We start from the raw sequence: 113,130 nt of genomic DNA on the forward strand, positions 1-113,130 counted from the left end.
CTCGATCGCCCCCGAAAGCCGCAACGGTCGCCGTACGTGCGCCCTTCCCGTGCTTTCAGGTGGGATAAGGATACGGCCGGTCTGACACCCTGCTGGGAATAAAGATTTAGCCCAGCGATTTCAGCGGATTGGCGCCTGCCAAGCCGGGGACATGCCCTTGCGGCGTGTCCCCACCAGCATCCACGACGCCCAACCGGCATGTTCAGCGGATGGGTTTGGGGACACGCCGCAAGGGCGTGTCCCCGGCCGTGGAACGGCTCAAGCCGCGGCGATGATCGCCAGGAAGTCCTTGGCCTTCAGCGAGGCGCCGCCGACCAGGGCGCCGCCGACTTCGGGGACGGCCAGGATCTCGGCGGCGTTGTCGGGCTTCACCGAGCCGCCGTAGAGGATCGGAACGGTCTTGCCGTGCTCGCCGAACGTCTCGACCAGCACCGCGCGCAGGGCGGCGTGGATCTGGGCGATGTCGGCCATGGTCGGGGTGCGGCCGGTGCCGATGGCCCAGACCGGCTCATAGGCCACGGCGAAGTCCTGTCCCGCCAGGGCGGCCGGCAGCGAGGCCCGCGCCATGCCGGTGACGACGGCCTCGGCCTGACCCGCATCGCGCTGCTCGAGCGTCTCGCCCACGCAGACGATCGGCTCCAGCCCCGCGCCCAGCGCCGCCTCGACCTTGGCGGCCACCAGGGCGTCGCTTTCGCCGTAGGCGGCGCGCCGTTCGGAGTGGCCCAGAATCACCAGCCTGGCCCCCGCGTCGGCCAGCATCGCCGGGGAGATATCTCCCGTATGGGCGCCGGAAACGGCCGTATGGCAGTCCTGGCCGCCGACCAGCACGGCCTCTCCGGCCAGAACTTGCGACATGCGATGGAGGAGAGTCGCCGGCGGGCAGAGCGCCACCCGGGCCGCCGGAGGCGCCTCGGAGACCGCCGCGGCCACCGTTCTGGCCTCATCCAGCGCGTTTTCCAGGCCAAACATCTTCCAATTGCCGGCGATCAGCGGCCGGGGCGAGGTCAGGGAAAGGGTCATGACCCCGTTTTGGGGACATGGCCGCTTGGGAAGTCAAGACCGGTTAGACCCCGCCGCCGCTTGCCCGCCCCCCTGGGGCTCTACTATACCCGCTGCTCGCGTTCGTTCCGTCGCCCTGCGTGGAATTGATGCGATTATCGAGGAAGGTTTCTCCCAGTCATGCTCGCCGGCTTCCGCTCCTTCGCCAAATCGCCGTTCGCGGTGATCCTGTTTGGCCTGCTCATCGTCAGCTTCGCGGTGTTCGGCATCAGCGACGTCTTCCGCCATCCGCCCGGCAAGTGGGTGGTCGCGGCCGGCTCGCGCAACACCTCGCCCGAGGAGTTCAAGGCGCAGTTCGAGAACTTCCGCAAACGCCAGCAGGACCAGGGCGCGAGCCTGACCCCCGACGTCGCCGTCCAGCAGGGCGTCGACAGCCGCCTGCTGGCCCAGCTGGCCCTGCAGGAATCCCTGGCCGAGCTGATGCGCCGCATGGGCGTGCGCCCGTCCGACAAGATGGTGGCCGACGCCCTGCGCGAACGCATGGCCTCGTTGCCTCCCGGCCAGCGTCCGTTCGACCCGATCAGCGGCAAGTTCGACAACGCCATGTACCAGCGCCTGCTGGCCGAGAACGAGCTGACCCCCGCCCGCTACGAAGCCTCGATCCGCGACGAGCTGGCCCAGACCCACGTGTTCAGCGCCATGGCCGTGGGCCTGCGCGCCCCGCGCATCTATTCGGCCCTGCAGGCCGCCTACGGCCTGGAAGGCCGCGACCTGGCCGCCTTCGCGATCAATCCCGCCTCGGTCGAGAAGCCCGCCGCGCCGACCGACGCCCAGCTGCGCGCCTATATGAAGGAGCACACGGCCGAACTGACCATTCCCGAGACCCGGGTGCTGTCGGTGGCCCGCTTCAGCGCCCAGGCCCTGGAGCCGTCGGTGACCGTGCCCGAGGCCGACATCGTCAAGACCTTCAACTTTCGCAAGGACACCCTGGGCACGGCCGAGGCCCGCTCGTTCGTGCAGATCGTCGCGCCGGACGCCAAGGCCGCCGCCGTGATCGCCCAGCGCCTGACCAAGGGCGACCAGCCCGCCGACGTGGCCAAGGCCTACGGCAAGCAGCCGGTGATCATCGACGCCAAGCCGAAGTCGGCCCTGCCCGACCGCAAGGTGGCCGAGGCGGTGTTCGCCCTGGCCCCCGGCCAGGTCAGCGCGCCGATCAGCGGCGACCTGGGCGTCTCGGTGGTCAAGCTGATCAAGGTCACTCCCGCCACCACCCCCACCCTGGAAGCCGTGCGTCCCTCGATCGAGGCCGAGCTCAAGGCCCAGGCCGCCCAGGCCAAGGCCTACGAACAGACCCAGACCTATCAGGACGCCCATGACGGCGGCGCCGACCTGGTCGCCTCGGCCACCAAGGCCAACGCCCTGGTGCTGACCACCGCCCCGATCGCCGCCACCGGCGTCGACCAGAGCGGCCAGCCGGTGCCCGGCCTGACCCCGGACGTCCTGAAGTCGGCCTTCGAACTGCCGGCCGGCGGCGAGAGCGAGCTGATCGAGGCCGGCAAGGGCGAGTATTACGCCATCCGCGTCGAGAAGGTGATCCCCTCGACCCTGCCGCCCCTGGAACAGGTTCGCGAGCCGCTGGCCCAGCGCTGGATGATCGAGAAGGTGCTGGAGCGCATGAAGGCCAAGGCCGACGCCCTGGGCGAGCGGATCAAGAAGGGCGAGTCGATGGAGGCGGTCGCCGCCTCGGCCGGCTCCAAGGTCCAGCGCGTGCCCAACATCAGCCGCCAGAACGCCCGCCAGTACCAGGGCCTGGGCCGCGACCTGCTGTTCGGCACGTTCGGCGCCAAGCAAGGCGTTCCGTTCACCGCCCGCGCCCCGCAAGGCGGCTTCCTGGTGGCCGTGGTCGAGAAGGTCCATCCCGCCTCGACCGAGCAGCTGGCCCAGTTCACCGAAGCCATGCGCGGCCAGACCTCGCAGGGCCTGTTCGGCGACATCGCCCAGGCCGCCCAGCAGTCGGCCCGGACCCAGCTGAAGACCAAGGTCAATCTGGACCTGGCCCGCCAGGCCATCGGCGTCGACACCTCGGCCCTGCCCAAGGACGGCGAGCCGGCGAAGGCGGCCAAGGACAAGGCTCAATGAGCCTGGAGCCCAGCCTCGAGAACTTCACCGCCGCCTATGACGCCGGTCGCCCCCAGGTCGTCTGGACCCGGCTGATCGACGACCTGGAGACCCCGGTCTCGGCCTATCTGAAGATCGGCCACGGTCGCCCCTACGCCTTCCTGTTCGAGAGCGTCGAGGGCGGCGCCTGGCGCGGGCGCTATTCGATCGTGGCCATGAAGCCGGACCTGGTCTGGCGCTGCCGCGGCGACCAGGCCGAGATCGCGGAAGGCGACGACATCGCCGCCGGCCGCTTCACGCCCCAGGCGGGCGGCGCGCTGGACAGCCTGCGCGCCCTGATCGCCGCTTCGAAGATCGAACTGCCGGCCGGCCTGCCGCCACCGTCGGCGGGCGTGTTCGGGGCCCTGGGCTACGACATGGTCCGCCTGGCCGAACGCCTGCCCGACATCAACGAGGACACGCTGGGCCTGCCCGACGGCATCATGACCCGCCCGTCGATCGTGGCGGTGTTCGACGCCATCGCCCAGGAGATCATCCTGGTCACCACCGCGCGGCCCCAGGCCGGCGTGTCGGCCCACGACGCCTACGCCGCCGCCCGCGGTCGCATCGAGTCGGTGATGGTCGACCTGCGGGGCCCCCTCGCCCACTCGGCCCCGCGCCAGAGCCACGGTCCGATGGAGTTCACTACTCCGGTCAGCCGCCAGGACTACGCCGTGGTGGTCGAGAAGGCCAAGGAGTACATCCGGGCCGGCGACATCTTCCAGGTGGTGCCCAGCCACCGCTTCCGCGCGCCGTTCCCGCTGGAGCCGTTCGCCCTCTACCGTTCGCTGCGCCGGACCAATCCGTCGCCGTTCCTGTATTTCCTGGACCTGGACGGCTTCAACCTGGTCGGCTCCAGCCCCGAAATCCTGGTCCGCCTGCGCGACGGCAAGATCACCATCCGTCCCATCGCCGGCACCCGTCCGCGCGGCGCTACGCCCGAGGAAGACCTGGCGCTGGAAAAGGAACTGCTGGCCGATCCCAAGGAGCGGTCCGAGCACCTGATGCTGCTGGACCTGGGCCGCAACGACGTGGGCCGCGTGGCCATGCTGAAGGGCGCGGGCAGCAACGAGCCGGCCTCGTCCGGTCGTAAGGGCGCCAACGTCCGGGTGACAGACAGCTTCAAGATCGAGCGCTACAGCCACGTCATGCACATCGTCTCGAACGTCGAGGGCGACGCGCCCGACAACGTCGATCCGGTGGACGTGCTGATGGCCGCCCTGCCCGCCGGCACCCTCTCGGGCGCGCCCAAGGTGCGGGCCATGGAGATCATCGACGAGCTGGAGGTCGAGAAGCGCGGCATCGGCTATGCCGGCGCCGTGGGCTATATCGGCGCCGACGGCTCGGTGGACACCTGCATCGTGCTGCGCACGGCCCTGGTCAAGGACGGCATGATGTACGTCCAGGCCGGCGGCGGCGTGGTGGCCGACAGCGACCCGGACGCCGAATACGACGAGACCCTGCACAAGTCGCGGGCTCTCAAGCGCGCGGCCGAAGAGGCCTGGCGCTTCGCCTGATCTTACTCCGCTCATCCCGGCGAATGCCGGGACCCAGATCGTAAGGCGCTGAGTCTGATTGGACAGATTCAGCGCCTTTCTTTTTCAGCGCCCAGCCATTCCATCTGGGTCCCGGCATTCGCCGGGATGAGCGGATTATAATTAGGCCGCCGACACCCGCGCCTGGATCAGCTTGATCGCCTCGTGCGCCGCCAGGGCCGCGCCCTCCTGCCAGGCGTTGATGTAGCTCATGTGCTCACCGGCGAAGTAGAAGCCGCCGTCGGGCTTGCACAGCTCGGCATAGTCGGTGGCGCGCTGCTCGTCGCGCCAGCCCACCGCCACGCCCTCGCTGTAGGGCGTCTGCTTCCACGAGACGGTGAAGGGCTTGGTCAGTTCCTGGCCGTGGCCGGGGTGGAACTTTTCGATCACCCGGCGCGAGACGGCGAAACGCTCGTCGAACGACATGGCCGCGTATTTCGGCGGGGCTTCGGGGCCCGAAAAGCCGATCGAATAGGCGCCGACCAGGATGCCGGTCTTCTCGCCAATGCCGCCGCTGGGATACCAGACCAGCTCGCTGGCCTCGTCGGTCCAGCCCAGGCCCCCGTACTGAAAGTCGTCCTGCTCCCAGAACCGCCGGCTCTCCCAGGCCACCTTGGTGCCGTGGTGGTATTCGGCCGCGGCGATGGCCTGCTTCACGCGCGGGCTGAAGTCGGACGGGATCTTCGACAGCACCGGCAGCGGAATGGTGCAGATGCAGTAGTCGGCCTCCAGCGTCTGCGGACCGGCCTTGTCGGCATAGACCACCTTCACGCCTTTGGACGTCTTGCGCAGCTCCTTGACGACGGCCTCGAACTTCACGGCCGGTTTCACCGCCTCGTAGAGGGCGTAGGAGATCCGATCCATGCCGCCCACCGGCTGCAGCATCGTGGCCTGCATGTCGATGATCTCCTCGAACACCAGGCTGGCGCCCCAGAACTGCGACTTCATCATGTCGGCCATACGCAGCGGCGGTCCGCCCTTGGGCGGATGGTCGTAGCCGCCGGGTGAGGCCAGGAACCCGGCCCGGGTCGAGCCCTCGTAGGTGTTCTTGGAAAGGTCGCCGTAGGCCGACAGGTAGCCCAGCAGTTTCTGCTTATCGACGCCGGTCAGTTCCTGATCCAGCGCGCCCTTGTCCACCGCCTTGGCCAGCAGTTCGGTGAAGGTGCCGCGCGTGTCGTTGACCGCCTGGCGCTCGGTCACCACCTTGCCGCCGAAGTCTAGCTTGGCCGAGCGGTTGGCGTTGACCATCACCTCCAGCGGCACGCCCAGCTCCTGGCAATAGCCGAGGATGGCGTGGTGCCACTGCGGGATGCGGGCCGGGCCGGCGTTGAAATAGTCGTTCTTGCCCGAGGCCCAGTCGACGGTCTGGTCGGGCCGGCCGGTCTGGACGATCTTCGTGCCCGAACGCACCGACCACGCCCGGCCGCCCGGTCGGTCGCGCGCCTCCAGCACCGTGACCGTGTAGCCCGCCTTGCGCAGCTCGTAGGCCGCCACCAGACCCGCGATCCCCGCGCCTAGGATCGCCACCGAGGCACCCTTGCCGCCGGCCAGGCCCAGCTTGGGCGCGCCGGCATAGGCGCGCGGCGCGGCCAAGAGGCCCATGCCCATCATGGTGGTGTAGAGCGCCCCATAGCCCCCGGCCGAGCCGACCGCGCTCAGGAACCGGCGTCGCGAAATACCCATGATCTTCCCCTCGTTCGTTGGAGACCATGGGCTATGATGAACCCCGTTATGGCAACAGGGCGCGTAGCGGCGGCGATAGCGGCGCCCGCATGACGAGCAGACCGCCCTTTGACGATCAGTCGCCCAGGCGATCCGACGGCAGGTGCTGCACCACGGCCGGCGGGGCCATGACCATCACGGTGGCGAAGGTGATGGCGCTGAACGCCGCGAAGGCCGCCGCCGCCAGCACGGGCCCCATCTTCTGCCGCCGGTTCGGCGTACGCAGCAGCGCCCGAGCATAGGCGATGGCGGCGGAATCGAGGGCGGAATCGGCGGGGTTCATGGCCCTAAGCATGCCCCAGCCGAACTGAGGCGCAATGTCCCATATCGTCGCAAATCGCGTGCATCCGCCCCCGACTCCGGATTACTCGCTGCTGGACGTCGCCTTCCGTGGAGAGCCGCCGTGCAGTCCTCGATCGCCGCCCGCTTCCAGGAGGGCGTGGCCCATCACCAGGCCGAGCGCTTCGCCGAGGCCCAGGCGGCCTTCAGCGAGGTCCTGACCGCCGATCCCGGCCACGCCGAGGCCTGGAGCCGGATGAGCCAGCTGGCCGGCCAGTTCGGTCGGAGCGACCTGGCGCTGAACTGGATCGGCAAGGCCGTGGCTCTGGAGCCCGACAACGTCCAGTACCTGTTCTCCGAGGGCGTGATCCTGCAACAGGCCGGCCAGGTCGCCGAGGCCGAAGCGCGCTATCGCCGGCTGATCGACCTCAACCCCGGCCTGGCCGATCCCTACAACAATCTGGGCATCGTCCTGGGCAAACAGGGCCGCAAGGACGAGGCCCTGGCCGCCGCCCGGCGGGCGGTCGAGCTGTCGCCGAACACGCCGGTCTTCCACGAGAACCTGGGCATCGCCCTGACCGAACAGGAGCGCCTGGCCGAGGCCGAGGCGGCCTTCCACGCGGTCCTCCAGCTGGACCCCGACCATGTCGGCGCCCGCCACAATCTGGGCAAGACGCTGCACGCCCTGGGGCGGCTGGAAGAGGCCGGCCACGCCCTGCAAGACGCCTTGCGCCGACAGCAGGACAATCCCCGCATCCTCAACGACATGGGCGTGCTGTTGCTGGAGCTGGGCCGGGCAGCCGACGCCGAGATGGTGTTCCGCACCGCCCTGCCCCTGGCCGCCGACGACGCCGACCTGCACTACAATCTGGGTCTGGTGCTGCTGATGACCGGCCAGCACCGCGAAGGCTGGGCCGAGTATCACTGGCGGTGGAAGACCGCCGGCTACCGCATCCGCCAGCGCGGCTTCAAACAGTCGGAGTGGGACGGCTCGCCCCTGCCCGGCGGCCGGCTGCTGATCAACGCCGAGCAGGGCCTGGGCGACACCCTGCAGTTCTGCCGCCTGGCGCCGCTGGCCGCCTCGCGCCTGGCCCCCGACGCGCGCCTGACCCTGGAGGTCCATCGGCCGCTGGTCTCGCTGCTGAAAGACCAGTGGCCTGGGATCGACGTCATCGGCCATGGCGATCCCCTGCCCGAATTCGACGCCTATCTGCCGCTTCTCAGCCTGGGCGGGGTGCTGGGCCAGGATCACGACACCATCGACGGCCGCCCCTATCTGCGCCCCGACCCCGACCGCACGGCGGCCTGGGCCGAGCGCCTGTCGTCACTGAAGGGCCTGAAGGTCGGACTGGTCTGGGCCGGCGGCCAGCACATCGGCGGTGTGATCGACGGCAAGCGCTCGGTGACCCTGGCCGCCCTGGCCCCCCTGGCCGCCGTGCCCGGCGTCTCGTTCGTCTCGCTGCAGAAGGACGGCCCGGCCGTCCAGGCCAAGACCCCGCCGCAGGGCATGGCCTTGCTGGACCTCGAAAGCGACCTGACCGACTTCGTCGAGACCGCCGCCGTGGTGGCCAATCTGGATCTGGTCATCAGCGTCGACACCGCCGTCGCTCACCTGGCCGGAGCCCTGGGCACGCCGGTCTGGCTGCTGAACCGCTTCGACACCTGCTGGCGCTGGGAGCTCGAGCGCGAGGACACTCCCTGGTACGCGGGCCTGCGCCAATTCCGCCAGCCGAAGGCCGGCGATTGGGACAGCGTGATCGCGGCGATGGCGGCGGCGCTCGGGGAACGCGCCCAACGCTGAGGTCATCTCGCCGCGGGCGCGGCCAAACTCGCCCCCAAATTATATACAACCCTGAAGAAATCGAAGATGGTCGCCGCATCGGCAGCGTGGATTCGAAGAGTCAAAGTGCAGGATTCGATCGCCGCGCGCTTCCAGGAAGGTTTGGCCCATCATCAGGCCGGCCGATTCATCGAGGCTCACGCCGCCTATGACGAGGTGCTGACAGCCGATCCGAACCAGGCCGAGGCCTGGCGGCTGATGAGTCTGCTGGCCGATCAGTTCGACCGTCCGGACCTGGCCAAGGACTGGTCCGCCCGGGCCCGGGCGCTCGAGCCCAGCGAAATCCACCACCTGTTCGGCGAGGCCGCGGCCCTTCAGCAGCTCGGTCGCTGGGCCGAAGCCGGGGCGCGCTACCGACAGGTGGTCGCGCTGGCGCCGAACGTCACCGAAGCCAGCAACAATCTGGGCATCGTCCTGGGCCGGCAGGGTCTCCATGCCGAGGCCGTCGCCGCCATCGAGCACGCGGTCGCGCTGTCACCGGGCATTCCGCTTTTCCATAACAATCTGGGCGTCGCCCTGATGGACCTGAAGCGCCACGCCGAGGCCGAAGGCGCCTTCAGGACGGCGATCGCCCTGGATCCCGACTCGGTCGAGGCGCACCACAACCTGGGCAAGGCCCTGTACGCCCTCGGTCGCCTGGAAGAGGCCGGCCACGCCATGCAGGACGCTTTGCGCCGTCGGGAGGATCCACGCATCCTCTCCGACATCGGCGTGCTGCTGTATGACCTTGGCCGGCTTGCCGACGCCGAGATGGTCCATCGAACCGGCCTGAACCTGGCGCCGGAAGACCCTGACCTTCACTACAATCTCAGCACGACCCTCCTCAAGGCCGGCCGCTATCTGGAGGGCTGGGCGCACTACGGCTGGCGATGGAAGACCAGCGGGCGTCCCGACGACCGCGTGTTCGCCGAGCCGGAATGGACCGGCTCGCCGTTGCCGGGCGGCAGGCTGCTGATCACGGCCGAGCAAGGCCTGGGCGACATCCTGCAATTCTGCCGCCTGGCGCCGCTGGCCGCGTCTCGCCTGGCGCCGGACGCGCGCCTGACCTTGGAGGTCTATCCCGCGCTTATCTCGCTGCTGCGCGACCAGTGGCCGGGGATCGACGTCATCGCGCACGGCGATCCCCTGCCCGCCTTCGACGCCTATGCGCCGCTGCTCAGCCTGGCCGGAGTGCTGGAGCAGGATCAACAGACCATAGACGGCGCGGCCTATCTGCGGCCCGATCCCGACCGCGTGGCGGCCTGGGCCCAGCGCCTGGCCCCGCTGGAAGGCTTGAAGGTCGGCCTGGTCTGGGCGGGCGGGTTACGGCCTTGGGACCGCAAGATGGACGCCGTCGACCGTCGCCGCTCGGTCCGGCTCGCGCAACTGGCGCCCCTGGCCGCCGTGCCGGGCGTGTCTTTCGTCTCCCTCCAGAAGGACGAGCCCAGCCTGGAGGCGCGCGATCCACCGCCGGGCATGACCCTGCTGGATCTCGCCGACGACCTGACCGACTTCGTCGAAACCGCCGCCGTGGTGGCCAATCTGGATCTGGTCATCAGCGTCGACACCGCCGTCGCCCACCTGGCCGGCGCCCTGGGCACGCCGGTCTGGCTGCTGAACCGCTTCGACACCTGCTGGCGCTGGGAATTGGAGCGCGAGGACACCCCCTGGTACGACAGCCTGCGCCAGTTCCGGCAACCGACGGCGGGGGACTGGGACAGCGTGATCGCCGCGGTGGCGGCGGCGCTGGCGGAACGGGCGCGAAGCTGAGCACAAAACACCGCCACCGTGGAGAACCGACCTCCAAACCTGTGGACTCAACGTACGGCGTGAACCATCACTGTCGAGCTTCGGTCTTTGGGGGATTTGACCTTGCTACGCTCTTTCGCGGCGCGCCTGCTGCTCATAGCCCTGTGCACCCTGGGCGGAACCGAAACGATAGCTCAAGACCAACCTGCCGCCGATGAACGCCTTTCGTGGGTAGCCTCCAAGGCGACGAACACGCCTGAAGCCAAGGCTCAATTCAATCGAATCGACAACATGCAGGCCTACGGGAATTCCGACCGTAGGGTGTCCGCCTTGCGCGACTTTATCGCCCGCTTTCCCCAGGACGAACGCATCCCGCAAGCGCTCTGGCTGATCGGGGTCACCTACCGACAGGACGAGCGCCCTGACGAGGCCGCCGCCGCGTCGTTCGAGGCCTACAGCAGCGTGCCTGGCGACGGCTTTGGCAGAAATGCGCTGAACGAAATGCTGGCGAACCTCCTTAGCCTGAAACAAAACCAGGCAGTGTGCGCGGTGGCGGACGAGTTCACCGACGTCTATCCGAATGATACCGGCGGTAACAACAATATCGCCGGCTTCCGCAAGCAGGCCGGATGTGGTCCCTACGTCGCGGGCAAGGCCGTGGCTCGCGCAGGCGCCGTGGGTGTTACGGCGACCTATGATCCCGAGACTTTCCGCTTCATTCGCTCCAAAGCCCCGGTTCTGGCGCCCGATCCGCTGTACCAACGCACCTTGACCGACGCCCAAATCGCCAAGCTGCCCCAGCCCAGTCAAACGCGTCCCGTCTACTACGACATTCCGAACGCGCCGGGCGGACGTTATCTCGTCTATAGTTTCAAGGCCTGTCCCGGGCGAAAGATGAACGCGCAGCTGGGGCGGCGCCCTGAAGACGATCCATCCGGCCGGTATGAGGGCTTCGGCGGGCTAGGCTCTCTATGCGGCGGCAAGCCCCATCAGTTCCTGTCGATCAGTCCGAGTTACGAGGCGCTGGCCGCTCCCTTGACGGCCGGTCTCTTGGAGGATGGCTATCAGGGCAAGATTCCCGCGCCATCAGCCGTCGCCCATGTGACGCTCAGTTCCTACGCCGATTTCGAAGCGGTGATGAAGCTTGGAGCGTTGGCGACGACATCGAACAGCGGACCCGGCGGGTCTCCGACTCCCGAACAGATTTCTCGCGCCTATGCCGCAAGCTTCGTGAACCACCATCAGTCGGCGCGGGAACTCGTGAAACTGGGCATCTTGAGCGAGCCCTTCGAAACGAGCGGCGGCTACGGCGTGACCTATGACGCCGATGGGCCCGCCGATCTTCTCGCTCACCTTCGCCAAGTCACCGGCGACCTTTGGCTAGAGTCCTATGTTTTTTATATCGATGACGAGCAGGCTCCGCGCTGCAAGGCTGTAGGCGGCGGTTTCCAGTGCGCCTTCCGGTTCTATATGAGCGCGGAAGTCTCGAATTTCGCAGGCAACATCCTGTCGAACCTGATGCGTGGCCGATATGAAAGTCGCTATGAGTTGGAGCAAAAGGCGCGCCTTCGCGCCACCCGCGCCAATTTCAAATGGCAGGCCCAGACCGTTACGCTCACCAAGGCCGCAGACGGGTGGCGATCGACACAGATCGACGCGGACATGGCCCGCATGGCCAAGGCGGTCGAAGCCATTCGTCAATCCGCGGCCGACGCCGCGAACAGAAGCCAAACCTCAACAGCGGGAGATACGTGCCGAAGCAAGGCTATGAACTACGTGCAGGACGGCGATATGTCGTCGGCCGCCGCGCAATCGCTCTTCTGCGGCATGTAGATTCGTACGCGATCCGCGGCCGCTTGGCGGAGCAAGCGACGGCGCCTGACGCTTCTCCCCTTGTCCCTCCGCCCTTGCATGCCGGGCTGAACTGGACGATGTACCCCTGCGTCTACGACCGCGCGCGAGGGCCCGCAGCGTTCGGGCGATCCATTGTTAGAGCTTGGCGGCGTCATGATCCTGGTCATCGATAACTACGACAGCTTCACCTACAACCTCGTCCACTATCTGAACGAGTTGGGGGCCGACACCGTCGTGCATCGCAACGACGACCTGTCGGTGCAGGAGGCCCTGGGCCTGAAGCCGAACGCGGTGCTGCTGTCGCCCGGCCCCAAGGCCCCCGACCAGGCCGGCATCTGCCTGCCGCTGCTGCGCGGCGCGCCCGACGACCTGGCGATCCTGGGCGTGTGCCTGGGCCACCAGGCCATCGGCCAAGCCTACGGCGGCGACGTGATCCGCGCCAAGGAAGTGATGCACGGCAAGACCAGCAAGATCTTCCACAACGACCAGGGCGTGTTCAAAGGCCTGCCCAACCCGTTCACCGCCACCCGCTATCACAGCCTGGCGGTCGACAAGGCCACCCTGCCGGACGACCTGGAAGTGACCGCCTGGACCGAGGACGGCGAGATCATGGGCGTGCAGCACAAGACCCGCCCCGTCTACGGCGTGCAGTTCCACCCCGAGTCCATCGCCACCGAGGGCGGCCACCAGCTGCTGGCCAACTTCCTGGACCTGGCCAAGGTCCAGCGCGACGCGGCGATCTGGGTCTAGGCCATGTCGGACGCCTTCAAGCCCCTGCTGGCCAAGCTGGCCGACGGCCAGACCCTCGACGAGGACGACGCCGAGATCTTCTTCGCCGCCTGCCTGCGCGGCGAGCCCTCGCCCGCCCAGGTGGCCGCGGCGGTCACCGCCATGCGCCTGCGCGGCGAGACCGTGGGCGAGATCACCGCCTGCGCCCGCGCCATGCGCCGGGCGGCCATCCACCTGGAGCACCCGTATGACGTCGTCGACGTCTGCGGCACCGGCGGCGATGGCCTGCACACCCTGAACATCTCCACCGCCGTGGGCTTCGTCGCCGCCGGCGGCGGGCTGAAGGTGGCCAAGCACGGCAACCGGGCGATCACCAGCAAGTCCGGCACCGCCGACGTGCTCGCGGCCCTGGGCGTCAATATCGACGCCAGCCTGGCCCAGCAGCGCCACGCGCTGGATACGGCCGGCATCTGCTTCCTGTTCGCCCAGTCGCACCACGGGGCGATGAAGCACGTCTCGCCGATCCGCCAGCAGCTGGGCTTCCGCACCATCTTCAACCTGCTGGGTCCGCTGACCAATCCGGCCGGCGCCAGGCGGCAGGTGGTGGGCGTCTCGGCCCATCGCTTCGTCGAGCCGGTGGCCAAGGCCCTGGGCGCCCTGGGGGCCGAGCGCGCCTGGTCGGTGCACGGGGCCGGCATGGACGAACTGACCACCACCGGCGAGACCGAGGTGGCCGAATGGCGCGACGGCGCCCTGCGCCTCTTCACGATCACCCCGGAAGCCGTGGGCCTGCCCCGCGCGGCCCTGGCCGACATCACCGGCGGCGAGCCCGCCTATAACGCCCAAGCCCTGCGCGAGCTGCTGGACGGCAAGACGGGCGCCTATCGCGACATCGTCATGCTGAACGCCGCCGCCGCCTTCCTGGTGGCCGACAAGGTCGAGACCCTGCGCGAGGGCGTCGAACTGGCCGGCGCCGTGCTGGACGACGGCCGCGCCAGGGCCGCGCTCGATGGCCTGGTGGCCGCCACGAACTCTGAAGCAGTGACCGCATGACCGACATCCTCGCCAAGATCGCCGCCTACAAGCGCGAGGACGTGGCCGATCGTAAGCGTCGCCGTTCGTTCGCCCAGGTCGACAACGCCGCCAAGGCCGCTTCCAGCCCGCGCGGTTTCAAGGCGGCCCTGGAGACTCATCACGCCCCCGGCAAGCTGGCCCTGATCGCCGAGATCAAGAAGGCCTCGCCATCCAAGGGCCTGATCCGCGCCGACTTCGACCCGCCCGCCCTGGCCCGCGCCTATGCCAATGGCGGCGCGGCCTGCCTGTCGATCCTGACCGACGGCCCCAGCTTTCAGGGCGCCGACGGCTATCTGATCGACGCCCGCGCCGCCGTCGCCCTGCCCTGCATCCGCAAGGACTTCCTGGTGGATCCCTGGCAGGTGGCCGAGAGCCGCGCCCTGGGCGCCGACGCCATCCTGGTGATCCTGGCCATGATCGACGACGCCCTGGCCGCCGACCTGATGGCCGAGGCCGCCCGCCTGGGCATGGACGCCCTGGTCGAGGTGCACGACGAGGCCGAGATGGAGCGGGCCGGCAAGCTGGGCTCGACCCTGGTGGGGATCAACAACCGCGACCTGAAGAGCTTCGTGGTCGATCTGGCCGTCACCGAACGCCTGGCCGCCCAGGCGCCTCAGGACGCCCTGCTGGTCACCGAAAGCGGCCTCTTCGTCGCCGCCGACGCGGTGCGCATGGAAGCGGCCGGGGCCAAGGCCATGCTGGTGGGCGAGAGCCTGATGCGCCAGGCCGACGTGGCCTCGGCGACCAAGGCCCTGCTGGGCCAGGACGCGCTCACGGACTGAGCGAAGACCAAGACCGGCGTTCCGGCGTGCGTTTTTACTGGCCACGCCGCCGCATGAGGGCTAACCGCGCGCTATGATCCAACCTCACGAATCCGGCGGCTACATCCTGGAAGAGCTCTTCGTCGGCATGACCGCCGAGAAGCGCGTGGCCGTCACCGAAGAGCGCATTGCCCGGTTCGCCGAGGCTTCCGACGACTTCAACCCCGTGCACATGGACGAGGCCTTCGCGTCCAAGACCGCCTATCGCGGTCGAATCGCCCACGGCCTGCTGTCGGCCTCGTTCGGATCGGCCGTGGTCGGAACGATCCTGCCGGGCGCCGGGGCGATATACCTGTCCCAGACCCTGGCCTTCCACCGGCCGGTGCGGATCGGCGACACGGTGATCGCGCGCGTGACCGTCTCGGCCATCGACGAGGCCAGCGCCCGGGTCACCCTGCGCTGCGAGGGTCTGGTCGACGAGGACCTGATCATGGACGGCGAGGCCGTGGTCCGCGTCCCGCGTCGACGTCGCCCCGCCAAGGGCTGACCACCACCTACCCTGGATTAAATCGGCTTCATGACAGCCTTGTAAGTTGAGGCGACGTCCGCGCGCCCCTACATCGCGCGGCCTCGGCGCGTAACGTCGATCAGTGAACATCGAAATCATGAGCGTTTCAGCCGGCGGCCCCCACCGCCGGCGCGCGAACGCTCGCGTCCAAATCCAAGGAAATCCCATGATCCACCACCTCTCCGTCAGCGCCGAAGACCCCCAGGGCGCGGCCGAGTTCTTCGCCGACCTGATGGGCGGCGTCGTCGTCGACTTCCCGCCGAACCCCGGTAGCTACATGGTGTTCAAGGCCGACGGCCGCGGCACCGCCCTGGAGATCTATCCGGCCGGCTGCGTCATGGTCGCCAACGGCGAGCCCGGCACGGTGTTCGTGCGCCAGCCGGAAGGCGCCGACCGCCGCTCGCCCACCCACTTCGCCCTCAGCGTCGATATGGCGGAGGTCGATGTCCTGGCCCGCGCCCAGGCCAAGGGCTGGGACGCCTTCGTCTGCGATCGCGGCGGCCACTTCCACGTGGTCGAGATCTGGGTCGAGAACACTTGGCTGGTCGAGATCCTGCCGCCGAACTTCGCGGCCGAGTATCTGGGCTTCGCCAATGCGGTGACCCAGTTGGCCGACCCGAACACGGCGCTGGACTCCCACCAACCGCAGGCCAAGACCCTGGAATTGGCCTGAACGGGGAAAGGGGCGGCTCGGCGAGTCGCCCCGCCCTACCAGACGAACGGAATCAGCGCCGCCTTGCGCTTGCGGTAGGCCCGGTGCTCCTCGCCGAATCGGGCGGTCAGGGCCGCGTCCTCCACCCGGATCCGCCAGCCGAAGGCGATCAGACCGGCCAGGAACAGGACCAGCACCGACAGCCAGTTGCCCAGGCCCAGCCCGAAGCCGACCAGGGTCGTCAGGCTGCCCAGATAGGCCGGATTGCGCACGATGCGATAAGGCCCCGTGGTGATCATCCGGTGCCCATCCTGCAGATGCACTGTCACCCGGAAGAAGGCGCCCAGGGTCAGGATGGCCCAGAGCCGCAGCGCCAGGCCGCCCCAGATCAAGACCAGCGCCAGGGCCCGCAGCTCGGGCTTCCAGGCGACGATCCGAGCAAATTCAACGGCATGCGAGACGTAGAAGGCGGCGAAGACCCCGGCGACGATCACCAGCACCACGGCCCGCAGGCTGCCCTTGTCGGCGCTCGCCCCGCTGGCCGCCCGCCGGTCGCGCAGCCAGACCCAGGTCTCGAACAGGCCGAAGACCAGGTAGCTGCCCCAGAAAGCGCGCGGCCAACCGGCGTCCAGGATCCAGGCATGATCGATCAAGACAGGCGCTCCCCGCGAGGTTGCAGGCCTCGCAAGCTACAGCGAACAAGGGTCGTCTCGTCAACTTGACATTAACGAAGAACACCTAGAGAACATTTACAGAGGTTAGCGGTTTGTTCCGCGACGACTGGCGAGGCCGGACATGCTTACGCGCAAGCAGCACGAGCTGCTGATGTTCATCCACGAACGGATCAAGGAGACCGGCGTCTCCCCCTCCTTCGACGAGATGAAGGAGGCGCTGGACCTGGCGTCCAAGTCGGGCATTCACCGGCTGATCACGGCGCTGGAAGAGCGCGGCTTCATCCGCCGCCTGGCCCACCGCGCCCGCGCGCTGGAGGTGGTCAAGCTGCCCCAGCAGGCCACGACGGCGTCGCCACCCAAGGGCCGAGGAACCTTCAAGCCCCAGGTGGTCGAGGGCGGCGGTCAGGCCCCGTCCCTGCCCGCTCCGGCCATCGCCGCCGACAACACGCGCGAACTGCCGATCCTGGGGCGCATCGCCGCCGGCACCCCCATCGACGCCATCCAGCACGAACGCGAGCGCCTGCCGGTGCCCGAGACCATGCTGGGCGGTGGTGAGCACTACGTGCTGGAGGTCCAGGGTGACTCGATGATCGAGGCCGGCATCCTCGACGGCGACTACGTCATCATCAAGAAGGGCGACACCGCCAACAGCGGCGAGATCGTCGTGGCCCTGGTGGGAGAGGAAGCCACCCTCAAGCGCCTGCGCAAGAAGGGCGGCTCCATCGCCCTGGAAGCGGCCAATCCCAAGTACGAGACCCGTATCTTCGGCCCCGACCAGGTCGAGGTGCAGGGCAAGCTGGTAGGCCTGATCCGCCGCTACCACTAAGGACGAGGCGGCGTCACCCTAACCCAGGGTTGACGCCTCTCCACCAGCGCGCTTCAGTCGGCCCAGGCGCACAAAGCTTGGGGGAGCGGATGCTGTCGTTGATCCTTATGTTGCAGGCGACGCCGGCCGCCCATCCGACCCCGCCGGCGAACGTGCTGCGCGTCGAAGACGTGGCGCTGCGTTCGGATCCCGAGGCGATCAAGCGCTTCTATCCGCGATCCGCGATCCAGGCCGGCCTCTCCGGCTGGGCCTATGCGACCTGCGCCATCGACCCCACGGGCCGACTGAAAGACTGCGACCTCGCGCGCGTCACCCCCGCCGACCAGGGCTTCGAAGCCGCCACCCAGCAGGTGCTTTCCCGCGTAAAGGTCCACGGCAGGGACAAGCACGGCGCCGTGGTCGCTGGCCGCCGCCTGTGGGTGGAGCTCCACTACAGCTGGGGCAACGCCCGAAACCACGGGATCGACGTCAACTGAGGCGGCCTCGCGCTCCAGGGCCGATGTCGACCAACACAGCCCTTTGCTCGCGGTAGTGATCTGACTGTCCGTAACCAGTGGCCAACTTCGGCTTTCGACCCGTTGCGGAACTCGGCAGCGTCGGCTCTATGGTCGCATATGCGCTACCTGTTCAGATTTGGATTTGAGAGCCCCGATGAGTTCGCCGCCAATCGTGACGGCGGCTGGGATGATGAATCGTTTGGATCGATGCCCCTTCGGCCGACGCAGCGCTGTCTTGGGGGCAGTCGATAGCTGAGCGCTTTGTTGAGAAGCTGTTCGAGTTGGCCAATGCCGAGGGTTACTCGTGGCAGGCCCGAGGGTTCGCCAGTTGGATCGAGGGCGAGGCGTCCGTGCTGGAATGGGCGCGAACGTCGTCTGAGGTTTTCGCAACCGACTACGGCCAGATGCCCGATCTAGCGGCGCTTGCCGCGTTGCGCTCGGAGTAAGCCAAGCAACGTCCGCTCCCCGCCCGTTGGGGACGGCCGGAAGGTCCGCTGTCGGGGGTCCCCATTCGATTTAGGGGTGGGGGGTGCAACCCGGACGCTGCCCTAGGGCGGCGGACCTGGCGTCACCGGGTCGCCAGAACGTCGTAGTGCGTGCCTGATCGCACCTTCTTGAAGTTCGAAAACCCTTGCGCCCTGAGAGCGCCTTCTATGTCCGCCGGGTTAACCCAGCTCTCGTCGACCTCGTAGAACACCGCCTGGATATCCGCGACAAACGACGACGCCATCAACTGCTCGATCACCAGAGCCTCGTGCCCCTCGGTATCCACCTTCACAATGATCGGCAGGGCTTCGATGATGTGTTCGGAAATGGCGTCGCCCGTCCGCACCTCGATCTGCTGGTACGAACTGCCGTCGGGCTTGTGGTGGATCGACGCAGCCCCGCTGTGTGCAGCACTGACTGATATCTGGAGCGTCTCGTCTGACGAGGAGATGCCATAGTTGCAGGCAATGACGCGAGTTGCGCGGTTTAGCCCAATGTTGTCCTGCAAAAGCTGGAACGTAGCCCTGACAGGTTCAAACGCGACTGCGCGAACGCAGTATCTGTTCTTCGCTGCGACCAAGGCATAGAGCCCTTGATTGGCTCCAATGTCTAGAAACACGAACTCGCTTCGCTGATTTCGAAGAAGATCGGACAGGAAGCGCCCATAGGACCCACGCACACAGTAATTGAAGGTGGTGTCACCCCAATTTGCCCGCATCCAGATTCCGTACTCCGACCGGACAGCTTTAAGTTTAAGCGCTCTGCTTACAGCTAGGTTTACTGGCCTGCGGATGTGCATCACAGCCAACTTGCCGGCGCCGACGAGGCCATGCTTCTTGACTGCCCGGAATAGCCTCATTGTGCTCTCCCACTACGCGCAAGCGTAGCCTTTCGGTTGAAAGGTACAATCCTACCACATAGAAGAGTGGCTCTGCTCGGAGGGCCGGGTTGGCTGGGCCTAGGTCGCCATCCCCGCCGGCCGGTTCTCCACATATTGCGGCACGTTCAGCGGGAGCATCCACGGTTCGCGGCGCTTGACCCAGACTTCGTACTGCGGAGCGAACTGGCCGGTTTCGTCCAGGCCGCCCAGGTGGATCTCGATCTCGCCGTCGCCCTGCCCGTCCTCGAGCCACGAGGCCGTCGTCCAGAAGAGGGGCGAGCCGCAGGTCGCGCAGCCGTGGCTGACGCCGTGCCCTTCGCCGATGGCCCAGGGCTGGGTCGCTCCCTCGATCCGCACCCTGTCGACCCGGAAGACGACGAAGGCGTTGCAGGGCGCGCCGTGGCGCTTGCGGCAGGTCAGGCAGTGGCACAGCCCCACCCGCAGCGGCCCGCCGCTGGCCACGTATCGCACCGCTCCGCAGGCGCAGCCGCCTTGCCGTTCCATGCCCGTCTCCGCGTCCGTTCCCCGACCTAACGCCTAACTGTCCGCCAGGTCCCGCCCGGAGCCCGTCCACGGCCGCACGCCCCGCAGCGGCTGAGCCCAGACGATCCACCAGTCGCCGTCGCGGCGATAGAGTTCGGCCGCGCCGCCCGCCTCGAAATCGGCGGCGTCCAGCACCACGCGGTCGCGGCAGGCCGGCGGCCGGACGGGCGCCCAGCCGCGCACCACGACGATCTCGGCCCGTGCGCACATCGCCGCCAAGGTTTCCCAGTCCGGCGCGGCCTTGGTCCACGACAGGGCCAGGGCAACCGGCGCGCCGGACGCGGGCGCGCAGGAGCGGCGGTCGCAGGCGTAGAACCGGCTGGGCGTCGCGTCGGCCGGCACGGCCAGGCCTCGCCGCCGGCTCCACAGCTCGGCTCCGAACCGGCGGGCGTCGGGACGCAGGAGCACGGCCTCCCTGCCCTGGCGCACGGCCGCCGTGGTCCCGTCCGGAGCGATCCAGACGTCGGGCGCCGGCGGACGCGGCCACAGGGCCACCGCCAGGGCGAGCGGCAGGCCCAGCCAGCGCAGCCGCCCGCGCCATAGGCACAGCAGCATCAGCCCCACGAACGCCAGGGCCAGGGTGAACGGCGGCCCGCTGGCCACCACCTGCTGGGCCCCGCCGAGCCCCGCGAAGCCCTCGGCGATCCGCATCATCGCCCCGATGCCCAAGCCGGCCACGGCCAGGAACGGTCGGCCCAGGCCGAACGGTTCAAGCGCCGCGCCGATGGCCAGGAACGGCATGATCACGAACGACGACAGCGGCGCGACCATCAGATTGGCAGGCAGCCCCCAGACGGCCACGCGGTTGAAGTGCTGCATGGCGAACGGTCCGGTGGCCATGCCGGCCACGAAACTGGCCCCGATGCTGACCGCCAGCCAGCCGGCTCCGCCCTGGATGGCCCGGATCCACCAGGGCGTGGAGATCTCCCGCACCGGACGCGGCCAGGCCTCGGCCAGGGCTACGAGGGCGGCGGTGGCGGCGAACGACATCTGGAAGCCGGGTGCCCCGGCCGACTCGGGCTGCACCGCCAGGATGATCAGGGCCGCCATGGCCAGGCCGTGCAGGGTGATGGCCTGGCGGTCGAACAGAATGGCGGCGAAGGCCACGGTGGCGGTGATCGCCGCGCGCAGGGCCGGCGGCGGCGCACCGGAGATCACCAGATAGGTCCCCACGGCCGCCAGCCCCGCCAGGGCCGCGACCTTCTTGCCCGGAACCCGCAGGGCAGCCCACGGCCAGGCGGCGATCCCGACCCGCACCAGGCCGAACAGGAAGCCGCCGACGATGGCCATGTGCAGGCCCGAGATCGACAGGATGTGGGCCAGGCCCGAGGCGCGCATGGCTTCGGTCTGTTCCTTGGTGATCCAGGCCTCGTGACCCGTGACCATGGCCGCGGCGATCCCGCCCTGCTCCACGCCCATGTCCTGGACGATGCGGCTGGCCAGCCGCCAGCGCAGGGCGTTGACCGCCATGGCCAGGCGCAGCCGCCAGGGCGGCGGGTCCAGGTCGGCGGGCCGGGCCTCGCCGATGGCGAAACCGACGCCGCCCACGCCGTGGAACCAGGCGTCGCGGGCGAAGTCGTAGGCGCCCGGTGCGGCCGGCGGCGGCGGCGGTCCCAGCATGGCCCGCAGGCGGATCGCCTGGCCCGGCGCGGGCACGTCGTCGGCGTCGACCGTGACCCGCACCCGCTTGGGCGTGTCTTCGGGCGCCAGACGGCTGATCTCGACCGGGGCGATCAGCAGGCGCGGCCCGCCCGCCCCCGGGCTGACCACGTCGACCACGAAGCCCTCGATGGTCATCACCGCCCGCTCGCCGCGCAGGATCGGCGCGGCGACGGCGTCGGACCTGATCTTGCCCGCCAGCGCCCCGGCCGCCAGGAAGGTCGCCAGCACCAGGAGCACGGACACGCCTTGGCTGGAGCGACGCCCGACCGCCCAGGCCAGAACCGCCAGCCCCGCCGTCGCCAGCCACCACACCGACGGCTCGGCCTTCAGCTCCAGATAGCCCGCCGCGCCCAGGCCGAACGCCACCGGCGACCACAGCATCCAGCGCTCGCGATTGGCGCCGATCTCGCGCCATAGCGAGGCGGCGATCTTCGCCGGACTAGGACGGGTCCGAATCCACGTGCTAAGACGCCCCGCCCAACCACCGGACATGTCCGGTGGCGTCCTCGCCACGTCCGTGGCCTCCAGTCCGTCAGCCTTGATCCCGATGACCAATTCCCCCACGACCACTTCTGGCGTCGTCACCCGCTTCGCCCCGTCGCCGACCGGCTTCCTGCACATCGGCGGCGCGCGCACGGCGCTGTTCAACTGGTTATATGCACGCCATACGGGTGGGAAGTTCCTTGTTCGCGTCGAGGACACCGATCGCGAGCGTTCCACCGAAGCCGCCGTCGCCGCGATCTTCGAAGGGCTGGACTGGCTGGGCCTGAAGGCCGACGAAGAAGTGATCTTCCAGCACACCCGCGCGCCGCGTCACGTCGAGGTGGTGCAGCAGATGCTGGAGGCCGGCCGCGCCTATCGCTGCTGGATGACCGTCGAGGAACTGGCGGCGGCCCGCGAGCTGGCCCGCGCCGGCGGCCCGGCCCTGCGCTCGCCCTGGCGCGACGCCCCGCCACCCGCCGATCCCAGCGCCCCGCACGTGATCCGCTTCAAGGGCCCGACCGAGGGCACGACCCTGGTCGACGACCAGGTCAAGGGTCCGGTCACGTTCAACAATGCCGACCTGGACGACCTGGTGCTGCTGCGCGCCGACGGCGCCCCGACCTATAACCTGGCCGTGGTGGTCGACGACCACGACATGGGCGTCACCCATGTGATCCGGGGCGACGACCACCTGAACAACGCCGCCCGCCAGACCCTGATCTATCAGGCCATGGGCTGGGACGTGCCGGTCTTCGGCCACATCCCGCTGATCCACGGCCCGGACGGCGCCAAGCTGTCCAAGCGCCACGGCGCCCAGGCCGTCGGCGAGTTCGCCGACATGGGCTACATCCCCGAAGGCATGCGCAACTACCTGGCCCGCCTGGGCTGGGGCCACGGCGACGACGAGGTCTTCACCGACGAGCAGGCGATCAGCTGGTTCGACGTCAAGGACGTGGTCAAGGCCCCCGCCCGCCTGGACTGGGCCAAGCTGAACTTCATCAACGGCCAGCACCTGCGCCAGGCCGACGACGCCCGCCTGGCCGACCTGACCCTCAAGGCCCTGCAGGCCGCGAAGGCCGAGCTGCCGGCCGACGCCCCCGCGCGCCTGCTGGCCACCGTCCCGCAGGTCAAGGAAGGCGCCAAGACCATCCTGGAGTTGGCCGAGCACTGCGCCTTCGCCCTGAAGGTGCGTCCGCTGACCCTGGAGGAGAAGACCGTCAAGCAACTGACCGACGAGACCGTCGAGCGGCTGACGCGCCTGCGCGCGGCCCTGGGCGCGGCGCCGGTCTGGGGCGTGTCGGAGCTGGAAACCCTGTTGAAATCCTTCGCGGAATCCGAGGGCGTGGGCTTCGGCAAGTTCGGTCCCTCGCTGCGTGGAATCCTCACCGGAGGGTCTCAGGCCCCCGACCTGAACAAGATCATGACGGCGCTAGGTCGCGAGGAGTCTCTGGGGCGCCTTGACGACGCCCTGGCGTCGCGCGCATGAGGCGCTATAACGCAACCGCGAAATCGAAAACTGGACCGACCGTTCCATATTTGAAGGGGTCTCCCGCATGACCGACAAAGCCACGCTGACGATCGGCGACAAGAACTACGACCTGCCGATCCTCAAGGGCAGCACGGGTCCGGACGTCCTGGACGTGCGAAAGCTGTACGGCGACTCCGACCACTTCACCTTCGATCCGGGCTTCACCTCGACCGCGTCGTGCGAGAGCAAGATCACCTATATCGACGGCGACGCCGGCGTTTTGCTGCACCGCGGCTATCCCATCGACCAGCTGGCCGAGAAGTCCTCGTTCCTCGAGGTCTGCCACCTGCTGCTGAACGGCGAACTGCCGACGGCCGATGAATTCACCAAGTTCGAACGCAACATCACCTACCACACGATGCTGCACGCCCAGTTCGACACCTTCTTCCAGGGCTTCCGCCGCGACGCCCACCCGATGGCGGTGATGACCGGCGCGGTCGGCGCCCTGTCGGCCTTCTACGCCGACAGCCTGAACGTCGACGATCCCAAGCAGCGCGAGATCAGCGCCCATCGCCTGATCGCCAAGATGCCGACCATCGCCGCGCGCGCCTTCCAGTACTCGCAGGGCCGTCCGTTCGTGACGCCGCGCAACGAGCTGTCGTACTCGGAAAACTTCCTGCGCATGTGCTTCTCGGTGCCGGCCGAGGACTGGGTGCCCAACCCCGTCCTGACCCGCGCCATGGACCGCATCTTCATCCTGCACGCCGACCACGAGCAGAACGCCTCGACCTCGACCGTCCGTCTGGCCGGTTCGTCGGGCGCCCACCCGTTCGCCTGCATCGCCGCCGGCATCGCCTGCCTCTGGGGCCCGTCGCACGGCGGCGCCAACCAGGAAGCCCTGGAGATGCTGGAAGAGATTGGCTCGGTCGAGAACATCCCCGCCTATGTGCAGGGCGTGAAGGACCGCAAGTACAAGCTGATGGGCTTCGGCCACCGCGTGTATAAGAACTTCGACCCGCGCGCGAAGGTCATGCAGAAGACCTGCTACGAGGTGCTGGAGCAGCTGGGCATCAACGACCCGCTGCTGCAAGTGGCCATGGAGCTGGAAAAGGTCGCCCTCAGCGACCAGTACTTCATCGACCGCAAGCTCTATCCGAACATCGACTTCTACTCGGGCATCACCCTGCGGGCGATGGGCTTCCCGACCAACATGTTCACCGTGCTGTTCGCCCTGGCCCGCACCGTGGGCTGGATCAGCCAGTGGAAGGAAATGTTCGAAGACCCCACCCGCAAGATCGGCCGCCCGCGTCAGCTCTACACGGGCGCCACGCAGCGCGACTACGTGCCGGTCGACAAGCGCGGCTAAGCGCTTCGGCATCGCCGGACTGGAAGAGGCCTCGCGAAAGCGGGGCCTTTTTCTTTGCCCGCGATCTTTACTCATAGGCGATGGAGCTTCGGCGGGCCGGCGGCTAGGCTGCCGCTCCAAACCAGCGGAGCCTCCCGATGAGCGACATCCAAGACATCCCCCTCAAGCGCATCGACGGCGCGCCCGCCACCCTGGGCGACTTCCAGGGCAAGGTGCTGCTGGTGGTCAATGTCGCCTCCAAGTGCGGCCTGACCAAGCAGTACGAGGGGCTGGAGGCGCTCTATCGCGACAAGCAGGCCGCCGGCCTGGAGGTGCTGGGCTTCCCCGCCAACAACTTCAAGGGCCAGGAGCCGGGCACCGACGAGGAGATCGCCGACTTCTGCTCGACGACCTACGACGTCACCTTCCCGATGTTCTCCAAGATCAGCGTCACGGGCGAGGACACCCACCCCCTGTACCAGGGCCTGATCGCCGCCCAGCCCACGGCCACCGGCGACGGCGCCATGCGCGAGCGGCTCAAGGGCTTCGGCATCGAGACCGGCGGCCCCAGCGACGTGGTCTGGAACTTCGAGAAGTTCCTGGTGGGCCGCGACGGGACGGTCGTCGGGCGGTTCGCGCCGGACGTGACGGTGGACGATCCCCGGGTGGTCGAGGCTATCGAAGGCGCCCTGGCGGCGAGCTAGTCGCGGCTACCACTTGCCCCCTTCGGGCCTTCGGCCCTCCTTCCCCCGTAGGGGGAAGAGGACGGTTTGCGCAGGCGTCCTCCGCCCCCTACGGGGGCGGACAGACCGCGAAGCGGTCAGGTGGGGGCAAGTGGGCGCGCTGCGAAAGCGCCCTACCGGCCTTGGCGCAGAATGAACCCGAGGATCTCCGCCACGGCCACGTAGAGCGCCTCGGGGATCTCCTCGTCCAGTTCGATGGTCGACAGAGCCTGGGCCAGCGCCGGGTTCTCCTCGATGGGCACGCCGTGCTCGCGGGCGGTCTCGACGATCTTGTCGCCGACCCAGCCGCGTCCCGTGGCCACTACGCGCGGCGCGCTGGGCTCGTCGTAGCGGAGGGCCACCGCAATGCGCGGCCCTGATGAGCGGATCGCGCTTGTCATGTGGCCTGATCCAGGAACTGGCCCGGCGCGGCGGCCGAGGCGCGCGGCTGGCCGGCATGGAAGGCGATCTCGGGCTCCAGGGCCGCCTCGCGCAGGGCGCTGCCCAGGCGGTCCTCGCCGTCGCGCAGACGCGCCATGCTGGCCGGACGCTCGGCCCACAGCGACACACGGGCCAGATCGCCGGTCAGGGCCACCTGCACATGCACCGGTCCCATCGGCTCGACATCCAGGGAGAACCGCGCGCGCCAGGTGCGGGCCGGGGTCGGACCGCCCTCCCCGCCACCCGCGCCGCCACCGCCGTCGCGGCTGATCTCGAACTGGGCGGCGGCCGGGCCCTGAGGCGTCATGAACGGCACGTCGAACACCCAACGCGCGCCCTGACTTTCGGGAGGCCTTCCTGGAACCTGGGGCTCGGGCAGCGAGGCGATCTGCAGCAGCTCCGTTCGGGCCAAGGCCGCGCCGGTCTCGGTCAACAGGCGCTGGCCGATGGCGTGGGGATCGGCGCCGGGCTGGAGACCCGACTGGGCGGCCGCCTGGGCGTGGGTCGGAGCGCCGGCATAGGGCGGCGGGGTCTGGGACGCCGGACCAGCGCCGATCCCCGGACCGCCATAGGCCGCGACCGCCGCCGATGGCGCACGGGTCGAGACCGGCAAGGGCGGGAAATCCTCGGCCTCGATGGCGCCGAAAGCCGGCAAGGACGCGGGCTGGACGCCGGCCTGGCTGGGCGGGGCCGGTCGCGTCCCCAGATTGGGCCAGACGCTGGCCGGCAATTTCTCGGGCGTGGCGCTTGCCGACGGCGGAGTCTGCGTCGGTCGCGCGGACGGCTCCTGAACCTCGGCTTCGACCGGCGGCGCGGCGTTCTCCACGTCCAGAGGGGCGCCGACCGGCGCGGGCGAGGTCGAGGACGTCGCGGCCATGGCCTGGGGCGTGCCGCGATCGGCCAGTTGCGCCGAGGCGGCGGCGGCCGTGGCGGCTGGGTTCAGTGCGCCCCCCGCCTGGGCGGAAGCCGGAGGCGTTGCGTCCATCCATGTCTTGACCACCTCGCGGAACACCAGCAGCGCGGCCTTCATGTCGCTGTTGGGCGTAGGCGTCGGGACCACCCGGGGCGGCGCGGTCAGGGTGCCGGTCGGCGCGCGCTGGGCCTCGGCGTCCGGCGTCGCGGCGGCCAGGCGGGCTTCCAGGAACAGGCCCGAGCGCTGCAGGGCCTGGCGGATCTCCGGGCCGCTGATCTGGCCGTCCATGCGGGCGCCGAGCGCCATGACCTGGGCGATGGCGTCCTTGACCCTGGCCGGCACGGCGGGTTCGGCGGCGGCCTGGGCCATGTCGGCCATCAGGGGCGCGAGGCCGGCCTGGCGGGCGGCGGCGCGGCCGGCCGCCACCGCGACGGCGCGGGCGGGTGTCTCGGGCTGAAGGTCGGGCGCGGCGGCCTTGAGGGCCTCGGCGGCCTTGGCGCGGCTGGCCTCGCCCTCGCCCACGGCGTCGTGACCGGACTGGGCGATCTGGCCCTGAGACTGGTCGATCATCGCGCCCAGGGTCTCGGTCGTCTGGATCACCGCGACCCGCGCGAGATCGGCCGCCAAGTCAGCCCGGTTGATCGGGGTGGACGGTGTCACGGGCGACAAGGGGGCGATCGAGAAGATCGGCACGCGCGAGCTCCGGACCGGCGGGTGAGATTCGCCGACAAACCAACCTAGCCGAGAGCCATGAAGCGGTTCTTAAAGGCTTGCTTAACGCGGTGGCCCGACATTAACGCCGTTGCTTCGGAGTTCGGGCTTGACGATCGCGTCCCCATCATCGGCCTGGACGGGCATTACCGCGCATCGGCGCCGTGATCTGAAGACCATCCTGCCGATGTCGCTGGTGGCCGCCGCGGGCTCGACCATCTGGCTGGACGTCCGGCTGATCGTCGGCTGGCTGGCGGCCGTCGGCGCCTTCCTGATCGTCAACCAGATCCTGTGCCGCTGGATCGACCGCACCGGAACGCCGCATCGACGCCAGGAATGGATCTTCGCCGGCGTCACCCTGGTCTACACCACCGTCTACGGTCTGCTGCCGCTGACCCTGGTGGTGGACGGCAGCCGGTCGGCCGCCGTGGCCGGGGCCGCCATGCTGGGCGCGGTGGCGCTGAGCAGCACCGCCGAATTCCCGATTTCCCGCCTGATCGGCGGCGCCTCGCTGCTGTCGGTCCTGCTGACCGCGATCCTGGCCCTGTCGCACCCCGCCCTGGGCGAGTCCGCCGGCCAGGCCGCGATCGCCTTCGTCGCCGCCGCCGCTTTCCTGGCCTATGTGCTGGTCGCCGCCCTGCATCGCGCCGCCGTGGAGCAAAGGCTGGTCCAGGCCCTGGCCGTGGCCCGCGAGAAGGAGGCCGAGGCCGCCGCCGCCAACGCCGCCAAGACCACCTTCCTGGCCACCATGAGCCACGAGATCCGCACGCCGCTGAACGGGGTGCTGGGCATGCTGCAGGTCATGCAGACCGGTCCCCTGGACCCGGCCCAGCGTGAGCGCCTGGACATCGCCCGCCAGTCCGGCGAGGGCCTGACGGCGATCCTCAACGACGTGCTGGACCTGTCGAAAATCGAGGCCGGCCGCCTGGAGGTCGAGACCGTCGCCTTCGATCTGCCCGCCCTGCTGATCGGCTGCCACCACGCCTTCTCGGTGCTGGCCATCGAGAAGGGCCTGCGCTGCACCCTGGCCGTCTCGCCCGAGATCCGGGGCCTCTATCACGGCGACGCCCAGCGGCTGCGCCAGGTGATCGGCAACCTGTTGTCCAACAGCGTGAAGTTCACCGACACCGGCTCCGTCGGCCTTTCGGCGCGAGTGGACGGCGAGCACCTGGAGATCGCGGTGGCCGACACCGGTGTCGGCGTGGCGCCCGAGAACCTCGACCGCCTATTCGACAAGTTCAGCCAGGTGGACGCCTCGACCACCCGTCGCCACGGCGGCACGGGCCTGGGTCTGGCGATCAGCCGCGAGCTGTGCGCCCTGATGGATGGGACCATCGCGGTGGCCAGCGCCGTCGACCAGGGCTCGACCTTCACCATCCGCCTGCCGGCTGCCCGTCTCACCCCCGCCCCGGCCGTCGAGATCGCGCCGCCGGCCGTGGAGCCTCGCGTCGTCTCGCCCTCGCCGCTGCGGGTGCTGGCCGCCGAGGACAATCCGGTCAATCAACTGGTGCTGAAGGCGATCCTGGATCAGGCCGGCATCTCGCCCACCCTGGTCGCGGACGGCGCCCAGGCGGTGCGGGCTTGGTCCGAGAGCGACTGGGACGTGGTGCTGATGGACGTCCACATGCCGGTGATGGACGGCGTCGCCGCGACCCAGGAGATCCGTCGCCTGGAAGCTTCCGCCGGTCGCCAACGCACCCGGATCGTCGCCCTGACCGCCAACGCCATGAGCCACCAGGTGCGCGGCCTGCTGGCCGACGGCTTCGACGACCACGTGGCCAAGCCCATCGACGTCACCGCGCTGTTCGCGGCGCTGGAGCGGGCTCAGGCCGCCCAGCCGGACGAAGCGGCGGCCTAGCGGGCCTCCAGAAACGCCAGGAGGGCCGAAGCGGCCGCCTCCGAGGGATCGGGCATCCCGCGCCCCATCTTGTCCAGGGCCAGGTTCTGGGCGGCGATCTGAACTGTTCGCAGGGCCGGATCGTCCAGCCGCTTGGCCACCTCGGCCGCCAAGGCCGGACCGGTGCAGTCGGCCTGCAGCAGTTCGGGCGCGATGGTCTCCTGGGCGGCGATGTTGAGCAGGGTCACCCAGCGCGGCTTGAACAGGGTCTTGAGCAGGGCGTAGGTCAGGCCGCTGGTGACGTAGCCCACCACCATGGGGCAGCCGGCCAGGGCCAGTTCGGTGGTCACCGTGCCGCTGCAGGCCAGACCCACCGTGCCGGCGACCATGGCGTCGTCCTTCAGGCTCTCGTCCTCGATCACATGGGCGCGGAAGGGCCAGGCGGCGACGCGGGCCTTGACCGCCTCGGCCACGGTGTAGGCGGCCGGAACCACCACGTGCAGACCAGGCCTCTGGGCCTTCAGCAGGCGCACGGCGTCCTCGAACGGCGGCGTGACCCGCTCGATCTCCGACGGACGACTGCCCGGCAGGACCAGCAGGATCTCCTCGTCCGCCCCCGCCCCGATCGCCGCGCGCAGGCGGGCCGGGTCGGCGCGGCTGAAGTCGCGGGCCAAGGCCGAATTGCCGACGAACACGTTGGGCAAGCCCGTGGCGTCGAAATACGGCTTGTCCATGGGCTGGATCGACAGCAGCAGGTCGACCGCCCCGGCCAGGTCCTTGGCGCGCGAGGCGTGATAGGCCCAGACCTGGGGCGCCACGTACTTGACCAGCGGCAGCTTGGGGTCCTGCTTCCGCAGCGCCTTGGCCAGGCGGATGTTGAAGCCCCAGCTGTCGATCAGCACCGCCACGTCGGGCTTTTCCCGGGCCGCCAGGGCCAGGGTGTCCTTCAGGCGGGCCATGGCGCGCGGATAGGCCTTCAGGCTCTCCACGATGCCCAGGATCGACAGTTGGGCGATGTCGAAGGGGCTCTCGATACCCTCGGCCGCCATCTTGGCGCCGCCCACCCCGACGAAACGCACCTTGTCGGCGCCGAGCCCCGCGCGCAGGGTCCGGGCCAGGCCCGCGCCCAGGGCGTCGCCCGAAGCCTCGGCCGCCACCAGCATCACGGTCAGCGGCCGACCCGGGATCACCGGGGCTCGACCCCGTAGACGAACAGGCCCAGGTCGTCGGCGCAGGCGATCACCTGCTCGCGGTCGACCACCAGCAGGCGGCCGGCCTCGCCGACCACGCCCGCCAGGCCGGCGCGGGCCGCGCGCTGCACGGTGGCCACGCCGATGGTGGGCAGGTCGACCTTGGTCTCCTGGATCGGCTTGGGCGCCTTGGCCAGGACGCCGCGCGGGGCCTCGGCATTGCCCCGGATAGCCTGGGGCAGGTCGGCGACCCGGCGCAGCATGGCGTCGGTGCCCTCCTGGGCCTCGACCGCCAGAACCAGGCCCTCGCAGACCACGGCGCCCTGCCCCACGTCCAGCGCGCCGATGGCGCGGGCGACGTCCAGGGCCCGGTCGATGTCGGCGATGTGGCGGTCGGCGGGCCGGTGCTTACCTAGGGGGCCGCGCGGCAGGGTCATCTCGCCGCGCACCTCGTGGGCGCCCTCGATGACGAAGCCTTCCTTCTCGAACTCCGACAGCACGCGGCGCAGCAGGGCGTCGTCGCCCTTGCGCGCGGCGCCGATCAGGCCCGGGATCACGGTCAGGCCGCGCAGATCGGGCTTGAGGGTCGCAAAGTCCGGACGGTCGACGACGCCGGCGAAGCAGACCGCCTCGCAGCCCTCGTCCCGCAACGCCTTGAACGCCTTGCCGAACTCGCCCAGCCCGACCTCGACGCCGGGATATTGCTCCAGGACCGGCAGGGCGAACGACTTCAGGCGCATCACGGCGAACGGCCGGCCGGCCGCCTCGCAGTGAGCCGCCAATTCCACGGGCAGGGAGCCGCCCCCGGCGATCAGACCAAGCTTGCGCATGGCCCTTCTCCTAGACCTCGCGCTCGGGCAGGCAAAGCGGGCGATTGCCGTCGGCGCGGATGAACTGGACGATCTCCATCACCTCGGGGATGGCGGCATAGGTCTCGGCCGCGTCGTCCAGGCGCTCCTGGAAGGTGCCTTCGTCGGCGAACATCATGCGATAGGCCGAACGCAGGGCGTTGATGGCCTCGCGCGAGAAGCCGCGACGCTTGAGGCCGACCAGGTTCAGGCCTTCCAGGTGGGCGTGGTTGCCCCACACCGAGCCGTAGGGGATGACGTCCTTGGTCACCGCGGCCAGGCCGCCGATGAAGCTGTAGCGGCCGACGCGCGAGAACTGGTGGATGGCGGCCAGACCGCCCACGAACACGAAATTGCCGACGTCCACGTGGCCGCCCAGGGTCGCGCCCTTGGCCAGGACGACGTTGTCGCCGACGATGCAGTCGTGGGCCACGTGGGCCTCGGCCATGTAGAAGCCGTCGGCGCCGACCGTGGTCACGCCGCGCCCCGTGGCGGTGCCGGTGTTCATCGTCACCTGTTCGCGGATGACGTTGCGCGGGCCGATGAGCAGCTCGGTGCGCTCGCCCTTGTAGCCCAGGTGCTGGGGCGGACCGCCCAGGGACGAGAAGGCGTGGACGACGGTGTCCTCGCCGATGGTGGTGACGCCATCGACCACCACGTGCGACAGCAGGCGCACCCGCGCGCCCAGGGTCACGTCCGGGCCGACGATGCAGAACGGCCCGATCTCGACGTCGTCCGCCAGCTTGGCGGCAGAGTCGACGATGGCGGTGGGATGGATCTTGGTCATGCCTTGGGAGTCTCCACCACCATGGCCGCGAATTCGGCCTCGGCGGCCACCTTGTCGCCGACCTTGGCCACGCCCTTGAACTTGAAGATGCTTGAGCGGGCCCGGACCACCTCGACCTCCATGCGGATCACGTCGCCGGGGCGCACGGGATTGCGGAAGCGGGCGTTGTCGACCGACATGAAGAAGATGGTCTTGCCTTCGGTGTCCACCTCCAGCGACTTGCTCATCAGCACCGCGCCCGTCTGGGCCAGGGCCTCGATGATCAGCACGCCGGGCATCACCGGATTGCCCGGGAAGTGGCCCTGGAAGAACGGCTCGTTGATCGTCACGCACTTGATGCCGACGATCGACTGGTGCGGGCGATAGGCCTCGGCGCGATCGACCAGCAAGAACGGATAGCGGTGCGGGATCCGGTTCAGGATCTCGGCGATGTCGATATTGGCCTCTTGGGGCTCTTCGTCTTTGGATCGGCTCATTCTAGCCCCTTGGTTCCCCGGCCGCCCGCCTTGCGCGACAGCCATGCGGTCTCTCGGAGCCACCGCTTGAGCGGCCGCGCCGGAAACCCTGTCCATGTTTCACCGGCCGGCACATCCTTGAAGACCGAGGCCGAGGCGCCGATCTGGGCGCCCGCGCCGATCTCGAGATGGTCGGCCACGCCGGCCTTGCCGCCGAACGCGACTCCGTCGCCCACGACCGTACTGCCGGAAATACCCGTATAGGCGGCGGCGACGCAATTGCGCCCGAGCCGGACGTTGTGGGCGACGTGGACGAGATTGTCGATCTTGGTGTTCTCGCCGATCGTCGTATCGCCGAAGGCGCCTCGATCCACGCAGCTGTTGGCGCCGATCGTCACCCCGTCCTGCAGGATCACCCGGCCCAGCTGAGGCAGGTCGACCACGCCGGAAGGCCCGGCGGCCGCGCCGAAGCCGGCCTCGCCGATCACCGCGCCGGCGTGGATCGACACGCGGTCGCCGATCAGGGCGAATCCGATCACCGCGTTGGCGCCGATCCGGCAGTCGCGGCCGACCGCCACGCCCGGCCCGATCACCACGCCCGGCCCCAGGATGGTTCCCCGGCCGATCCGGGCCCCCTGCCCGATCACCACGCCGGGCGCCGGCGCGACGCCATCTTCCAACTCGCTGTCGGGATGGATGTGGGATGCGCCGTCGTGGCGGCGAGGCGCGTGCAGGCGGCGCGCGGCGGCGGCCCAGGCGGCCTGCGGATGGCTGGTCAGCAGCAGGGCGCAGCCGGCCGGCGCCTTGTCGGCATGGTCGGGCCGCAGGAAGCAGGCCGCGCCGTTCAGGCCGGCCAGATCGGCCAGGCGCTTGGGATCGGAAAGAAAGGTGACGGCGCCCTCGCCCGCGCTCTCCAGCGGCGCGACGTGCGAGATGCGCTGATGGCCCGCCGCCGGGTCGGCCAGGCGAGCGCCGCTCAGCTCGGCCAGTTCGGCGAGGGTGACCGGACCCAGGTCTTCAAAAAAGCGCGGGTCCGGCATGGGAACCTCTCGAAGACGTCGGGTGCGACCGAAGACAGTGCTCGAGGTCTTCGTTCACTGGACGTGTTCCCCGAACAAAACGTCCGTCCGGCGCATGGCCGGACGGAGCGCTTCATCAGGGAAATTGCGTGTTTAGCGACGCGCCTGCAAGCGCTGGACGATCTCGGCGACCTGTTCCGGCGTCAGCTTGGTGCGTTCCAGGGCCGAGAAGGTGGCGGCCTTGCCGCGCGCGTCCAGGGCGGTGGCGATCTGGGCGCTGATGTCCATGCTGGGCGCATAGATCGGCGCGGCGCCTTCCGACAGCAGCACGCTGCACTGCTTCTGCTGATAGGCGGCGATGACGGCCGGCTGCAGTTCGGCGCTGTACTGGCGATTGGCGTTCTCGGCCGTCACCTGCATTTCGATCTGAGCGTGGATGCTGTCGCGTTGCAGCTGCTCTTGCTCGAACTTCAGGTCGTTGCCGGTCTTCTCGCGGGTCGGCGGGAACGGCGCCTTCTGGGCGTTATAGGCGGTGATGCGATCCTGCAGCGACTTGCCGCGGGCTTCCAGCGGCGCGGAAGCCGACTTCTGCAGAGCGTCCAGGCGGGCGTCCAGCGCCTTGCCGGTGGCCGAGGTGGCGCTGACGGCGTCGGCCGAGAAGACGCACAGGCCCGGGACGGGGGCGCCGTGGGTGATGGGCGGGGCCGACGGCTTGAGCGGAGCGGCGGCCTGGGCGAAGGCGCCCGACGCCACGGCGAACGCGGCGAAGCCCGACACGGTCGCGGCGAGGAACTTGGAGGTCATGCTCATTAAAACCTTGTGGAGGTGGAGAACCGGAAGGTTTCGGTTCTGTCGTAGTCTTCTTTAGCGAGAATATGGCTGAAATCGAACCGGATAGGGCCCATGGGCGATTTCCAGTCGATGCTCAGGCCCGCCGAGGCCCGCAGGCCCAGGTTGTCCTTGATCAGCGGGTTGGTGACGCCGCCGCTGTTCAGACGGTCGACGTCGTCCAGCTGGCCGGCCGTACCGAAGTCGCTGAACAGGGCGGCCTTGATGCCGTACTGCTCGGGCAGCAGCGTCGGGACCGTCAGCTCGAACGTGCCGATGGCATAGAGCTTGGCGCCCAGCGAGTTGCTGCTCTGGGTTCCGTTGGTCGTGTCGCGCGGGCCGATACCGGCGATCTCGAAGCCGCGGAACGAGGAGCCGCCCTTGTAGAAGCGGTCGTTGATGCGGATGTTGTCGCCGCCCCAACCTTCGATATAGCCCGCCGAACCGGTGGCGCTGAAGATGAAGTCCTTGTTGAAGCCCCAGTACCAACCGGCGTCGGTCTCGGTCTTCAGGTACTTGGTGTCGCCGCCGAAGCCGGCGAGGTCCTGGTTCAGGTCGGCGAACCAGCCGCGCGTCGGATTGATCGGGTCGTTCCGCTTGTCCAGGCGCAGGCCGTAACCGATCAGCGACGTCACGTACGAGCCGCGCTGCAGGCAGAGGATCTCGGAGACCTGCTGGTTGTTGGGATCGCACAGGCTGTCGGCGACGCTGACCTTGTCCTGGCGGAGCTGGTAGCGAAGGCTCATCGAGGCGTTCTGGGTCAGCGGGAAGCCGAACCGCAGCGTGCCGCCGGTCGACTGGGTGTCATAGGCGGCGTAGTCGCTCAGGTCGTAGCGGTACGAATAGAGGTCCAGGCCCGCGCGCAGGTCGCGGCCCAGGAAGCGCGGCTCGGTGAAGCCGAAGTCGATCTGCTGACGCAGCGAGCCGACCGAGACGCGGGCGCGCAGGTTCTGGCCCCGGCCGCGGAAGTTGCGCTCGGTGACGCCGACGTCCAGCACCAGCTTGTCGACCGAGCTGTAGCCGGCGCTGAACGACAGTTCGCCCGTCGGCTGCTCTTCGGTCTTGACCCGCAGGCTGGTGCGGTCCGGCTGGGCGCCGGGGATTTCCTGAATGTCGACATCCTTGAAGAAGCCCAGCGAGCGGATGCGGTTCTTGGAGCGGTCGACCAGCACGCGGTTGTAGGCGTCGCCCTCGGCCACTTCCAGCTCGCGGCGGACCACGTAGTCCAGGGTGCGGGTGTTGCCGACGATGTCGATGCGGTCGACATAGACGCGCGGGCCTTCACGCACCGAGAACACCACGTCGACCGTGTTGGTCTGGTGATTGGGCACGTAGCGCGGACGCACGTCCACGAAGGCGAAGCCGGCCGCGCCCGCCGCGAAGGTCAGGGCGTCGGTGGCCTGCTCGATCTTCTCGTCTTCGTACAGCTGGCCGGCACGGATCGGCAGGATCTGGGCCAGCAGGTTGCCGTCCAGCTTCTTCAGCTCGGTTTCGACGGTGACCTTGCCGAACTTGTACTTCGGACCTTCATCGACCGTGTAGGTGACGGCGAAGCCGTTCTTGTCGGTGGCCAGTTCGGCCACGGTCGACACGACGCGGAAGTCGAAATAGCCGCGGTTGCGGTAGAACTTGCGCAGCTGCTCGCGGTCGTACTCGATCCGGTCGGGGTCGTAGTTGTCGTTGCTGGTCAGGAACTTGTACCAGTGCGACTCCTTGGTGACGATGACGTCCTTCAGGTCGTTGTCCGAGTACTCGACATTGCCCAGGAAGTTGACGCCCAGGACGCCGCTCTTGGGGCCTTCGCTGATCTCGAACACCAGGTCGACGCGCTTCTGAGGCAGTTCCACCACCTTGGGCGTGACGGTCGCCGAGATGCGGCCCGAACGGCGATACAGCTCGATGATGCGCTGGACGTCGGCCTGGACCTTGGCGCGGGTGAAGATGCCGCGCGGACGGATCTGGACCTCGTCCTTCAGCTTGTCTTCCTTGAGCGCCGAGTTCCCCTCGAAGACCACCTGGTTGATGATCGGGTTCTCGACGACCTTCACGATAAGGTCGCCGCCCTGCAGCTCGATCTTGACGTCGGCGAACAGGTCGGTGCGCGCCAGGGTCTTCAGCGCCAGGTCGAGGCGCTGGGGATCGACGGTCTCGCCCGGCTGGATCGGCAGGTAGGACAGCACGGTGCCCTGCTCGATCCGCTCGTTGCCCTCGACCACGATGCGCTGGACCACGCCCGTCTGAGCCTGGGCCTGGGCGAACGCGATCTGCGGCGCCGTCAGCGCCGTGGATCCGAGGAGGAGCGCAACGCCGGTGGCGAACGCGGCGCTTTGGGCGCGAAGTTTGTTCATGGGACCAATCATGGACGGGCGGCCCTACTCACGAGAAAGAGGTTCACGAGAACAGGCCGCCAATGAGTTTGAACACGTCGTAGCGGTGAAGGTCGTTCCATGCCGCGAACAGCATGAAACACAGGATCAAGGCAAGCCCCGCTCTGAATCCGGCCGCCTGAAACTCCGCCTTCAACGGGCGGCGGGCGATGGCTTCATAGGCGTACATCAGCAGATGTCCGCCATCGAGGACAGGGATGGGCAGCAGGTTCATGAAGCCGATGCTGACCGACAGGGTGGCCACCAGCAGCATCATGCTGACGAAGAAGCGCAGCACCATGGTCTGGACGTTGGGCGCGTCGGCCGTCGAGGCCTTGGCGACCGCGCCGACCGTGTGACCGATGCCGATCACGCCGCTGATCTGGTCGGGCGAGATCTGGCCCGTGACCAGGCGGCCCAGATAGAAGCCGATGGTGCTGACCTGGTCCCAGACCTCGACGGTGGCGTCGGGAATCGCGCTCCAGACGGTCGAGCGATGACGGGTCGGGGCGCTAAGGCCCTCGATGCCCAGACGGCCGATCTTCATGCGGCCGTTGATCTCGTCCTCGACAACCACCTCCTTGGGGGTGGCGGTCAGGTGGACGGTCTGCTCGCCGCGCCGGACGGAGAAGTCGATCGGCAGCTTGGCGCGCAGGGCCACATAGCCGTTGAGGTCCTGGAAGGTCTCGATCTTGCGGCCGTCGGCCTTGACGATCACGTCGCCCGGCTGGAAGCCCGCCGCCGCCGCCGCGCTGCCGGCGGTCACGCCGTGGACGCGGGCCGGATTGCGGATCTCGCCGATGGTGGCCAGGAAGACCGACAGCACCGCGATCGCCAGCAGGAAATTGGCCATCGGCCCGGCCACGGCGATGAACGCCCGCTGCCAGACCGGCTTGAAATGGTAGTAGCGGGAAACGGCCGCCTCGCCTTCGCGCGCGGCGATCTCCTGCTTGAGAATCGCCAAGTCATTGCCATCCGGCACGCTGGCGGCGTTGTCGTCGCCCGAGAAGCGCACATAGCCGCCCAGGGGGATCGAGGCGATCCGCCACTCCACGCCCGTCTTGTCGCGCCAGGCGACGATCTTGGGGCCGAAGCCGATCGAGAAGCAGTCGATGGCGACGCCACAGGCTCGCGCGGCCCAGAAATGGCCGAGCTCGTGCACTGTCACCACGACGGACAGCACGAACACGAACGCGAACAGTTGCGTCAGGAACAGGATCATAAGGTGGCGCCCAACTCCCCGGTCAGTCTCGAATACGCTTCTGACCGACAACCTCGGCCGCAATGCGGCGAGCCGAAGCGTCCGTCATCATCGCGCTGTCGAGGGCGTCGCCGGCGCTGTCGGCAAGCTCGCTCAGGCCGTTCATGCGCTCAAGAGTCCCCGCCACCGCGCCGGCAATATCCAGAAAGCCAATCCGGCGGTCAAGGAATGCCGCGACGGCCACCTCGTTGGCGGCGTTCATCGCCGCCGGCGCGCCGCCGCCCAGACGCAGGGCCTCGCGGGCGATGCCGATCGACGGGAAGCGGTCCAGGTCCGGCTCCTCGAAGGTGAGCTGGCCGTAGGCGGCCAGGTTCAGCGGCTTGGCCGGCCAGGACAGACGCTGCGGCCACGAGAAGGCGCAGGAGATCGGGCTACGCATGTCCGGCGGGCCCAGCTGGGCCAGGGTCGAACCGTCGGCGTACTCGACCAGGCTATGGATCACGGACTGCGGGTGGATCACGACGTCGATGCGCTCTTGCGGAGTGTCGAACAGGTAGGACGCCTCGATCATCTCAAGGCCCTTGTTCATCATCGTCGCGGAATCGACCGAAATCTTGGCGCCCATCGACCAGTTGGGATGGGCCACCGCCTGCTCCGGCGTGGCCTTGGCCATGGCGGCTTTTTCCCAGGTGCGGAAGGGTCCGCCCGAGGCCGTCAGGATCAGGCGCGATACCTGGTCGATACAATCGCGCTGCAGCACCTGGAAGATCGCCGAGTGCTCGGAATCGACGGGAATCACCGATCCGCCCGCCTCCTTGGCCGTGCGCAGCAGGGCCGGACCGGCGCAGACCAGGCTTTCCTTGTTGGCCAGGGCGATCACCGCCCCGGTGCGGGCCGCGGCCAGGGTCGGGGCCAGGCCGGCCGCGCCGACGATGGCCGACATCACCCAGTCCGCGCCCATGGCGGCGGCCTCGGAGACGGCGGCCGCCCCGGCGGCGGCCCTCACGCCCGATCCGGCCAGGCGCTCGCGCAGCTCCGGCAAGCAGGTCTCGTCGTCGATGACCGCGACCCGGGGCTTCCAGCGCAGGGCCTGCTCGGCCAGCTTGGCGACGTTGCGGCCGGCCGTCAGGGCCAGGACCTCGACGTCCAGCTTCGCCTGCTCGAACAGGTCCAGCGTGGAGACGCCGATGGACCCCGTCGAACCCAGCACCACGACCTTGCGGGCCGAGGCCTTGCTCATGAGGGTCAAGGCAGCCATCCCCACTGGTCCAGCAGCCGCGCGCCGGCGACCACGATCGCGGCGAACATCAGGCCGTCCACCCGGTCCAGGACGCCGCCGTGGCCGGGGATCAGGTCGCCCGAATCCTTCACGCCGAACCGGCGCTTGAGGATCGATTCCCACAGGTCGCCGGCCATGGTGGCCAGGCCGCCCAGCAGGCCGATGACCGCCGCCACGGGCCAGGCCAGGTGCAGGTCCGGCAGGGCCGGCAGGGCGAAGGACAGCGCCACGATGCCGACCGCGCCCAGCGAGGCGAAGGCCAGGCCGCCGAAGAAGCCCGACCAGGTCTTGTTGGGCGAATAGCGCGGCCACAGCTTGGGGCCCTTGAGCAGGCTGCCGGTGACATAGGCGAAGATGTCGGCGAACCAGGTGACGGTGAACATCAGCAGGGTCCAGGACAGGCCGGCGTCCATCCGGCGCAGCCAGATCATCGCGATCACGGCCGGGGCGATATAGATCACGCCATAGGCCGCGTCGGCCCGCCGCTCCACCGCCCCGCGCGCCATCAGGGCGGCGGCCAGGGCGCCGATCAGCACGACCGGCCAGGTGATGTAGTAGTGGCCGCGGAAGGCGACGATCACCGAGATGGCCACGGCCGCGCCGATGGCCACGGCCACGCCCAGGGCGGACCGCTTGGCGCTCATCTCCGCCCATTCGCGGGCCAGAAGGGCCACGCCCACCAGGATCAGACCCAGGTACCAGACGTCGCCGAACCAGACGGCGGCCACGACCGTAGGCACCAGCACCGTGGCGGAGGCGACACGGCTGCGCAGGTTGCTCCAGTTGAAACGTTTAGCCGGCGACGGCGACGTCATCGACGGCAATGCCTCCATAGCGACGGTCGCGGCTTCGATATTCCGTCAGCGCGGCGGCCAGATGTTCGGGCCCATAGTCCGGCCACAGAACATCCTGATACACCAGTTCGGCGTAGGCGCATTCCCAAAGCAGGAAGTTGGAAATCCGCTGTTCGCCGCTGGTGCGCACGATCAGATCGGGCGCGGGAGCCTCCGAGGTCGACAGCCGCTGCTCGAACAGGGCCTCGGTGAGGTCGGCCGCGCGCGCCTCGCCCCGCTCCACCGCCTCGGCGAAGGCCCGGGCGGCGTCGGTGATGTCGGCGCGGCCCCCGTAGTTGAAGGCCACCTGCAGCAGGAAGTCGCTGTTGTGGCTGGTGCGGCTCTCGGCCCGCTCGATCACGGCCAGGACGTCGGCGGCCAGACCGGTGCGGCGGCCGATGATCCGGACCTTCACGCCCTCGCGCGCCAGGCGGTCGATGTCGGACTCCAGATAGGCCTTCAGCAGGCCCATCAGTTCGGAGACCTCCTGCGGCGGCCGGCTCCAGTTCTCGGTCGAGAACCCGAACACGGTCATCACGCCCACGCCCAGGGCCGCGGCGCCCTCGACGGTACGCTTCAGCGCGTTGACGCCGGCGCGATGGCCCAGGACGCGCGGCAGGTTGCGCCGCTTCGCCCATCGGCCATTGCCGTCCATGATGATGGCCACATGCAGAGACCTGTCCGACGATGCGCCCCCGGCGCGAGTCGACACGTTCTGCAGGCCGGTCGTCGGCGCCATGCGCTTCAGCCTTCCCTCACCGCCCCCCACAACGCAGGTCGATGCCTAAACCTGCATGATCTCTTGTTCCTTGGTTTTCAAGGCCTCGTCGACCTGCTTGATGGCCGCGTCGGTCAACTTCTGGACCTCGGTCTCCATCTTCTTCAGCTCGTCTTCGCTGATGACCGAGGCCTTTTCCGCCTTCTTCAGATCGTCGTTGGCGTCGCGGCGAATGTTGCGCACCGCGATCTTCTGGCCTTCGGCGGCCTTGCCCGCGATCTTGACCAGCTCCTTGCGGCGCTCCTCGGTCAGAGGCGGGATCGGGATGCGCAGGTTCTGGCCTTCGACCACCGGGTTGAAGCCCAGGCCCGAATTGCGGATCGCCTTCTCGACCGAGACGACGACGCCCTTGTCCCAGACGCTGACATTGATCTGGCGCGGCTCGGGCACGCTGATCGAGGCCACCGCGCTCAGCGGCGTGGTCGAGCCGTAGGCTTCAACCATCACCTGGTCCAGCAGGCTGGCCGAGGCGCGGCCGGTGCGCAGGGAGGCGAATTCCGACTTCAGGGCGACGATGGACTTGTCCATGCGCTCCTTGTAGCGGGACAGGACGGGTTTTTCGGCGGTGGCCATGGCTTGGGCTCTCTTCGCTGGGAATTTAAGCGGCGCGGTCGTTGGAAACGACGGTGTGCACACCGCCGCCCCCCAGGACGCTGAGCAGGTTGCCGCGTCCCTTGATCGAGAAGACCACGATCGGAATGTTGTTGTCGCGCATCAGGGCCACGGCCGAGGCGTCCATCACCTTCAGGTCCTGGGCGAGCACGTCCATGTAGCTGAGCTTGTCGTAGCGCTTGGCGGCCGGGTCCTTCTTGGGGTCGGCGTTGTAGATGCCGTCGACGCTGGTGCCCTTGAACAGGGCGTCGCACTGCATCTCGGCGGCGCGCAGGGCCGCGGCGGTGTCGGTGGTGAAGAACGGGTTGCCGGTGCCGGCGGCGAAGATCACCACCCGGCCCTTTTCCAGGTGACGCTGGGCGCGGCGGCGGATGTAGGGCTCGCAGACCGTGGCCATCGGGATGGCCGACTGCACGCGGGTGGAGACGCCGATGCGCTCCAGGGCGTCCTGCATGGCCAGGGCGTTCATCACCGTGGCCAGCATGCCCATGTAGTCGGCGCTGGAGCGCTCCATGCCCTTGGCCGCGCCGGCCATGCCGCGGAAGATGTTGCCGCCGCCGATCACCAGGCACAGTTCGACGCCGGACTTGACGATCTCGGCGATGTCCTCGGCCACCGACTGCACGGTCTTGGTGTCGATGCCATAGGGCGTGTCGCCCATCAGCACCTCGCCCGAAACCTTCAGGAGCACGCGGCGGTAGGGTTTGTGCTGGGTTTCGGACATGCGGAGGCTCTTCCTGAGTCGTCGGGACGCAACATAGTGCGCGTTCCGGAAAAGTGGGATCGGTTTTCCAGGCGAAAACCGGCGAGATCGCGTGCAGGGACGCGCCTCGGGCGCAAAAAAAGGCGCGGCGCGCGCTCTAATCGCGCGCCGCGCCTTCGATAGGCGAACCGGTCCGCCGCCCCGAGAGGCGGCGGCAGGTCTTTAGGCTTGGCCGCCGGCCATGGCGGCGACTTCGGCGGCGAAATCGCCTTCCGGAGCCTTCTCGACGCCTTCACCCAGGGCCAGGCGGACGAAGCCCTTCACGGTGAGCGGCGAGCCCAGTTCCTTGGCGGTCTCGGCGACCAGCTGCTCGACGGTCTGGTCCGGGTTCATGACGAAGGCCTGCTTCAGCAGCACGACTTCTTCCAGGAACTTGCGGATGCGGCCATCGACCATCTTCTCGACCACGGCGGCGGGCTTGCCCGACTCCAGGGCCTGCTCGGTGAAGATGGCGCGTTCGCGCTCGATGGCGGCCTGGTCCAGGTCCTCCGGCGAGAGCGACAGCGGGGCGGTCGCGGCCACGTGCATGGCGATCTTGCGGCCCAGCTCGACGATCTTGGCCTGGTCGCCTTCGCCTTCGATGGCCACCAGCACGCCGATCCGGCCCAGTTCCGGGGCGGTGGCGTTGTGGATGTAGCTGGCCACCGCGCCGTGCGCGACGGCGAAACGGGCCGAGCGGCGCAGGACCATGTTCTCGCCGATGGTGGCGATCAGGTTGGTCAGCAGCTCCGAGACGACTTCGCCGTCCGGGGTCGAGCCGGCGCCGATGGCTTCCACGCCTTCGTTGTCCAGGCCGACGCGCGCGATCTTACGAACGGCGTTCTGGAACAGGTCGTTGCGCGACAGGAAGTCGGTTTCGGCGTTCACTTCGACGGCCGAGGCGGTCATGCCGGCGCCTTCGGCGCGGACGGCGATGCCCACCAGGCCTTCGGCGGCGACGCGGTCAGCCTTCTTGGCGGCCTTGGACAGGCCCTTGGCGCGCAGCCAGTCGATGGACGCTTCGATGTCGCCGTTGTTCTCTTGCAGCGCCTTCTTGCAGTCCATCATGCCGACGCCCGACTTTTCGCGCAGTTCTTTCACCAGCGCAGCGGTCACTTCAGCCATGAGATCCTCCATTGAACATCGGGGCGCTTCCAACCGCGACCGGGATCGGTTCGCCGGGGAGAAGCGCGGAAAACAAAATTACGACCGGGCTTGATAGCCCGGTCGCATGTCAGGTTCGCGAAGACCGGATCGAGACCGAGATCCCGATCCGGTGATCGGGAAATCAGCTCGCGGCCGGCTCTTCGGCGACGGCGTCCAGAGCTTCCGAAGTCGCTTCTTGAGCGGCTTCCGGGGCGGCGGCGGCTTCAGCCACCGGCTCCGGGGTCAGTTCGCGGGCCAGGGTCGGCTCGACCGGAGCGACCGAAGCGCCCAGGTCCACGCCCGAGGCGGCTTGGCCGGCGGCCAGGCCGTCCAGGACGGCGTCGGCGATCAGGTCGCAGTACAGCTGCAGAGCGCGGGCGGCGTCGTCGTTACCCGGGATCGGATAGGTGATGCCGTCCGGATCGCAGTTGGTGTCGAGGATGGCGACGACCGGGATGTTCAGCTTGCGGGCTTCCAGGATCGCGATCGCTTCCTTGTTGGTGTCGATCACGAACATGATGTCGGGGATGCCGCCCATGTCCTTGATGCCGCCCAGCGACAGTTCCAGCTTGTCGCGCTCGCGGGTCAGCTGCAGCAGTTCCTTCTTGGAACGGCCTTGAGCTTCGCCGCCCAGCACGCCTTCCAGCTCGCGCAGACGCGCGATCGAGCCCGAGACGGTGCGCCAGTTGGTCAGGGTGCCACCGAGCCAGCGGTGGTTGACGTAGTACTGGGCGCAGCGCTTGGCGGCCGTGGCGACCGGGTCCGAAGCTTGACGCTTGGTGCCGACGAACAGCACGCGGCCACCGGCGGCGGCCACTTCACGCACCTTCACCAGGGCCTGGTGCAGCAGCGGGATCGACTGCGACAGGTCGATGATGTGGATGTTCGAACGCGAACCAAAGATGTAGCGGTCCATCTTCGGGTTCCAGCGGTGGGTCTGGTGGCCGAAGTGGGCGCCAGCTTCCAAGAGCTGACGCATGGAGAATTCGGGAAGCGCCATGATAGGTCTCCTTCTTCCGGTTGAACCTCCGTGGGCACCCCCGCTCCGAACGATTCGGACCGGGACCGGAACGGTAACGACGGGATGTCTCCCCGAAGTCGCCGCACGCCCACGTGTGGAATGGCGGCGCAAATAGGCGTGATCGGACCAAAAAGCAAGCCCTAGGACGCGCGGGCCGTGCCGGGCGGGCCGCCGATCCGGCGAATTCATGCCGCCGGCGCGTGGCGCCGGGGACGCAAACCCACAAGAGAACGGACTTTGTCCACAGGCGAACACGATCGCCTCGCCTTTCTGACACAGAGCGGGTGTCTGATGGACCTGTCGTCACGACTCGAGCGTTTTCCACATAACGGTAACGGGTGAAGGGACGCATGCTCGCGGTTTTCGATCTCGACGGGACCTTGCTGGACGGGGACTCCACGGCGCTGTGGCTCTGGAGCCGGATCCGCCGTTCCCCGATGCGCTGGCTGGCGACGATGCTGGTCGCACCGGTGGCCATTCCGATGGTGATCGCCCCTCGCACCCGGCGGACGGGCGCCTCGATCCTGCTGTGGATCGCCACGGCGGGTCTGAACGAGCGCCAGCTTCGCGAATCCTGCGCCGAATTCGCCGCGCGCTTCCGAGGAGAGGCCCTCCCCCTGCGTTGGCGCGGCCCGGGCATGGAGACGCTCGACGACCACCTGGCCCATGGCGACGAGGTGGTGGTCGTCACCGCCGCCCCCACCATCCTGGCCCAGGCTCTGATCACGCCGCTGGAACGGCCCATCGTCGTCCTGGGCACCTCGCTCAAGCGCAAGGCCGGCGGCTGGATCGCCGACGTTCATTGCCGCAACCAGCGCAAGTGCCAGGCCCTGGCCGAGGCCGGCCACGGCAAGCGCTGGGCCTATGCCTATACCGACAGCCTCGACGACCTGCCCTTGCTGCGCGGGGCCGACGCGCCGGCCATCGTCGGCTGCGGCAAGGCCGCCAAGCGCCGCCTCGACCGTTCGGGCCTGCCCAACGGCCGCGCCATGGCCTGGTAGGGTCGCGGCGCCGGCGACGGCTGGATCGACGCGGCGGGCCGACATACCGTTCCGCATGCCCGGCCCTCACGACACGATCATCGCCAAGGCCGCCAAGGCGGCCCTCCAACCGCTGGGGTTCAAACGGAAGGGACGGTCGCGTCTCTGGCTGCGGGATCTCGGCTGGCGGCTCGTCGTGGTCGAGTTCCAACCCAGCGGCTGGGACAAGGGCAGCTATCTCAATGTCGCCGCCCATTGGCTGTGGACGGACAAGGGTTATGTCAGCTTCGATTTCGGCTCTCGGGTTGGCGACTTCGAAGCCTACCGCTCGGACGAGCAGTTTTTGCCGGCCGCACAAGGTCTCGCAGAGCGAGCGGCGGTGGAGGCGCGTCGATTGATCGCCCTGTTCGCGTCCATCGCTGAAACAGCCGACGCGCTTGAAGCTCGGGAAGCGGCGGCGCGCCCGGGGCTGATCGGCAGCTGGCCCCGATACGACGCCGCGCTCGCCGTGGCGCTGGCGGGACGTTCGGCCAGGGCGGCCGCCTTGCTGGCCTCCATCGCGGACGACCGCGTTCGCGGCCGCGCCGATCAAATGGCCGATCTATTGGCCGCCCCCGAGGCGTTCCGCGCGGAAATCCTCGCCCGGATCGCCCGGCAAAGACTGGCGCTGGGCCTGCCCTCCGTGAACGCCATCGACCTCTAGCGCGACCTGCCGTCGAATTGCTGGGCCTTGAGGGCGAAGACGTCGACACCGTCCAGGCAGCGCACATTGATCGCCGCCATCTCCATCCCGCCCGGCCCGACGCCCCGCCCGAACGACTCGATCCCGCAGTCCTCGCAGAACAGATGCGCGATCTTGTGGGTGTTGAAGCGGTATTCGGTCAGGGCGTCCTCGCCCTGTTTCAGCTCGAACGCCGTGGCCGGGGCGAAGGCCAGCACCGAGCCCAGCTTGCCGCAGCGCGAGCAGTTGCAGGTGATCAGGTTGTCCAGATCGACCTCGACCGCATAGCGCACCCGTCCGCACTGGCAGCCGCCTTCATGTCTGGCCATGGCCTTCCTCCCTTTCAGTCTTCGCACCCAGGCCCGGTGGCCCAGGCCGCCGAGGTCCGTACCGTTCGGCGCCCGTGGCGCACCGGTCAGGCGACCCGCGCCCCCGGCCCGCCCGTTCGTTCGGACGAGGGCGACGCCGTCTCGTCGTTGAAGCTGTCGACCACGGCCTCCAGCAGTTCCGCCCGGGATCCCATGCCCTCGGCGCTCAGCGCGTCGGCCAAGTGCCCCGCCAGATCGGCCAGGATGATGCCCCACGCGGCCGTCTCCCGCGACACGCCGTCGCCGGCATAGAGGCCCACGCGCAAGGAGCAGTGCAGCCCTTGTTCGGCGATCCAGACGCGGGCCAGCTCCAGCCCGTTGGTGCCGCGCAGCGCCGCCGGCGGAACTCCAAGCGCGTCCATCATCCCCTCCAGCCCGAAACGTCCTAACTCCGGCATGACCGCGAACCGACGGCCGACGCCTCGTCACAACCGCGCGTTCGACGCCGAGGTCCGGCGCACGGCCGGATACCGCGCCGACGCGTTAAACGTCTTCCAGCAAGGCCACGCCGGGCGCGGTCTTCAGGGCGCCGCGCAGGGCGGCGTCCAGGGTGTAGCGACCGGGCAGCTTCATCTCGATCTCGCGACCGCCGCCCAGGGCGGCCACCAGGCTGACCTCGCCGCCGCGCGGCGAGGCGGCGGCCTCCAGCCGGCGCTTGAGGGCCTCGATCTCGGTGGCCGAAGGCGACAGGTGCATGCGCAGCCCCGCCACCATGTTCTCGATGGCCTTCTCGATGGGTTCGGCGTCGTCGCCGAAGAAGCGCACCTCGCCGTCACGGGCCTTGGCGCGGACCTTGATGGCCACGGCCTTGCCCGGCTCCAGCACCTCGCGGCACTTGCGCAGGGCCTCGGGCGGGAACAGCACCTCGTATTCGCCGCTGGGATCCGACAGCGAGACGAAGGCGAAGCGCTCGCCGCTCTGGGAGGCGCGCTCCTGGCGACGGCGGACCACGCCGCACATCTTGAAGGCTTCCATGCCCGCCTCGGCGCGCGGAATGACCTCGGTCAGCATGTGGGTGCGCTTGCGACGCAGCACCCCGACCATGTCGTCCAGCGGATGGCCCGTCAGATAGAAGCCGACGGCCGACAGTTCCTCGTCCAGCAGGTCGATCTGATTCCAGGGCTCGGTCTTCTTCAGGCGCGGCCGGCCCGTGCCGCCGCCGAACAGAGCCCCCTGCCCGCCCGCGCGGTCGGCGGCGATGCTCTGGCCGTGGGCGATCAGCACGTCGGCCGAGGCGAAGATCTCGGCGCGGTTCTTGTGGAAACCGTCGAAGGCCCCGGCCCGGGCCAGGTTCTCGATGGCCCGCTTGTTGACCAGCTTGGGATCCACCCGTTCGACGAAATCGAAGATATCACGGAACGGCCCGCCCTCCTCGCGGATGGCGACCAGGTGCTTCATGGCCTCCAGGCCGACGTTGCGCACCGCGCCCAGGGCGTAGAGCACCTCGCCGTTCTCGACCTCGAAATCGGCGCCCGAGCGGTTCACGCAGGGCGGGCGCACGGTGATGTCGAACCGCCGGGCGTCCTGGTGGAAGACCGCCAGCTTGTCGGTGTTCGACAAGTCCAGGCTCATGGAGGCGGCCAAGAACTCGACCGGCGTGTTGGCCTTCAGCCAGCCCGTCTGGTACGAGATCAGGGCGTAGGCGGCGGCGTGCGACTTGTTGAAGCCGTAGCCGGCGAACTTGGCCACCAGTTCGAAGATCGAGCCCGACTGCTCCTCCGGCACGCCCTTTTCCTTGGCGCCGGCGACGAAACGGATCTTCTGGAGATCCATCTCCTCCTTCTTCTTCTTGCCCATGGCGCGACGCAGCAGGTCGGCCTCGCCCAGGCTGTAGCCGGCCAGGATCTGGGCGATCTGCATCACCTGTTCCTGGTAGACGATGACGCCGTAGGTCTCCTTGAGCACCTTCTCCAGCGAGGGATGCAGGTAGTCGACGGGCTTTCGGTCGAACTTGCAGTCCACGAAGGTGTCGATGTTGTCCATCGGACCGGGGCGGTACAGCGAGATCAGCGCGGTGATCTCCTCGATCGACCCGCAGCGCATCTTGCGCAGCGTGTCGCGCATGCCCTGGCTTTCCAACTGGAACACGCCGACCGTCTGGCCCGAGGCGAGGAGTTCGTAGGTCTTGGCGTCGTCGAAGGGCAGCGCGCCCAGGTCGACGATCTCGCCGCGCTTCTTCAGGTGCTTCACCGCGCGGTCCAGCACCGTCAGGGTCTTCAGGCCCAGGAAGTCGAACTTCACCAAGCCCGCGCTCTCGACCCACTTCATGTTGAACTGGGTGGCCGGCAGGTCCGAGCGCGGATCCTTGTAGAGCGGGGTCAGCTGGGTCAGGGGCCGGTCGCCGATCACCACGCCGGCGGCGTGGGTCGAGGCGTTGCGGAACAGGCCTTCCAGCTGCAGGGCCACGTCGAGGCAGCCCTTGACGTTGGCGTCCTCGTCGCGCGCCTGCTTCAGGCGCGGCTCGATGTCGATAGCCTGGGCCAGGGTGACCGGCGCGGCCGGGTTGTTGGGCACCATCTTGCAGAGACGGTCCACCAGCCCCAGCGGCAGCTGCATCACCCGGCCGACGTCGCGCAGCACGGCGCGCGCTTGCAAGCTGCCGAAGGTGATGATCTGGGCCACGCGGTCGCGGCCGTACTTCTCCTGCACGTAGGCGATCACCTCTTCGCGCCGCTCCTGACAGAAGTCGACGTCGAAGTCGGGCATGGAGACCCGCTCGGGATTGAGGAAGCGCTCGAACAGCAGACCGAACCGCAGGGGGTCGAGATCCGTGATGGTCAGCACCCAGGCGACCAGCGAACCCGCGCCCGAACCCCGGCCCGGTCCCACGGGAATGCCGTGTTCCTTGCCCCACTTGATGAAGTCGGACACGATCAGGAAGTAGCCGGGGAAGCCCATCTTGATGATGATGCCCAGCTCGAAATCCAGCCGATCCCAATATTCCTGTTCCGGCGCGGCCAGCTCGGACAAAGCCGCCAGACGCATGCGCAGGCCTTCACGGGCCTGGTGAGTCAGTTCCTCGGGCTCGCTGCGGCCATCGCCCGTGGGAAAGCTGGGCAGGATCGGATCGCGCTTGTGCACCATGAAGGCGCAGCGACGGGCGATATCCAGGGTGTTGTCGCAGGCTTCCGGCAGGTCGGCGAACAGCTTGCGCATGTCCTCGGCCGGCTTGAACCAGTGCTCGGGCGTCACCCGCCGGCGCTCGTCCTGGCCGACGAACGAGCCGTCGGAAATGCACAGCAGGGCGTCGTGCGCCTCATAGAGCGCGGGCTTGGCGTAATAGACGTCGTTGGTGGCCACCAGCGGCGCGTCGTTCTCATAGGCCCAGTGAACCAGGCCCGGTTCGGCGGCGGCCTGGCGAGGCAGGCCATGGCGCTGCAGCTCGACATAGAAGCGGTCGCCGAACACTCGGTGCATCTCGGCCAGGGCCGCCTCGCCCTCGGTCGTCTTGCCGGCCGCGAACAGAGCGTCCACCGGACCGTCCGTGCCGCCCGACAGCAGGATCAGCCCTTCGGCGTGCTCGACCACCTTGGCCCAGGGCACCACCGGCTCGGCCATCTCGCCGCTTTCCAGATAGGCCAGGGACGAGAGCTCGGAGAGATTGAGATAGCCCCGCTCGTTCTGCGCCAGCAGGGTTATGGTCGGCGTACGAGCCCAACGCTCGGTCGGCCCGGCCCCGACGCCCGAGACCGCCAGGGCGCAGCCGATGATCGGTTGAACCCCGTAGTCCTTGGAATAGACGGAAAATTCCAGCGCCCCGAACAGGTTGTTCCGGTCGACCAAACCCGCGGCGGGCATACCCGCCCCCGCGGCCATGCCGGGGATCTTGTCAGCCTTGATGGCGCCTTCGAGCAGCGAATAGGCCGAACGCACGCGAAGGTGGACAAACCCCTGACCTTCGCCATCCGACATCACCGCACCTCATGCTTTTTCGACTCAAGCCACCAACTGGGCGACCTGACACATCATCCAGACGAAGCTGGCGACAGATACAAGGGCGAAAGACTCACGCGCGATCCGGATCATAGAACCCTCCAGCAGTCGTTGCTTGTTTGTTCTGTATTCCACTTTTGTTCTCATCGCGCAAGAGACCCTTGTTCGATTGCGAGCTTTTTTGTCGCGCGGTCCGCGCCGATCGGTCGCGGGCCGGATTTCCGGTGGATTCCGGGCGCGGATCGGGCCAGATCGCCCCATGCGACTGATCATCGACACCGACACCGCCGGCGACGACGCCTTCTCCCTGATGCTGGCCCTGCGCCGCCCCGGCGTCAGCGTCGAAGCCATCACCATCGCCCACGGCAATGTCGGCTTCGAGCAGCACGCAGAGAACGCCCTGGCCACGCTGGAGGTCTGCGGGCGCGGCGGCGAGGTTCCGGTCTATCTGGGCGCCCAGCGGCCGTTCACCCGCGCCCCGCTGGACGCGGCCTATGTGTTCGGCGCCGACGGCATGAGCGACAGCGGCTTTCCCAAGACCGTCCAGCGCCCCTCCCCCGGCCATGCGGCCGACGAGATCGTCCGCCGGGTCATGGAAGCGCCCGGCGAGATCACTCTGATCGCCCAGGCGGCCCTGACCAACATCGCCCTGGCCTATCTGCGCGAGCCGCGCATCGCCCAGGCCGTCAAGCACCTGTGGATCATGGGCGGAACCGACAACGCGGTCGGCAATGTCACCCCGGCGGCCGAGTACAATCTCTATGTCGACCCGGAAGCGGCCAAGATCGTGATCAATGCCGGGTTCTCCACAAGCATCGTCACCTGGACCGAGACCCTGCGCGACGGCCTGCTGACGGTGGCGCAACTGGCGGAGCTGGAAGCGCTGGGCACGCCGCGCGCGGCCTTCTTCACCCAGGTCAACCGCACCTCCCTGGCCTTCGCCCAAGAGACGCAGGGGCTGGACGGCAGCCTGCATCCCGACGCCCTGACCTGCGCCGTCGCCCTGGACAAAGACCTGATCCTGGAGGCCGAGATGGCCGTGGTCGACGTCGAGACCCAGGGCGAGCTGACGCGCGGCTATATGAGCGTCTCGCACGCCATCCTGCCGGACATCGAACTGGCCGATCCCGCCCTCAAGCGCCGACCGCCGAACGCCCGGGTGATCAAGAAGATCGATCAGGCCGGCTTCTACCGGGCCATGCGCGAAGCTCTACTTTAACAGCCTGACGTTTAACGCAATTTCAGGATGCCGCGCTTAGGATCTCCCTGATTTTGGGGGAATGAGACCTTGTCACGGTTCGCCGCGATCGTTGGCGCGACTTTGTGTCTGGCGGGCGCGAGCCAGGCTAGCGCCCAAGCTTCGCTCTTCTCGCGCGACACGATCTCCGGGATCGTCGACCTGCGCTTGGGCGCGGCCGACGGCGAGACGGCCTGGATCGACGGGGGCCTGGGCAAGGCGCGGTTCGGCGACAACGCCAAGCCGGCGCTGGGCGAAGCCACGATCGTCTGGAACCCGCGCCTGTCGTCGCAGATCGGCGCGGTGATCACCGGCCAAAGCCAGCAGGGCCAGGACCGCGCGGTCGACTTCGGCGAGGCCTACCTCACCTACAGGGGCGATCTCTCGGGCGGCGTGCGGCTGAACGCCCGCGCCGGCCTGATGTGGCCTCCGATCTCGCTGGAGCATGACGGGTTGGAATGGTCGGTTCCCGACACCATCACGCCGTCGGCGATCAACAGCTGGGTGGCCGAGGAGACCAAGGTGGTGGGTCTGGAGGCCACGGCGCGGGGCGCGATCGGCGGTCAGGCCTTGTCGGCGACGGTCGGGGTCTTCACCCACGGCGACACGGCCGGCACCCTGCTGAGTTTCCGAGGCTGGGCGCTGCACGACCTGAAGTCCACGGCCTCTGGCGATTTCCCCCTGCCCCCGCTCAGCCCGTTCATGGTCCGGCGGCAGGCGCCGTTCACAACCTCGATCCGCGAGCTGGACGGCCGCGCCGGGGTCTATGGCCGAGTGGAGTGGCGGCCGAGCTCAAGCTTGGCGCTCGACCTGTTCGCCTATGACAACGACGGCGACCGCACCAGCGTCGACAATCAGGAATGGTCCTGGGAGACGCGGTTCTTCAACCTGGGCGCCCGTTGGGACCTGGATGAAGCCACCCATCTGCGCGCCCAGGCCCTGCAGGGCGAAACCCTGATGGGCTACTCCAACGCCCGTGGCGTGTGGATCGATGTCGGCTTCCAGTCGGCCTATGTGTCGGCGACGCGGGACCTGGGCCCCGGCTCGCTGACCGCGCGGCTGGACCAGTTCTCGACCACGGACCGCACCAACAAGGCGGTCGACAACAATTCCGAGCACGGCTGGGCCGCCCTGGCCGCCTATCGCTGGGACGTGCGGCCCGGCGTGCACATGGTGTTCGAGGCGATGCGGATCGACAGCGACCGTCTCGAGCGCACGCGACTGGGCGAGGCGCCGCAACAGACCCAGACGGTGGTCCAGACGGCGCTTCGCTATCAGTTCTAGGCCCAGGCCTAGAGCGTCTGCGCCACCAGGTGGCCGTCCTTCAGGGCGAAGACGCGGTCCATGTAGCGGGCCAGTTCCATGTTGTGGGTGGCAATCACGGCCGCGACGCCGCGCTGGCGGGCTTGGTCGTAGAGCGCCTGGAACACGGCCTGGGAGTTGGCGGGGTCTAGGTTGCCGGTCGGCTCGTCGGCCAGCAGGAGGCGCGGGCTGTTGGCCAGGGCGCGGGCGATGGCCACACGTTGCTGCTCGCCGCCCGACATCTGGCCCGGCTGGTGCTCCAGGCGGTGCGACAGGCCCAGTTGGTCCAGCATGACCTTGGCCGAGGCCTGGGCCTCGCCCTTCCCCTTGCCCGCGATCATGGCCGGCAGGGCCACGTTGTCCAGGGCGGTGAACTCGGGCAACAGGTGGTGGAACTGGTAGACGAAGCCCACGGTCGACAGCCGCACCTTGGTGCGCTGGCGCTCCGACAGCTTGGAGCAGTCGCGGCCGCCCAGGGCGATGATGCCGGCGTCGGGCTTTTCCAGCAGGCCCGCGGCGTGCAGCAGCGACGACTTGCCAGATCCCGACGGACCGATCAGCCCGACCACCTCGCCCGGATAGACGTCCAGGTCGACGCCGCGCAGGACGTTCAGCGGGCCGGCCTCGGTGACATAGGTGCGCTCGACGCCGCGCAGGGCCAGGACGGGATCACTCATAGCGAAGGGCCTCGACCGGATCGAGCCGCGAGGCCCAGAGCGCCGGCAACAGTGCGGCCAATACGCTGAGGAGCGTCGTGATGGCCACGATCACCCCGACCTCCGTCCAGTCGATCTTGGCCGGGATGTGGGCCAGGAAGTAGATGTCGGCGCTGAACACCGCCGTACCGCTTATCCATTCCACGAAACTCTGGATGGCGGTGATGTTGGCGCAGAACAGCACGCCCAGCAGCAGGCCCGTCAGGGTGCCTGACAAGCCGATCGAGGCGCCCGCCATGACGAAGATCCGCAGGATCGCGCCCTGACTGGCCCCGATGGTCCGCAGGATGGCGATGTCGCGGCTCTTGTTCTTCACCAGCATGACCAGGGCCGAGATGATGTTCAGGGTGGCGATGGCCACGACGATGAACAGGATCAGCCGCATCACCTTGCGCTCGACCTGCAGGGCGTTGAAATAGCTGGCGTTCTTGTCCATCCAATCCTGCACGAACGCGCCGGGACCGCTGGCCTGCTCGATGGCGGGCTTGATCCCCTTGGCCTTGTCCGGATCGTCGACCTTGATCTCCACATAGTCGATCGAGGTGTCGCGCCCGAAGAACAGTTGAGCCTGGGGCAGCGCCATGTAGACGAAGCTCTCGTCGAACTGGCTCATGCCCACGCTGAAGACGCCGCCGACCGTGTAGTCCTTCTCGCGCGTGGAGGTCCCGAACGCGGTGGCGGGGCCGGAGGGCGAGATCAGGGTGATGGCGTCGCCCACCGACAGGCCCAGATTGCGGGCCATCCGATCACCGATCAGCACGATGTCGCCGCCGTACTCGCCCTCGCCGAAGCCGGCCAGCGAGCCCTGCTTGATGTTGGTCGAGATCATCTTCATGCCGCGCAGGTCGGCGGGGGTGACGCCGCGCACGATGGCGCCGGACACCTGGCTGGGGCCGATGACCATGGCCTGGGCCTCGACCATCGGCGCGGCCTGGGTCACGCCGGGCACCGCCTTGATGCGGGCGACGACGCCGGCGCGGTCGGGTCCGTTCAGCAACGGACCCTGGGCGTAGACGTGGCCGTTGAAGCCCAGCAGCCGGCCCAGAAGTTCGGCGCGGAAGCCGTTCATGACGCTCATCACGGTGATCAGGGCGAAGACCGCCAACATCACCGCCGCGAACGAAATGATGGTGATCACCGCCGCGCCGCCGTTCTTGCGCTTGTTGCGCAAGTACCGCCAGGCGACGGTGCGTTCCCAGGTTCCGAACGGACCGGCGCCGAGGGCCATCAGGCGGCGGCCCCAGCCGGCTTCGAGGCGGTCAGGCCGGCCAGCACGTCGGCCAGCGGGGCGCTGTGGCGCTCGCCGGTCTTGCGGTTCTTGATCTCGACCACGCCCTCGGCGATGCCCTTGGGGCCGACGATCAGCTGCCACGGCACGCCGATCAGGTCGGCCGTGGCGAACTTGGCGCCGCCGCGAGCATCGGTGTCGTCGTACAGCGGATCGCGGCCGGCGGCCTTGAGCGCCTTGTAGGCGGTCTCGCAGGCCTCATCGCAGGCGGCGTCGCCCTGGCGCATGTTGATGATGCTGACGTCGAACGGCGCGACGGACTCCGGCCAGATGATGCCGCCCTCGTCGTGGCTGGCCTCGATGATCGCGCCCAGCAGGCGCGAGACGCCAACGCCGTAGCTGCCCATCTGCACCGGCACGTCCTTGCCGTCCGGCCCGGTGACCAGGGCCTTCATCGGCTCGGAATACTTCGTGCCGAACGAGAAGATGTGGCCCACCTCGATGCCGCGCGCCGACAGGCGGTCGCCCTCGGGAATGGCGTCGAAGGCCGCCGCGTCGTGCATTTCCTCGGTGGCGGCGTAGAGCGCGGTGCGCTGGTTCACCAGCGGCTGCAGGTCGCCGTCCCAATCGACGTCCGGACCGGGCGCGGCCATCTCGACCAGGTCCTTGTGGCAGAAGACGGCGCTTTCGCCCGTCTCGGCCAGGACGATGAACTCGTGGGAAAGGTCGCCGCCGATCGGGCCGGTGTCGGCGCGCATCGGTACGGCCTTCAGGCCCATGCGCGAGAACAGGTTCAGATAGGCCACGAACATGCGGTTGTACGACGCGCGCGCGCCCTCGGCGTCGAGGTCGAAGCTGTAGGCGTCCTTCATCAGGAACTCGCGGCCGCGCATCACGCCGAAGCGCGGGCGGCGCTCGTCGCGGAACTTCCACTGGATGTTGTAGAGGTTCTTGGGCAGGTCCTTGTAGCTCTTGACCGAGGCGCGGAAGATGTCGGTGACCACTTCCTCGGCGGTCGGACCGAACAGCAGGTCGCGCTTGTGGCGGTCGGTGATGCGCAGCATCTCGTCCCCATAGGCCTCGTAGCGGCCGCTCTCGCGCCACAGCTCGGCCAGCTGGATGGTCGGCATCAGCAGCTCGACGGCGCCGGCCCGGTCCATCTCTTCGCGAACGATCTGCTCGACCTTCTTGAGCACCTTCAGGCCCAGCGGCAGCCAGGCATAGATGCCCGCCGCCTCCTGGCGGATCATGCCGGCCCGCAGCATCAGCTGGTGCGAGACGATCTGGGCGTCGGAAGGAGCTTCTTTCAGAACGGGCAGGAAATAGCGCGACAGGCGCATGGACGAGACGTCTCCGGGGAACAAGAGCGTGACAGCCGAAAGTGTGAGCGGTTTCGGCGGCCGTCACGCTCCCAATGTTTGAATCCGGCGTTGAGATAGCCGCTTGGGCGTCAGCTTGGCAACGCGCACGGCCAAAAGATGGCTGCGGAGAACGCGTGAAACGAAAATTAGCGGCGCGAAACGAAAAAAAGGCCGCGCGGTCCTCGCGCGGCCTTTGAAGTCATCGTCGGGGAAGACGCCACAGAGCAAGGTCGGAAAAGCCGGCCTCGTGACTCTGAGACTAGGCCCCGAACGACTGTTCGGGGCGCCCGATTGCGCCTGGCCTGACCAGTTGGTGAAAGTCGCCCACGCATTGGGCGAATGCCGGCAAATTTGACGCCGGCCGCCCAAGGCTTGGGCGCCATTTCTATGATCAATAGTTCGCGGGCAGTTCCGGCAGCCTGATCAGGCCGAAATGGATGACCAGCAGCAGCCCCGCCATCACCAGGGCCGAGACCCAGGTGGTGGTGATGAACTTGCGCTTCAGGTTCGGATTGACCGGCGCGCCGGGATCCGCGCCCGGGGGCGGCTCGATTCCCATCTCCCGGAAGGTGCGGTTGCCCAGGGGCAGCACGGCGAACAGCGTGGTCCACCAGATGGTCAGATAGACGGCGATGCAGGTGACGGGACCCATCAGTGCGCTTCTTTCGGGGTTTCCATGAGCTCGACCAGCATGCCGCCCATGTCCTTGGGGTGAACGAAGATGATCAGGGTGCCGTGCGCGCCGATGCGCGGCTCGCCCAGCACGGTGGCGCCCTTGGCGACCAGGGCGTCGCGGGCCTCGTAGATGTTTTCCACCTCGAAGCAGATGTGGTGCTGGCCGCCCTTGGGGTTCTTGGCCAGGAAGCCGTGGATCGGCGACGTCTCGCCGTAGGGCTCGATCAGCTCGATCTGGCTGTTGGGCAGGTTGACGAAGCACACCCACACGCCCTGCTCGGGCATGGCCCACTTGTCGGTATGCGAGGTCGCGCCCAGCAGGTCGCGGTACATCTTCACCGACTCGTCGATGGAGGGCGTGGCGACGCCGACGTGGTTGAGCTTGCCGATCATGCGTTTCAGGTCCTGCGCGTTGCGGGCGCGGACCCGTGGGACCGCGCCTCCTTGTTATTTCTCGACCGTATAGACGACTTCATAGAGCCCCGGCGAGGCGTTTCCGAGGCGCTTGTTGCCCTCGATCCAGCCGCCGGCGTCGAGGGCCTGGAACACGCGGCGCATGGCCGCCCGATCCGTGCACTGCGCGTAATTGACCACGCGGTCGCCATCGAGCTCGCGATGCAGGCTGGCCGACAGCCAGCCCTCGACGCCGCCGGCGACGTGGGCGGCCTCCTTGAGGAAGTCGATCAGGGCGTCCTGGCCGCCAGGCGGGGCGGTGAAGACGTTGATCTGGGTGACGAGGCCGCGATTGGCGACGATGCGAGGCATGGGGTTTCTCCGATTTGGGCCTGGAGAGACGGCCGGATTCCCGCCCGGACACGGCCTCGCCAAGCCCGGCGACGCGTGAGCGCCTGGGCTTGCCGAGGGTCCGGATGGACGGAGGGCCTTGCGGCCTGGCGGGGCTTACCTGACCCGCCGGCTCCTTTTCGACGGGATCAGGCTAGCACGGACGTCAGGAAAACGGCGAGTCCTCGGACGGACCGCGCAACCAGTGGAAGCGTACGGGCATGGCCTGAATCAGCACCATGCCGACCAGGAAGCCGCCCAAATTCGTCTGCCAGACGATGCCGATAATCCCCTGGTTCGAAGCGAGACCGTAGGCCGCGGCCAGAGCCACAATCACTAGATTGGAAATGATCGCCAAGCCGATCTGCTGGAGCACCCCGCGCGAGAACATCGGCGCCAGCTTGGCCTCGCCCGGTCCGGCCAGTCGCGCCACCGCGCCCCACAGGCCGAAGATCGCGCCCGACGCCCCGACCGCCGGGCTGTCGGCCGGCGCCAGCAGCAGGAACATCGCCCCGCCGGCCAGGCCGCAGACCAGGTAGAAAATCAGGAACAGCAGCCCGCCCCAGGCGTCGCGACCGAACCGCTGGGCGATGGCCGGCCCCAGGGCGATCAGGGCCGCGCTGTTCATGGCGATGTGCAGCCAGCCCACATGCAGGAACATGTGGGTCAGCGGCGTCCACCACAGACCGTATTGCAGCGCCGTCTTCGACAGCGCGCCCAGGAGGAAGGGGGTGTTGCCCCAGCCCAGGGCCTCGCCGACCAGCTGGCCCGCGAAGACCAGCCAGATGACGCCGGTCAGCACCATCACCGGCCAGGCCTCGAACCAGAGCATGGCCGGTCCCCTGCCCCACAGCGACTCGCGCTGGGCGCGCTCCTGGGGCGCTTCGGGGGCCGGCGTCTGCTCTTCGTCGCTCATCGCGGTCAGATGCGCAGGACCGTGGTCTCGACCACGGGCTTGCGTTCCCAGATGCGGAAGGCGGCCTTCTTCACGGCCTTGGACAGCGCGCTCTCGATGGCCTCGTCGATCTCGTACTGCTCGTCCTTCAGGCGCTTGAAGGCGCTTTCGGCCTCCTCCGCCAGGTCGTCCAGGGCGTCGTCGAGCGGATATTCGGCGTCGCCGGCCAGGCCGATGCCCCGGACCTGCGGGCCCGAGACGATCTTGTTGCGACCGTCCAGCACGACCGAGACCGCCAGCATGCCGTTGAACGCCGCATGGCGCCGCTCGCGCAAGGCCTCGCCGTTCTCGGGCGTCACCACCCCGCCGTCCACGTAGAGACGGCCGGCCGGCACCTCGTCGATGATCGACGGATGGCCCGGGGCCAGCAGCACCATGTCGCCGTTGCGCGGGGTGACCGCGTGCGGCACCTGCAGGTCCTTGGCGAAGGCGGCGTGCTCGATCAGGTGGCGACGCTCGCCGTGGGTCGGCACGGCGATCTGCGGCCGAGCCCACTGATACATCTGCTTCAGCTCGTCGCGGCACGGGTGGCCGCTGACGTGGATGCCGGGGGTGTCGCGCTCGGTGTGCAGGCGCACGCCGCGGTCGGCCAGCTTGTTCTGCAGGTTGCGGATCGGGATCTCGTTGCCCGGGATCACCCGCGAGCTGAAGACCACGTGGTCGCCGGTCGACAGCTTGACGTGCGGATGGGTGCCTTCGGCGATCCGAGCCAGGGCCGCGCGGGCCTCGCCCTGGCTGCCGGTGCACAGGAACAGCACTTCGTTCTCGGGCAGGTACTTGGCCTGGTCGTCGGTGATGAAGGGCTCCAGGCCCTCAAGCAGGCCCACCGACTTGGCGGCGGCGGCCATGCGGTGCATCGAACGGCCGGCCAGGCACACCTTGCGGCCGTTGGCCTGAGCCGCGCGGATCACGGTGTCCATGCGCGCCACGTTCGAGGCGAAGCAGGCCACGGCGATCTTGCCGGTCAGGCCGGCGATCAGCTTGTTCATCGCCTCGCGCACGCCGGCCTCCGAGCCGGCCTCGCCGTCGACGAAGACGTTGGTGCTGTCGCAGACCATGGCCAGCACGCCCTCGTCGCCCAGCTTGCGGATAGCGTCGATGTCGGTGGCCTCGCCCAGCTGGGGATCGGGATCGATCTTCCAGTCGCCGGTGTGCAGGATCGTGCCCAGCGGCGTCTTGATCGCCAGGCCGTTCGGCTCGGGGATCGAGTGGGTCAGGGTGACCATTTCCAGGTGGAACGGCCCCAGGTCGAAGCTGCCGCTCAGCGGCACCTCGGTGATCTCCACCTCGTCCAGCAGCTTGGCGTCGCGCAGCTTCTCGCGCAGCAGGAAGGCGGTGAAGGGCGTGGCGAAGACGGGCGCCTTCAGGCGCGGCCACAGCCAGTGCACGGCGCCCAGGTGGTCTTCGTGGGCGTGGGTCAGGACGATGCCGAGGATGTCGTCCTTGTAGGCCTCGATGAATTCGGGGTCGGGCAGGATGATCTCGACGCCGGGCGTCGTCTGGTCGCCGAAGGTCACGCCCAGGTCGACGACGATCCACTTGCGATCGTCGGCCGGGCCGTAGCCGTAGAGATTGAAGTTCATGCCGATCTCGTTCGACCCGCCCAGCGGCAGGAAGACGAGCTCGTCTTGGGGAGAAGGCTTGTCGGTATATTTGGTCATTGAGTCTCTAGATGGGTGTTACGGCGATGAATTTCGAGGAGACCACGGATGGTCAGATCTGAATCGAAGTGATCGATGCTGTCGGTCGCGCCCTCGAACAGCGAGGCGACGCCGCCGGTGGCGATCACGGTCATGGGTTCGCCACGCTCGGCCTTGATCCGGGTCACCAGACCCTCGATCAGCGAGATGTAGCCCCAGAAGACGCCCGACTGCATGGCGCTGACGGTGTCGGTGCCGACCACGCGGTTGCGGGCCGGACGCTGGATGGCGATGCGCGGCAGCTTGGCGGCGGCCTCGTGCAGGGCCTGCATGGACAGGTTGATGCCGGGGGCGATGATGCCGCCCTCGAAGGCGCCGTCGGCGGCCACGATGTCGAAGGTGGTGGCCGTGCCGCTGTCGATGACGATCAGCGGGCCGGGATAGACCATGTGCGCGCCCACGGCGTTGACCAGGCGGTCGGCGCCGGCCTCGGACGGCTTGTCGATGCGCACGTCGACGCCCAGCCGGGCGTTCTCGCCGATCACCAACGGTTCGACGTTGAAATAGCGGCGGCACAGGTTGCGCAGGTTGAAGATCGACTGCGGCACTACACTGGAGATGATGCAGGCGTCGATGGCCCGGAAGCCCAGGCCCCGCATCGACAGCAGTTGCGACAGCCAGACCACATATTCGTCGGCCGTGCGCGTGCTCTCGGTGGCCGCGCGCCACTGGGCGATCCATTCGGCGCCATCGTGGATGGCGAACATGGTGTTGGTGTTGCCCTGCTCGATGGCCAGAAGCATCAGGAGGCCCCTCCGAAAAAGACGTCGCCGGCGGTGACCCGCCTCACGTGGCCGTCGGCCTGACGAAGACGCAAGGCGCCGTCGCCGTCCAGCCCTTCGGCGATCCCCTCCAGGGTTTCGGTCCCCAGGCGGGCCACGCACGGCTCGCCCAGGCCGTGGGCGCGGGCGGTCCAGGCGTCGGCGATGGCGGGAAAGCCCAGGCGCGACCAGACGTCGTTCCAGCGCGAAAAGGCCTCGGCCAGCACCTCGACGGCCTCGATGGGCTTGGGCGGCGGCGCGGCCATGTAGGTGGGCAGAGCCGTGGCGGGCCGTTCGCTGTCGATCGGCTTGCGCGACAGATTCACCCCGATGCCGACGGCGATCCAGAGACCTCCGACCGCGTGGGTCCCGGACTCCACCAGTATGCCGCTGACCTTCAGCCCGCCCAACAGCGGGTCGTTGGGCCATTTGAGGCTGACCAGATTGGCGGGGACATAGGCGGCCAGCAGGTCGGCCACCGCCAGGGCGGCGACGAACGAGACCTGGGCGGCCTCGGCCGGCGGCTTGTCGGTGCGGAACAGCAGGGTGGCGGCGAGGTTGCCCTCGCCGGTCTCCCACGCGCGACCGCGCCGGCCGCGACCGGCTGTCTGGCGCAGGCCCAGCAGCCAGACCGGGCCCGCCTCCCCCGCTTCCGCGCGGCGACGGGCCTCGGCGTTGGTCGAGTCGATCTCGTCCAGAACGACGACGGTCGGGACCGCGCCCGTCACGTCACGCGTGGCCAAAGGCCGCCGCTGCGGCCCGGGCGGCCGGATCCAGCCAGACCAGGGCGACCAGCACGATCGGGAACGAGAAGACCGCGGCGGCGAAGCCCACGGCGCGGGCGGTCGGCTGCGGCTTGTCCACGGCGGCGGCCGGGGCGTCGAACCACATCGTCTTGATCAGGCGCAGATAGTAGAACGCCGCGACCACGCTGCCGAGCAGGCCCAGCACCGCCGCCCATTGCAGCAGAACGTCGCCCGAGCCCATGGCCGCGCCGAAGACGTAGAACTTGGCCCAGAAGCCCGAGAACGGCGGCAGGCCCAGGGCCGACAGCGAGAACGCGGTCATGGCCACGGCGATGCCCGGGCGTTCCTTGATCAGGCCGGCCATGTCCTCGATGGTCTCCATCGGCTTGCCGTCGCGCGACAGGGCCTGGAGGCAGGCGAAGAAGCCGGTGACGTCCACCATGTAGAGCGTCATGAACAGCAGCATCGAGTGCAGGCCGGTCTCGCCGCCGGTCGCCACGCCCAGCAGGGCGTAGCCGACATTGGCGATGGAGCTGTAGGCCCACAGGCGCTTGAGATTGCTCTGGGCCAGACCCGCGAAGGCGCCGACGAAGACCGAGGCCAGGGCCGCGATCACCAGGATCTGGCGCCACTGGGCCACCGAATCCGGGAAGGCGTCGCCCAGCACGCGGGCGAACATCATCATGGCCGCCAGCTTCGGCGCGGCGGCGAAGAAGCCGACGACCGGGGTCGGGGCGCCTTCGTAGACGTCCGGAGTCCACATGTGGAACGGCGCGGCCGAGACCTTGAACGCCAGGCCGCAGATCAGGAACACCAGGCCGAACAGCAGGCCCACATTGTGGCCGCCATGGGCGATGGCCGCGATGTCGGCGAAGCGGGTCGAACCGGCGAAGCCGTAGATCAGCGACGAACCGTACAGCAGCAGACCCGACGACAGGGCGCCCAGCACGAAATACTTCAGGCCCGCTTCCGACGACTTGGCGTCGTCGCGGCGGAAGGCGGCCAGGACGTACAGGGCCAGCGATTGCAGCTCGACACCGATATAGAGGCTGATCAGGTCGCCGGCCGAGGCGGTGACGCCCATGCCCAGGGCCGACAGGATCACCAGAACGGCGTATTCGAACTTCTGGTCGCCCTTGGCGGCCAGCCAGCGGTCGCCAAGCACGATGGCGATGGCGCTGAACAGATAGATGGCGACCTTGGCGTAGGTCGCGGCCGCGTCGGCGGCGTAGACGCCGTTGAACGCATGGCCGTGCGGCCCGACCACGGCGGCCACGGCCGCGCCCAGCAGGGCCAGGACGGCCGCGCCGGTGAACACCGGCGAGGTCTTGCGCGAGAAGGCGCCCCAGACCAGCAGCGCCAGGGCCGAGACCCCGAGGACGACTTCGGGAAGGACGAGCGAGAAGTTGTCGGCGAACGTCATGGGGTCCCTCACCCGCCCACGGCGGCGCGCCAGGCGCCGACGAGCCCGTCGACGGACGACGCGGTCAGGTTGAAGATGAGATTGGGATAAACGCCGAGCACCAGGGTGCTGACGATCAGCGGGGTGAAGATCAGGATCTCGCGCTTGTCGAGGTCGGTGATGGTCTGGAGCTCGGGATTGACGATCTCGCCGAACATCACGCGCCGATAGAGGTTCAGCGCGTAGACGGCCGACAGGATCACGCCGGTGGTGGCGACGATCGCCGTCCAGGTCGAGGCCTTGTAGGCGCCCGTCATGGTCAGGATTTCGCCGACGAAGCCCGAAGTGCCCGGCAGGCCGACATTGCCCATGGTGAACAGCATGAACACCGCCGCGTACCAGGGCATGCGGTTGGTGAGGCCGCCGTAGAAGGCGATCTCGCGGGTGTGCATGCGGTCATAGACGACGCCCACGCAGAGGAAGAGCGCGCCGGAGATCACCCCGTGGCTCAGCATCTGGAACAGGGCGCCCTGCTCGCCGGCCGTGTTGCCCGAGAAGATGCCCATGGTCACGAAGCCCATGTGGGCGACCGACGAATAGGCGATCAGCTTCTTGATGTCGGTCTGACGGAAGGCGACCAGCGAGGTGTAGACGATGGCGATCACCGACATCGCGAACACCAGCGGCTGGAACATCTCCGAAGCGTTGGGGAACATCGGCAGGCTGAAGCGCATGAAGCCGTAGCCCCCCAGCTTCAGCAGGATGCCCGCCAGGATCACCGAACCGGCCGTCGGGGCCTCGACGTGGGCGTCGGGCAGCCAGGTGTGGACCGGCCACATCGGCATCTTGACCGCGAAGCTGGCGAAGAAGGCCAGCCACAGCCAGGTCTGCAGCCACGGGGCGAACTTGTAGGTCATCAGGTCGGGGACCGACGAGGTGTGGGCGATGCTGATCATGGCCAGGATGGCCGCCAGCATCAGCACCGAGCCGAGCAGGGTGTAGAGGAAGAACTTGTAGGCCGCGTACACCCGGCGCTTGCCGCCCCAGATGCCGATGATCAGGAACATCGGCACCAGGCTGGCTTCGAAGAACAGGTAGAACAGGATCAGGTCCAGGGCGCAGAACACGCCGACGACCAGCACTTCCAGCAGCAGGAAGGCGATCATGTACTCGACGATGCGCTTCTCGATCGACTGCCAGCTGGCCAGGATGCAGATCGGCAGCAGGAAGGTCGTCAGCAGCACGAACAGCACCGAGATGCCGTCCACGCCCATGCGGTAGTGCAGGCCCGCGAACCAGTTGAGGTCTTCCACGAACTGGAAGCCCGGGTTCTTGGCGTCGAACTGGGCGACCAGCACGACCGAGATCGCGAAGGTGACCAGGGTGGTCGCCAGGGCGATCCACTTGGCGAGATTGTCCGTCTTGGCGTTGTCGCCGTGCAGGGCGCGCGCGCCGAGCAGCAGGACCACGCCGACGAGCGGGGCGAAGGTGGTGAGGCTAAGCAGGCCGGTCATCGATCCGTCCTCAACGGAATGCGTAAAGGGCGAACGTCAGCAGGCCGGCGACGCCGAGCAGCATGACGAAGGCGTAGTGGTACAGGTAGCCGGACTGCAGCTTGCCGGTCCGGCGGCCGACTTCGTAGCTGACGGCGCTGACGCCGTCGGGGCCGAAGCCGTCGATCAGCTTCTGATCGCCGCCCTTCCAGAACAGGTCGCCCAGGAACTTGGCCAGGCGCACGAAGGTGGCCTGATACAGTTCGTCGAAGAACCACTTGTTGTAGAAGAAGACGTACAGCGGGCCGTTGCGGGCGGCCAGCTTCTCGCCCAGCCGCTCGTTGCCCTTCAGCAGGTAGACGTAGACCGCGATCAGCAGGCCCAGGATCGAGGCGATCAGCGGGCTCCACTTCACCCACTCGGCCACTTCGTGGGCCTCGTGCAGCACGTGGTTGGTCGGGGCGTTGTAGATCGCGCCGCGCCAGAACTCTTGCTGGTGGTGGCCGACGAAGAAGTCGACGAACACGAAGCCGGCGGCGACCGCGCCGATCGACAGCACGACCAGCGGGAACAGCATCACCCAGGGGCTCTCGTGCGGCTGGTGATCGTGGCCGTGGCCATGGTCGTCATGCGCATGATCGTCGGCGAGCGGCTCGTCATGGGTCTCGGCGGCGTGGGCGTGATCGTCATGGCCATGGGCGTCATGGGCGTGGTGGTCGTCGTGACCCCAGCGGGCCTTGCCGTTGAAGGTGAAGAAGGCCAGGCGCCAGGAATAGAACGAGGTCAGGCCGGCCACCAGCACGCCGATCACCCAGGCGAACAGCGCGGTGGAGTTATGCTCGCCCGCGGCGAAGGCCGCCTCGATGATGGTGTCCTTGGAGTAGAAGCCGGCGAAGCCCAGGTGCAGCGGCGGGAAGCCGAGGCCCGTGATGGCGATCGTGCCGATGGTCATGGCGATGAAGGTCACCGGCAGCAGCTTGGCCAGGGCGCCGTACTTCCGCATGTCCTGCTCGTGGTGCATGCCGTGGATCACCGAACCGGCGCCCAGGAACAGCAGCGCCTTGAAGAAGGCATGGGTGAACAGGTGGAACATCGCCGCCTGGTAGGCGCCGACGCCGGCCGCGAAGAACATGTAGCCCAGCTGCGAACAGGTCGAATAGGCGATCACGCGCTTGATGTCGTTCTGGGTCAGGCCAACCGTGGCGGCGAACAGGGCCGTCACCGCGCCGATCACCGTGACGATGTTCTTGGCGACAGGCGCGTATTCGAACATCGGCGACAGCAGGCACAGCATGTAGACGCCGGCGGTCACCATGGTGGCCGCGTGGATCAGGGCCGAGACAGGGGTCGGGCCTTCCATGGCGTCCGGCAGCCAGGTGTGCAGGAAGAACTGCGCCGACTTGCCCATCGCGCCGATGAACAGCAGGAAGCAGGCGATGTCGACCAACGGGAAGGTGTGGCCGGCGAACTCCCAGGTGCGCGAGGCGCCCGAGGCGATCAGCGGGAAGATTTCGTGGAACTGGATCGTGCCGAACGCCCAGAAGGTGGTCATGATGCCCAGGGCGAAACCGAAGTCGCCCACGCGGTTCACGACGAACGCCTTGATGGCCGCGGCGCTGGCCGAGGGCTTCTTGAACCAGAAGCCGATCAGCAGGTACGAGGCCAGGCCCACCCCTTCCCAGCCGAAGAACAGCTGCATGAAGTCGGCGGCGGTGACCAGCGCCAGCATGGCGAAGGTGAAGAGCGACAGGTACGCGAAGAAGCGCGGCTTGCTGTCGTCCTCGGCCATGTAGCCCCAGGAATAGATGTGCACGAGGGCCGAGACCGTCGTCACCACGATCAGCATGGTCGCCGACAGGGCGTCGATGCGGATGGACCAGTTGGAGACGAAGTCGCCCACGTGGATGAAGGGCAGCAGGGTGACCGTGAAGGCCTCCATGTGACCCCAGGTCCACTGGCTGAAGGTGTACCAGCTGAGCGCGCAGGCCAGGATCAGGCCGCCCGTGGTGACCGCTTGCGAGGCCACGTTGCCGATCCGGCGACCGAACAGGCCGGCGATGATGGCGCCGACCAGCGGCGCGAAGCAGAGGATGGTGACGAGAGTCTGCACTGCGATCAGCCCTTCATCACGCTGGCGTCGTCCACGGCGATGTCGCCGCGGTTACGGAAGAAGGTCACCAGGATGGCCAGGCCGACGGCGGCTTCGGCCGCGGCGACGGTCAGCACGAACATGGCGAAGATCTGGCCCGTGACGTTGTGCAGGTAGACCGAGAAGGCCACCAGGTTGATGTTCACCGCCAGCAGGATCAGCTCGATCGACATCAGGATGACGATGATGTTCTTGCGGTTCACGAAGATGCCGAACACCCCGATCGTGAACAGGATCGCGGCGACGACGAGATAGTGCGACAGGCCGATCATTCGCTGATCCCCTCGCCCGGCTTGATCTGCACGAGTTCCATCCCGGTCTTAGGCGTGCGGGCGTTCTGCTTTTCGATGTTCTGGCGCTTGACGCCCGGCTTGTGACGCAGGGTCAGGACGATGGCCCCGATCATGGCGACCAGCAGCACCAGGCCCGCCAGTTGGAAGAAGAAGATGTAGTCGGTGTAGAGCACCCGACCGATGGCCTCGGTGTTGGGCACGCCCGCCGGCGAGGCCATCGGGCCGCTCAGTTTGGACGCCGCGCCGTCGGTGGCCACCTTCACGGCGATCATGATCATCTCGAGCGTCAGCACCCCGGCCACGATCGCGCCGATCGGCAGGTACTGGGCGAAGCCCTGTCGCAGCTCGGCGAAGTCCACGTCGAGCATCATCACGACGAACAGGAACAGCACCGCCACCGCGCCCACATAGACGACGATCAGCAGCATCGCCAGGAACTCCGCGCCCAGCAGGACGAAGAGGCCGGCGGCCGAGAAGAAGGCGGTGATCAGGAAGAGCACCGAGTGCACGGGGTTCTTGGCCGAGACGACGAGAAGACCCGCCACCACGGTCGCTACCGCGAGCAAATAGAAAGCTATCGCCTGCAAGGCAGGTGCTCCCCTAGAAAACCATAAAACAACGACGTGCCGGACGGCCCGCCGCCAACCCTCGGAATCGCGACCCGTCCTTTAGCGGTAGGGCGCGTCCAACTCCAGATTCTTCGCGATCAGCCGCTCCCAACGGTCGCCGTTGTCGAGCAGCTTTTCCTTGTCGTAGTAGAGCTCTTCGCGCGTCTCGACCGCGAACTCGATGTTCGGGCCCTCGACGATGGCGTCCACCGGGCAGGCCTCCTGGCACAGGCCGCAGTAGATGCACTTGACCATGTCGATGTCGTAGCGGGTCGTGCGGCGGCTGCCGTCGTCGCGCGGCTCGGCCTCGATGGTGATGGCCTGCGCCGGGCAGATGGCCTCGCAAAGCTTGCAGGCGATGCAGCGCTCTTCGCCCGACGGATAGCGACGCAGGGCGTGCTCGCCCCGGAAGCGCGGCGACTGGGGGCCGCGCTCGTTCGGATAGATCACGGTCTTCTTGGGCGCGAGCATGTACTTCATGCCCAGGCCGAAGGCGCCCGCGAAATCGAGCAGGGCCACGCCCTTGACCGCCTGTGTGATGCGCTGGAACACCAGAGCTCTCCTAACACTTCTCTTTTGGGAAGTGACGCGCGTCTCTTCCCGCTTCGATCTGTCCCCGGCGGATGGCCTGCCGGTTGATGCATTCCTTGGTCGCGGCGTCCTCCTTTCGGCGGGCCTCGACCTGTTCGTCCAGGGAACCGGTCCGCGGCGGCGGCAGGCTCCTTGGCTGTTCCCATAGGGCGCATCCGGACAGAGCGATCATCGCGACCGTTCCGACCAGAAGCGCGCCCCGCGTCATTTGCCCGACCTCGGGATGACGCAGGTGTAGTTGCCCAGCTGGGCGGGGTCGCCCCCGTCCTGCTTGGCCTCGATCTTTCCGCCGTCGGCGGCGCACTTGTCGCTCGCCCGCCGCAGCTCGTCGTAGCTGACCACGCCGCGCCCCAGCGAGTACGACGTCTTGGCCGAGGCCACGTCGTCGGTCGCGCAGGCCGTCAGGGCCAGGCCCGTCACGGCCAGGAGGGCGGCTCGGCCGATCACCCCTGGATCCCGAACACGCGCCAGGCCGAGACCAGCATCACCAGCACCAGCGACATCGGCAGGAACACCTTCCAGCCCAGCCGCATCAGCTGGTCGTAGCGGTAGCGAGGCACGATGGCCTTGGCCATGGCGATCATGAAGAACCAGAAGCAGATCTTGGCGTAGAACACCAAGGCCAGCAGGAAGTTGACCAGGAACGGCGGCCAGCCGGCGGTGAAGCCGATCGGGAAGCCCGGGTTCCAGCCGCCGAAGAACAGGACGCTGATCATCGCGCACATCAAGACGATGTTCGAATACTCGGCGACCATGAACAGCAGGTACGGGGTCGAGCTGTATTCAACCTGGTAGCCGGCCACGAGTTCGGATTCGGCTTCGGGAAGGTCGAACGGCGGGCGGTTGGTTTCGGCCAGGGCCGAGATGAAGAACATGCCCATGGCGATGACCATCACCGGCAGCAGGATGATGTTCTTCAGGCCGTGGCCGCCGAACACGTTCCAGTTCCAGATCCAGCCCGACTGCTGCTCGACGATGGAGCTGAGGTTCATGGTGCCGGCCAGCAGGATCACCGTGATGATGATCAGGCCGATCGACACTTCGTACGACACCATCTGCGCCGCCGAGCGCAGCGCGCCCAGGAACGGGTACTTCGAGTTCGAAGCCCAGCCGCCCATGATGATGCCGTAGACGCCCAGCGAGCTCATCGCCAGCAGGTACAGAATGCCGACGTTCAGGTTGGAGACCACCCAGCCCGGGGCGAACGGCACTACGGCCCAGCCCACGAAGGCCAGGATCAGGCTCAGCAGCGGGGCCAGCAGGAACACGGCCTTGTCGGCGCCGGCCGGGATGATGATCTCCTTCAGCACGAACTTGAAGAAGTCGGCGAAGGACTGCAGCAGGCCGAAGGGACCGACGACGTTCGGGCCTTTGCGCATCTGCACGCCGGCCCAGATCTTGCGGTCGGCCAGCAGCAGGAAGGCCAGGCTCAGCAGCACCCAGATCACGACCAGCAGGATCCCGCCGGTGGTCAGCAGGGTCCAGGTCACGGCGGGGTTGGAGAAGAATTCGCTCACCGGCCTACTCCGCCGCGATCTTGGCGGCGCCCGAAACCGTGGCCGCGCATTCGGCCATGGTCACGCTGGCGCGCGCGATGGGGTTGGTCAGGTGGAAGGCCTTGATCGGGCTTTCGAACGGCGCGTCCGACAGCTCGCCCTCGCCGCCCAGGCCCGACAGGTCGAACGCGGTCGGGATCGAGCCCGGCGCGAAGTCGATCTGGCCGAAGGTGGGGTGATCGGCGAACAGCTTGGCCCGCAGCTGGTCCAGGCTGTCATAGGGCAGCTTGGCGCCGACATATTCGGACAGGGCCCGCAGGATCGACCAGTCTTCCTTGGCGTCGCCCTTAGGGAACACCGCCCGCTCGCCCATCTGAACGCGGCCTTCGGTGTTCACATAGAGGCCGTTCTTTTCGGTATAGGCCGCGCCCGGCAGGATGACGTCGGCCTTGTGGGCGCCGGCGTCGCCGTGGGTGCCCAGGTACACCTTGAAGGCGTCCGAAGCGGCGGTCTCGCACTCGTCGGCGCCCAGCAGGAACAACACGTCCAGCGCGCCCGGCTTCAGCATTTCCGAGGTCGACAGACCGCCCTCGCCCGGGATGAAGCCCAAGTCCAGACCGGCCACGCGGGCAGCGGCGGTGTGCAGCACGTTCCAGCCGTTCCAGCCGTCGCGGACGACCTTGAAGGTCTTGGCCACGGCGGCGGCGGCCTTCAGCACGGCGGCGCCGTCGGCGCGGGTCAGGGCGCCCTGGCCGATGATGATCGCCGGACGTTCGGCGTTCTTCAGGGCGGTGACGAAGTCGCTCTTGGACTTGGACAGGCCCGACAGGCTCTTGGTCCCCGCGCCCAGGTAGTCGTAGTCGAAGGTCAGGTCGGCCTGTTCGCCGATCACGCCGAAGCGGGTCTTGCCGGCGATCCACTGCTTGCGGAAGCGGGCGTTCAGGACCGGGGCCTCGAGGCGCGGATTGGCGCCGACGAACAGCACCACGTCGGCGTTCTCGATGCCGGCGATGGTCGAATTGAACAGCCAGCTTTCGCGCGGGCCCTGGCCCAGGGTCGAGCCGTCCTGGCGGGCGTCCAGGTTCTTCACGCCCAGGGCGGTGAAGAGGTCCTTGGTGGCCTTCAGGCTTTCGGCGTCCTGCAGGTCGCCGGCGATGACGCCGACGCGGTCGGCCGGAGCCGCCTTGATCTTCTCGGCCACGGCCGCGAAGGCCTGGGCCCAGGTCGCCGGTTGCAGCTTGCCGCCGACGCGGACGTACGGACGGTCCAGACGCTGACGCTGCAGGCCGTCGACGGCGTAGCGCGTCTTGTCCGAGATCCACTCTTCGTTGACGTCCTCGTTGACGCGCGGCAGCACGCGCAGGACGGCCGCGCCGCGCGCATCGACGCGGATGGCCGAGCCCAGGGCGTCCATGACGTCCACGCTCTCGGTCTTCTTCAGCTCCCAGGGCCGCGCCTCGAAGGCGTAGGGCTTGGAGGTCAGGGCGCCGACCGGGCACAGGTCGATGACGTTGGCGGAAAGCTCCGACGTTACGGCCGCGCCCAGATAGGTCGTGATTTCAACGTCTTCACCGCGCGAGATCAGGCCGATCTCCGGCGAGCCGGCCACCTCGGTGATGAAGCGGACGCAGCGCGTGCACTGGATGCAGCGCGTCATCACGGTCTTGATGAGCGGACCCATGGCCTTCTCTTCGACCGCGCGCTTGTTCTCTTCGTAGCGGCTGTCGTCGCGGCCATAGCCCATGGCCTGGTCCTGCAGGTCGCACTCGCCGCCCTGGTCGCAGATCGGGCAATCCAGCGGGTGGTTGATGAGCAGGAACTCCATCACCCCTTCGCGGGCCTTCTTGACCATCGGGGTCTTGGTGAAGATCTCCTGGCCGTCGCCGGCCGGCAGGGCGCACGACGCCTGCGGCTTGGGCGGGCCGGGCTTCACCTCGACCAGGCACATGCGGCAGTTGCCGGCGATGCTCAGGCGCTCGTGATAGCAGAAGCGCGGGATCTCTTCCCCGGCCAGTTCCGCCACTTGCAGAACCGTCATGCCGGGTTCGAACTCGACCTCGACGCCGTTGACCTTGGCGATAGGCATAATCGTTACTCCGCCGCGATCAGCTTGGCGCCCTGCACGTGCAGGCGACCGCTACGATAGGATGCGATCCGGTCTTCCACCTCGTGGCGGAAGTGACGGAACAGGCCCTGGATCGGCCAGGCGGCCGCGTCGCCCAGGGCGCAGATGGTGTGACCTTCGACCTGGGTCGTGACGTCCAGCAGGGTGTCGATCTCTTTCGGATCGGCCTCGCCGGTGGCCATGCGCTCCATGACCCGCCACATCCAGCCGGTGCCTTCGCGGCACGGCGTGCACTGGCCGCAGCTCTCGTGCTTGTAGAAGTACGACAGGCGGGCGATGGCGCGGACCAGGTCGGTGGACTTGTCCATGACGATGACGGCGGCGGTGCCTAGGCCCGAGCGCAGGTTGCGCAGGGCGTCGAAGTCCATAGGCAGGTCTTCGCACTGCTCGGCGGGGATCATCGGCACGGACGAGCCGCCCGGGATCACGGCCTTCAGGTTGCCCCAGCCGCCGCGAATGCCGCCGCAGTGGTCTTCCATCAGCTGGCGGAACGGGATGCTCATCGCCTCTTCGACGTTGCAGGGCAGGTTCACGTGCCCGCTGACGCAGAAGAGCTTGGTGCCGGCGTTGTTCGGACGACCGAAGCCCGCGAACCAGCCCGCGCCGCGACGCAGGATCGTGCCGGCGACGGCGATGCTCTCGACGTTGTTGACGGTGGTCGGCATGCCGTAGAGGCCCGCGCCGGCCGGGAACGGCGGCTTCAGGCGCGGCTGGCCCTTCTTGCCTTCCAGGCTTTCCAGCAGGGCCGTCTCTTCGCCGCAGATATAGGCGCCGGCGCCGTGGTGGACGTAGAGGTCGAAGTCCCAGCCGTGGACGTTGTTCTTGCCGATCAGCTTGGCCTCGTAGGCCTGCTTGATGGCTTCTTCCAGAACCTCGCGCTCGCGGACATATTCGCCGCGAATGTAGATGTAGCAGGCGTGGGCCAGCATGGCGCGCGAGGCGATCAGGCAGCCTTCGATCAGGAGGTGCGGGTCATGCCGCATGATCTCCCGGTCCTTGCAGGTGCCCGGCTCGGACTCGTCGGCGTTGACGACCAGGTAGTGCGGACGACCGTCCTTCACTTCCTTGGGCATGAACGACCACTTCAGGCCGGTGCCGAAGCCCGCCCCGCCCCGGCCGCGCAGGCCGGAGTTCTTCATGTTGTCGATGATCCAGTCGCGACCCGCGTCCAGGATGTCCTTGGTGCCATTCCAGCAGCCGCGCTTCTTCGCGCCCTCGAGACCCCAATCCTGGAGACCGTAGAGGTTCGTGAAGATGCGGTCCTTGTCTTCGAGGATACCGACCATGACTCAGCTTTGCGGATCGAATGGATGGGCGCGCACATAGCGCGTCCGACGAATGATGACATAGGCGAAAAGCGACCATGAGACGCCTATCACCAGGAAAGAGACCGGGACGGCCCAGGCGGGCGATCCGGGAACCTGACGCCCCCAGATCAGGAGCAGGGCCCCGATCAGCGAGCCGACCAGGCCGGCCATGCGCTCGGTCCGGTAAAGGCCACGAATGGTCTTCACATAGGCCACGCGCTTTTGGAGGAGTTGCGGATCGTCGGTCATGACGCCCTGCCCTCCTCGTCCTGCTTGGCGGCCTTCATCCAGCCCAGGATGAACCAGATCTGCGCCCCCAGGCCGACGGCGATGGCGACCAGGAACACCGGCATCAGCCAGTCGATCTTGGCGGCCACGTAGCCGACGATCGCCACGCCGGCCAGCACGAAGCAGACCGCGTCGATGGCGAACATCGCGGTCAGTCGCTTCTTCTGGATGGCGTCGGCGTGTTGCATCAGGCGGCGGGCTCCGCCTTGGCCTTCTTGGGCTTCTCGGGCAGGTTGGGGATCTTGATCTTCTTGGCCGCCGAACCGTCGTACAGCTTCGGATCGGTCAGGGTGTGGATCGCGCCCTTGGGCTCCGACGCGCCGCGACCGTCATAGCTGCCCGGCTTGGGCGACTTGCCGGCGGCGAAGTCGTCGAGGATTGCGCTGAGGCTCTCCGGCGTCAGGTCCTCGTAGTAGTAGTCGTTGATGGCGGCCATCGGCGCGTTGCAGCACGCGCCCAGGCACTCGACCTCTTCCCAGCTGAACTTGCCGTCGGCCGAGACCTCGTGGGCCTCGCCGATCTTGGCCTTCAGCACGGCCTTCAGGTCCAGCGCGCCGCGCAGCTGGCACGGCGTGGTGCCGCACAGCTGGACGAAGGCGACCTTGCCCACCGGCTGCAGCTGGAACATCACGTAGAAGGTGGCGACTTCCAGCACGCGGATGACCGGCATCGCCAATTGCTTGGCGATCTCCTGGATGGCGGGCTCGGAGATCCAGCCTTCCTGCTTCTGGGCCAGCCAGAGCATCGGGATCACGGCCGACTGCTTGCGCTCGGCGGGGTACTTGGCTTTCCACCAGTCGGCCTTGGCCTGGCTTTCCTTCGAGAAGGCGAAGCTGGCCGGCTGTTCCTTGGCGAGACGGCGAACACTCATCGGGCGAAATCCACGCGGACGATCTTGTCGTCCTTGAAGGTGTAGATGGCGGCGACCTGGAACGGCGCGTCGCCGTTGCCGCGGTCGACATGTTCATGGTCGATCACGTTGGCGCCGACCACGACGCGGTTCAGAAGCTTGGCGTTGTTCTTGGGGAACTCAGCGAAGGTCTTGGCGTAGAAGGCCCGATAGGCCTCGATACCGGTGCGCGACACGTCGCCGTTCAGCGTCGCCACGACGACGTCGTCGGCGAAGTGGGCGCAGTGGGCGTCCAGGTCCTGGGCGTTGTAGGCGTCGAGTTGCGCCTGGGCGATGGCTTCCAGGCTCACCGGTCGACCTCGCCGAACACGATGTCGAGCGAGCCCAGGATTGCCGACACGTCGGCCAGCTGGTGGCCGCGGTTCATCCAGTCCATCGCCGCCAGGTGCGAGAAGCCCGGAGCCTTGATCTTGCAGCGATACGGCTTGTTGGTGCCGTTCGACACCACATAGACGCCGAACTCGCCCTTAGGGGCCTCGACCGCCGCATAGACCTCGCCTTCCGGCGTGCGGAAGCCTTCGGTGTAGAGCTTGAAGTGGTGGATCAGGGCTTCCATCGAGCGCTTCATCTCGGCGCGACGCGGCGGGGCCACCTTGTTGTCCTCGGTCATCACCGGGCCCGGCGTGGCGCGCAGCATGGCCACGGCCTGCAGGATGATCTTGGTGGACTCGCGCATCTCCTGCATGCGGCACAGATAGCGATCGTAGCAGTCGCCGTTCTTGCCCAGCGGGATGTCGAACTCGAAGTCGTTGTAGTTCTCGTAGGGCTGGCTGCGGCGCAGGTCCCAGGCGATGCCCGAGCCGCGCACCATCACGCCCGAGAAGCCCCAGGCCAGGGCGTCTTCCTTGGTCACCACGCCGATATCGACGTTGCGCTGCTTGAAGATGCGGTTGTCGGTGATCAGGCCTTCGATGTCGTCGCAGATCTTGGGGAAGGCCTTCGCCCACTTCTCGATGTCGTCGATCAGCGACGGGGTCAGGTCCTGGTGGACGCCGCCCGGACGGAAATAGTTGGCGTGCAGGCGAGCGCCGCAGGCGCGCTCGTAGAACACCATCAGCTTCTCGCGCTCCTCGAAGCCCCAGAGCGGCGGCGTCAGGGCGCCCACGTCCATGGCCTGGGTCGTCACGTTCAGCAGGTGGTTCAGCACCCGGCCGATCTCGCAGAACAGCACGCGCACGATCTGGCCGCGCTTGGGCACTTCGACGCCCAGCAGCTTCTCGATGGCCAGGCAGAACGCATGCTCCTGGTTCATCGGCGCCACGTAGTCGAGGCGGTCGAAGTACGGGATGTTCTGGAGGTAGGTGCGGGCCTCCATCAGCTTCTCGGTGCCGCGATGCAGCAGGCCGATGTGCGGATCGACGCGCTCGACAATCTCGCCGTCCAGCTCCAGCACCAGGCGCAGCACGCCGTGCGCGGCCGGGTGCTGCGGGCCGAAGTTGATGTTGAACTTGCGCACCGGGGTTTCCGGCACGGCCGGAAGCGACGGGGCGTCGTGGAAGAAGTCGGTCGCCGCTGCGGGCGAGTTTTGGCCGGTCATGGTTCCTGGCCTTCCTTACGCGGCTCGATGCTGAGCGAAACGATCAGTCCTGCCATCAGCAGGACGACGCCCAGCAGCGTGATGATGGTGGTGGCGACGCTCCAGGACTGGCTGATCGCCGCCTGCGACAGCGGCAGGGCCAGCAGCACCGAAGCCGCGCCGAGCAAGGCGCTGCGCAGCTCGGCGACCGTCATGCGCCGGATGCTGGCGCCGACCGCCAAGGTGATGACCGAGATCATGATCGCCACGCCCAGCGCCCGGTTCTGATCCGGCGAGATCACCGGCGCCTTCGTGAACCAACCGGTCAGCCGCATGCCGATCGACATGAGAAAGGCGGCCGAGAACGAGACCAGAAAGAACGCGGTGGCGGAACGGAACGTCGGCCGGCGTAGAGCCATGATTATGCATCCCCTGCTCGCTTCTCAGCTTTCTCGTCGCCGGGGAGCGCATACTTCGCGCCTTCCCAGGGCGAGAGGAAATCGAACGCACGGAACTCGGTAATCTTCACAGGCTCGTAAACGACGCGCTTGAGCTCGTCGTCGTAACGGACCTCCACATAACCCGTCATCGGGAAGTCCTTCCGCAGCGGGTGGCCGTGGAAGCCGTAGTCGGTCAGGATCCGTCGCAGGTCGGGGTGACCGTCGAAGAAGATCCCGTACATGTCGAACGCCTCGCGCTCGAACCAGTCGGCCACCGGGAACACCGGCGTGGCGCTGGGAACGGCGCTGTCCTCGTCGGTCTGGACCTTGAAGCGGACGCGATGGTTCTTCACCAGCGACAGCAGGTGATAGACGACGTCGAACCGGCGCTCGCGTTCCGGATAGTCCACGCCCGTCAGGTCCACCAGCTGGTGGAAGCGGTAGTCGGGATGGTCGCGCAGATAGGTCAGCGCCTGGACCACCCGGTTGGACGGGCCCAGCAGGTTCAGCTCGCCGAACGCCACGTGCCAGGCGGTGATCGCGCCGGCCGAATTGGCGACGATGGCTTGGCCCAGGGCTTCCAGGGGCGACAGGGCCGGAACTTCGGCCTCGGTGGCGGTAACGTCGGTCATCGCTCGATCGTCCCCGTGCGACGGATCTTCTTCTGGAGCTGCAGCACGCCGTAGACCAGGGCCTCGGCGGTGGGCGGGCAGCCCGGCACGTAGATGTCGATCGGCACCACGCGGTCGCAGCCGCGCACGACGCTGTAGCTGTAATAGTAGTAGCCGCCGCCGTTGGCGCAGCTGCCCATCGAGATGACGTAGCGAGGCTCGGGCATCTGGTCGTAGACCTTGCGCAGAGCCGGGGCCATCTTGTTGGTCAGGGTGCCGGCGACGATCATCACGTCCGACTGGCGCGGGCTGGCGCGCGGCGCGAAGCCGTAGCGCTCCAGGTCGTAGCGCGGCATGGCCGAGTGCATCATCTCGACGGCGCAGCAGGCCAGGCCGAACGTCATCCACATCAGCGAGCCGGTGCGCGCCCAGGTGATCAGGTCGTCGGCGGCCGCCATGACGAAGCCCTTGTCGGCCAGCTGGCCCGACAGACCGTCGAAATAGGGGTCGTGCAGCTTGGGATCATAGCCTTGCACCGTCGAACGCGCGGCAGAGCCGGCGGGAACGAGGGTCGAGCTGGGAGCCGAGCCGGTGGGGGGAACGATCACTCCCATTCGAGGGCGCCCTTCTTCCATTCGTAGATGAAGCCGACAGTCAGGACGCCGAGGAAGGTCATCATCGACCAGAAGGCGAAGGCGGCCACGTCGTGCGGCAGCTTCATCAGCGAAACGGCCCACGGGAACAGGAAGGCCACTTCCAGGTCGAAGATGATGAACAGGATCGAGACCAGATAGAACCGAACGTCGAACTTCATGCGCGCGTCGTCGAAAGCGTTGAAGCCGCATTCGTAGGCGGACAGCTTTTCCGGGTCCGGCGCCTTGGGCGCGAGCACCGCGGCGGCGAGGATGAAGGCGATGCCGATAACCGCCGCGATCCCTAGGAAGATCACGATCGGCAGATACTGGAGAAGGAAGGCGTTCATGACAGCCCTTGGCTTGAATCGAGCGGGTTGTAACGCAGTGTCGCCAAGGCTTCAAACGCCTGCGGCACATTGAGAAACGGTCGCAACTAGCATCCGCTTACCTAACGTCGATCCGTGGAAACAGAACGACGCCGCGCAACTCTCAAACAGCCCCTCGCCGCGCCGTTCCAGGGCCGATCCGGAAGAAATTACCCACGCTCCAGGCACGTTTTGTCGCTTCTTCGATATGGCCGTTGACACGAGTCTTCGCCCGACATATCAGACGCCCCTCGCCGCACGGCGGGTCGCACTTCGCTTCGGCGGAGCCTGATGCGGATGTAGCTCAGTTGGTTAGAGCGCCGGCCTGTCACGCCGGAGGTCGCGGGTTCAAGTCCCGTCATTCGCGCCACCTTCCCTGAAGTTGGCCGCACCCACCGTAAAGCGTACCGCGCTGGACATCGGTTCACGCCCGACGCGGATGTAGCTCAGTTGGTTAGAGCGCCGGCCTGTCACGCCGGAGGTCGCGGGTTCAAGTCCCGTCATTCGCGCCACCTTCCCAAAATCTAAATCCATGGCTTCCCGGGTAATCGGCTATGACGATTGGGGCCAGACGAGCTCGGGCAGCTGACAACAGCAAAAATTGTCTCGTGCAAATTCAACATGCAGAAAAGTGGCGGGTCTCCAACCATCCAGCCTTTTGCAAACAGAAATTCGAAGATACCGGGCTGAACCACCGTCCATCGTTTTCTGCGGATACCAGGCCAGACCGAAGCTGCAGCGACGAAATTCTGAGAAATCTCTTGACCCGGACCTGAAATCCAAACCGTTTGAAATTTCTTTATTCTATATCGCCAACCATATCGTAGACAAAATAACCCGAATGCTGTTTTCGTAACAATAGTTTTTATCCTTTCAATTTCCGGCTCCAACATGATCCGTCCATCCTCAGCAACTGAAAGCGCATTGGAAATCCGGTCGTCTAGGTAGGGAGAGGACTCAAGCGCCCTATCGACTGCACCTCCAGGCTTTAGCTTTTCCTGTAGATGTTCACGATGCCCAACTTGCGCTAGAACGATTGCTAAATATTGCTCGTCTAACGACCACGATTTGTTGCAATCATTGCACGCAGGGACTGTTTTAAGATTTTGAGGCCAGGGCTGTTCCAGTATGGCCTTGGGCGGGACGTGATCTCTCGTGCCAGCAAATCGAGCACAATAAACGCACCAATTCGTTCGCCCACGACCTTTCCGAGGTTTCTGCCCGCCTTCAAAGGGAAGGAGATACTGCGTCATAGCTATCACGCGCGGTTGGCGTCCCGGTTTTCTGCCGAGAATCACGTTCAGCGCTTTGCGCGTCTTATTCAATAGAATCGCGGAATCGGTCCCGGATGCGGGGTCGGCGCGTCGAACTCGAAGAACTCCTCGTCGACATAGCACCAGCCCCAGCCCTCCGGCGGGTCGTAGCCCTCGATGATCGGGTGGCCCGTCGCCTTGAAGTGCTTGGTGGCGTGCTTGTTCTTCGACTGGTCGCAGCAGCCGACATGCCCGCAGGTCCGGCAAAGCCGCAGGTGCAACCAGCGATCGCCCGTCTGCAGGCACTCCTCGCAGCCGGCCGTGCCCGGCGTCACGTCCAGGATCTGGTCCAGGTGGGTGCACTTGAGAGCCATGACCGCCTCCGCTTGATCCAGGCTGATTCCTGCCTCGGCGACGGTCTCGCGGCTAGAACGAACCTGTCGCCTTGAGGTTCGCCGGTGGCGTTCCGATCTAGCGTGCATGTCGCACGCTCATCCCCTGCCCTTTTCCGTCCTCGACCTGGCGCCCGTTCCGCAAGGAACCGCCGTCGGCCAGGCCCTGCACAACAGCCTCGACCTGGCGCGTCACGCCGAAAGGCTGGGCTATCACCGCTACTGGCTGGCCGAGCACCACAACATGCCCGGCATCGCCAGCGCCGCCACCGCCGTGGTCATCGGCCACGTGGCGGCCGGCACCTCGACGATTCGGGTCGGCTCGGGCGGGGTCATGTTGCCCAACCACGCGCCGCTGATGGTGGCCGAGGCCTTCGGCACCCTGGCGGCGCTGCATCCCGGTCGCATCGACCTGGGCCTGGGCCGCGCGCCCGGCACCGACCAGCCCACCATGCGGGCCCTGCGCCGCTACATGGGCGCGGTCGACAACTTCGCCCAGGACGTCGTGGAGCTGCAGGCCTGGTTCAAGCCGGCCCAGCCTGGCCAGGCGGTGCGGGCCGTGCCCGGCGAGGGCCAAGACGTGCCGTTGTGGCTGCTGGGCTCCAGCACCTACAGCGCCCAGCTGGCCGCCGCCCTGGGCCTGCCCTTCGCCTTTGCCGCCCACTTCGCGCCGGACCAGTTGATGGACGCCATCGCCATCTATCGGCGCACGTTCAAGCCGTCCGAAGCCCTGGCCCAGCCCTATGTCCTGGTCTGTATCGGGGTCTGCGCGGCCGAGACCGACGAGGAGGCCCGCCGGCTGTTCACCTCGACCCAGCAGCAGTTCGTAGCCCTACGGCGCGGCAATCCGGGCCTGCTGCCCCCGCCTGTCGACGACATCCGCGACGTGGCGTCCGAATCGGAATTGGCGGGCCTGGACCACACCTTCCGCTACGCGGCGATCGGTTCGCCCGACACGGTTCGCGCCAAGATCCAGAAGGTGCTGGACGCCACCGGCGCCGACGAGCTGATGGCCGCCTCGCAGATCCACGATCACGGCGCGCGGCTGCGGTCCTACGAGATCCTGGCCCAGGTGCGGGGCGAACTGACCCAGGCGGCCGCCTGACCTACTGGGTCAGCGAGACCTCGGCCATCGGCTCGCCGAACGCGGCGCAGCCGGTGAGCCGGCCATAGACGCCCGACAGCTTGCGGAACACCGGGTCCCAGCCGTGCCGCTGCTCGGCCCGCAGCCGGGCGGCCTGACCCAGGGCGACCACGTCGCGGGCGAACACCGATTCCACGGCCTCGGCGAAAGCGCGGGCCTCCGAGGCCGTGGCCAGACCGCCCACGGCCTCGTCGACCGACTCGGCCACGCCGCCCGCGGCGACGCCGATCACCGGCAGGCCGCAGGCCATGGCCTCCAGCACGATCAGGCCGAAGGGCTCGTTGTCGTTGGCGTGCACGAAGGCGTCGCAGCCCGCCAGCACGGCCGCCAGGCCCTGCGGATCGCGCTGATAGTCCATGCAGATCACACGGTCGCTGGACGGCGCCCCAGCCCCGGCGCCGACGAACAGCAGCACATAGGGATCGCCCAGCCGCTCGACCGCCTCGACCAGCACGTCCAGCTTCTTCTCCTTGGCCGGGCGGCCGGCGAAGACGAGGATGCGGTGACGACTGGTCAGGCCCAGCTTGCGACGCAGGGCCTCGCGGTCGCCGCGCGCCGGATGGAAGATCTCGGTATCGACGCCCAAAGGCAGGCCGATGGCGTTCTTGACCCCGGCCTCGATCAAGCGACCGGCGATGAATTGGCTGGGGGCCACGGCTTGGTCGAACTGGCGATAGATCGCCGCCCATCGTTTCTGGACAGGCTTTTCGGCCCACTCGCCGATGTGCAGGGCCGCCAGGGCGCCCAGGTCGGTGTGGCAGAAGCCGACCACCGGCACGCCCAGGGCGTCGCCGGCCTTCAGGGCGGCCAGGCCGGGGGTGTACGGATCGCCCGCCTCGATGATGTCCGGACGCTGGCGGATCAGCCGCTCCATCCAGGCGGCCTTGACCACCGGCCAGCGGTAGCCGTCGCCGAACGGCAGGGGCGCAGCATAGATCGACACCCGGCCGTGGCCGTCGTGCGCGTCGCGCGGACCGGGCACCACCAGGGTGTGGCGAATCTCCGGGCGATTCGCCGCGATCCAGGCGCGCTTGGAGTTCAGATAGCGCCGAACCCCACCGCTGCGAGGCGCGTAAAGCATGGTCGTATCGACCAGCCTGACCGGCTTGCCGCCCGGCCGGGCCAGCCTGAAAAGGGGTTCTGCTGCCTCGTTGAACGCCGAGAACGGATCAAACCGCAAATCCATACGCCCGAACCTCGCTTATCGTCCGCGTCCCGCCGAAACGGTCTCGGAGCCTTAAGGCCTTCACGGGGACGGAGGTTCCTCCGAAGCTGGACCGCTGTCCAGCGCCCCGCGCGCGCCCGTGCGCAGACCTCCTTAAAGCCGTGATCGCGTCTGGCAAGGCCCTCCCGGACCGCGTAGGCAGACGGAGCAAGTACGGTCGGGTCCCGGGGGTTTGCGAATGGCGAGGTTTCTGTTCACCACCTGGGAGGGCGGCGGCCATGTGCAGCCCATGCTGCTGGTCGCGCGCGACCTGGCCGCGCGGGGTCACGCCGTGCTGGCCGTGAGCGACCCCTGCAACGCCGCCGACGCCCAGGCCCTGGGCGTGCCGTTCCGCGCCTGGACGACCGCGCCGTTCCAGACCGGCAAGACCCGCGACGACGACCGCCTTAAGGACCACGAGGCCGACAATCCGCTGGAGGTGATCCACCGCCTGCTGGACCGGGTGATGTCCGGACCCGCCCTCGCCTATGCCCGCGACACCCTGGAGGCCATCGACGCCTTCGCGCCGGACGTGGTGGTGTCGCAGGAGCTGCTGCTGGGGCCGATGGCGGCGGCCGAGACGCGCGGCCTGCCGTTGGCCCTGCTGGCCGCCAACATTTGGTCTCTGCCCACCCTGGCCGGTGCGCCGCCGTTCGGGGCCGGCATGGCGCCCGCCGCGAACGACGAAGAGCGCGCCATGCACGCCATGGTCTCCCAGATGAGTCGCACCTTCTTCCAGGCCGGCCTGCCCGCCCTGAACGCCGCCCGCGCCGCCCTGGACCTGCCGCCACTCGATGACCTCTTCCAGCAGTTGGACGTCGCCGAGGCGATCCTGCTGGCCACCAGCCGGGCCTTCGACTTCGCGCCCGAGCCCCTGCCCGCCCCGTTCGCCTATGTCGGTCCCTATCTGGCCGATCCCGCCTGGGCCGAGCCCTTCACGCCGCCGCCTGGCCCCCAACCGCTGGCCGTGGTCTCGTTCTCCAGCCTCTACCAGGCCCAGGAGCCCGTGCTGCGGGCGGTGATCGCCGCCCTGGGCGACCTGCCGGTGCGGGGCGTGGTGACCACCGGCCCGGCCATCGATCCCGCCGAGTTCACGCCGCCGGCCAATGTGGCGGTCGTCCGCGGCGCCCCCCACGGCGCCCTGCTCGCGGACGCGGCCGTCTTCGTCACCCACGCCGGCCATGGCTCGACCCTGCGGCCGCTGATGGCGGGGGTTCCGCTGCTGTGCCTGCCGATGGGGCGCGACCAGAACGACAACGCCATGCGGGTGACCCATCGCGGCGCGGGCCTGACCCTGCCCCCGAACGCCATGCCCGAGACCATCGCCGCCGCCCTGCGCCGTCTGCTGGATGAGCCGGCCTTCAGGCTCGCCGCCCAGACCCTGGGCGCGGCGGTGCGTGGCAACGAAGCCGCACGCGACGCGGCGGCCGCGCTCGAGGCCCTGGCGCCGTCCTAGGCCGCGCGTCGAAGGTCGAAGGCGGGCTTGTCCAGGATCACCTGGGCGCGGACGCCGTCCAGGAACAGCTTGCTGCAATAGTCGAGCGCCGCCTGAAAGGCGCCGGCCTCGTCGCGCGCGCTGAAGACCAGCGTCTCGCCATGGCAAACGCGCCAGCCCTCGCGGCTAGGCTCGATCCTGATGTTCGACATGCGCCTCCCCGAACAGACCAGACGGTGATTGTTCGGCGATAATTTCAGCGAGAAGCAATATCGACAAGTTCCGCGAATTCATCTTCGATCAGATGTCGCCTTAAATCGAAGTACAATCCCGATATATTAAACACTTGGCGAATTGTAAAACATTGTAACCAGGGCGGAAGATCAGCGTGGATTGGCGTATGAGAACTCAAGTCTGAGCGTCGTCACGGCGTCAGCCGAATCGAAGACGAGGCAGGAGGCTAGAATGATCATTGGCCAACGAGTCTATCTGATGGCCAGCCTCTACCTGGTCGCCATCGGCGGCTTCCTGGCGGGATTGGCGGTCTTCCAGTTCCTGCCGAAGGGCGTGAACCTGATGAGCGGCGGTCTTCTGGCGCTGTCGGCCCTGGCCTTCGCCGGCGCGGCCGTCGGCCTGACGCGGGCGTTCCGGGAATAGACGTGATTTCCGGCGATCGATGCGCCGGCCCCTGGTGGGCGGTGAGGGGATCGAACCCCCGACCCTCTCGGTGTAAACGAGACGCTCTACCGCTGAGCTAACCGCCCTCAGGTTCAAGGCGGACGAGGCCAAGACGAACGAGGATGTGGGAGATACCCCGTCCGTCCTGGAAAGTCGCATAGAAAAGGGGCGGGACACCGCTCGGCGGCCCGCCCCCGAAATCTGGGTACTGGATCAGCCGTTCAGCGTGGCCTTCAGGCCTTCGCCGACCTGGAACCGGGCCGTCTTGGAGGCCGGACGATTGACGGTCTCGCCGGTGCGCGGGTTTCGCGCGGTGCCGGCGGCGCGCGCCACGGCCTTGAAGGTGCCGAAGCCGACCAGACGCACGTCCTGCCCGGATTTGAGCGAACTGGTGACGGCGTCGATGAAAGCTTCCAGGGCGTCCTTGGCTTGGTTCTTGTTAATGCCCGCCTTTTCGGCGATCGCCGTGACGAGTTCGGCCTTTGTGGTCATGTTTCTCTCCCAGCATGAAAGCGGCGGCGCCGGCTACAGCTCACGCCGCTTCGCTCGACCGGGAGTATGCGGGGTTCAGACGGCCCGTCAAACAAAGGCGGCGCGGAAAATATCCGCGCCGCCCAAGTTATCACCGATTAGTTGCTCTTAGTGGGTCAGAACAGCGTCGCTGTCGCCGTCTTCAACCTTCGCAGTTGCAGCAATCGGCTCGACATCCTCGCTCCACTCCACAGGCGTGAGCGGCCCGACGAGGGCGTGTTTCAGCACTTCGTCGAACGTGGAGACCGGGATGATCTCCAGGCCGTCCTTCACGCTTTGCGGGACGTCGGCCAGATCCTTCTCGTTCTCTTGAGGGATCAAGACCGTCTTCACGCCCGAGCGCAGGGCCGCCAGGAGCTTTTCCTTCAGACCACCGATGGCCGTGACCCGACCGCGCAGGGTGATCTCGCCGGTCATGGCGATGTCCTTGCGGATGGGCACGCCCGTCAGCACCGAGACGATGGCCAGGGCCATGGCGCTACCGGCCGACGGACCGTCCTTGGGCGTGGCGCCGTCCGGCACGTGCACGTGCACGTCGGTCTTCTCGAACACCGGCGGCTTGATGCCGAACTGCACGGCCCGCGAGCGGACGTAGCTGTTGGCCGCCGAGATCGACTCCTTCATCACGTCCTTGAGGTTGCCGGTGACCGTCATGCGGCCCTTGCCCGGCATCTTCACGGCTTCGATGGTCAGGATGTCGCCGCCGAACTCCGTCCAGGCAAGACCGGTGACGATGCCGACCTGGTCGACTTCGTCGGTCTCGCCGTAGCGGTACTTCTTGACACCGGCGTACTTCGCCAGACGCTCGTCATCGATGGTGATCGACGACAGCTTCTCGCGCGCCAGGTCGCGGACGGTCTTGCGGGCCAAGGCGCCCAGTTCCCGCTCCAGCGACCGCACGCCGGCTTCCCGGGTGTAGTAGCGGATCAGGTCGCGGATCGCCTTTTCCGGGACGATGAACTCGGACTCCTTCAGCCCGTGGTCCTTCATCTGCTTGGGCAGGACGTGACGCTTGGCGATCTCGACCTTCTCGTCCTCGGTGTAGCCGGGGATGCGGATGATCTCCATGCGGTCCAGGAGCGGCTGGGGCATGTTGAGGCTGTTGGCCGTGGTGACGAACATCACCTGCGACAGATCGTAGTCGACTTCCAGATAGTGGTCGCCGAAGGTCGAGTTCTGCGCCGGGTCCAGCACTTCCAGCAGGGCCGAGGACGGGTCGCCGCGATAGTCGCTGCCCATCTTGTCGATCTCGTCCAGCAGGACGAAGGCGTTGGTCGTCTTGGCCTTCTTCATCGTCTGGATGATCTTGCCGGGCATCGAGCCGATATAGGTGCGGCGGTGACCGCGGATCTCGGCCTCGTCACGCACGCCGCCCAGCGAGATGCGCGCAAACTCGCGGCCGGTCGCCTTGGCCAGCGACTTGCCCAGCGAGGTCTTGCCCACGCCCGGAGGGCCGACGAGGCACAGGATCGGCCCCTTCAGCGAATTGGTGCGCGCCTGGACGGCCAGGTACTCCAGGATCCGTTCCTTGACCTTCTCCAGGCCGTAGTGGTCCTCGTCGAGCACCGCTTCGGCCTCGTTGAGGTCGATCTTCTTGGTCTTGGCCTTGCCCCACGGGATCGACAGCATCCAGTCCAGATAGTTCCGGACCACGGTGCTTTCGGCCGACATCGGACTCATGTTGCGCAGCTTCTTCAGTTCGCCCTCGGCCTTGGCCCGGGCTTCCTTGGAAAGCTTGGTCTTCTTAATGCGCTTCTCGAGCTCGATCAGTTCGTCGCGCTGATCGTCGGGGTCGCCCAGCTCGCGCTGGATCGCCTTCATCTGCTCGTTCAGATAGTACTCGCGCTGGGTCTTCTCCATCTGGCGCTTCACGCGCGAGCGGATCTTCTTCTCGACCTGCAGCACCGAGATCTCGCCCTCCATCAGGGCGAAAACCTTTTCCAGGCGCTTCACGACGTCGAAGATTTCCAGCAGGTGCTGCTTGTCGCCGATCTTCACCGACAGGTGCGCGGCGATGCTGTCGGCCAGTTTGCCCGGCTCGGCGATCTGCGGGATCGAAGCCAGGGCCTCGGGCGGCACCTTCTTGTTCAGTTTGACGTAATTCTCGAACTGCTCGACGACGGCGCGCGACAGGGCCTCGGCTTCAGGGCCCACGCCCTGGTCCTCGTTCACCTCGCCGATCTGGGCCTCGTAATAGGCCTCCTGATCGGTGAAGCGCACCACGGCGGCGCGGCCCTTGCCCTCGACCAGCACCTTCACGGTGCCGTCGGGCAGCTTCAGCAGTTGCAGGACGGTGGCGAGAACACCGACATCGTAGATGTCGGCGGGCGCCGGATCGTCGTCGGCCGAGTTCTTCTGGGTGACCAGAAGGATCTCCTTGCCGCCGCGCATCACCTCTTCGAGGGCGCGCACGGACTTGTCCCGGCCGACGAACAGCGGAACCACCATATGCGGGAACACCACGATGTCCCGCAGGGGCAGCACAGGAAGCGTACGAATCTCAGACATGATGCTTTCTACTCCTGGCCGGCGCGTTGATCTCGCGCTCAGCCACGCGGGCCGCCGTCACCCAGACGATGCGCCTGAGTCGTACGGCCCGTCCGCCCGGGACTGAGCGGATGGTCGTTATTTATGTGGACCTTTTGCAACACGGTTCAAGCGCACTCGCCCAACAGCGGCGACGGGTCGCGGAAGTGCGGCCAAGGTGCAATGGGCATGCCCCCTGCCCGGCTGGGCCGTGCACGATCCTTGCGCTTGGCCGGACGCGGACGCCCAAGTCCTGCCGCAAAGGTCTCGCGGTCCCGCCGGACCTGATGTCGCAAGACGGTCTCGTGTGACGAAAAGGGCGCGCCCGGCCATGCCGAACGCGCCCGATTTCGATGGTTTTAGACCAAAGGTCAGGCCGAAGCGGCCCCGCCCTTCTTCTCGGCATAGATCAGCAGCGGCTGGGCCCGGCCTTCGACGACCTCGGCGTTGACCACCACTTCTTCCACGCCCTCGTAGTTGGGCAGCTCGAACATGGTCTCCAGCAGGATGCCTTCCATGATCGAACGCAGGCCGCGCGCGCCGGTCTTGCGGGCGATGGCCTTCTTGGCGACCTGGTGCAGGGCGTCGTCGGTGAAGGTCAGGCCGATGTTCTCCATCTCGAACAGGCGCTGGTACTGCTTGACGAAGGCGTTCTTCGGCTCGGTCAGGATCTTCACCAGGGCGGCCTCGTCGAGGTCCTCCAGGGTGGCGATCACCGGCAGACGGCCGATGAATTCGGGGATCAGGCCGAAGCGCTGCAGGTCGTCGGGCTCGACGCCGCGCAGGATCTCGCCCGTGCGACGCTCTTCCGGATCCGCCACCTTGGCGCCGAAGCCGATCGACTTGGCCTGGCCGCGCGCCGAGATGATGCGCTCCAGGCCGGCGAAGGCGCCGCCGCAGATGAACAGGATGTTGGTGGTGTCGACCTGCAGGAACTCCTGCTGCGGATGCTTGCGCCCACCTTGCGGCGGCACGGAGGCGACGGTGCCTTCCATGATCTTCAGCAGGGCCTGCTGCACGCCTTCGCCCGACACGTCGCGGGTGATCGACGGGTTGTCGGACTTGCGGCTGATCTTGTCGATTTCGTCGATGTAGACGATGCCGCGCTGGGCGCGCTCGACATTGTAGTCGGCGGCTTGCAGCAGCTTCAGCACGATGTTCTCGACGTCTTCGCCCACGTAACCGGCTTCGGTCAGGGTGGTGGCGTCGGCCATCGTGAACGGCACGTCGATGATTCGGGCCAGGGTCTGGGCCAGCAGCGTCTTACCCGTACCGGTCGGACCGACCAGCAGGATGTTCGACTTGGCCAGCTCGACGTCGTTGTTCTTCGAGGCGTGGTTCAGGCGCTTGTAGTGATTGTGCACCGCGACCGCCAAGACCTTCTTGGCGTGGTTCTGCCCGATCACGTAATCGTCCAGGACTTCGCAGATCTCGCGCGGCGTGGGCACGCCGTCCTTGGACTTCACGAAGGCGATCTTGTGCTCTTCGCGGATGATATCCATGCAAAGCTCGACGCATTCATCGCAGATGAACACCGTCGGGCCCGCGATGAGCTTGCGCACTTCATGCTGGCTCTTTCCGCAGAAAGAACAATACAGAGTGCTCTTGGTGTCGCCACTCGCGGCTTTTGTCATGGTCGCTTCTCACGCTAGGGCGGTCCAGGCAGAAGCCGAAACCACCGACTCCTTAGCGCCTATCTCGCCACCGAAGCAGCAGGATATCCGCCGGGAGTTGTCTAATCCTTGACATTCCCCGATCCGAGCGCACGGCACAAGCCTTGGAGCCGATTTACAGCCCCCAAGTTCGTGGATCGTGCGTGCGGTTTCATGGAATTCGACTCTAAGATGGCGTTCCGTCCCCTCAACGCAAGTCGGGCGCGGTTCGCTCCGCACACGACGCGAGGAACGGTCGGGCCGCTCGCGCGATGACCTTAACGGTTAAGGTGGAATCGTGATGCAAGACGGCCTCGGTTGCAGGGCGCATGAGCGCGGAGACGCATGGCGAAACGTTCATTGATGGCCCAGGGGCTGTCGGCCTCGATCCCGATGACGGGAGACCTGCACGAAGGTCCGCCTCTGGTCGCCTTCGATTTCGACGGCACCCTGACCGTTCGCGACAGCTTCACGGCCTTCCTGAAATGGCGGGTCAGCCCGGCTCGCCACATGGTGGGCATGATCCGCCTTTTCCCTTCCGCCGTAAGCTATGTGTTCGATCGCAACCGGGGCAAGATCAAGGCCGCCGCCGTGCGCGAGTTCCTGCGCGGGGTCAGCCTGGAACAGCTGGAGCGCGAGGCCCGCGCCTTCGCCCAGTCCGAAGCGCCGAAACTCTTCCGCCCCGACGCCCTGGCCGTCTGGCGGCGCTGGCGGGCCAAGGGCGCCAAGCTGGTGATCGTCACCGCCTCGCCCGACGTGGTGGTCGCCCCCTTCGCCCGAGGCCTGGGCGCCGACATGCTGATCGGCTCGCGCCTGGCGCTGGATCTCAACGACAGGATCTCCGGCCCCCTGCTCGGCCCCAACTGCCGCGGTCCCGAAAAGGTGGTCCGCCTGAAGGAAATCTTCGGCGACGATTTGTCGCTGGCCGCCGCCTACGGCGACACCTCCGGCGACCGCGAGATGCTGGCGATCGCCCACGAGAAGGGCTACCGCATCTTCCGGGGCAAGCCGGGCTGAGTTCAGCCGGCCGGAATGGTCACCAGCGGCGCGCGCGACGCCCCCTCCTCGTCGTTGAGAAACAGCAGCACCTGGGTCAGCAGGAACATGCGCTTGGACGCGTCGTCATCGTCGGCGATCCAGAACCAGCGCCCTTGATACTTCACGGCGACATGGGCGCGGGCCGGGGCCCTGTCGCCGCTGTGGACGCGGACCAGCGCGCCAGGCGGGAACGCCTCGCGCCCCGACATGTCGACGCCATGGCTCAGCTCGCCCAGGATTTCGAACATCGACCGGGTCATGATGGCGATCTCGCGGTCGTTCGACTTCTGGGCCGCGAAGACGATCGCGCCGCCGCCGCCGTCGAACTTCAGATCCAGCGCCTTCTCCAGCAGGGCCAACGAGGCGCGGTCCTCGGCCGACAGCGCGGGCGCAAGACGGGCGACGCCCGTGTAGGTCTTGTCCTGGATCTTCATGCGATAGGTGACCGCGCCGCTGCGCTGGAGCTGCCGGAACGCGCCGGCGACCTGATCGAAGCGCGGATCGGACGACTGCTCGAACAGCTGCGAATGGCTGGGGTTGGTCACCCCGTTGATCGACCGCACCGTGATCCGCAGCAGATCGTCCGACGCCCATCCCGCCTCGATCATCGCCAGGACCGAGATCGGCGGCATCGGGGCCAGCATGCTGTGGGCGAACCGCTCGCCCGTGATCGGCGTGTAGGTCACCGTCGGGGTTTCCCGCAGCAGCACCGAGCCCCTCGCCTCCCCTCCGTCGGAGTCTGACGCCGGCGCGACGGCCAGGCCCAGGGTTCCGGAGCTCTCGCGCGTGTATTGGCTGATGACCGAGGTCACGTTGAGGAACATCGGGGCGTCGCCGTGGCGCAGGGCCACGATATTGGCCAGCAGCTGCGCCTTCTCGCTCTCCCGCAGGCGCTGGGTGTAGTCGCCGCGATCAATCCCCACCCGCTGGGGGCCAAGGGCCGCGCACCCGCTCAGCGCCAGGAGCGCCGGCAGGATCAGCTTCGGAACCGACAGAAACCCGCGCGGCATGGTTAGCCCCTCGACTGCTCCGCTTCGGCTTCCAAACGCCGCGAACATGAAAAAAGCCGCCGACCTTTCGGTCAGCGGCTCTGTCTTTCAGGATTGGAAGGACGCTTAGTCCTTCGTTTCCGAAGCCTCGCGGCTTTCGTTGATGTGGTCGATCAGACCCCAGGCCTTGGCTTCCTCGGCGCTCATGAAGTTGTCGCGGTCCAGGTCGCGCTCGACCTCTTCATAGGTGCGGCCGCAGTGCTTGACGTAGATTTCGTTCAAGCGGCGCTTGGTCTTGGAGATGTCCTCGGCGTGGCGAACGATGTCCGAGGCCTGGCCACGGAAACCGCCCGACGGCTGGTGGACCATGATGCGGGCGTTCGGCAGGGCGATGCGCTGGCCGGCTTCGCCGGCGCACAGCAGCAGGCTGCCCATCGAGGCGGCCATGCCCATGCACACCGTCGAGACCGGGCTCTTGATGTATTGCATGGTGTCGTAGATCGCGAGACCCGCCGTCACCACCCCGCCCGGCGAGTTGATGTACATGGCGATTTCCTTCTTGGGGTTCTCGGACTCCAGGAAGAGAAGCTGGGCGCAGATCAGGCTGGCCATGCCGTCCTCGACGGGACCGGTCAGGAAGATGATCCGCTCTTTCAGCAGGCGGGAGAAGATGTCGAACGCCCGCTCACCGCGGCTGGTCTGCTCGACCACCATCGGCACGAGGTTCATCGCCGTCGAAACCGGATCGTAGCTCATTGGGGATCGCCCTTTTTCCTTGGTGTCTGGCGGCGCGAAACGAATCAGTCCCCGCGCGCCTCCGCTTCCGCATATCGCGTGGCGCTTAACAGGTTGCAAGGGAGGGGCTGGCCTGCCGAGCCTCGTTTGATCGCCGCAGGCGCGAACACGGTTGATCGGCGCACTAACGTTATGGTTAAGCTGCCGCTGCGGCCAGCCCGCCAAACTGTCGGGGGGCAGGGTGTCTAAGCGAACTCAATGGGTAGCAGCCATCGCCGGCCTCGCCGTGGTCGTCGCGACGTCGGGCATCATCGTTTGGCTATTCATCGACCGAAACGCTGCGCAGAAGCTGGACGCCTACAGCGCCGCCGGCGAATTCTTCAATCTCGTCTACGGTTTGCCGCTGGCGCTGGGCTCGGCGCTGATCAGCGCTCTGCTCGCCTATCTCGCCGGCCAGATCTCCCAACGACAAGGCGATGTGGAAATCCTCAGGTTCGTCGATGACACGATCAGGCCCTCCGTTCAGGCCTATCGCGACCTGGTGAGCGCCATCGGCTTTCTGATCCACGCCGGCAACAACGCCCGCGAGTTGGGTCTGGCTCTGCTGGAGGTGATCCAAAGTGAAGGCGGCCCGGAATATAGCCGTCTCTATGATCTCCTGCAGCGTTCGGCCGAGGCTTTCCGCACGCCGGAAGACGCGATGGAGTTCATCGAGGAGGTACGCTCCCCCTTGCATCGCGAAGCCCTGATGGTGACCTACGTCGCGCTCCTCGCCATCCAGCTGCGCATCCACGAACTGTCGGCCCACTTCCAAATCGTCCAGAACGACATGCATGCGTCGATCTTCGCGCGCGAGCATTTCAAAAACCGCCCCGAGGATCGACAACCTTTAGCCTGGCTTCGGCAGCAAATTCCCCAGGGCGCTCCTTTGCCCGACGGGGTTTTCGCGGAGGACGTGCCCGGCGTGTTGCGCAATCTGGCTGAGCTCGCGAAGATCACCGCCGCCCTGGAGCTGCCCAGCGCCAGTCTTGCCGTGCCTGAGGGCAACTACACCGTCGACTACCTCGGCTACGTCCTGGGCCCATTCATCCTGCGGCCTAAACGGTTGATCCCCTACAATGGCCTACTCATCGGGGCCTACAGGTTCAACGTGGGCGCCGCTTGCATCCTGTCGATCAGCCAGTACGTCCCCAACAAGGAAACCTTGGCGAAGGTTTTCGAGCATCTGTTTATGGGCCGCTCCCAGATCGCCATGAACTTGCTCGATCTGGCCGTGGTCGACGAGCGGGACTCGATATCGCCCTCCATGCTCCACACACTTGAGCCCTGCCTGGAAGATCTGAACCGGCTCATCATGGTCGACATCTTCGAAGGCGATCACTTCCGGAGCGTCTTCTACAATCCCCTCCTCCACGGCCCGATCCCTCAAACAGGCTTCGCCGAGTTCGAGGATGAACGGCCTACCATGGCGATCAGGGCGCCGGCTCCGCTCCAAGGCAAATAAAAGGGCGCGGTCCTCGCGGACCGCGCCCTCTTCATGTCCAATGACGGAAGCCTTAGCCGCCGTAGCCTTCCGGCAGGTCGTCTTCTTCCAGGAGCTCTTCCTTGGAGACTTCCTTTTCCTCGATCTTGGCCTGGCCGAAGATCAGGTCGACGACCTTGTCTTCATAGATCGGGGCGCGCAGGGCGGCCTGCAGGTCGGCGCGCTGGCGATACATGTCGAACACCTGCTGGGCCTGCGGGCCGTACTGGCGGGCTTCGCGCATCATGGCGTCGGCCAGTTCCTGCTCGGTGACGGCCACGTCGTTCTTGCGGCCGATCTCGGCGAGGACCAGACCCAGACGCACGCGGCGCTCGGCGATCTTCTTGTACTCGTCCTTCAGCTGATCTTCGGTCTTGCCTTCGTCCTCGGGCGGCAGGCCGCCCTGGGTCTTGTCGGCCTGGACCTGCTGCCAGATGCCGGCGAACTCGGCGTCGACCATGCGCGGCGGCAGGGCGAAGTCGTGCTTGCTGTCCAGGATGTCCAGCAGGGCGCGCTTCAGCTTGAAGCGCGAGGAGTTGGTGTAGCGGCCTTCGAGGTTGGACTTCAGCAGGTCCTTCAGGGCGGCCAGGTCCGACAGGCCCAGGCGCTTGGCCAGCTCGTCGTCCGGCTCGGCGTCGACCGGGGCGCGCACTTCCTTGACGGTGGTGGCGAACTCGGCGTCCTTGCCGGCCAGGTTGGCGGCTTGGTAGTCTTCCGGGAACTTCACCTTCACGGTGACGACGTCTTCCGGCTTGGCGCCGACCAGTTGTTCCTCGAAGCCCGGGATGAACTGGCCCGAACCCAGGGTCAGCTCGGCGTCGGTGGCCGTGCCGCCGTCGAAGGCCACGCCGTCGATGGTGCCGACGAAGTCGATCAGCAGTTGGTCGCCGTCCTTGGCCTTCAGGGACTTGCCCTTGCGCGGCTCATAGGTGCGGGCCTGCTTGGCCAGCTCGGCCAGAGCCTCGTCGACCTCGGCTTCCGAGACCTTGTAGACCGGCTTGGTCAGCTCGATCGACGCGGGGTCGATCGGCTCGAATTCCGGCATCACTTCCACGGCCAGTTCGAAGGCCAGGTCCTCGCCGCCGGCCAGGACCTTGTCCATGTCCGACGAGGGCTTCAGGTCGGGCTGGCCCGCGGGGCGCAGCTTGTTGTCGTCCAGAACCTTCTGGGCGCCTTCGTTCAGCGTCGCCTCGATGACTTCGCCCATCAGGGCCTTGCCGTACAGGCGGCGAACGTGGGCCGTCGGCACCTTGCCGGGACGGAAGCCCTTGACGTTCATCTGGGGCGCGACCTCGGCGATACGGGCCTCGAGACGCGTGGCGAGTTCACTCGCGGGCACCGTCACGCCATAAACGCGGCTGAGGCCTTCGCCCGACTTTTCAACGATCTGCATCGACATTCTTAGCTTCTCGGCTCTCTGGGCGCCCGGCCCGTCGTCCGCCCCAGGGGTCAAAACATCAAAGCCGCCCACGTCACCGGGGCGGCGAAAGAGCGCCCTTATGTCACTTGTTTAGCGACCATCCAAGGGCATTGGTGCACTCATCGAACCGAAGGCGCGATAGAGTGGTGCGGATGAGAGGACTCGAACCTCCACGCCTCTCGGCGCCAGAACCTAAATCTGGTGCGTCTACCAGTTTCGCCACATCCGCGCGGGGCCGCTTAAAGGGCGTTCGCCGCCTGGGGTCAAGGGCGAGGGACGAACGCCGACGCGCGTCGCGAAAATAATCACGCCATGCGGGAACCACTTTTCGTCCAACCGGTTATGCTGATGTCCGCGGCTGTTCACGAACGCCCGGACCTACGCCGGCCCGGGCCATGCCCCCCCGACTGACGCCCGGGCCGGTGTTTCTCCCCTCCTCACAAGCTCGCGGAACCTATCCGGCCTCGGAGGGTTTGCGTCCTCGAGCCCCTTCGACGGGCGAAGTGAGCGTGACCATGGAAACCATTGAAGTCGTCGAAGACGAAAAGGGCTGGACCGTGAAGCACGGCAGCCGAATCCTGTTCATCGACACGGTCGAGGAACGGACCTTCCAGACCGCCTTGGCCATCAGCAACACCCTGTTCGACGAGGGCGTCCGCGCCCAGGTCGTCCTGGTCCGTCGCGACAACTAGGCGGTCCGCGCCGCGTAAAGCCTGGCCAGTACCGCCGGCGCCAGTCCGGGCAGGTCTTCGGAGATCAGGCCCGGTCCATGCGCCGCCCCGGCTTCGGCGTGGATCCACGCGCCGGCGCAGGCGGCCTCGAAGCTCTCCATGCCCTGAGCGATCAGGCCGGCGATGAAGCCGGCCAGCACGTCGCCCGATCCCGCCGTCGCCAGCCAGGGCGCGCCGTTCAAGCCGACCGCCGCCCGGCCATCGGGCGCGGCGACCACGGTGTCGGATCCCTTCAGCAGCACCACCGCCCCAGCGCGGCGCGCGGCCTCCCGCGCCGCGGTGATCCGCTCGGGCGAGGCGGCCAGCAAGCCGGGGAAGATCCGCTCGAACTCGCCAGGATGCGGCGTCAGCACGTCGTCGCGGTCGAGCGCTGAGAACAGGCTGGCCGGCTCGGCCGCGAAGCTGGTCAGGGCGTCGGCGTCGACCACCAGGGCGCCGCCGTTGCGGGCCAGGGCGAAGACGTGTCGCACGGTCGCCTCCCCCACCCCGGCGGCGGGCCCCACCACCACCGCGTCGGCCTTCTCGGCCCGGGTCTGCAGGTCGAACTCGCTCTCGAACGGCGCCAGCATCACCGCCTCCAGATGGGCGGCGTTGACCGCCAGGGCGTTGGGCGGCGACAGCACGGTCACCACCCCGGCCCCGATCCGCAGGCCCGCCCGCGCCGCCAGCCGGGCAGCGCCCGTGCTCCAGGCCTCGCCGCTGACCACCATCAGGCGCCCCCGCGAATGCTTGTGCGCCTCGGCCGCCGGCCAGGGGAACCGCCCCGCCCACAAGCCGGGCGTGTTCTCGAACAGTCGCCCCTGCCCCACATCTCCGAGCCCGATATCGGCCACCACGACCTCGCCGCAGGCCGCCCGCCCCTCGGCCAGCACATGGGCGGGCTTGCGCCGGTGGAAGGTCACGGTCAGCTCGGCCTTCAGGGCGCGCTCGCCCAGCGGCTTTCCCGTATCGCCGACGATCCCGCTGGGCACGTCGACGGCGACGATCCGGGCCGCGCCCGGCATGGTGCGCGCCAGCCGGTCGGCCTCGCCCGCCAGCGGCCGCGACAGACCCGCGCCGAACAGACAGTCGACGAACAGCCCCGTCGAGCCCGGCTCGGAGGCCAGAGGCCCGGTCTCGCCCTTCCAGCGCGCGGCCGCCCACTGGGCTGCCGGACTGGCCGGCGTGGCGAGCGCCTCCACGCGGACCGGCCAGCCGCGTCGGCGCAGGTGCCGGGCGATCACATAGCCGTCGCCGCCATTGTCGCCCGGCCCGCACCAGATCACCGTCGGACACCGCGCGTAACGTTCGCGGATGACCTCCGCCACCGCCCGCCCGGCCCGCTCCATCAGTACGGTCGTGGGGGCGCCCGCTTCCGCCGCCGCGCGATCCGCCGCGGACATCTCGGCGACGGTCATGATCTCTCGCAGCATGGCCGCCTCTCTAGAGCACCTGGGTCGAGGCCTCGCGCCCCTTCTCCATCAGGACCAGGTCGCCGTCGACCAGGTCGAACACCGTCACGGAGACATGGTCGGGCCGGAACGCCGCCACCGTCTCGCCGCCGGTGGCCACCGATACCGCCGCGTTCAGGGCCACGAAGTGGCTGAACACCGCCGCGCCGGGATAGGACGCAACGCCCCGGGCCACCTCCCGGGTCCAGGCCACGTAGTCGAGATCGCCCTGGATCTCACGCCATTTTCCCTGGAACGCCTGGCGCAGCCACCCCGGACGCGCCTGCGCCGACAAGCCGGCCGGAGTGGGGATCTCGCCGACGCGCGGATCGATCTCCACCGCGACGCCGAGGGCTTCGGCCAAGGGCTGGGCGGTTTCGCGGCACCGTCGCAGCGGTGAGCTGATTACCCGCGACGGTCGCTCGCCCCGCGGCAAGGCCAGCAGAGCCGCCGCCGCCGCCCGGGCCTGCTCGGCGCCCGTCGCGTCCAGGCCGGGATCGGGATCGTCGTCGCCCCAGGTCGAGGCCGGGCGCCCGTGACGGATCATATGAATGCGGCTCATCTCGTCAGTTCCCGTTCGAAATAACTTCCCAGCCGCGCGCCGCCGTCGGGATGTCTTGCAACGCTTCCGAGCCATCCATGGGCGCCGCTCGCCGCTGGAGTGCGCTGGGACGCAAAAACCAACCTCGCCTTAAACCCCAAGGCATCGCCCCGTTTCGCCGCAATCTTCAGCAGTTTTCGAATCGACGACGCATTTTTGCCCAACAGATCCGAACCTCGCCGATGCGATCCCGTCGCGAGAAACGCTTGTTCCAGCGGGTTCTTCGGCCCCGAGAGCGCCGTTTTGTCGATCCTAGGCGGCCAATGGAGGCCCGCAAGGCGGTTTGATCAACGAAACATCGACTGATGATGTTTCGGGCTTAATGTGATCAAAATTCCAGCAATGAACCAAACCGAACCCAAACGACGACGTAAAGCGCGTCGGCCTGCTTGTGGGCCGGCGGGCGGGCGTGCTCCGTGCCGCTCAGTCAGCGGCGCCCGCGCCGTATGGGCGTGAAAGAAGTCTGATGAAAAAGATCGAAGCCGTCATCAAGCCGTTCAAGCTGGATGAGGTCAAAGAAGCGCTTCAGGATATGGGCGTCCAGGGCATGACCGTCCTGGAAGCCAAGGGCTATGGCCGTCAGAAAGGCCACACCGAGCTCTATCGCGGCGCCGAGTACGTCGTCGACTTCCTCCCCAAGATCAAAGTCGAAGTCGTGGTCGAAGACAGCCAGTTGGAGCCCGCGCTCGAGGCCATCACCAACGCCGCCCGCACGGGCCGCATCGGCGACGGCAAGATTTTCGTGTCCGAGATCACGGAAGTCGTCCGCATCCGCACCGGAGAAACCGGCCCCGCCGCCGTCTAGGCGACCCGGCCCGCAACGCTTAACGCTCAAAGGGGATAACTATGAGCACCGCCAAGGAAATCCTGGACCTGATCAAGGAAAAGGACGTCAAGTACGTCGACGTCCGCTTCACGGACGTGCGCGGCAAGCTGCAACACGTCACGTTCGACATCGACCTGGTCGATGACGACTTCCTCAACGACGGCACCATGTTCGACGGCTCGTCGATCGCCGGCTGGAAGGCCATCAACGAGTCGGACATGAAGCTGCGTCCGGACCTGACCAGCGCCATCATCGACCCGTTCTACCAGCAGACCACCCTGGCGCTGTTCTGCGACGTGGTGAACCCCGACACGGGCACCCCCTACAACCGCGACCCGCGCTCGATCGCCAAGAACGCCCTGGCCTACGTCAAGTCGTCGGGCATCGGCGACACCGTGTTCTTCGGTCCGGAAGCCGAGTTCTTCATCTTCGACGACGTCCGCTGGAACACCTCGTCGAACAACACCGGCTACTCGTTCGACAGCGTCGAACTGCCGGGCAACTCGGCCAAGGAATATCCGGAAGGCAACATGGGCCACCGCCCGGGTCCGAAGGGCGGCTATTTCCCGGTCAACCCGATCGACTCGGCCCAGGACCTGCGCGGCGAAATGCTGGCCGTCATGGGCGAGCTGGGCATGAAGCCGGAAAAGCACCACCACGAAGTGGCGCCCGCCCAGCATGAGCTCGGCCTGAAGTTCGACACCATGGTCGTCATGGCCGACCGGATGCAGCTCTATAAGTACGTGATCCACAACGTGGCCCACGCCTACGGCAAGTCGGCCACCTTCATGGCCAAGCCGATGTTCGGCGACAACGGCTCGGGCATGCACGTGCACCAGTCGATCTGGCAGGACGGCAAGCCGCTGTTCGCCGGCGACAAGTACGCCGGCCTGTCGGACATGTGCCTGTGGTACATCGGCGGCATCATCAAGCACGCCAAGGCGATCAACGCGTTCTCGAACTCGACGACGAACTCGTACAAGCGCCTGGTGCCCGGCTACGAAGCCCCGGTGAAGCTGGCCTACAGCTCGCGCAACCGCTCGGCCTCGATCCGCATCCCGCACGTCGACTCGCCGAAGGCCAAGCGCATCGAAGCCCGCTTCCCGGACCCGATGGGCAACCCGTACCTGACCTTCGTCGCTCTGCTGATGGCCGGCCTCGACGGCATCAACAACAAGATCGATCCGGGCGCGGCCGCCGACAAGAACCTGTACGACCTGCCGCCCCGCGAGCAGAAGAAGATCCCGGAAGTCTGCGGCTCGCTGCGCGAAGCCCTGGAAAGCCTGGACAAGGACCGCGCCTTCCTGAAGGCCGGCGGCGTCATGGACGACGACTTCATCGACAGCTACATCGAGCTGAAGATGGAAGAGGTGATGCGTCTGACGCTGCACCCGCACCCGGTCGAATTCGACATGTACTACAAGTGCTAAGCCTTACGGCCTAGGACGACGGAAGAGGCCCGCGGAGCGATCCGCGGGCCTTTTTCCTTTCAGATCGGGCGGCGACGCGCGCCCCCTAATCCTCCCGCAACTCCAGCGCGGTGTACGGCGCCTGCCCCCGCTCGACGCGGATGAGGTCGAGCACCCCGACGATCTGGTGCGAGCGCCACTGGCTCATCAGATAGGCCAGCGGCCCCAGGGTCGCGCCGCAAGCCAGGCTGATCAACGCCTGCCTGTGGGTCTGGATGTAGGCCATCACGCCGTCGCCATTCAGCTCCGCCAGCAACGCCAGGACCGACAGCGGCACGGTCAGGTAGACGAGGATCACGAACCGCAACATCTGGTCCTGCCGACGGGCGTTGAGATTGGCCAGGGCCGACAGGGCGTCGAAGGTCGCGTCGTCCACGCCCTGGAGCAGGTCGAAAGTCTTGATCGTCGAAGGATTGCGACGAAAGCCGCTGAGAAAGTCCACACCGGTATAGCCCCAGGCGCCGGGCGTGACGAAGCTGAACGGGATCAGCGACCAGACCGGGAACAGGCGCCGCAGATCGCCCCACAAGGCCCAAAGATCACCCCGTCCGCCTGGGTCCGCAGATCGCACCGAATCCGTCATTCACGCCCCCGTATTCGCCGCCAGACTGGCCGCCTCGGACGGGCGCGGCAAGCCGCCCTAGCCCGGCCCTACCCCACCCACCGGCACGGTCTCGAACCGATGGCCGAAGCCGGCGATGATCGGGCGGGCCTTGGCGATGGCGGCCTGAACGACGGGCAGCTTCAGCGAGCCCTCGTGGCTGGCCTTGTCGGTCCAGACCTCGGTGATCCACAGGGCGTCGGGGTCGGCCGCGTCCTTGGCGACGATGTAGCTGAGACAGCCGGGCATGTTGCCCGTCCCCTCGCTCAGGATGGCGACCAGCTCGTCACGCTTGCCGGGCGCGGCCTTCATCTGGCCGATCAGTCCGTAGAGCGGCGCGCCCTGCGCCGTCGCCATGCGAGGCGTCGCCAGGATCGTCGCGGTCAGGCCGCCGGCCAGGACGACGCGTCGGTCGGTCTCCGCCTTCGCCATGTTCTAAGCTCCGAAGAAGATGTCGCTGGCCTGCAGGGTGGAGACGCCCAGCAGGGTGGCGACCAGATCGATGCCGCCCGGCGCCGTGGCCGAGCCGTGCTCGGCATAGAACAGCTGGCCGGTCGAGGTGTCGAAGGCGAACCGTTCGCCCGCCGCGCTGAACGTGCCGTCGGTGTTGGACGAGAACAGGCCGGGGTCGATGCGGGCGAAGCCCACGCCGGCGCCCTGGCCTTCGTTGACGCCCAGGTCGAACAGGGCGTCGCTGAAATAGAGCAGGTCGACGCCCGCGGTGAAGTTGTCGACCGTCGAGCCTTCGGCCGAGCCGAAGCTGAAGGCGTCCACGCCGGAACCGCCGATCAGGGTGTCGGCCCCGCCCCCCGTCGACAGCACCGTGGCTCCGCCGCCGCCGATCAGGGTGTCGTCGCCCGTTCCGCCAAAGAGATAGACCTGGTTCGACACCGCCACGCCGCCGGCGCTCAGGGTGTCGCCGCCGTCGCCCGCCTGGACGCCGAGGGTTCCGCCCAACAGGCCCGACAGGTTCAGGTCGCCGAGCGCCAGGCTGTTGGAACCGCCGCTGGCCAGTTGATAAAATTCGATCTGCGAGACGCCACCGACGTCGATGGTCCCGGTCGAGATCAGGCTCAACAGGTCCGCCCCGCCCCCGCCCGTTACGGTGTCGGCCGCTGTCAGGGTCGATGCGGAGAACTGGAAGACATCGCCTCCCGCGCCGCCCAAGAACGTGTCGACGCCAGAGCCGCCGCCCAGGAACACGCCGTGCGAAGCGCCGACCGCCGAAGCGTCGACCGTCGCGCCGTTTCCGGCCGCCACGCCCAGGAAGCCGACCACGTCGGCGAAATTGGCGTCCGTCAGGGTCAGACTGTTGGCCGAGCCCGCACGCAACGAATAGAACTCCACGCCCGACACGCCCTCGGCGTGAACGACGCCCGTCGCCTCGTTGATCAGCACGTCATGACCGGCGCCCCCGATCACGACATCGACGGCGTTCAACTGCCCGGTCCGGAACAGGAAGCCGTCGTCGGCCGCGCCGCCGATCAGCCGATCACGCTCCGTCGAGCCGATCAGCATGACCTGCTGGGACGCGTTCAGCGTAGCGGCGCTGATGTCGGCGCCCCCAGCGCCCGCCGCCACGGTGATGCGCCCGCCGGTCACGCCGACGAAATTGGCGGCCTTGACCTGGACCGCGTCGCGATCGGCCAGCTGGTAGAATTCGACCCCGTCGATCTGAGCCAGCGGGTAGTAGCCGTTGGGACCGCCCGAAGCGACGAACAGCGTCCCGACCGACTCAGTCATGTACGCGCCGTCGTAACCCAGGCCGCCGTGCAGGACTTCACCCGCCCCGTTCAGCAGGTTGCCGATGAAGATATCGTCGCCCGCCCCACCCGTGATCGGAATGTAGGAGCTCAGGGAGATATTGAGGGTCAGGGGATGGCTGGCGCTGACCGCCGAGGCGTCGAAAGCCAGCCCTCCCGTCAGGGTTCCATTGAACAACTGGATCGGAACCTGGCCGGTCAGTCCGGTCAAATTCGCGTCGGTCAGGATCACCGTGCCGGTGTTGCCGAAGGAGAAGCGCTCGAAACCGGTGACGCCGGTCATGTCGATGGCGCCGCGCCCCGCGACAGAAAGAGTGTCACTCCCCCCGCCCCCGTCCAGACTGGAGAGATGCAGGCCGATCCCATTGAAGCTGAAGGCGACCGTGTCGTCGAAGGTCGTGCCAACGAAGGACACAACATCTTCGACGATCACCGGCGATCCGCTTCCGATCGTATAGGTGGCGCGAATTGTGCCGGGATCGGTCCCGCTCTGAAAACGGATGTCGATCGACTGCGCTTCAGTCGAAAAATCAAGATTGACCGGCATCCGTCTCCCCCCTTTTTACGATCAACATGGTCAGGCCTTGCACTCGCCCTGGGCCGCGACGCTGACGCCCTGGGCGGCGGCGTTGCAGGCGCTGGGATAGGTCTTGCCGTCGCAGCCGCAGACGGGCGCGTAGATCATGGTGCAGACCTGCGGCTTCTTGCGGCACACGCCCGAGGCGTCGGCCACGGTGCGGCACTGGCCCGGCTGCATCTCGCAAGTCAGCCCTTCGCCGCACTGGAAGCCGGCGATGCCGCCGCACATGCCGCCCTCGGCCACCGGAGCCCGAGAATGGGGTGGCGGCGGTTGGGACGGCCCCGGGGAAGCCGGGACGCCGCTGGAGCACCCCAGGAGCATCACGGCGGCGAACGCCGCAAGCAGGCCGCGCGACATCGGAAAGCTCCCTTTCGATCCAGGCCGCGACCTTGGCACGATCCGGCTCCGGCGGGCAAACGTCACCGCGCCGGCTCGGCGCAGGCCCCGTACACCTTGTCGAGCGAGGCCAGATATTCGGCCATCGGCGCCAGCCCCACCGCCGCGCGGCGCGCCTCCAGCCCCTCCGGCGCCTCCAGATCGGCCGGGACCGCGTAGCGGCCGTCCTTGCAGGTCGTGCCCTGGGTGCCGTAGCGCTGGGGCCGCCCGTCCACCGTCGCCAGGCGATCGTAGAGCCGGGCGTAGTCCTCGGGCCGCGCCTCGCGCGTCGCCGCCAGCGGCTCGATCATGGCCAGCACCTGACGCTGGAACGCCAGGTCGAAGCCGGCGTGATTGACCAGGGTCACCGCCGACATCGCGGTCCGTTCCGACGTCTCGGAAATCTTGGGCCAGCCGTGGGCGGCGATGATCGCCTTCAACCGCTCGGTGTGAACCTTGTCCTGGGCCTCGATCAGCGCCCCGGCCGGCCCCATGATCGCCTCGCGCCGGTCGGGCGGCAGCTTGGCGGTCGCCTCCAGCATGGTGGTCCGCATCGCGTGGTCGACAGCGGCCATGCCGACGATCGCCTCGATGATCTCGGCCCGCTCGGCCACGCCCTTCACGCGGGCCACGACCGCTTCGGGAGGCTCGGACGGCGCGGCCGCCGCGCCGGACGCCGCCGCCAACACCGTCAACGCCGTCACCATCGCCGCGCGTTTTCCCCGCATCGCCCACTCCTGCCCAACCTCAAGCTGCTCGACGCTGCGCGAACAATCGGACCGTTTGACGGCGCGCGCATCCGCCCTCTTTTCATGGCGCGGCGTTGAGCCCATACGGAGCATTCCGCCGAATCGACGCATGTTCCCGTAATGTCCTCCAAAGACGATCCCTCGACCTTTTCGCTGTTCGGCGACGACGCCCTCGCCCCCGTCCCCGCTTCGCCCTTCCCGGCCCGCGAACCGCATCCCGAGCCCGCACCGCGCGCGGCCGCGCCGCCGCCCCCCTCGGCCGGGCCCAGCGCTCCCGCCGCGCCGGGGTCCCCCGGCTCCTATGACGCCAGCTCGATCGAGGTCCTGGAAGGCCTCGAGCCCGTCCGCATGCGTCCGGGCATGTACATCGGCGGCACCGACGAGCGCGCCCTGCACCACCTGTTCGCCGAAGTGCTGGACAACTCGATGGACGAGGCCGTGGCCGGCTTCGCCAAGACCATCGAGGTCAAGCTCGACGCCGACGGCTACCTGTCGGTCCGCGACGACGGCCGCGGCATGCCCGTGGACCCGCACCCCAAGCATCCGGGCAAGTCGGCCCTGGAAGTGATCATGACCGTCCTGCACGCGGGCGGTAAGTTCAGCGGCAAGGCCTACGAAACCTCGGGCGGCCTGCACGGCGTCGGCGCCAGCGTCGTCAACGCCCTGTCGGAACTGGTCGAGGTCACCGTCTGGCGCGACGGCTTCGAGCATCGCCAGAGCTTCGAGCGCGGCAAGCCGCTGGGGCCGATCGAACGCATCCAGCCGTCGAAAAAGAAGGGCACCCAGGTGCGCTTCAAGCCCGACGAGCAGATCTTCGGCGAAGGCTGCGCCTTCAAGCCGGCGCGCCTGTACCGCATGGCCCGCTCCAAGGCCTATCTGTTCCGCGGCGTGCAGATCAAATGGTCCTGCGATCCCTCGCGCATCCACGACCAGACCCCGCCCGAGGCCACCTTCCACTTCCCCAACGGCCTGGCCGACTTCCTGGCCGAGCGCACCAAGGGGCTGGAGATGGTCACCCCCGACAGCTTCTCCGGGCGCATCGAGCGCCAGGGCGAGGCCGGGGCGGTCGAGTGGGCCATCGCCTGGACCCCGCGCGGCTTCGGCGAGCACGACGGCTTCATGCAGTCGTACTGTAACACCGTGCCCACGCCCGAGGGCGGCACCCATGAGAGCGGCCTGCGCGCCGCCCTGACCCGGGGCCTGAAGGCCTATGCGGAGCTGAAGGGCGAGAAGCGCGCGGCGATCATCACCGCCGACGACGTCATCGCCCAGGCCGGCGCCCTGATCTCGGTGTTCATCAAGAACCCGGAATTCCAGGGCCAGACCAAGGAAAAGCTGTCCTCGACCGAGGCCCAGCGCTTCGTCGAGAACGCTCTGCGCGACCCGTTCGACCACTGGCTGACCGGCAGCCCCAAGGCTGCCCAGGCTCTGCTGGAATTCGTGATCGACCGCGCCGAAGAGCGCCTCAAGCGCCGCAAGGACAAGGAAGTCAGCCGCGCTTCCGCGACCCGCAAGCTGCGCCTGCCGGGCAAGCTGGCCGACTGCGCGGCCGGGGCCGTGGACGGCGCCGAGCTGTTCATCGTCGAAGGCGACTCGGCCGGCGGCTCGGCCAAGCAGGCCCGCAACCGCAAGAACCAGGCGATCCTGCCCCTGCGCGGCAAGATCCTGAACGTGGCCTCGGCCAGCGGCGAGAAGTTCACGGCCAACAAGGAACTGTCGGACCTGATGCTGGCCCTGGGGGCCCAGGGCGGCAACCGGTACAAGGAAGAGGATCTGCGCTACGAGCGGATCATCATCATGACCGACGCCGACGTCGACGGCGCTCACATCGCTTCGCTGCTGATCACCTTCTTCTACCGCACCATGCCGGACCTGATCCGCCAGGGTCACCTGTTCCTGGCCCTGCCGCCGCTCTATCGCCTCAGCCACGGCGGCAAGAGCGCCTATGCCCGCGACGACGCCCACAAGGACGAGTTGCTGGCCACGATGTTCAAGGGCAAGAAGCCCGAGATCGGCCGCTTCAAGGGCCTGGGCGAGATGATGGCCTCCCAGCTGAAGGAGACCACCATGGACCCGTCGGTGCGCACCCTGGCCAAGATCACCCTGCCCCGTTCGGAAGAGGCGGTGGAGGCCTTGGTCGAGACCCTGATGGGCCGCAAGCCCGAGCTGCGCTTCCGCTTCATTCAGGAAAACGCCGAGTTCGCGGCGGACGATCTGGACCTGTAGAGCCATTGCCGCGCGGCGAGGCCCAGCCTCGCCGCGAAGTCCCAAGCCCTAGAAGATGATGTCGCCGGCCGACAGGTTCGACACGTGCTCCAGCGTGGCGATCAGGTAGTGGCCGTTGTCGTAGTTGAAATAGACGTCCAGCCCGTCGCCGTTGACCGTGGTGCTCCACGTGCCCGCCGCATGATCGTGGTGCAGGGTCGACAGGTCCAGCTTGTCCTGGCCGCGCGTGAAGTCGGTGATGACGTCCGAGCCGTCGGTCACGTTGCGGAAAACGAAGGTGTCCGAGCCCGCGCCGCCGGTCAGCAGGTCGTGCCCGCCGCCGCCTTCCAGGAAGTCCGCGCCGTTCTTGCCGACGATCCAGTTGGCCGAGGCGTTGCCGACCACGGCCGCGCCGTTGTTGGTCGTGATGGTGGCGTTCTCGACCTGGGCGTCCATGACATAGCGGCTGGCCAGGACCTGGACCGTGTCGATGCCGCCGCCCGCGAATTCGAGGATGTGGTCGCCGGCGTTGTCGACGACGTAGGTGTCGTCGCCCAGCCCGCCCTTCATCAGGTCCGCGCCTCCGCGACCGTCGATCTTGTCGTTACCGCTGGTGCCGACGATCACGTCGAACCGGGTGGAGCCGGTCAAGGCCGTCGTCGTCGCGCCGCCGGCGGCGACCGTGGTCGCCAGGGCGTCCATGTCGAAGCTGGCGGCCGTCAGACTGTCAGCGGCCACGCCCTTGAGCGTCAGGGTATGGCCGTCGGCGAAGCGCAGCACGGTGTCGGCGCCCGACTGGCTCAGCGCGGCCTGCAGGGCGGCGAAGCTGGAGAAGTCGTCACCACCCAGGATGATCTTGTCCTCGGCGGTGAAGTCGGAGATCACGCTGGAGCCGTCGGCCGAGACGAAGAAGGCGTCGGCCCCGGCGCCGCCGGTCATGAAGTCCGATCCGCCCCCGCCGACCAGCACGTCCGCGCCGGCCCCGCCGATCAGCATGTTGGCCAGGCCGTTGCCGAGCAGGGTCGCGCCCGCGGCGCCCTTGACGATCAGGTTCTCGACGTTGTCGCCCAGCTGATAGCGGGTGTCGTAGAGCCAGACGGTGTCGACGCCGCCGCCCGCCAGCTCGACAACGACGTCGGCGGCGCTGTTGGCCAGATAGGTGTCGTCGCCGGCCCCGCCGGTCATGGTGTCGGCGCCGCTGCCGCCGTCGATCTGGTCGTGGCCGGACGTACCCGTCAGGCTGTCGACGGCGTTGGTGCCCACGATCGTCTTGGTCCAGGCCTGGCTCTGGCTCCAGGTGGACGTCGTCGGCGACGAGGTCGAACCCGTCGAGCCGGTCGAGGTCGCGGCGTCGGGATCGGCCTTGGCCGGAATGGTCTGGGCCGAGCGGATTGCGCCCTTGGCGGTCGTGACGACCGGCGTCGTCGTCTCGCCCGGCGTCACGGTCTCCGAGGATCCCGAGCCCGAGGTCGTCTCGGTGACCGGCCAGAGGGAGACCGCGTCCGGGCCCACCTCGCCCTCCCAGGGCACCGTCGAACCGTTGTTGGCGTCGACCACCACGTCCGTGCCGTTGCCCGTGTCGATCCGGGTGATCGTCTTGGCCCCGATCAGCGTGTTGTCGGCGATCGTCACGTCGGACGAATAGCGGACCGTCGCGGCCTGATTGTAGCCGGTGGTCAGATAGACCGCCCACGAGTTCTTGGTGTTGGAGACCAGGTAGTTGTCGGTGATCGTGACGTCGATGGCCCCACGCACGCTGACGGGCTGCTTGCCGACATTGACGACCTTGTTGCCCGTCACCAGGACGTTCTTGGCCTCGTAGGTGGCGCCGGGCAGCATGGACTCGTCGGCGGTGACGCCGCCGGCCGAGATGCCGTCGCCCGTGACATCGTGGATGTAGTTGTCCGAGATGAGGATGTCGCTCGACCCGCCCTTGGCGAAGATGGCCGCGCTGCTGTTGTGGAGATTGTAGATCTCGTTGCGCGAGATCACGCCGTTCCGGACGCCCAGGACATCAATGCCCTCTTCGGTCCCGATGTCGTGCACGACGTTGTCGAGGATGTAGGCGTTGTTGGCCTGGCCCACCTTGATGCCGTCGTGCGCCGCGCCGCCGATGACATTGCCCTGGATCACGATGTTGTTGACGAAGTTCGTGAAATCCCGGCCGCTCTGATTGAACTGGATGCCGTCGTAGCCGCCGTTGATCGCGAAGTTCTTGATCACGTAGTTGTCGACGCCCAGCGCCTGGATCACCGGCTTGTCGGCGTTAGCCCCCACGATGGTGGCGGCCTGCGGGCCGTCGGCCGAGATCAGCCAGATCGGCGCGTCGGGCGTGCCGCTGGCGTTCCACGGGATCTTGACGTTCTCCACATAGGTGCCCGCGTGCACGTAGATCGCCGTGCCGGGCTTGGCGATGGTCACCGCCGCCTGGATGCTGGCGAAGGGACGCTCCGCGCTGCCATCGCCGCCGGCGGCCGCGCCGGCCGAAACATGGATGATATTGCTCGGGACCTGATCCGAGAACACGACTTCTGACGCTGACACAACTGAACCCTTCGCCCTGACCCCGCGATCAGGTTACGGCGAGAGCCCATTTCACCCCTTAATTTGTGTAGTTAATTAGTCATTACATCTTGGTATTTCTGTATATCAACCTGCGACATATTGCTCATATACCCCCGTTATCCAATTGTTAGACTCTCAATTCAAATTTGACACACGCGTCAAATCACTAATGTCGGGTTTTATACTTTAGTGGATACCCACATCACCCAATGAGGTATCCCAATACTCAAATATCAGGCCCGTCAGCAGCCACCTTGCCGCCTGAACCACGCTCTGCGGCCAAACCGCCGCACCGGAGGGATATTGCGCCCCTGGCCTTGCATTTGAGGCGGTTTTGCCTTCCTTAGGCGCTCCATCGGACCCAGCCCGTCGCGCCACATCGGCATTTCGGCGGAAAAGGTCTATTCTCTGAAGATATTGACCAAGAAGCACGGTCCGTTTGGGGGTCGTCATTTGGTCGTGGTGCGGGCCGCGCGCGTTTGTGTGTGCGCCGTCCGCTTGAACGAACTGGACCCCGTATGCCCTTCCCCGCCTCCCACCCCGCTCTTGAGCGGGCTCTCGCCGCTCAAGGTTACGCCGAGCCCACTCCCGTCCAGGCCGCCGTGCTGGACGCCGACGCCGCGGATCGCGACCTGCTGGTCAGCGCCCAGACCGGCTCGGGCAAGACCGTCGCCTTCGGCCTGGCCGCCGCCCCCACCCTGCTGGGCGAGGCCGAGACCTTCGACCGCGCCGCCGAGCCCCTGTGCCTGGTGATCGCCCCGACCCGCGAGCTGGCCATCCAGGTCAATCGCGAACTGACCTGGCTCTATGCCGAGGCCAAGGCCGTGGTGGTCAACTGCGTGGGCGGCATGGACGCCCGTCGCGAGCAGCGCGCCCTGAACTACGGCGCCCACATCGTGGTCGGCACCCCCGGCCGCCTGCGCGACCACATCGAGCGCGGCCACCTGGACCTGTCGAAGCTGAAGGTCGCCGTCCTCGACGAGGCCGACGAGATGCTGGACATGGGCTTCCGCGAGGACCTGGAGTTCATCCTGGACGCCGCGCCGAAGGAACGCCGCACCCTGCTGTTCTCGGCCACCCTGGCGCGCGAGATCGTGCAACTGGCCAAGAGCTACCAGAACGACGCCCTGCGCATCGACACCCTGGGCCGCAACGAGCCGCACCGCGACATCGAGTATCGCGCCGTCCGCGTGGCGCCGAACGAGACCGAGCACGCGATCGTCAACCTGCTGCGCTATTTCGAAAGCCCCGGCGCCCTGGTATTCTGCAACACCCGCGAAAGCGTCCGCGCCCTCCACTCGAAGCTGCGCGAGCGCGGCTTCGCCGTGGTGGGTCTCTCGGGCGAGCTGAGCCAGCGCGAACGCGCCGACGCCCTGCAGGCCCTGCGTGACGGCCATGCCCGCGTCTGCGTCGCCACCGACGTCGCCGCGCGCGGCCTGGACCTGCCCGATCTGGGCCTCGTCATTCACGCCGAACTGCCGGTCAACAAGGCCACCCTGCTGCACCGTTCGGGCCGCACCGGCCGCGCGGGCAAGAAGGGCGTCAGCGCCCTGGTCGTGCCCTACACCCGTCGCCGCAAGGCCGAGCAGCTCTTGATGGCCGCCGGCGTCGAAGGCCAGTGGGGCGGCGCCCCGACCGCCGACGAGATCCGCGTCAAGGACACCGAGCGCCTGCTGGACGACCCGATCTTCTCGGAGGCCTCGAACGAGGACGACGCGCCCCTGGTCGCGGCCATGCTGGAAAAGCGTTCGCCGGAAGAACTGGCCGCCGCCCTGATCCGCGCCCGCCGCGCCAAGCTGCCGGCCCCGGAAGAGATCTACGACGACCCGCGCCACGGCGCCGATCCGGGTCCGCGCGCCCGGGGCGAGCGTTCGAACGACCGTAACGACCGCTTCGCCGACCGCGACTTCGCCCCGCGCGGCGACTTTGGTCGTGATGGGGGTGATCGTCCGGAACGCGAACCGCGCGCCGACATGACCAACTCGGCCTGGTTCCGCCTCAACACCGGCCGTCGCAACAATGCCGACCCCAAGTGGCTGATCCCGCTGATCTGCCGCCTGGGCCACATCACCAAGAAGGACATCGGCTCGATCCGGATCTTCGACTACGACACCAAGTTCGAGATCTCGGCCGAGGCGGAAGTGAAGTTCGGCGCCGCCGTCCAGGCCACCGTGCGCGACGACGTGACCATCACCCCGACCACGGCCCCGGCCGCCCGGGACGCCGGTCCCAAGCGCGACTACGCTCCGCGTGACAACGACGCTCCGCGCCGCGAATTCACGCCGCGCCCGCCGCGTGACAACGACCGTGGCCCGCGCGCCAACGCTCCGGGCTCGCGCGACCACACCCCGCGTCCGTCCGCGTTCGGCGACGACGGCTTCAGCAACGCCAAGCCGTATGATCGCGGCCAGGAGCCCAAGCGCGACTACAAGCCGCGTGACCGCGATGAAGCCCCGAAGCGCGACTTCAAGCCCCGCGCCGACGGCCCCAAGCGCGAGTTCAAGCCGCGTGACGAGGCCCCGCGCGCCCATGCCGAGGCGGCTCCGCGCCGGGCCCCGCGCGCCGACCGCGAGAGCGTGCCCTACGATCCGGCCGCCACCCCGGAAAAGCCGTTCCGCAAGCCGCGTGCCGACGCGGGCGCCGGCCCGGCCAAGCCCTTCAAGGGTCCCAAGCCTTTCAAGGCCAAGGGCTCGTTCGGCGACAAGCCAGCGTTCGGCGGTCCCAAGCCCGCCTTCGGCAAGAAGCCGGGCGGCAAGGCGCCGTTCAAGAAGAAGTAATCGAGACGAAAGCCTCCCCACCCGGGGAGGCTTTTTTCGTTTCTAGACCGCCTGCCCGGCGCACCAGCCCGACGCCCAGGCCCACTGGAAGTTATAGCCGCCCAGCCAGCCGGTGACGTCCACCACCTCGCCGATGAAGTACAGGCCCGGAACCGCCTTGGCCTCCATGGACCGCGAGTCCAGTCCGTCGGTGTCGACCCCGCCCAGCGTCACTTCGGCCGTGCGATAGCCCTCCGACCCCACCGGCTTGAACGTCCAGGCGTTGACCGTCGCGGCCACGCCGCGCAGCAGCACGTCCGAGCAGTCGGCCAGGTTGCCGTAGGCCCCGGCGTCCTCGGCGATCAACTGGGCCAGGCGCTTGGGCAGCCACTCGCCCAGCACCGTCGACAGCGCCCGCTTGGGCGTGGCGGTGCGAGCGGTCTTCAGGGCCCCGAATACGTCGGTCCCCGGCGCCATGTTGACGCTGATCTCGCCGCCCTCGCGCCAGTAGGACGAGATTTGCAGGATCGACGGGCCCGACAGGCCGCGATGGGTGAACAGCATGGCCTCGGCGAACTTGGTCTTGCCGCTGGAGACCACGGCGTCCAGCGCCACGCCCGACAGCGGCGCCAGGCGCTCAAGGGTCTTCACCTCGAAGGTCAGCGGCACCAGGGCCGGACGAGTCTCGACGATGTTGAGCCCGAACTGCTGGGCGATCTCGTAGCCGAGGCCCGTCGCGCCCATCTTGGGGATCGACTTGCCGCCCGTGGCGACAACGACCGAACGACAGGTCACCGGCCCATGGGCGAAGCTGACGCGCCAGCCTTCACCGTCCTTGGCCACGCCCTTGACCTCGGTCTCCAGGCGCAGCGTCACGCCGGCCCTCTCCATCTCGGTCAGCAGCATCTCGATGATCTGCTTGGCCGAGCCGTCGCAGAACAGCTGGCCCAGGGTCTTCTCGTGGAAGGCGATGCCGTACCGGTTGACCAGGGCGATGAAGTCGGCCGGCCGATAGCGGCGCAGGGCCGAAACGCAGAACTTGGGATTGGCCGACAGGAAGTTGGCCGGCGCCGTGTTGACGTTGGTGAAGTTGCAGCGCCCGCCGCCGCTGATGCGGATCTTCTCGCCCGGCGCCTTGGCATGATCGACCACCAGCACCTTGCGGCCGCGCTTGCCCGCCTCGATGGCGCACATCATCCCGGCCGCGCCGGCGCCCAGCACCACGACGTCGAAGTCTTCCAAGGCCGAGGCCCTCCTGTTGAGGGCCGTATCGACAGGAGACGGGCCGTCAAGTCAATCCAGCGGGCGGCTATCCCGCCCGTCGCAAGGCCGCCGAAGCCGCCTGGCCGCCGCTGACCTGGAAACGGGCCATCATCTCGACCAACCCGCCGATCTCGCTCTTGAGGGCGTGGCTGACGGCCGTGGCCTGCTCGACCATGGCGGCGTTCTGCTGCACGCCCTGGTCCATCTGGTTGACGGCGACATTGACCTCGTTGAGCCCAGTGGCCTGCTCGCCCGCCGAGGCGGCCAGCTCGCGCACCAAGGCGTCGATCTCGCCCACCTTGAAGACGATGCCCTCCAGCGCCTCGCCGGTCTGGCCCACCAGCTTGACGCCCTGGCCGACCTGGTCGGCCGAGGTCGAGATCAGGGCCTTGATCTCCTTGGCCGCTTCGGCCGAACGCTGAGCCAGGGCCCGGACCTCCTGGGCCACCACCGCGAAGCCGCGACCGGCGTCGCCCGCCCGGGCCGCCTCGACCCCGGCGTTCAGAGCCAG

At 67.6% G+C, this 113,130-nt stretch carries 106 protein-coding genes and 4 tRNA genes (1 of these 110 only partly in view); 32 read left to right on the forward strand and 78 right to left on the reverse strand.

Features of this window, described 5'->3' with window-relative positions; all coding sequences use genetic code 11:
• Window positions 1-258: 258 nt before the first annotated feature.
• Window positions 259-1,020 carry a triose-phosphate isomerase gene (tpiA, locus tag AC07OA_RS16965; protein ID WP_494664993.1) on the reverse strand — a complete coding sequence of 254 codons (762 nt, stop codon included), beginning with the start codon at window positions 1,018-1,020 and terminating at the stop codon, window positions 259-261.
• 159 nt (window positions 1,021-1,179) lie between these two features.
• On the opposite strand from tpiA, the gene AC07OA_RS16970 reads away from it, so the two are divergent.
• Window positions 1,180-3,138: a peptidylprolyl isomerase gene (locus AC07OA_RS16970; RefSeq protein ID WP_494664994.1), complete on the forward strand. Its 1,959-nt coding sequence runs from the start codon at window positions 1,180-1,182 to the stop codon at window positions 3,136-3,138.
• Complete coding sequence (gene trpE / locus AC07OA_RS16975; RefSeq protein ID WP_494664995.1) at window positions 3,135-4,673, forward strand: anthranilate synthase component I; 1,539 nt, start codon at window positions 3,135-3,137, stop codon at window positions 4,671-4,673. The genes AC07OA_RS16970 and trpE overlap by 4 nt, the downstream gene beginning before the upstream one ends.
• Before the next feature lie 141 nt (window positions 4,674-4,814).
• On the opposite strand, the gene AC07OA_RS16980 is transcribed toward trpE, so the two are convergent.
• Window positions 4,815-6,374: a flavin monoamine oxidase family protein gene (locus AC07OA_RS16980; protein ID WP_494664996.1), complete on the reverse strand. Its 1,560-nt coding sequence runs from the start codon at window positions 6,372-6,374 to the stop codon at window positions 4,815-4,817.
• Window positions 6,375-6,489: 115 nt separating this feature from the next.
• Window positions 6,490-6,696, reverse strand: coding sequence for a hypothetical protein (locus tag AC07OA_RS16985; protein ID WP_494664997.1), 207 nt, complete (start codon window positions 6,694-6,696; stop codon window positions 6,490-6,492).
• A gap of 120 nt (window positions 6,697-6,816) precedes the next feature.
• On the opposite strand from AC07OA_RS16985, the gene AC07OA_RS16990 reads away from it, so the two are divergent.
• The 8 genes from AC07OA_RS16990 (at window position 6,817) to AC07OA_RS17025 (ending at window position 15,919) form a co-directional block, all read left to right on the forward strand.
• Window positions 6,817-8,493, forward strand: a complete 1,677-nt coding sequence (locus tag AC07OA_RS16990) for a tetratricopeptide repeat protein (RefSeq protein WP_494664998.1) — start codon at window positions 6,817-6,819, stop codon at window positions 8,491-8,493.
• A gap of 105 nt (window positions 8,494-8,598) precedes the next feature.
• The gene (locus tag AC07OA_RS16995; RefSeq protein WP_494664999.1) at window positions 8,599-10,281 is read left to right on the forward strand and encodes a tetratricopeptide repeat protein; all 1,683 of its coding nucleotides are present in this window, start codon (window positions 8,599-8,601) and stop codon (window positions 10,279-10,281) included.
• A 102-nt stretch (window positions 10,282-10,383) separates the two neighbouring features.
• Window positions 10,384-12,093 carry a tetratricopeptide repeat protein gene (locus tag AC07OA_RS17000; protein WP_494665000.1) on the forward strand — a complete coding sequence of 570 codons (1,710 nt, stop codon included), beginning with the start codon at window positions 10,384-10,386 and terminating at the stop codon, window positions 12,091-12,093.
• A 174-nt stretch (window positions 12,094-12,267) separates the two neighbouring features.
• Window positions 12,268-12,864 carry an anthranilate synthase component II gene (locus tag AC07OA_RS17005; RefSeq protein WP_494665001.1) on the forward strand — a complete coding sequence of 199 codons (597 nt, stop codon included), beginning with the start codon at window positions 12,268-12,270 and terminating at the stop codon, window positions 12,862-12,864.
• 3 nt (window positions 12,865-12,867) lie between these two features.
• Complete coding sequence (trpD, locus tag AC07OA_RS17010; RefSeq protein ID WP_494665002.1) at window positions 12,868-13,896, forward strand: anthranilate phosphoribosyltransferase; 1,029 nt, start codon at window positions 12,868-12,870, stop codon at window positions 13,894-13,896.
• Entirely contained in the window at window positions 13,893-14,699 is an 807-nt protein-coding gene (gene trpC, locus AC07OA_RS17015) for an indole-3-glycerol phosphate synthase TrpC (protein WP_494665003.1), read from the forward strand. Before trpD ends, trpC begins: the two co-directional genes overlap by 4 nt.
• Window positions 14,700-14,772: 73 nt before the next feature.
• Window positions 14,773-15,225 carry a MaoC family dehydratase gene (locus tag AC07OA_RS17020; protein ID WP_494665004.1) on the forward strand — a complete coding sequence of 151 codons (453 nt, stop codon included), beginning with the start codon at window positions 14,773-14,775 and terminating at the stop codon, window positions 15,223-15,225.
• 187 nt (window positions 15,226-15,412) lie between these two features.
• Window positions 15,413-15,919: a VOC family protein gene (locus tag AC07OA_RS17025; RefSeq protein WP_494665005.1), complete on the forward strand. Its 507-nt coding sequence runs from the start codon at window positions 15,413-15,415 to the stop codon at window positions 15,917-15,919.
• A 35-nt stretch (window positions 15,920-15,954) separates the two neighbouring features.
• Here the strand turns inward: AC07OA_RS17025 and AC07OA_RS17030 are convergent, their stop codons facing one another.
• A complete protein-coding gene (locus AC07OA_RS17030; protein ID WP_494665006.1) occupies window positions 15,955-16,551 on the reverse strand; it encodes a methyltransferase family protein in 597 nt (198 codons plus the stop codon).
• A gap of 142 nt (window positions 16,552-16,693) precedes the next feature.
• Between AC07OA_RS17030 and lexA the strand changes: the two genes are divergently transcribed.
• The gene (lexA, locus tag AC07OA_RS17035) at window positions 16,694-17,398 is read left to right on the forward strand and encodes a transcriptional repressor LexA (RefSeq protein WP_494665007.1); all 705 of its coding nucleotides are present in this window, start codon (window positions 16,694-16,696) and stop codon (window positions 17,396-17,398) included.
• Between the two features lie 89 nt (window positions 17,399-17,487).
• The gene (locus AC07OA_RS17040; RefSeq protein ID WP_494665008.1) at window positions 17,488-17,874 is read left to right on the forward strand and encodes an energy transducer TonB; all 387 of its coding nucleotides are present in this window, start codon (window positions 17,488-17,490) and stop codon (window positions 17,872-17,874) included.
• Window positions 17,875-18,463: 589 nt separating this feature from the next.
• Here AC07OA_RS17040 and AC07OA_RS17045 read toward each other — a convergent pair.
• The 3 genes from AC07OA_RS17045 to AC07OA_RS17055 form a co-directional block, all read right to left on the reverse strand.
• The gene (locus tag AC07OA_RS17045) at window positions 18,464-19,240 is read right to left on the reverse strand and encodes an FkbM family methyltransferase (RefSeq protein ID WP_494665009.1); all 777 of its coding nucleotides are present in this window, start codon (window positions 19,238-19,240) and stop codon (window positions 18,464-18,466) included.
• 99 nt (window positions 19,241-19,339) lie between these two features.
• Window positions 19,340-19,765, reverse strand: coding sequence for a GFA family protein (locus AC07OA_RS17050; protein WP_494665010.1), 426 nt, complete (start codon window positions 19,763-19,765; stop codon window positions 19,340-19,342).
• A gap of 33 nt (window positions 19,766-19,798) precedes the next feature.
• Entirely contained in the window at window positions 19,799-21,958 is a 2,160-nt protein-coding gene (locus tag AC07OA_RS17055; protein ID WP_494665011.1) for a ComEC/Rec2 family competence protein, read from the reverse strand.
• Between the two features lie 55 nt (window positions 21,959-22,013).
• Here AC07OA_RS17055 and gltX point away from each other — a divergent pair, with 55 nt between their 5' ends.
• From gltX to AC07OA_RS17070, 3 genes are all read left to right on the forward strand, one after another.
• Complete coding sequence (gltX, locus tag AC07OA_RS17060; RefSeq protein WP_494665012.1) at window positions 22,014-23,435, forward strand: glutamate--tRNA ligase; 1,422 nt, start codon at window positions 22,014-22,016, stop codon at window positions 23,433-23,435.
• A 67-nt stretch (window positions 23,436-23,502) separates the two neighbouring features.
• A complete protein-coding gene (gene gltA, locus AC07OA_RS17065) occupies window positions 23,503-24,783 on the forward strand; it encodes a citrate synthase (protein WP_494665013.1) in 1,281 nt (426 codons plus the stop codon).
• 137 nt (window positions 24,784-24,920) lie between these two features.
• Window positions 24,921-25,466 carry a glutathione peroxidase gene (locus AC07OA_RS17070; protein WP_494665014.1) on the forward strand — a complete coding sequence of 182 codons (546 nt, stop codon included), beginning with the start codon at window positions 24,921-24,923 and terminating at the stop codon, window positions 25,464-25,466.
• 152 nt (window positions 25,467-25,618) lie between these two features.
• Here the strand turns inward: AC07OA_RS17070 and AC07OA_RS17075 are convergent, their stop codons facing one another.
• Both AC07OA_RS17075 and fliK read right to left on the reverse strand, forming a co-directional pair.
• Window positions 25,619-25,885 carry an EscU/YscU/HrcU family type III secretion system export apparatus switch protein gene (locus AC07OA_RS17075; protein ID WP_494665015.1) on the reverse strand — a complete coding sequence of 89 codons (267 nt, stop codon included), beginning with the start codon at window positions 25,883-25,885 and terminating at the stop codon, window positions 25,619-25,621.
• Window positions 25,882-27,531, reverse strand: a complete 1,650-nt coding sequence (gene fliK / locus AC07OA_RS17080; protein ID WP_494665016.1) for a flagellar hook-length control protein FliK — start codon at window positions 27,529-27,531, stop codon at window positions 25,882-25,884. The genes AC07OA_RS17075 and fliK overlap by 4 nt, the downstream gene beginning before the upstream one ends.
• 127 nt (window positions 27,532-27,658) lie before the next feature.
• On the opposite strand from fliK, the gene AC07OA_RS17085 reads away from it, so the two are divergent.
• Entirely contained in the window at window positions 27,659-29,407 is a 1,749-nt protein-coding gene (locus AC07OA_RS17085; protein WP_494665017.1) for an ATP-binding protein, read from the forward strand.
• Here AC07OA_RS17085 and lpxB read toward each other — a convergent pair.
• From lpxB to rpsB, 15 genes are all read right to left on the reverse strand, one after another.
• Window positions 29,404-30,576, reverse strand: coding sequence for a lipid-A-disaccharide synthase (lpxB, locus tag AC07OA_RS17090; RefSeq protein ID WP_494665018.1), 1,173 nt, complete (start codon window positions 30,574-30,576; stop codon window positions 29,404-29,406). The genes AC07OA_RS17085 and lpxB overlap by 4 nt on opposite strands.
• Window positions 30,573-31,406, reverse strand: a complete 834-nt coding sequence (gene lpxI / locus AC07OA_RS17095; RefSeq protein ID WP_494665019.1) for a UDP-2,3-diacylglucosamine diphosphatase — start codon at window positions 31,404-31,406, stop codon at window positions 30,573-30,575. The genes lpxB and lpxI overlap by 4 nt, the downstream gene beginning before the upstream one ends.
• A gap of 10 nt (window positions 31,407-31,416) precedes the next feature.
• Window positions 31,417-32,211: an acyl-ACP--UDP-N-acetylglucosamine O-acyltransferase gene (lpxA, locus tag AC07OA_RS17100; protein ID WP_494665020.1), complete on the reverse strand. Its 795-nt coding sequence runs from the start codon at window positions 32,209-32,211 to the stop codon at window positions 31,417-31,419.
• Entirely contained in the window at window positions 32,208-32,687 is a 480-nt protein-coding gene (gene fabZ, locus AC07OA_RS17105) for a 3-hydroxyacyl-ACP dehydratase FabZ (protein WP_494665021.1), read from the reverse strand. Before fabZ ends, lpxA begins: the two co-directional genes overlap by 4 nt.
• Entirely contained in the window at window positions 32,684-33,706 is a 1,023-nt protein-coding gene (lpxD, locus tag AC07OA_RS17110) for a UDP-3-O-(3-hydroxymyristoyl)glucosamine N-acyltransferase (RefSeq protein ID WP_494665022.1), read from the reverse strand. The genes fabZ and lpxD overlap by 4 nt, the downstream gene beginning before the upstream one ends.
• Before the next feature lie 132 nt (window positions 33,707-33,838).
• The gene (locus AC07OA_RS17115; RefSeq protein ID WP_494665023.1) at window positions 33,839-34,495 is read right to left on the reverse strand and encodes an OmpH family outer membrane protein; all 657 of its coding nucleotides are present in this window, start codon (window positions 34,493-34,495) and stop codon (window positions 33,839-33,841) included.
• Window positions 34,495-36,873, reverse strand: coding sequence for an outer membrane protein assembly factor BamA (gene bamA, locus AC07OA_RS17120; RefSeq protein ID WP_494665024.1), 2,379 nt, complete (start codon window positions 36,871-36,873; stop codon window positions 34,495-34,497). Before bamA ends, AC07OA_RS17115 begins: the two co-directional genes overlap by 1 nt.
• A 31-nt stretch (window positions 36,874-36,904) precedes the next feature.
• Window positions 36,905-38,101: a M50 family metallopeptidase gene (locus AC07OA_RS17125; protein ID WP_494665025.1), complete on the reverse strand. Its 1,197-nt coding sequence runs from the start codon at window positions 38,099-38,101 to the stop codon at window positions 36,905-36,907.
• A 22-nt stretch (window positions 38,102-38,123) separates the two neighbouring features.
• A complete protein-coding gene (locus AC07OA_RS17130; protein ID WP_494665322.1) occupies window positions 38,124-39,320 on the reverse strand; it encodes a 1-deoxy-D-xylulose-5-phosphate reductoisomerase in 1,197 nt (398 codons plus the stop codon).
• 5 nt (window positions 39,321-39,325) lie between these two features.
• The gene (locus tag AC07OA_RS17135) at window positions 39,326-40,174 is read right to left on the reverse strand and encodes a phosphatidate cytidylyltransferase (RefSeq protein ID WP_494665026.1); all 849 of its coding nucleotides are present in this window, start codon (window positions 40,172-40,174) and stop codon (window positions 39,326-39,328) included.
• Entirely contained in the window at window positions 40,152-40,931 is a 780-nt protein-coding gene (gene uppS / locus AC07OA_RS17140) for a polyprenyl diphosphate synthase (protein WP_494665027.1), read from the reverse strand. Before uppS ends, AC07OA_RS17135 begins: the two co-directional genes overlap by 23 nt.
• A gap of 45 nt (window positions 40,932-40,976) precedes the next feature.
• The gene (gene frr / locus AC07OA_RS17145; RefSeq protein ID WP_494665028.1) at window positions 40,977-41,543 is read right to left on the reverse strand and encodes a ribosome recycling factor; all 567 of its coding nucleotides are present in this window, start codon (window positions 41,541-41,543) and stop codon (window positions 40,977-40,979) included.
• A gap of 25 nt (window positions 41,544-41,568) precedes the next feature.
• Complete coding sequence (pyrH, locus tag AC07OA_RS17150) at window positions 41,569-42,306, reverse strand: UMP kinase (protein WP_494665029.1); 738 nt, start codon at window positions 42,304-42,306, stop codon at window positions 41,569-41,571.
• A 201-nt stretch (window positions 42,307-42,507) separates the two neighbouring features.
• On the reverse strand, window positions 42,508-43,449 hold the full coding sequence (gene tsf / locus AC07OA_RS17155; RefSeq protein WP_494665030.1) for a translation elongation factor Ts: 942 nt from the start codon (window positions 43,447-43,449) through the stop codon (window positions 42,508-42,510).
• Between the two features lie 163 nt (window positions 43,450-43,612).
• A complete protein-coding gene (gene rpsB / locus AC07OA_RS17160; RefSeq protein ID WP_494665031.1) occupies window positions 43,613-44,470 on the reverse strand; it encodes a 30S ribosomal protein S2 in 858 nt (285 codons plus the stop codon).
• 371 nt (window positions 44,471-44,841) lie between these two features.
• On the opposite strand from rpsB, the gene AC07OA_RS17165 reads away from it, so the two are divergent.
• On the forward strand, window positions 44,842-45,492 hold the full coding sequence (locus AC07OA_RS17165; RefSeq protein WP_494665032.1) for a haloacid dehalogenase-like hydrolase: 651 nt from the start codon (window positions 44,842-44,844) through the stop codon (window positions 45,490-45,492).
• A gap of 55 nt (window positions 45,493-45,547) precedes the next feature.
• Window positions 45,548-46,174: a DUF4304 domain-containing protein gene (locus tag AC07OA_RS17170; RefSeq protein ID WP_494665033.1), complete on the forward strand. Its 627-nt coding sequence runs from the start codon at window positions 45,548-45,550 to the stop codon at window positions 46,172-46,174.
• On the opposite strand, the gene AC07OA_RS17175 is transcribed toward AC07OA_RS17170, so the two are convergent.
• The 4 genes from AC07OA_RS17175 to sidA form a co-directional block, all read right to left on the reverse strand.
• Entirely contained in the window at window positions 46,171-46,521 is a 351-nt protein-coding gene (locus tag AC07OA_RS17175) for a GFA family protein (RefSeq protein WP_494665034.1), read from the reverse strand. The genes AC07OA_RS17170 and AC07OA_RS17175 overlap by 4 nt on opposite strands.
• 86 nt (window positions 46,522-46,607) lie before the next feature.
• A complete protein-coding gene (locus AC07OA_RS17180) occupies window positions 46,608-46,922 on the reverse strand; it encodes a DUF5076 domain-containing protein (protein WP_494665035.1) in 315 nt (104 codons plus the stop codon).
• Between the two features lie 121 nt (window positions 46,923-47,043).
• Complete coding sequence (gene dnaE / locus AC07OA_RS17185) at window positions 47,044-50,472, reverse strand: DNA polymerase III subunit alpha (protein WP_494665036.1); 3,429 nt, start codon at window positions 50,470-50,472, stop codon at window positions 47,044-47,046.
• A gap of 24 nt (window positions 50,473-50,496) precedes the next feature.
• A complete protein-coding gene (gene sidA / locus AC07OA_RS17190; RefSeq protein ID WP_494665037.1) occupies window positions 50,497-50,586 on the reverse strand; it encodes a cell division inhibitor SidA in 90 nt (29 codons plus the stop codon).
• A 166-nt stretch (window positions 50,587-50,752) separates the two neighbouring features.
• On the opposite strand from sidA, the gene AC07OA_RS17195 reads away from it, so the two are divergent.
• Window positions 50,753-51,712, forward strand: a complete 960-nt coding sequence (locus AC07OA_RS17195; protein WP_494665038.1) for a nucleoside hydrolase — start codon at window positions 50,753-50,755, stop codon at window positions 51,710-51,712.
• Between the two features lie 69 nt (window positions 51,713-51,781).
• On the forward strand, window positions 51,782-53,014 hold the full coding sequence (locus AC07OA_RS17200; RefSeq protein ID WP_494665039.1) for a hypothetical protein: 1,233 nt from the start codon (window positions 51,782-51,784) through the stop codon (window positions 53,012-53,014).
• Between the two features lie 8 nt (window positions 53,015-53,022).
• Here AC07OA_RS17200 and AC07OA_RS17205 read toward each other — a convergent pair whose 3' ends face one another.
• The 29 genes from AC07OA_RS17205 to AC07OA_RS17345 all read right to left on the reverse strand — a co-directional run bounded on the left by AC07OA_RS17205 (window position 53,023) and on the right by AC07OA_RS17345 (window position 78,168).
• On the reverse strand, window positions 53,023-53,709 hold the full coding sequence (locus tag AC07OA_RS17205) for an ABC transporter ATP-binding protein (protein WP_494665040.1): 687 nt from the start codon (window positions 53,707-53,709) through the stop codon (window positions 53,023-53,025).
• Window positions 53,702-54,976, reverse strand: a complete 1,275-nt coding sequence (locus tag AC07OA_RS17210) for a lipoprotein-releasing ABC transporter permease subunit (RefSeq protein WP_494665041.1) — start codon at window positions 54,974-54,976, stop codon at window positions 53,702-53,704. Before AC07OA_RS17210 ends, AC07OA_RS17205 begins: the two co-directional genes overlap by 8 nt.
• Window positions 54,976-56,316 (reverse strand): proline--tRNA ligase, encoded by a 1,341-nt coding sequence (gene proS, locus AC07OA_RS17215; RefSeq protein WP_494665042.1) that lies wholly within the window; start codon window positions 56,314-56,316, stop codon window positions 54,976-54,978. The genes AC07OA_RS17210 and proS overlap by 1 nt, the downstream gene beginning before the upstream one ends.
• A 412-nt stretch (window positions 56,317-56,728) precedes the next feature.
• Complete coding sequence (locus AC07OA_RS17220; RefSeq protein WP_494665043.1) at window positions 56,729-56,989, reverse strand: DUF1467 family protein; 261 nt, start codon at window positions 56,987-56,989, stop codon at window positions 56,729-56,731.
• Window positions 56,989-57,405 (reverse strand): methylmalonyl-CoA epimerase, encoded by a 417-nt coding sequence (gene mce, locus AC07OA_RS17225; RefSeq protein ID WP_494665044.1) that lies wholly within the window; start codon window positions 57,403-57,405, stop codon window positions 56,989-56,991. The genes AC07OA_RS17220 and mce overlap by 1 nt, the downstream gene beginning before the upstream one ends.
• A 54-nt stretch (window positions 57,406-57,459) precedes the next feature.
• On the reverse strand, window positions 57,460-57,777 hold the full coding sequence (locus tag AC07OA_RS17230; protein ID WP_494665045.1) for an antibiotic biosynthesis monooxygenase family protein: 318 nt from the start codon (window positions 57,775-57,777) through the stop codon (window positions 57,460-57,462).
• 184 nt (window positions 57,778-57,961) lie between these two features.
• On the reverse strand, window positions 57,962-58,711 hold the full coding sequence (locus AC07OA_RS17235) for a rhomboid family intramembrane serine protease (protein WP_494665046.1): 750 nt from the start codon (window positions 58,709-58,711) through the stop codon (window positions 57,962-57,964).
• A 5-nt stretch (window positions 58,712-58,716) separates the two neighbouring features.
• Window positions 58,717-60,411, reverse strand: coding sequence for a ribonuclease J (locus AC07OA_RS17240; RefSeq protein WP_494665047.1), 1,695 nt, complete (start codon window positions 60,409-60,411; stop codon window positions 58,717-58,719).
• On the reverse strand, window positions 60,408-61,196 hold the full coding sequence (locus tag AC07OA_RS17245; RefSeq protein WP_494665323.1) for a type III pantothenate kinase: 789 nt from the start codon (window positions 61,194-61,196) through the stop codon (window positions 60,408-60,410). The genes AC07OA_RS17240 and AC07OA_RS17245 overlap by 4 nt, the downstream gene beginning before the upstream one ends.
• A complete protein-coding gene (locus AC07OA_RS17250; RefSeq protein WP_494665324.1) occupies window positions 61,193-61,939 on the reverse strand; it encodes a biotin--[acetyl-CoA-carboxylase] ligase in 747 nt (248 codons plus the stop codon). Before AC07OA_RS17250 ends, AC07OA_RS17245 begins: the two co-directional genes overlap by 4 nt.
• A gap of 1 nt (window position 61,940) precedes the next feature.
• Window positions 61,941-63,380 carry an NADH-quinone oxidoreductase subunit NuoN gene (nuoN, locus tag AC07OA_RS17255; protein ID WP_494665048.1) on the reverse strand — a complete coding sequence of 480 codons (1,440 nt, stop codon included), beginning with the start codon at window positions 63,378-63,380 and terminating at the stop codon, window positions 61,941-61,943.
• 8 nt (window positions 63,381-63,388) lie between these two features.
• The gene (locus tag AC07OA_RS17260; RefSeq protein WP_494665049.1) at window positions 63,389-64,873 is read right to left on the reverse strand and encodes an NADH-quinone oxidoreductase subunit M; all 1,485 of its coding nucleotides are present in this window, start codon (window positions 64,871-64,873) and stop codon (window positions 63,389-63,391) included.
• A gap of 10 nt (window positions 64,874-64,883) precedes the next feature.
• Window positions 64,884-66,962 (reverse strand): NADH-quinone oxidoreductase subunit L, encoded by a 2,079-nt coding sequence (nuoL, locus tag AC07OA_RS17265; RefSeq protein ID WP_494665050.1) that lies wholly within the window; start codon window positions 66,960-66,962, stop codon window positions 64,884-64,886.
• Window positions 66,963-66,967: 5 nt separating this feature from the next.
• Entirely contained in the window at window positions 66,968-67,273 is a 306-nt protein-coding gene (nuoK, locus tag AC07OA_RS17270) for an NADH-quinone oxidoreductase subunit NuoK (RefSeq protein ID WP_494665051.1), read from the reverse strand.
• The gene (locus AC07OA_RS17275) at window positions 67,270-67,881 is read right to left on the reverse strand and encodes an NADH-quinone oxidoreductase subunit J (protein ID WP_494665052.1); all 612 of its coding nucleotides are present in this window, start codon (window positions 67,879-67,881) and stop codon (window positions 67,270-67,272) included. The genes nuoK and AC07OA_RS17275 overlap by 4 nt, the downstream gene beginning before the upstream one ends.
• Before the next feature lie 81 nt (window positions 67,882-67,962).
• On the reverse strand, window positions 67,963-68,454 hold the full coding sequence (nuoI, locus tag AC07OA_RS17280) for an NADH-quinone oxidoreductase subunit NuoI (protein ID WP_019847591.1): 492 nt from the start codon (window positions 68,452-68,454) through the stop codon (window positions 67,963-67,965).
• A gap of 243 nt (window positions 68,455-68,697) precedes the next feature.
• Window positions 68,698-68,937, reverse strand: a complete 240-nt coding sequence (locus tag AC07OA_RS17285; protein ID WP_494665325.1) for a hypothetical protein — start codon at window positions 68,935-68,937, stop codon at window positions 68,698-68,700.
• Complete coding sequence (gene nuoH, locus AC07OA_RS17290) at window positions 68,937-70,010, reverse strand: NADH-quinone oxidoreductase subunit NuoH (RefSeq protein ID WP_494665053.1); 1,074 nt, start codon at window positions 70,008-70,010, stop codon at window positions 68,937-68,939. Before nuoH ends, AC07OA_RS17285 begins: the two co-directional genes overlap by 1 nt.
• 4 nt (window positions 70,011-70,014) lie before the next feature.
• On the reverse strand, window positions 70,015-72,075 hold the full coding sequence (nuoG, locus tag AC07OA_RS17295) for an NADH-quinone oxidoreductase subunit NuoG (protein WP_494665054.1): 2,061 nt from the start codon (window positions 72,073-72,075) through the stop codon (window positions 70,015-70,017).
• Between the two features lie 5 nt (window positions 72,076-72,080).
• Window positions 72,081-73,400, reverse strand: a complete 1,320-nt coding sequence (gene nuoF / locus AC07OA_RS17300) for an NADH-quinone oxidoreductase subunit NuoF (RefSeq protein ID WP_494665055.1) — start codon at window positions 73,398-73,400, stop codon at window positions 72,081-72,083.
• Between the two features lie 3 nt (window positions 73,401-73,403).
• The gene (locus AC07OA_RS17305; protein ID WP_494665056.1) at window positions 73,404-73,670 is read right to left on the reverse strand and encodes a hypothetical protein; all 267 of its coding nucleotides are present in this window, start codon (window positions 73,668-73,670) and stop codon (window positions 73,404-73,406) included.
• Window positions 73,667-73,897, reverse strand: coding sequence for a hypothetical protein (locus tag AC07OA_RS17310; protein WP_494665057.1), 231 nt, complete (start codon window positions 73,895-73,897; stop codon window positions 73,667-73,669). Before AC07OA_RS17310 ends, AC07OA_RS17305 begins: the two co-directional genes overlap by 4 nt.
• On the reverse strand, window positions 73,897-74,580 hold the full coding sequence (gene nuoE / locus AC07OA_RS17315) for an NADH-quinone oxidoreductase subunit NuoE (RefSeq protein ID WP_494665058.1): 684 nt from the start codon (window positions 74,578-74,580) through the stop codon (window positions 73,897-73,899). The genes AC07OA_RS17310 and nuoE overlap by 1 nt, the downstream gene beginning before the upstream one ends.
• Window positions 74,577-74,909: a nuclear transport factor 2 family protein gene (locus tag AC07OA_RS17320; protein WP_494665059.1), complete on the reverse strand. Its 333-nt coding sequence runs from the start codon at window positions 74,907-74,909 to the stop codon at window positions 74,577-74,579. Before AC07OA_RS17320 ends, nuoE begins: the two co-directional genes overlap by 4 nt.
• Complete coding sequence (locus tag AC07OA_RS17325) at window positions 74,906-76,156, reverse strand: NADH-quinone oxidoreductase subunit D (protein ID WP_494665060.1); 1,251 nt, start codon at window positions 76,154-76,156, stop codon at window positions 74,906-74,908. Before AC07OA_RS17325 ends, AC07OA_RS17320 begins: the two co-directional genes overlap by 4 nt.
• A complete protein-coding gene (locus tag AC07OA_RS17330) occupies window positions 76,153-76,554 on the reverse strand; it encodes a hypothetical protein (RefSeq protein ID WP_494665061.1) in 402 nt (133 codons plus the stop codon). The genes AC07OA_RS17325 and AC07OA_RS17330 overlap by 4 nt, the downstream gene beginning before the upstream one ends.
• Before the next feature lie 2 nt (window positions 76,555-76,556).
• Entirely contained in the window at window positions 76,557-77,207 is a 651-nt protein-coding gene (locus AC07OA_RS17335; RefSeq protein WP_494665062.1) for an NADH-quinone oxidoreductase subunit C, read from the reverse strand.
• On the reverse strand, window positions 77,204-77,821 hold the full coding sequence (locus tag AC07OA_RS17340) for a NuoB/complex I 20 kDa subunit family protein (RefSeq protein ID WP_494665063.1): 618 nt from the start codon (window positions 77,819-77,821) through the stop codon (window positions 77,204-77,206). Before AC07OA_RS17340 ends, AC07OA_RS17335 begins: the two co-directional genes overlap by 4 nt.
• On the reverse strand, window positions 77,791-78,168 hold the full coding sequence (locus tag AC07OA_RS17345; RefSeq protein ID WP_477095831.1) for an NADH-quinone oxidoreductase subunit A: 378 nt from the start codon (window positions 78,166-78,168) through the stop codon (window positions 77,791-77,793). Before AC07OA_RS17345 ends, AC07OA_RS17340 begins: the two co-directional genes overlap by 31 nt.
• Before the next feature lie 311 nt (window positions 78,169-78,479).
• On the opposite strand from AC07OA_RS17345, the gene AC07OA_RS17350 reads away from it, so the two are divergent.
• Together AC07OA_RS17350 and AC07OA_RS17355 are read left to right on the forward strand one after the other, a co-directional pair.
• Window positions 78,480-78,556, forward strand: a tRNA-Asp gene (locus tag AC07OA_RS17350).
• 65 nt (window positions 78,557-78,621) lie between these two features.
• Window positions 78,622-78,698, forward strand: a tRNA-Asp gene (locus AC07OA_RS17355).
• Window positions 78,699-79,507: 809 nt separating this feature from the next.
• Here AC07OA_RS17355 and AC07OA_RS17360 read toward each other — a convergent pair.
• Window positions 79,508-79,813: a UBP-type zinc finger domain-containing protein gene (locus AC07OA_RS17360; protein WP_494665064.1), complete on the reverse strand. Its 306-nt coding sequence runs from the start codon at window positions 79,811-79,813 to the stop codon at window positions 79,508-79,510.
• A gap of 106 nt (window positions 79,814-79,919) precedes the next feature.
• On the opposite strand from AC07OA_RS17360, the gene AC07OA_RS17365 reads away from it, so the two are divergent.
• A complete protein-coding gene (locus tag AC07OA_RS17365; protein ID WP_494665065.1) occupies window positions 79,920-80,936 on the forward strand; it encodes an LLM class flavin-dependent oxidoreductase in 1,017 nt (338 codons plus the stop codon).
• A gap of 1 nt (window position 80,937) precedes the next feature.
• On the opposite strand, the gene AC07OA_RS17370 is transcribed toward AC07OA_RS17365, so the two are convergent.
• Window positions 80,938-82,161 (reverse strand): glycosyltransferase family 4 protein, encoded by a 1,224-nt coding sequence (locus AC07OA_RS17370; protein ID WP_494665066.1) that lies wholly within the window; start codon window positions 82,159-82,161, stop codon window positions 80,938-80,940.
• Between the two features lie 217 nt (window positions 82,162-82,378).
• Here AC07OA_RS17370 and AC07OA_RS17375 point away from each other — a divergent pair, with 217 nt between their 5' ends.
• Window positions 82,379-83,635 (forward strand): glycosyltransferase, encoded by a 1,257-nt coding sequence (locus AC07OA_RS17375; RefSeq protein ID WP_494665067.1) that lies wholly within the window; start codon window positions 82,379-82,381, stop codon window positions 83,633-83,635.
• Here the strand turns inward: AC07OA_RS17375 and AC07OA_RS17380 are convergent.
• Window positions 83,632-83,826 (reverse strand): hypothetical protein, encoded by a 195-nt coding sequence (locus tag AC07OA_RS17380; RefSeq protein WP_494665068.1) that lies wholly within the window; start codon window positions 83,824-83,826, stop codon window positions 83,632-83,634. The two genes, AC07OA_RS17375 and AC07OA_RS17380, sit on opposite strands and share 4 nt — an antisense overlap.
• A 253-nt stretch (window positions 83,827-84,079) precedes the next feature.
• Here AC07OA_RS17380 and AC07OA_RS17385 point away from each other — a divergent pair, with 253 nt between their 5' ends.
• Complete coding sequence (locus AC07OA_RS17385) at window positions 84,080-84,271, forward strand: hypothetical protein (RefSeq protein WP_494665069.1); 192 nt, start codon at window positions 84,080-84,082, stop codon at window positions 84,269-84,271.
• 32 nt (window positions 84,272-84,303) lie between these two features.
• Here AC07OA_RS17385 and AC07OA_RS17390 read toward each other — a convergent pair.
• The 4 genes from AC07OA_RS17390 to clpX form a co-directional block, all read right to left on the reverse strand.
• Window positions 84,304-84,378 (reverse strand) — tRNA-Val (locus AC07OA_RS17390).
• A gap of 127 nt (window positions 84,379-84,505) precedes the next feature.
• The gene (locus AC07OA_RS17395; RefSeq protein WP_494665070.1) at window positions 84,506-84,784 is read right to left on the reverse strand and encodes an HU family DNA-binding protein; all 279 of its coding nucleotides are present in this window, start codon (window positions 84,782-84,784) and stop codon (window positions 84,506-84,508) included.
• 147 nt (window positions 84,785-84,931) lie between these two features.
• Complete coding sequence (lon, locus tag AC07OA_RS17400) at window positions 84,932-87,331, reverse strand: endopeptidase La (RefSeq protein WP_494665071.1); 2,400 nt, start codon at window positions 87,329-87,331, stop codon at window positions 84,932-84,934.
• Between the two features lie 389 nt (window positions 87,332-87,720).
• Complete coding sequence (clpX, locus tag AC07OA_RS17405; RefSeq protein WP_494665072.1) at window positions 87,721-88,983, reverse strand: ATP-dependent Clp protease ATP-binding subunit ClpX; 1,263 nt, start codon at window positions 88,981-88,983, stop codon at window positions 87,721-87,723.
• A 363-nt stretch (window positions 88,984-89,346) separates the two neighbouring features.
• On the opposite strand from clpX, the gene AC07OA_RS17410 reads away from it, so the two are divergent.
• Window positions 89,347-90,018 (forward strand): HAD-IB family hydrolase, encoded by a 672-nt coding sequence (locus AC07OA_RS17410; RefSeq protein WP_494665073.1) that lies wholly within the window; start codon window positions 89,347-89,349, stop codon window positions 90,016-90,018.
• Between the two features lie 2 nt (window positions 90,019-90,020).
• Here AC07OA_RS17410 and AC07OA_RS17415 read toward each other — a convergent pair whose 3' ends face one another.
• Both AC07OA_RS17415 and AC07OA_RS17420 read right to left on the reverse strand, forming a co-directional pair.
• Entirely contained in the window at window positions 90,021-91,049 is a 1,029-nt protein-coding gene (locus tag AC07OA_RS17415) for a hypothetical protein (RefSeq protein ID WP_494665074.1), read from the reverse strand.
• Between the two features lie 105 nt (window positions 91,050-91,154).
• The gene (locus tag AC07OA_RS17420; RefSeq protein ID WP_494665075.1) at window positions 91,155-91,784 is read right to left on the reverse strand and encodes an ATP-dependent Clp protease proteolytic subunit; all 630 of its coding nucleotides are present in this window, start codon (window positions 91,782-91,784) and stop codon (window positions 91,155-91,157) included.
• Between the two features lie 220 nt (window positions 91,785-92,004).
• Between AC07OA_RS17420 and AC07OA_RS17425 the strand changes: the two genes are divergently transcribed.
• Window positions 92,005-93,267, forward strand: a complete 1,263-nt coding sequence (locus tag AC07OA_RS17425) for a hypothetical protein (protein ID WP_494665076.1) — start codon at window positions 92,005-92,007, stop codon at window positions 93,265-93,267.
• A gap of 52 nt (window positions 93,268-93,319) precedes the next feature.
• Here the strand turns inward: AC07OA_RS17425 and tig are convergent, their stop codons facing one another.
• Together tig and AC07OA_RS17435 are read right to left on the reverse strand one after the other, a co-directional pair.
• Window positions 93,320-94,678 carry a trigger factor gene (gene tig, locus AC07OA_RS17430; RefSeq protein WP_494665326.1) on the reverse strand — a complete coding sequence of 453 codons (1,359 nt, stop codon included), beginning with the start codon at window positions 94,676-94,678 and terminating at the stop codon, window positions 93,320-93,322.
• Window positions 94,679-94,849: 171 nt separating this feature from the next.
• Window positions 94,850-94,934: transfer RNA gene (locus AC07OA_RS17435), tRNA-Leu, on the reverse strand.
• 286 nt (window positions 94,935-95,220) lie between these two features.
• On the opposite strand from AC07OA_RS17435, the gene AC07OA_RS17440 reads away from it, so the two are divergent.
• Window positions 95,221-95,397 (forward strand): hypothetical protein, encoded by a 177-nt coding sequence (locus tag AC07OA_RS17440; protein WP_494665077.1) that lies wholly within the window; start codon window positions 95,221-95,223, stop codon window positions 95,395-95,397.
• Here AC07OA_RS17440 and AC07OA_RS17445 read toward each other — a convergent pair.
• Window positions 95,394-96,848 carry an NAD(P)H-hydrate dehydratase gene (locus tag AC07OA_RS17445; RefSeq protein ID WP_494665078.1) on the reverse strand — a complete coding sequence of 485 codons (1,455 nt, stop codon included), beginning with the start codon at window positions 96,846-96,848 and terminating at the stop codon, window positions 95,394-95,396. The two genes, AC07OA_RS17440 and AC07OA_RS17445, sit on opposite strands and share 4 nt — an antisense overlap.
• 10 nt (window positions 96,849-96,858) lie before the next feature.
• Window positions 96,859-97,428 carry a histidine phosphatase family protein gene (locus AC07OA_RS17450; RefSeq protein WP_494665079.1) on the reverse strand — a complete coding sequence of 190 codons (570 nt, stop codon included), beginning with the start codon at window positions 97,426-97,428 and terminating at the stop codon, window positions 96,859-96,861.
• Window positions 97,429-97,933: 505 nt separating this feature from the next.
• Here AC07OA_RS17450 and AC07OA_RS17455 point away from each other — a divergent pair.
• Both AC07OA_RS17455 and glnA read left to right on the forward strand, forming a co-directional pair.
• On the forward strand, window positions 97,934-98,272 hold the full coding sequence (locus AC07OA_RS17455; RefSeq protein ID WP_494665080.1) for a P-II family nitrogen regulator: 339 nt from the start codon (window positions 97,934-97,936) through the stop codon (window positions 98,270-98,272).
• 41 nt (window positions 98,273-98,313) lie between these two features.
• Entirely contained in the window at window positions 98,314-99,723 is a 1,410-nt protein-coding gene (gene glnA / locus AC07OA_RS17460; RefSeq protein ID WP_494665081.1) for a type I glutamate--ammonia ligase, read from the forward strand.
• Window positions 99,724-99,808: 85 nt separating this feature from the next.
• Here the strand turns inward: glnA and AC07OA_RS17465 are convergent, their stop codons facing one another.
• From AC07OA_RS17465 to AC07OA_RS17485, 5 genes are all read right to left on the reverse strand, one after another.
• Window positions 99,809-100,291 (reverse strand): hypothetical protein, encoded by a 483-nt coding sequence (locus tag AC07OA_RS17465; protein ID WP_494665082.1) that lies wholly within the window; start codon window positions 100,289-100,291, stop codon window positions 99,809-99,811.
• A gap of 111 nt (window positions 100,292-100,402) precedes the next feature.
• Entirely contained in the window at window positions 100,403-100,795 is a 393-nt protein-coding gene (locus AC07OA_RS17470) for a putative quinol monooxygenase (RefSeq protein ID WP_494665083.1), read from the reverse strand.
• A gap of 3 nt (window positions 100,796-100,798) precedes the next feature.
• A complete protein-coding gene (locus AC07OA_RS17475) occupies window positions 100,799-102,541 on the reverse strand; it encodes a hypothetical protein (protein WP_494665084.1) in 1,743 nt (580 codons plus the stop codon).
• Window positions 102,542-102,703: 162 nt separating this feature from the next.
• Window positions 102,704-103,063: a Kazal-type serine protease inhibitor family protein gene (locus tag AC07OA_RS17480; protein WP_494665085.1), complete on the reverse strand. Its 360-nt coding sequence runs from the start codon at window positions 103,061-103,063 to the stop codon at window positions 102,704-102,706.
• Window positions 103,064-103,125: 62 nt separating this feature from the next.
• Window positions 103,126-103,809, reverse strand: a complete 684-nt coding sequence (locus AC07OA_RS17485; RefSeq protein ID WP_494665086.1) for a DUF6624 domain-containing protein — start codon at window positions 103,807-103,809, stop codon at window positions 103,126-103,128.
• Window positions 103,810-103,950: 141 nt separating this feature from the next.
• Here AC07OA_RS17485 and parE point away from each other — a divergent pair, with 141 nt between their 5' ends.
• Complete coding sequence (gene parE, locus AC07OA_RS17490; protein ID WP_494665087.1) at window positions 103,951-106,056, forward strand: DNA topoisomerase IV subunit B; 2,106 nt, start codon at window positions 103,951-103,953, stop codon at window positions 106,054-106,056.
• Between the two features lie 48 nt (window positions 106,057-106,104).
• On the opposite strand, the gene AC07OA_RS17495 is transcribed toward parE, so the two are convergent.
• Window positions 106,105-108,561 (reverse strand): right-handed parallel beta-helix repeat-containing protein, encoded by a 2,457-nt coding sequence (locus AC07OA_RS17495; protein WP_494665088.1) that lies wholly within the window; start codon window positions 108,559-108,561, stop codon window positions 106,105-106,107.
• A gap of 557 nt (window positions 108,562-109,118) precedes the next feature.
• Here AC07OA_RS17495 and AC07OA_RS17500 point away from each other — a divergent pair.
• A complete protein-coding gene (locus AC07OA_RS17500; RefSeq protein WP_494665089.1) occupies window positions 109,119-111,377 on the forward strand; it encodes a DEAD/DEAH box helicase in 2,259 nt (752 codons plus the stop codon).
• A gap of 42 nt (window positions 111,378-111,419) precedes the next feature.
• On the opposite strand, the gene AC07OA_RS17505 is transcribed toward AC07OA_RS17500, so the two are convergent.
• Together AC07OA_RS17505 and AC07OA_RS17510 are read right to left on the reverse strand one after the other, a co-directional pair.
• The gene (locus AC07OA_RS17505) at window positions 111,420-112,598 is read right to left on the reverse strand and encodes a BaiN/RdsA family NAD(P)/FAD-dependent oxidoreductase (protein WP_494665090.1); all 1,179 of its coding nucleotides are present in this window, start codon (window positions 112,596-112,598) and stop codon (window positions 111,420-111,422) included.
• A 67-nt stretch (window positions 112,599-112,665) separates the two neighbouring features.
• Window positions 112,666-113,130: the final stretch of a methyl-accepting chemotaxis protein gene (locus AC07OA_RS17510; RefSeq protein ID WP_494665091.1), read on the reverse strand. Its footprint extends 1,359 nt past the window's final position; the window shows 465 of its 1,824 coding nt (coding positions 1,360-1,824); its start codon lies off the right edge, out of view; its stop codon occupies window positions 112,666-112,668.

This window comes from Caulobacter sp. GW821-FHT09B08 (assembly GCF_059418225.1).

Bases quoted from the DNA above. Each gene is read 5' to 3' on its own strand.
- AC07OA_RS17415 (WP_494665074.1), bottom strand. From the start codon at position 91,049: ATGCCGCGCGGGTTTCTGTCGGTTCCGAAGCTGATCCTGCCGGCGCTC.
- fabZ (WP_494665021.1), bottom strand. From the start codon at position 32,687: ATGAGCCGATCCAAAGACGAAGAGCCCCAAGAGGCCAATATCGACATC.
- trpD (WP_494665002.1), top strand. From the start codon at position 12,868: ATGTCGGACGCCTTCAAGCCCCTGCTGGCCAAGCTGGCCGACGGCCAG.
- AC07OA_RS16985 (WP_494664997.1), bottom strand. From the start codon at position 6,696: ATGAACCCCGCCGATTCCGCCCTCGATTCCGCCGCCATCGCCTATGCT.
- trpE (WP_494664995.1), top strand. From the start codon at position 3,135: ATGAGCCTGGAGCCCAGCCTCGAGAACTTCACCGCCGCCTATGACGCC.
- AC07OA_RS17055 (WP_494665011.1), bottom strand. From the start codon at position 21,958: ATGTCCGGTGGTTGGGCGGGGCGTCTTAGCACGTGGATTCGGACCCGT.
- AC07OA_RS17220 (WP_494665043.1), bottom strand. From the start codon at position 56,989: ATGGGTCCCGTCACCTGCATCGCCGTCTATCTGACCATCTGGTGGACC.
- AC07OA_RS17410 (WP_494665073.1), top strand. From the start codon at position 89,347: ATGGCGAAACGTTCATTGATGGCCCAGGGGCTGTCGGCCTCGATCCCG.
- AC07OA_RS16970 (WP_494664994.1), top strand. From the start codon at position 1,180: ATGCTCGCCGGCTTCCGCTCCTTCGCCAAATCGCCGTTCGCGGTGATC.
- AC07OA_RS17340 (WP_494665063.1), bottom strand. From the start codon at position 77,821: ATGGAAGAAGGGCGCCCTCGAATGGGAGTGATCGTTCCCCCCACCGGC.
- AC07OA_RS17050 (WP_494665010.1), bottom strand. From the start codon at position 19,765: ATGGAACGGCAAGGCGGCTGCGCCTGCGGAGCGGTGCGATACGTGGCC.
- AC07OA_RS17240 (WP_494665047.1), bottom strand. From the start codon at position 60,411: ATGACCAAATATACCGACAAGCCTTCTCCCCAAGACGAGCTCGTCTTC.
- AC07OA_RS17070 (WP_494665014.1), top strand. From the start codon at position 24,921: ATGAGCGACATCCAAGACATCCCCCTCAAGCGCATCGACGGCGCGCCC.
- AC07OA_RS17230 (WP_494665045.1), bottom strand. From the start codon at position 57,777: ATGCCTCGCATCGTCGCCAATCGCGGCCTCGTCACCCAGATCAACGTC.
- lon (WP_494665071.1), bottom strand. From the start codon at position 87,331: ATGTCTGAGATTCGTACGCTTCCTGTGCTGCCCCTGCGGGACATCGTG.
- nuoG (WP_494665054.1), bottom strand. From the start codon at position 72,075: ATGCCTATCGCCAAGGTCAACGGCGTCGAGGTCGAGTTCGAACCCGGC.
- AC07OA_RS17020 (WP_494665004.1), top strand. From the start codon at position 14,773: ATGATCCAACCTCACGAATCCGGCGGCTACATCCTGGAAGAGCTCTTC.
- AC07OA_RS17395 (WP_494665070.1), bottom strand. From the start codon at position 84,784: ATGACCACAAAGGCCGAACTCGTCACGGCGATCGCCGAAAAGGCGGGC.
- AC07OA_RS17175 (WP_494665034.1), bottom strand. From the start codon at position 46,521: ATGGCCAGACATGAAGGCGGCTGCCAGTGCGGACGGGTGCGCTATGCG.
- AC07OA_RS17180 (WP_494665035.1), bottom strand. From the start codon at position 46,922: ATGGACGCGCTTGGAGTTCCGCCGGCGGCGCTGCGCGGCACCAACGGG.
- AC07OA_RS17480 (WP_494665085.1), bottom strand. From the start codon at position 103,063: ATGTCGCGCGGCCTGCTTGCGGCGTTCGCCGCCGTGATGCTCCTGGGG.
- pyrH (WP_494665029.1), bottom strand. From the start codon at position 42,306: ATGTCCGAAACCCAGCACAAACCCTACCGCCGCGTGCTCCTGAAGGTT.
- lpxA (WP_494665020.1), bottom strand. From the start codon at position 32,211: ATGACCAAGATCCATCCCACCGCCATCGTCGACTCTGCCGCCAAGCTG.
- nuoK (WP_494665051.1), bottom strand. From the start codon at position 67,273: ATGATCGGCCTGTCGCACTATCTCGTCGTCGCCGCGATCCTGTTCACG.
- mce (WP_494665044.1), bottom strand. From the start codon at position 57,405: ATGATCGGCAAGCTCAACCACGTCGGCGTCGCCACGCCCTCCATCGAC.
- nuoE (WP_494665058.1), bottom strand. From the start codon at position 74,580: ATGAGTGTTCGCCGTCTCGCCAAGGAACAGCCGGCCAGCTTCGCCTTC.
- gltX (WP_494665012.1), top strand. From the start codon at position 22,014: ATGACCAATTCCCCCACGACCACTTCTGGCGTCGTCACCCGCTTCGCC.
- frr (WP_494665028.1), bottom strand. From the start codon at position 41,543: ATGGCCACCGCCGAAAAACCCGTCCTGTCCCGCTACAAGGAGCGCATG.
- lpxI (WP_494665019.1), bottom strand. From the start codon at position 31,406: ATGCGCAAGCTTGGTCTGATCGCCGGGGGCGGCTCCCTGCCCGTGGAA.
- parE (WP_494665087.1), top strand. From the start codon at position 103,951: ATGTCCTCCAAAGACGATCCCTCGACCTTTTCGCTGTTCGGCGACGAC.
- nuoF (WP_494665055.1), bottom strand. From the start codon at position 73,400: ATGGTCGGTATCCTCGAAGACAAGGACCGCATCTTCACGAACCTCTAC.
- AC07OA_RS17330 (WP_494665061.1), bottom strand. From the start codon at position 76,554: ATGGCTCTACGCCGGCCGACGTTCCGTTCCGCCACCGCGTTCTTTCTG.
- AC07OA_RS17170 (WP_494665033.1), top strand. From the start codon at position 45,548: ATGCCCGGCCCTCACGACACGATCATCGCCAAGGCCGCCAAGGCGGCC.
- sidA (WP_494665037.1), bottom strand. From the start codon at position 50,586: ATGATCCGGATCGCGCGTGAGTCTTTCGCCCTTGTATCTGTCGCCAGC.
- AC07OA_RS17445 (WP_494665078.1), bottom strand. From the start codon at position 96,848: ATGCTGCGAGAGATCATGACCGTCGCCGAGATGTCCGCGGCGGATCGC.
- AC07OA_RS17500 (WP_494665089.1), top strand. From the start codon at position 109,119: ATGCCCTTCCCCGCCTCCCACCCCGCTCTTGAGCGGGCTCTCGCCGCT.
- gltA (WP_494665013.1), top strand. From the start codon at position 23,503: ATGACCGACAAAGCCACGCTGACGATCGGCGACAAGAACTACGACCTG.
- AC07OA_RS17025 (WP_494665005.1), top strand. From the start codon at position 15,413: ATGATCCACCACCTCTCCGTCAGCGCCGAAGACCCCCAGGGCGCGGCC.
- AC07OA_RS17235 (WP_494665046.1), bottom strand. From the start codon at position 58,711: ATGAGCGACGAAGAGCAGACGCCGGCCCCCGAAGCGCCCCAGGAGCGC.
- AC07OA_RS17115 (WP_494665023.1), bottom strand. From the start codon at position 34,495: ATGAGCATGACCTCCAAGTTCCTCGCCGCGACCGTGTCGGGCTTCGCC.
- tsf (WP_494665030.1), bottom strand. From the start codon at position 43,449: ATGGCTGAAGTGACCGCTGCGCTGGTGAAAGAACTGCGCGAAAAGTCG.
- rpsB (WP_494665031.1), bottom strand. From the start codon at position 44,470: ATGGCGCTTCCCGAATTCTCCATGCGTCAGCTCTTGGAAGCTGGCGCC.
- AC07OA_RS17420 (WP_494665075.1), bottom strand. From the start codon at position 91,784: ATGAGCTACGATCCGGTTTCGACGGCGATGAACCTCGTGCCGATGGTG.
- clpX (WP_494665072.1), bottom strand. From the start codon at position 88,983: ATGACAAAAGCCGCGAGTGGCGACACCAAGAGCACTCTGTATTGTTCT.
- AC07OA_RS17260 (WP_494665049.1), bottom strand. From the start codon at position 64,873: ATGACCGGCCTGCTTAGCCTCACCACCTTCGCCCCGCTCGTCGGCGTG.
- dnaE (WP_494665036.1), bottom strand. From the start codon at position 50,472: ATGTCGGATGGCGAAGGTCAGGGGTTTGTCCACCTTCGCGTGCGTTCG.
- AC07OA_RS17075 (WP_494665015.1), bottom strand. From the start codon at position 25,885: ATGACAAGCGCGATCCGCTCATCAGGGCCGCGCATTGCGGTGGCCCTC.
- proS (WP_494665042.1), bottom strand. From the start codon at position 56,316: ATGCGCCTGTCGCGCTATTTCCTGCCCGTTCTGAAAGAAGCTCCTTCC.
- AC07OA_RS17455 (WP_494665080.1), top strand. From the start codon at position 97,934: ATGAAAAAGATCGAAGCCGTCATCAAGCCGTTCAAGCTGGATGAGGTC.
- tig (WP_494665326.1), bottom strand. From the start codon at position 94,678: ATGCAGATCGTTGAAAAGTCGGGCGAAGGCCTCAGCCGCGTTTATGGC.
- AC07OA_RS17375 (WP_494665067.1), top strand. From the start codon at position 82,379: ATGGCGAGGTTTCTGTTCACCACCTGGGAGGGCGGCGGCCATGTGCAG.
- AC07OA_RS17345 (WP_477095831.1), bottom strand. From the start codon at position 78,168: ATGAACGCCTTCCTTCTCCAGTATCTGCCGATCGTGATCTTCCTAGGG.
- AC07OA_RS17130 (WP_494665322.1), bottom strand. From the start codon at position 39,320: ATGAGCAAGGCCTCGGCCCGCAAGGTCGTGGTGCTGGGTTCGACGGGG.
- AC07OA_RS17365 (WP_494665065.1), top strand. From the start codon at position 79,920: ATGTCGCACGCTCATCCCCTGCCCTTTTCCGTCCTCGACCTGGCGCCC.
- trpC (WP_494665003.1), top strand. From the start codon at position 13,893: ATGACCGACATCCTCGCCAAGATCGCCGCCTACAAGCGCGAGGACGTG.
- AC07OA_RS17040 (WP_494665008.1), top strand. From the start codon at position 17,488: ATGCTGTCGTTGATCCTTATGTTGCAGGCGACGCCGGCCGCCCATCCG.
- lpxD (WP_494665022.1), bottom strand. From the start codon at position 33,706: ATGCCGGACCCGCGCTTTTTTGAAGACCTGGGTCCGGTCACCCTCGCC.
- AC07OA_RS17385 (WP_494665069.1), top strand. From the start codon at position 84,080: ATGATCATTGGCCAACGAGTCTATCTGATGGCCAGCCTCTACCTGGTC.
- tpiA (WP_494664993.1), bottom strand. From the start codon at position 1,020: ATGACCCTTTCCCTGACCTCGCCCCGGCCGCTGATCGCCGGCAATTGG.
- AC07OA_RS17125 (WP_494665025.1), bottom strand. From the start codon at position 38,101: ATGATCCTGTTCCTGACGCAACTGTTCGCGTTCGTGTTCGTGCTGTCC.
- AC07OA_RS17135 (WP_494665026.1), bottom strand. From the start codon at position 40,174: ATGACGTCGCCGTCGCCGGCTAAACGTTTCAACTGGAGCAACCTGCGC.
- bamA (WP_494665024.1), bottom strand. From the start codon at position 36,873: ATGATTGGTCCCATGAACAAACTTCGCGCCCAAAGCGCCGCGTTCGCC.
- AC07OA_RS17380 (WP_494665068.1), bottom strand. From the start codon at position 83,826: ATGTCGAACATCAGGATCGAGCCTAGCCGCGAGGGCTGGCGCGTTTGC.
- glnA (WP_494665081.1), top strand. From the start codon at position 98,314: ATGAGCACCGCCAAGGAAATCCTGGACCTGATCAAGGAAAAGGACGTC.
- AC07OA_RS17165 (WP_494665032.1), top strand. From the start codon at position 44,842: ATGCTCGCGGTTTTCGATCTCGACGGGACCTTGCTGGACGGGGACTCC.
- uppS (WP_494665027.1), bottom strand. From the start codon at position 40,931: ATGGCGCCGACGACCGGCCTGCAGAACGTGTCGACTCGCGCCGGGGGC.
- AC07OA_RS16980 (WP_494664996.1), bottom strand. From the start codon at position 6,374: ATGGGTATTTCGCGACGCCGGTTCCTGAGCGCGGTCGGCTCGGCCGGG.
- AC07OA_RS17450 (WP_494665079.1), bottom strand. From the start codon at position 97,428: ATGAGCCGCATTCATATGATCCGTCACGGGCGCCCGGCCTCGACCTGG.
- AC07OA_RS17470 (WP_494665083.1), bottom strand. From the start codon at position 100,795: ATGGCGAAGGCGGAGACCGACCGACGCGTCGTCCTGGCCGGCGGCCTG.
- AC07OA_RS17485 (WP_494665086.1), bottom strand. From the start codon at position 103,809: ATGCGGGGAAAACGCGCGGCGATGGTGACGGCGTTGACGGTGTTGGCG.
- nuoN (WP_494665048.1), bottom strand. From the start codon at position 63,380: ATGACGTTCGCCGACAACTTCTCGCTCGTCCTTCCCGAAGTCGTCCTC.
- AC07OA_RS17335 (WP_494665062.1), bottom strand. From the start codon at position 77,207: ATGACCGACGTTACCGCCACCGAGGCCGAAGTTCCGGCCCTGTCGCCC.
- AC07OA_RS17360 (WP_494665064.1), bottom strand. From the start codon at position 79,813: ATGGCTCTCAAGTGCACCCACCTGGACCAGATCCTGGACGTGACGCCG.
- AC07OA_RS17310 (WP_494665057.1), bottom strand. From the start codon at position 73,897: ATGCAACACGCCGACGCCATCCAGAAGAAGCGACTGACCGCGATGTTC.
- AC07OA_RS17210 (WP_494665041.1), bottom strand. From the start codon at position 54,976: ATGGCCCTCGGCGCCGGTCCGTTCGGAACCTGGGAACGCACCGTCGCC.
- AC07OA_RS17440 (WP_494665077.1), top strand. From the start codon at position 95,221: ATGGAAACCATTGAAGTCGTCGAAGACGAAAAGGGCTGGACCGTGAAG.
- AC07OA_RS17305 (WP_494665056.1), bottom strand. From the start codon at position 73,670: ATGACCGACGATCCGCAACTCCTCCAAAAGCGCGTGGCCTATGTGAAG.
- AC07OA_RS17205 (WP_494665040.1), bottom strand. From the start codon at position 53,709: ATGAGTGATCCCGTCCTGGCCCTGCGCGGCGTCGAGCGCACCTATGTC.
- AC07OA_RS17045 (WP_494665009.1), bottom strand. From the start codon at position 19,240: ATGAGGCTATTCCGGGCAGTCAAGAAGCATGGCCTCGTCGGCGCCGGC.
- AC07OA_RS17005 (WP_494665001.1), top strand. From the start codon at position 12,268: ATGATCCTGGTCATCGATAACTACGACAGCTTCACCTACAACCTCGTC.
- AC07OA_RS17370 (WP_494665066.1), bottom strand. From the start codon at position 82,161: ATGGATTTGCGGTTTGATCCGTTCTCGGCGTTCAACGAGGCAGCAGAA.
- lexA (WP_494665007.1), top strand. From the start codon at position 16,694: ATGCTTACGCGCAAGCAGCACGAGCTGCTGATGTTCATCCACGAACGG.
- AC07OA_RS17325 (WP_494665060.1), bottom strand. From the start codon at position 76,156: ATGACCGGCCAAAACTCGCCCGCAGCGGCGACCGACTTCTTCCACGAC.
- AC07OA_RS17195 (WP_494665038.1), top strand. From the start codon at position 50,753: ATGCGACTGATCATCGACACCGACACCGCCGGCGACGACGCCTTCTCC.